General features: G+C 69.7%; 115 protein-coding genes, 5 pseudogenes and 1 riboswitch (2 of these 121 running past the window's edge). Of the genes and pseudogenes, 43 read left to right on the top strand and 77 right to left on the bottom strand.

The genetic code is table 11. The features are described from left to right. From ACGF2Y_RS10590 to ACGF2Y_RS10600, 3 genes are all read left to right on the top strand, one after another. Positions 1–43, top strand: partial view of a hypothetical protein gene (locus ACGF2Y_RS10590; protein ID WP_392944942.1) — the final stretch only. The gene continues 116 nt to the left of window position 1, outside the view; 43 of the gene's 159 nt are visible here — the last part of the coding sequence; its start codon lies off the left edge, out of view; its stop codon occupies positions 41–43. Positions 44–138: 95 nt separating this feature from the next. Further along, positions 139–1,314, top strand: a complete 1,176-nt coding sequence (gene tuf, locus ACGF2Y_RS10595) for an elongation factor Tu (RefSeq protein ID WP_392944944.1) — start codon at positions 139–141, stop codon at positions 1,312–1,314. Positions 1,315–1,486: 172 nt separating this feature from the next. Next, the gene (locus ACGF2Y_RS10600; RefSeq protein ID WP_392944946.1) at positions 1,487–2,332 is read left to right on the top strand and encodes a spermidine synthase; all 846 of its coding nucleotides are present in this window, start codon (positions 1,487–1,489) and stop codon (positions 2,330–2,332) included. A 65-nt stretch (positions 2,333–2,397) separates the two neighbouring features. Here the strand turns inward: ACGF2Y_RS10600 and ACGF2Y_RS10605 are convergent, their stop codons facing one another. Beyond that, positions 2,398–3,492, bottom strand: coding sequence for a hypothetical protein (locus ACGF2Y_RS10605; RefSeq protein ID WP_392944948.1), 1,095 nt, complete (start codon positions 3,490–3,492; stop codon positions 2,398–2,400). 141 nt (positions 3,493–3,633) lie between these two features. Between ACGF2Y_RS10605 and ACGF2Y_RS10610 the strand changes: the two genes are divergently transcribed. Next, positions 3,634–4,071 (top strand): DUF4442 domain-containing protein, encoded by a 438-nt coding sequence (locus tag ACGF2Y_RS10610; RefSeq protein WP_392945343.1) that lies wholly within the window; start codon positions 3,634–3,636, stop codon positions 4,069–4,071. 86 nt (positions 4,072–4,157) lie between these two features. On the opposite strand, the gene ACGF2Y_RS10615 is transcribed toward ACGF2Y_RS10610, so the two are convergent. Then, a complete protein-coding gene (locus ACGF2Y_RS10615; protein WP_382152199.1) occupies positions 4,158–4,688 on the bottom strand; it encodes a gamma carbonic anhydrase family protein in 531 nt (176 codons plus the stop codon). 223 nt (positions 4,689–4,911) lie between these two features. Between ACGF2Y_RS10615 and ACGF2Y_RS10620 the strand changes: the two genes are divergently transcribed. The 3 genes from ACGF2Y_RS10620 (at position 4,912) to ACGF2Y_RS10630 (ending at position 6,633) form a co-directional block, all read left to right on the top strand. Further along, the gene (locus ACGF2Y_RS10620) at positions 4,912–5,661 is read left to right on the top strand and encodes an acyltransferase (protein ID WP_392944950.1); all 750 of its coding nucleotides are present in this window, start codon (positions 4,912–4,914) and stop codon (positions 5,659–5,661) included. A 205-nt stretch (positions 5,662–5,866) separates the two neighbouring features. Then, a complete protein-coding gene (locus ACGF2Y_RS10625; RefSeq protein ID WP_392944952.1) occupies positions 5,867–6,439 on the top strand; it encodes a helix-turn-helix domain-containing protein in 573 nt (190 codons plus the stop codon). Between the two features lie 44 nt (positions 6,440–6,483). Then, the gene (locus tag ACGF2Y_RS10630; protein ID WP_392945351.1) at positions 6,484–6,633 is read left to right on the top strand and encodes a hypothetical protein; all 150 of its coding nucleotides are present in this window, start codon (positions 6,484–6,486) and stop codon (positions 6,631–6,633) included. Positions 6,634–6,673: 40 nt separating this feature from the next. Here the strand turns inward: ACGF2Y_RS10630 and ACGF2Y_RS10635 are convergent, their stop codons facing one another. Both ACGF2Y_RS10635 and ACGF2Y_RS10640 read right to left on the bottom strand, forming a co-directional pair. After that, entirely contained in the window at positions 6,674–7,492 is an 819-nt protein-coding gene (locus ACGF2Y_RS10635; RefSeq protein WP_392944954.1) for an aminoglycoside N(3)-acetyltransferase, read from the bottom strand. A 46-nt stretch (positions 7,493–7,538) separates the two neighbouring features. After that, a complete protein-coding gene (locus ACGF2Y_RS10640) occupies positions 7,539–8,015 on the bottom strand; it encodes a CoA-binding protein (protein ID WP_392944956.1) in 477 nt (158 codons plus the stop codon). Positions 8,016–8,090: 75 nt separating this feature from the next. Between ACGF2Y_RS10640 and ACGF2Y_RS10645 the strand changes: the two genes are divergently transcribed. The 3 genes from ACGF2Y_RS10645 to ACGF2Y_RS10655 all read left to right on the top strand — a co-directional run bounded on the left by ACGF2Y_RS10645 (position 8,091) and on the right by ACGF2Y_RS10655 (position 13,204). Beyond that, on the top strand, positions 8,091–8,717 hold the full coding sequence (locus tag ACGF2Y_RS10645; RefSeq protein ID WP_392944958.1) for a YigZ family protein: 627 nt from the start codon (positions 8,091–8,093) through the stop codon (positions 8,715–8,717). A gap of 231 nt (positions 8,718–8,948) precedes the next feature. Beyond that, complete coding sequence (locus ACGF2Y_RS10650; protein ID WP_392944961.1) at positions 8,949–10,118, top strand: exonuclease SbcCD subunit D; 1,170 nt, start codon at positions 8,949–8,951, stop codon at positions 10,116–10,118. Next, positions 10,115–13,204: an AAA family ATPase gene (locus tag ACGF2Y_RS10655; RefSeq protein ID WP_392944963.1), complete on the top strand. Its 3,090-nt coding sequence runs from the start codon at positions 10,115–10,117 to the stop codon at positions 13,202–13,204. Before ACGF2Y_RS10650 ends, ACGF2Y_RS10655 begins: the two co-directional genes overlap by 4 nt. Positions 13,205–13,252: 48 nt before the next feature. Here ACGF2Y_RS10655 and ACGF2Y_RS10660 read toward each other — a convergent pair whose 3' ends face one another. Beyond that, positions 13,253–13,699 (bottom strand): Lrp/AsnC family transcriptional regulator, encoded by a 447-nt coding sequence (locus ACGF2Y_RS10660; protein ID WP_392944965.1) that lies wholly within the window; start codon positions 13,697–13,699, stop codon positions 13,253–13,255. An 88-nt stretch (positions 13,700–13,787) separates the two neighbouring features. On the opposite strand from ACGF2Y_RS10660, the gene ACGF2Y_RS10665 reads away from it, so the two are divergent. Then, on the top strand, positions 13,788–14,282 hold the full coding sequence (locus ACGF2Y_RS10665) for a rhodanese-like domain-containing protein (protein ID WP_392944968.1): 495 nt from the start codon (positions 13,788–13,790) through the stop codon (positions 14,280–14,282). 61 nt (positions 14,283–14,343) lie between these two features. Here ACGF2Y_RS10665 and ACGF2Y_RS10670 read toward each other — a convergent pair whose 3' ends face one another. From ACGF2Y_RS10670 to ACGF2Y_RS10680, 3 genes are all read right to left on the bottom strand, one after another. Continuing rightward, positions 14,344–15,234 (bottom strand): ATP-grasp domain-containing protein, encoded by an 891-nt coding sequence (locus ACGF2Y_RS10670; RefSeq protein WP_392944970.1) that lies wholly within the window; start codon positions 15,232–15,234, stop codon positions 14,344–14,346. A gap of 101 nt (positions 15,235–15,335) precedes the next feature. Further along, positions 15,336–17,024: a DUF885 domain-containing protein gene (locus ACGF2Y_RS10675; RefSeq protein WP_392944973.1), complete on the bottom strand. Its 1,689-nt coding sequence runs from the start codon at positions 17,022–17,024 to the stop codon at positions 15,336–15,338. 112 nt (positions 17,025–17,136) lie between these two features. After that, positions 17,137–17,625, bottom strand: a complete 489-nt coding sequence (locus tag ACGF2Y_RS10680) for an Lrp/AsnC family transcriptional regulator (protein ID WP_392944975.1) — start codon at positions 17,623–17,625, stop codon at positions 17,137–17,139. Positions 17,626–17,684: 59 nt separating this feature from the next. Here ACGF2Y_RS10680 and ACGF2Y_RS10685 point away from each other — a divergent pair, with 59 nt between their 5' ends. After that, positions 17,685–18,899, top strand: a complete 1,215-nt coding sequence (locus tag ACGF2Y_RS10685) for a trans-sulfuration enzyme family protein (protein ID WP_392944977.1) — start codon at positions 17,685–17,687, stop codon at positions 18,897–18,899. Here ACGF2Y_RS10685 and ACGF2Y_RS10690 read toward each other — a convergent pair. Beyond that, the gene (locus tag ACGF2Y_RS10690; RefSeq protein WP_392945345.1) at positions 18,832–20,214 is read right to left on the bottom strand and encodes a GNAT family N-acetyltransferase; all 1,383 of its coding nucleotides are present in this window, start codon (positions 20,212–20,214) and stop codon (positions 18,832–18,834) included. The two genes, ACGF2Y_RS10685 and ACGF2Y_RS10690, sit on opposite strands and share 68 nt — an antisense overlap. A 272-nt stretch (positions 20,215–20,486) precedes the next feature. After that, complete coding sequence (locus ACGF2Y_RS10695) at positions 20,487–22,079, bottom strand: alkaline phosphatase D family protein (protein WP_392944979.1); 1,593 nt, start codon at positions 22,077–22,079, stop codon at positions 20,487–20,489. A 394-nt stretch (positions 22,080–22,473) separates the two neighbouring features. Here ACGF2Y_RS10695 and ACGF2Y_RS10700 point away from each other — a divergent pair. Then, positions 22,474–22,878 (top strand): annotated as a pseudogene (locus ACGF2Y_RS10700) (EamA family transporter); the annotation flags it as partial. Positions 22,879–22,882: 4 nt separating this feature from the next. Here ACGF2Y_RS10700 and ACGF2Y_RS10705 read toward each other — a convergent pair. After that, positions 22,883–23,713 carry an alpha/beta fold hydrolase gene (locus tag ACGF2Y_RS10705; protein ID WP_392944981.1) on the bottom strand — a complete coding sequence of 277 codons (831 nt, stop codon included), beginning with the start codon at positions 23,711–23,713 and terminating at the stop codon, positions 22,883–22,885. A gap of 122 nt (positions 23,714–23,835) precedes the next feature. Between ACGF2Y_RS10705 and sigJ the strand changes: the two genes are divergently transcribed. Continuing rightward, positions 23,836–24,720, top strand: a complete 885-nt coding sequence (sigJ, locus tag ACGF2Y_RS10710; RefSeq protein ID WP_392944983.1) for an RNA polymerase sigma factor SigJ — start codon at positions 23,836–23,838, stop codon at positions 24,718–24,720. 285 nt (positions 24,721–25,005) lie between these two features. Continuing rightward, on the top strand, positions 25,006–25,776 hold the full coding sequence (locus ACGF2Y_RS10715; RefSeq protein ID WP_392944986.1) for a GntR family transcriptional regulator: 771 nt from the start codon (positions 25,006–25,008) through the stop codon (positions 25,774–25,776). A 172-nt stretch (positions 25,777–25,948) separates the two neighbouring features. Here the strand turns inward: ACGF2Y_RS10715 and ACGF2Y_RS10720 are convergent, their stop codons facing one another. From ACGF2Y_RS10720 to ACGF2Y_RS10730, 3 genes are all read right to left on the bottom strand, one after another. Beyond that, on the bottom strand, positions 25,949–27,106 hold the full coding sequence (locus ACGF2Y_RS10720) for an ROK family transcriptional regulator (protein WP_392944989.1): 1,158 nt from the start codon (positions 27,104–27,106) through the stop codon (positions 25,949–25,951). Positions 27,107–27,206: 100 nt separating this feature from the next. Continuing rightward, positions 27,207–27,857: a response regulator gene (locus ACGF2Y_RS10725; RefSeq protein ID WP_392944992.1), complete on the bottom strand. Its 651-nt coding sequence runs from the start codon at positions 27,855–27,857 to the stop codon at positions 27,207–27,209. Further along, a complete protein-coding gene (locus ACGF2Y_RS10730; RefSeq protein ID WP_392944995.1) occupies positions 27,829–29,022 on the bottom strand; it encodes a sensor histidine kinase in 1,194 nt (397 codons plus the stop codon). The genes ACGF2Y_RS10725 and ACGF2Y_RS10730 overlap by 29 nt, the downstream gene beginning before the upstream one ends. A 108-nt stretch (positions 29,023–29,130) precedes the next feature. Between ACGF2Y_RS10730 and ACGF2Y_RS10735 the strand changes: the two genes are divergently transcribed. Beyond that, positions 29,131–30,063 carry an ABC transporter ATP-binding protein gene (locus ACGF2Y_RS10735; RefSeq protein ID WP_392944998.1) on the top strand — a complete coding sequence of 311 codons (933 nt, stop codon included), beginning with the start codon at positions 29,131–29,133 and terminating at the stop codon, positions 30,061–30,063. Positions 30,064–30,065: 2 nt separating this feature from the next. Continuing rightward, positions 30,066–30,803, top strand: a complete 738-nt coding sequence (locus ACGF2Y_RS10740) for an ABC transporter permease (RefSeq protein WP_392945347.1) — start codon at positions 30,066–30,068, stop codon at positions 30,801–30,803. Between the two features lie 18 nt (positions 30,804–30,821). On the opposite strand, the gene mug is transcribed toward ACGF2Y_RS10740, so the two are convergent. From mug to ACGF2Y_RS10770, 6 genes are all read right to left on the bottom strand, one after another. Then, positions 30,822–31,403, bottom strand: a complete 582-nt coding sequence (mug, locus tag ACGF2Y_RS10745) for a G/U mismatch-specific DNA glycosylase (protein ID WP_392945001.1) — start codon at positions 31,401–31,403, stop codon at positions 30,822–30,824. A gap of 19 nt (positions 31,404–31,422) precedes the next feature. Continuing rightward, positions 31,423–32,865 (bottom strand): adenylosuccinate lyase, encoded by a 1,443-nt coding sequence (purB, locus tag ACGF2Y_RS10750; protein ID WP_392945004.1) that lies wholly within the window; start codon positions 32,863–32,865, stop codon positions 31,423–31,425. A gap of 151 nt (positions 32,866–33,016) precedes the next feature. Beyond that, complete coding sequence (locus tag ACGF2Y_RS10755; protein WP_392945007.1) at positions 33,017–33,886, bottom strand: SGNH/GDSL hydrolase family protein; 870 nt, start codon at positions 33,884–33,886, stop codon at positions 33,017–33,019. Positions 33,887–33,955: 69 nt separating this feature from the next. Then, positions 33,956–34,975, bottom strand: a complete 1,020-nt coding sequence (locus ACGF2Y_RS10760; RefSeq protein ID WP_392945010.1) for a hemolysin family protein — start codon at positions 34,973–34,975, stop codon at positions 33,956–33,958. Continuing rightward, the gene (locus ACGF2Y_RS10765; RefSeq protein ID WP_392945012.1) at positions 34,972–36,336 is read right to left on the bottom strand and encodes a hemolysin family protein; all 1,365 of its coding nucleotides are present in this window, start codon (positions 36,334–36,336) and stop codon (positions 34,972–34,974) included. The genes ACGF2Y_RS10760 and ACGF2Y_RS10765 overlap by 4 nt, the downstream gene beginning before the upstream one ends. Before the next feature lie 84 nt (positions 36,337–36,420). Next, entirely contained in the window at positions 36,421–36,855 is a 435-nt protein-coding gene (locus tag ACGF2Y_RS10770) for a GNAT family N-acetyltransferase (protein ID WP_392945015.1), read from the bottom strand. Positions 36,856–37,035: 180 nt separating this feature from the next. Here ACGF2Y_RS10770 and ACGF2Y_RS10775 point away from each other — a divergent pair, with 180 nt between their 5' ends. Both ACGF2Y_RS10775 and ACGF2Y_RS10780 read left to right on the top strand, forming a co-directional pair. Continuing rightward, on the top strand, positions 37,036–37,263 hold the full coding sequence (locus tag ACGF2Y_RS10775) for a hypothetical protein (RefSeq protein WP_010062312.1): 228 nt from the start codon (positions 37,036–37,038) through the stop codon (positions 37,261–37,263). Beyond that, entirely contained in the window at positions 37,260–37,631 is a 372-nt protein-coding gene (locus ACGF2Y_RS10780) for a fic family toxin-antitoxin system, toxin component (protein WP_392945018.1), read from the top strand. Before ACGF2Y_RS10775 ends, ACGF2Y_RS10780 begins: the two co-directional genes overlap by 4 nt. A gap of 36 nt (positions 37,632–37,667) precedes the next feature. Here the strand turns inward: ACGF2Y_RS10780 and ACGF2Y_RS10785 are convergent, their stop codons facing one another. The 4 genes from ACGF2Y_RS10785 to bioB form a co-directional block, all read right to left on the bottom strand. Beyond that, positions 37,668–38,345, bottom strand: coding sequence for a methyltransferase domain-containing protein (locus tag ACGF2Y_RS10785; protein ID WP_392945021.1), 678 nt, complete (start codon positions 38,343–38,345; stop codon positions 37,668–37,670). A gap of 118 nt (positions 38,346–38,463) precedes the next feature. After that, a complete protein-coding gene (gene bioD, locus ACGF2Y_RS10790) occupies positions 38,464–39,156 on the bottom strand; it encodes a dethiobiotin synthase (protein ID WP_392945023.1) in 693 nt (230 codons plus the stop codon). Positions 39,157–39,162: 6 nt separating this feature from the next. Then, positions 39,163–40,551: an adenosylmethionine--8-amino-7-oxononanoate transaminase gene (locus ACGF2Y_RS10795; RefSeq protein WP_392945026.1), complete on the bottom strand. Its 1,389-nt coding sequence runs from the start codon at positions 40,549–40,551 to the stop codon at positions 39,163–39,165. After that, positions 40,544–41,854 carry a biotin synthase BioB gene (gene bioB / locus ACGF2Y_RS10800; RefSeq protein WP_392945029.1) on the bottom strand — a complete coding sequence of 437 codons (1,311 nt, stop codon included), beginning with the start codon at positions 41,852–41,854 and terminating at the stop codon, positions 40,544–40,546. The genes ACGF2Y_RS10795 and bioB overlap by 8 nt, the downstream gene beginning before the upstream one ends. 202 nt (positions 41,855–42,056) lie before the next feature. On the opposite strand from bioB, the gene ACGF2Y_RS10805 reads away from it, so the two are divergent. Continuing rightward, on the top strand, positions 42,057–43,217 hold the full coding sequence (locus ACGF2Y_RS10805) for an 8-amino-7-oxononanoate synthase (protein ID WP_392945032.1): 1,161 nt from the start codon (positions 42,057–42,059) through the stop codon (positions 43,215–43,217). Here the strand turns inward: ACGF2Y_RS10805 and ACGF2Y_RS10810 are convergent, their stop codons facing one another. Together ACGF2Y_RS10810 and ACGF2Y_RS10815 are read right to left on the bottom strand one after the other, a co-directional pair. Next, the gene (locus tag ACGF2Y_RS10810) at positions 43,218–43,496 is read right to left on the bottom strand and encodes a DUF397 domain-containing protein (protein ID WP_392945035.1); all 279 of its coding nucleotides are present in this window, start codon (positions 43,494–43,496) and stop codon (positions 43,218–43,220) included. 60 nt (positions 43,497–43,556) lie between these two features. Then, on the bottom strand, positions 43,557–44,411 hold the full coding sequence (locus ACGF2Y_RS10815) for a helix-turn-helix domain-containing protein (protein ID WP_392945038.1): 855 nt from the start codon (positions 44,409–44,411) through the stop codon (positions 43,557–43,559). 237 nt (positions 44,412–44,648) lie between these two features. On the opposite strand from ACGF2Y_RS10815, the gene ACGF2Y_RS10820 reads away from it, so the two are divergent. Continuing rightward, positions 44,649–45,080 (top strand): ATP-binding protein, encoded by a 432-nt coding sequence (locus ACGF2Y_RS10820; protein WP_392945041.1) that lies wholly within the window; start codon positions 44,649–44,651, stop codon positions 45,078–45,080. 177 nt (positions 45,081–45,257) lie between these two features. On the opposite strand, the gene ACGF2Y_RS10825 is transcribed toward ACGF2Y_RS10820, so the two are convergent. After that, the gene (locus tag ACGF2Y_RS10825) at positions 45,258–46,199 is read right to left on the bottom strand and encodes a LysR family transcriptional regulator (protein WP_392945044.1); all 942 of its coding nucleotides are present in this window, start codon (positions 46,197–46,199) and stop codon (positions 45,258–45,260) included. Between the two features lie 74 nt (positions 46,200–46,273). Between ACGF2Y_RS10825 and ACGF2Y_RS10830 the strand changes: the two genes are divergently transcribed. After that, positions 46,274–46,921: a LysE family translocator gene (locus ACGF2Y_RS10830; protein WP_392945047.1), complete on the top strand. Its 648-nt coding sequence runs from the start codon at positions 46,274–46,276 to the stop codon at positions 46,919–46,921. A 129-nt stretch (positions 46,922–47,050) separates the two neighbouring features. On the opposite strand, the gene ACGF2Y_RS10835 is transcribed toward ACGF2Y_RS10830, so the two are convergent. The 3 genes from ACGF2Y_RS10835 to ACGF2Y_RS10845 all read right to left on the bottom strand — a co-directional run bounded on the left by ACGF2Y_RS10835 (position 47,051) and on the right by ACGF2Y_RS10845 (position 49,020). Beyond that, positions 47,051–47,521 carry a C40 family peptidase gene (locus ACGF2Y_RS10835; protein ID WP_392945049.1) on the bottom strand — a complete coding sequence of 157 codons (471 nt, stop codon included), beginning with the start codon at positions 47,519–47,521 and terminating at the stop codon, positions 47,051–47,053. A 3-nt stretch (positions 47,522–47,524) separates the two neighbouring features. Beyond that, positions 47,525–47,687: riboswitch (cyclic di-AMP (ydaO/yuaA leader) on the bottom strand. A gap of 375 nt (positions 47,688–48,062) precedes the next feature. Next, positions 48,063–48,377 (bottom strand): hypothetical protein, encoded by a 315-nt coding sequence (locus ACGF2Y_RS10840; protein ID WP_392945052.1) that lies wholly within the window; start codon positions 48,375–48,377, stop codon positions 48,063–48,065. 37 nt (positions 48,378–48,414) lie between these two features. Then, positions 48,415–49,020 carry an ATP-dependent Clp protease proteolytic subunit gene (locus ACGF2Y_RS10845; protein ID WP_392945055.1) on the bottom strand — a complete coding sequence of 202 codons (606 nt, stop codon included), beginning with the start codon at positions 49,018–49,020 and terminating at the stop codon, positions 48,415–48,417. A gap of 82 nt (positions 49,021–49,102) precedes the next feature. Here ACGF2Y_RS10845 and ACGF2Y_RS10850 point away from each other — a divergent pair, with 82 nt between their 5' ends. Beyond that, on the top strand, positions 49,103–49,387 hold the full coding sequence (locus tag ACGF2Y_RS10850) for a type II toxin-antitoxin system Phd/YefM family antitoxin (RefSeq protein ID WP_392945057.1): 285 nt from the start codon (positions 49,103–49,105) through the stop codon (positions 49,385–49,387). Between the two features lie 190 nt (positions 49,388–49,577). Here ACGF2Y_RS10850 and ACGF2Y_RS10855 read toward each other — a convergent pair. Beyond that, positions 49,578–49,774: pseudogene (locus tag ACGF2Y_RS10855) on the bottom strand (ABC transporter permease); the annotation flags it as partial. Positions 49,775–50,117: 343 nt separating this feature from the next. Here ACGF2Y_RS10855 and ACGF2Y_RS10860 point away from each other — a divergent pair. From ACGF2Y_RS10860 to ACGF2Y_RS10885, 6 genes are all read left to right on the top strand, one after another. Further along, positions 50,118–50,420 (top strand): urease subunit gamma, encoded by a 303-nt coding sequence (locus tag ACGF2Y_RS10860; RefSeq protein ID WP_096626738.1) that lies wholly within the window; start codon positions 50,118–50,120, stop codon positions 50,418–50,420. Between the two features lie 13 nt (positions 50,421–50,433). Next, on the top strand, positions 50,434–50,745 hold the full coding sequence (locus ACGF2Y_RS10865) for an urease subunit beta (protein WP_392945062.1): 312 nt from the start codon (positions 50,434–50,436) through the stop codon (positions 50,743–50,745). Continuing rightward, on the top strand, positions 50,738–52,459 hold the full coding sequence (locus ACGF2Y_RS10870) for an urease subunit alpha (protein ID WP_392945065.1): 1,722 nt from the start codon (positions 50,738–50,740) through the stop codon (positions 52,457–52,459). Before ACGF2Y_RS10865 ends, ACGF2Y_RS10870 begins: the two co-directional genes overlap by 8 nt. Before the next feature lie 17 nt (positions 52,460–52,476). Next, positions 52,477–53,139, top strand: coding sequence for an urease accessory protein UreF (locus ACGF2Y_RS10875; RefSeq protein WP_392945068.1), 663 nt, complete (start codon positions 52,477–52,479; stop codon positions 53,137–53,139). Positions 53,140–53,401: 262 nt separating this feature from the next. Continuing rightward, complete coding sequence (gene ureG, locus ACGF2Y_RS10880) at positions 53,402–54,079, top strand: urease accessory protein UreG (protein ID WP_392945071.1); 678 nt, start codon at positions 53,402–53,404, stop codon at positions 54,077–54,079. Further along, positions 54,076–54,864 carry an urease accessory protein UreD gene (locus tag ACGF2Y_RS10885; RefSeq protein ID WP_392945073.1) on the top strand — a complete coding sequence of 263 codons (789 nt, stop codon included), beginning with the start codon at positions 54,076–54,078 and terminating at the stop codon, positions 54,862–54,864. Before ureG ends, ACGF2Y_RS10885 begins: the two co-directional genes overlap by 4 nt. 141 nt (positions 54,865–55,005) lie before the next feature. On the opposite strand, the gene ACGF2Y_RS10890 is transcribed toward ACGF2Y_RS10885, so the two are convergent. The 7 genes from ACGF2Y_RS10890 to ACGF2Y_RS10920 all read right to left on the bottom strand — a co-directional run bounded on the left by ACGF2Y_RS10890 (position 55,006) and on the right by ACGF2Y_RS10920 (position 61,605). Next, positions 55,006–56,058, bottom strand: coding sequence for an NAD-dependent epimerase/dehydratase family protein (locus ACGF2Y_RS10890; protein ID WP_392945075.1), 1,053 nt, complete (start codon positions 56,056–56,058; stop codon positions 55,006–55,008). Positions 56,059–56,123: 65 nt separating this feature from the next. After that, positions 56,124–56,840: a lysophospholipid acyltransferase family protein gene (locus ACGF2Y_RS10895; RefSeq protein WP_392945078.1), complete on the bottom strand. Its 717-nt coding sequence runs from the start codon at positions 56,838–56,840 to the stop codon at positions 56,124–56,126. Between the two features lie 232 nt (positions 56,841–57,072). Further along, a complete protein-coding gene (locus tag ACGF2Y_RS10900) occupies positions 57,073–57,231 on the bottom strand; it encodes a hypothetical protein (protein ID WP_392945081.1) in 159 nt (52 codons plus the stop codon). Positions 57,232–57,297: 66 nt separating this feature from the next. After that, positions 57,298–58,248, bottom strand: coding sequence for a cytochrome c oxidase assembly protein (locus ACGF2Y_RS10905; RefSeq protein ID WP_392945083.1), 951 nt, complete (start codon positions 58,246–58,248; stop codon positions 57,298–57,300). Positions 58,249–58,368: 120 nt separating this feature from the next. Next, complete coding sequence (locus ACGF2Y_RS10910; protein ID WP_392945086.1) at positions 58,369–59,394, bottom strand: 6-phosphofructokinase; 1,026 nt, start codon at positions 59,392–59,394, stop codon at positions 58,369–58,371. 209 nt (positions 59,395–59,603) lie between these two features. Beyond that, on the bottom strand, positions 59,604–60,332 hold the full coding sequence (locus ACGF2Y_RS10915) for a type 1 glutamine amidotransferase (protein WP_392945088.1): 729 nt from the start codon (positions 60,330–60,332) through the stop codon (positions 59,604–59,606). Between the two features lie 34 nt (positions 60,333–60,366). Then, positions 60,367–61,605, bottom strand: a complete 1,239-nt coding sequence (locus ACGF2Y_RS10920) for a MurT ligase domain-containing protein (RefSeq protein ID WP_392945091.1) — start codon at positions 61,603–61,605, stop codon at positions 60,367–60,369. A gap of 113 nt (positions 61,606–61,718) precedes the next feature. Here ACGF2Y_RS10920 and def point away from each other — a divergent pair, with 113 nt between their 5' ends. Beyond that, positions 61,719–62,264 (top strand): peptide deformylase, encoded by a 546-nt coding sequence (def, locus tag ACGF2Y_RS10925; RefSeq protein ID WP_392945093.1) that lies wholly within the window; start codon positions 61,719–61,721, stop codon positions 62,262–62,264. A 43-nt stretch (positions 62,265–62,307) separates the two neighbouring features. Here the strand turns inward: def and ACGF2Y_RS10930 are convergent, their stop codons facing one another. After that, entirely contained in the window at positions 62,308–62,964 is a 657-nt protein-coding gene (locus ACGF2Y_RS10930; RefSeq protein ID WP_392945096.1) for a TetR family transcriptional regulator, read from the bottom strand. 183 nt (positions 62,965–63,147) lie between these two features. On the opposite strand from ACGF2Y_RS10930, the gene ACGF2Y_RS10935 reads away from it, so the two are divergent. After that, positions 63,148–64,413 (top strand): acyl-CoA dehydrogenase family protein, encoded by a 1,266-nt coding sequence (locus ACGF2Y_RS10935; protein WP_392945099.1) that lies wholly within the window; start codon positions 63,148–63,150, stop codon positions 64,411–64,413. 87 nt (positions 64,414–64,500) lie between these two features. Here ACGF2Y_RS10935 and ACGF2Y_RS10940 read toward each other — a convergent pair whose 3' ends face one another. From ACGF2Y_RS10940 to ACGF2Y_RS10955, 4 genes are all read right to left on the bottom strand, one after another. Next, positions 64,501–64,989, bottom strand: coding sequence for a glutathione peroxidase (locus ACGF2Y_RS10940; protein ID WP_392945101.1), 489 nt, complete (start codon positions 64,987–64,989; stop codon positions 64,501–64,503). Positions 64,990–65,039: 50 nt separating this feature from the next. Continuing rightward, the gene (locus ACGF2Y_RS10945; protein WP_392945103.1) at positions 65,040–65,564 is read right to left on the bottom strand and encodes a GNAT family N-acetyltransferase; all 525 of its coding nucleotides are present in this window, start codon (positions 65,562–65,564) and stop codon (positions 65,040–65,042) included. Positions 65,565–65,726: 162 nt separating this feature from the next. Beyond that, positions 65,727–67,064 carry a chloride channel protein gene (locus tag ACGF2Y_RS10950; RefSeq protein WP_392945105.1) on the bottom strand — a complete coding sequence of 446 codons (1,338 nt, stop codon included), beginning with the start codon at positions 67,062–67,064 and terminating at the stop codon, positions 65,727–65,729. A 384-nt stretch (positions 67,065–67,448) separates the two neighbouring features. Next, positions 67,449–68,414, bottom strand: a complete 966-nt coding sequence (locus tag ACGF2Y_RS10955; RefSeq protein WP_392945108.1) for a DUF389 domain-containing protein — start codon at positions 68,412–68,414, stop codon at positions 67,449–67,451. Positions 68,415–68,612: 198 nt separating this feature from the next. Between ACGF2Y_RS10955 and ACGF2Y_RS10960 the strand changes: the two genes are divergently transcribed. Continuing rightward, positions 68,613–70,442 carry a glycoside hydrolase family 15 protein gene (locus ACGF2Y_RS10960; protein ID WP_392945110.1) on the top strand — a complete coding sequence of 610 codons (1,830 nt, stop codon included), beginning with the start codon at positions 68,613–68,615 and terminating at the stop codon, positions 70,440–70,442. Positions 70,443–70,493: 51 nt separating this feature from the next. Next, positions 70,494–70,748 (top strand): DUF6011 domain-containing protein, encoded by a 255-nt coding sequence (locus ACGF2Y_RS10965; protein WP_392945112.1) that lies wholly within the window; start codon positions 70,494–70,496, stop codon positions 70,746–70,748. Between the two features lie 31 nt (positions 70,749–70,779). On the opposite strand, the gene ACGF2Y_RS10970 is transcribed toward ACGF2Y_RS10965, so the two are convergent. After that, positions 70,780–71,655, bottom strand: a complete 876-nt coding sequence (locus ACGF2Y_RS10970) for an acyl-CoA thioesterase (protein WP_392945115.1) — start codon at positions 71,653–71,655, stop codon at positions 70,780–70,782. A gap of 35 nt (positions 71,656–71,690) precedes the next feature. Continuing rightward, positions 71,691–74,204: a DEAD/DEAH box helicase gene (locus ACGF2Y_RS10975; protein ID WP_392945117.1), complete on the bottom strand. Its 2,514-nt coding sequence runs from the start codon at positions 74,202–74,204 to the stop codon at positions 71,691–71,693. A 139-nt stretch (positions 74,205–74,343) separates the two neighbouring features. Between ACGF2Y_RS10975 and ACGF2Y_RS10980 the strand changes: the two genes are divergently transcribed. The 6 genes and pseudogenes from ACGF2Y_RS10980 to ACGF2Y_RS11005 all read left to right on the top strand — a co-directional run bounded on the left by ACGF2Y_RS10980 (position 74,344) and on the right by ACGF2Y_RS11005 (position 82,059). After that, positions 74,344–75,135: a metal-dependent hydrolase gene (locus ACGF2Y_RS10980; RefSeq protein WP_392945119.1), complete on the top strand. Its 792-nt coding sequence runs from the start codon at positions 74,344–74,346 to the stop codon at positions 75,133–75,135. Between the two features lie 68 nt (positions 75,136–75,203). Beyond that, positions 75,204–76,349 (top strand): annotated as a pseudogene (locus ACGF2Y_RS10985) (ATP-dependent DNA ligase); the annotation flags it as partial. Between the two features lie 56 nt (positions 76,350–76,405). After that, positions 76,406–77,038 carry a site-specific integrase gene (locus ACGF2Y_RS10990; protein ID WP_392945121.1) on the top strand — a complete coding sequence of 211 codons (633 nt, stop codon included), beginning with the start codon at positions 76,406–76,408 and terminating at the stop codon, positions 77,036–77,038. A gap of 873 nt (positions 77,039–77,911) precedes the next feature. Then, a complete protein-coding gene (locus tag ACGF2Y_RS10995) occupies positions 77,912–79,621 on the top strand; it encodes a hypothetical protein (protein WP_392945124.1) in 1,710 nt (569 codons plus the stop codon). A gap of 543 nt (positions 79,622–80,164) precedes the next feature. Then, entirely contained in the window at positions 80,165–81,661 is a 1,497-nt protein-coding gene (locus tag ACGF2Y_RS11000) for an integrase (RefSeq protein ID WP_392945125.1), read from the top strand. Continuing rightward, entirely contained in the window at positions 81,658–82,059 is a 402-nt protein-coding gene (locus tag ACGF2Y_RS11005) for a hypothetical protein (RefSeq protein ID WP_392945127.1), read from the top strand. Before ACGF2Y_RS11000 ends, ACGF2Y_RS11005 begins: the two co-directional genes overlap by 4 nt. Before the next feature lie 286 nt (positions 82,060–82,345). On the opposite strand, the gene ACGF2Y_RS11010 is transcribed toward ACGF2Y_RS11005, so the two are convergent. Beyond that, positions 82,346–82,957: a peptidase inhibitor family I36 protein gene (locus tag ACGF2Y_RS11010; RefSeq protein WP_392945129.1), complete on the bottom strand. Its 612-nt coding sequence runs from the start codon at positions 82,955–82,957 to the stop codon at positions 82,346–82,348. A 413-nt stretch (positions 82,958–83,370) separates the two neighbouring features. On the opposite strand from ACGF2Y_RS11010, the pseudogene ACGF2Y_RS11015 reads away from it, so the two are divergent. Further along, a pseudogene (locus tag ACGF2Y_RS11015) lies at positions 83,371–83,811 on the top strand (ATP-dependent DNA ligase); the annotation flags it as partial. Between the two features lie 45 nt (positions 83,812–83,856). Here the strand turns inward: ACGF2Y_RS11015 and ACGF2Y_RS11020 are convergent. Then, on the bottom strand, positions 83,857–85,218 hold the full coding sequence (locus ACGF2Y_RS11020; protein WP_392945132.1) for an NAD(P)/FAD-dependent oxidoreductase: 1,362 nt from the start codon (positions 85,216–85,218) through the stop codon (positions 83,857–83,859). A 244-nt stretch (positions 85,219–85,462) separates the two neighbouring features. On the opposite strand from ACGF2Y_RS11020, the gene ACGF2Y_RS11025 reads away from it, so the two are divergent. Then, complete coding sequence (locus ACGF2Y_RS11025) at positions 85,463–87,022, top strand: fused MFS/spermidine synthase (protein ID WP_392945134.1); 1,560 nt, start codon at positions 85,463–85,465, stop codon at positions 87,020–87,022. Between the two features lie 24 nt (positions 87,023–87,046). Here the strand turns inward: ACGF2Y_RS11025 and ACGF2Y_RS11030 are convergent. After that, positions 87,047–88,066: pseudogene (locus ACGF2Y_RS11030) on the bottom strand (ABC transporter ATP-binding protein); the annotation flags it as partial. Between the two features lie 1,663 nt (positions 88,067–89,729). Here ACGF2Y_RS11030 and ACGF2Y_RS11035 point away from each other — a divergent pair. Beyond that, positions 89,730–90,539 (top strand): Scr1 family TA system antitoxin-like transcriptional regulator, encoded by an 810-nt coding sequence (locus ACGF2Y_RS11035; protein ID WP_392945136.1) that lies wholly within the window; start codon positions 89,730–89,732, stop codon positions 90,537–90,539. Next, positions 90,520–90,741, top strand: coding sequence for a DUF397 domain-containing protein (locus tag ACGF2Y_RS11040; RefSeq protein ID WP_392945139.1), 222 nt, complete (start codon positions 90,520–90,522; stop codon positions 90,739–90,741). Before ACGF2Y_RS11035 ends, ACGF2Y_RS11040 begins: the two co-directional genes overlap by 20 nt. 98 nt (positions 90,742–90,839) lie before the next feature. Here ACGF2Y_RS11040 and ACGF2Y_RS11045 read toward each other — a convergent pair whose 3' ends face one another. From ACGF2Y_RS11045 to ACGF2Y_RS11185, 29 genes are all read right to left on the bottom strand, one after another. After that, on the bottom strand, positions 90,840–91,601 hold the full coding sequence (locus tag ACGF2Y_RS11045; RefSeq protein WP_392945141.1) for a hypothetical protein: 762 nt from the start codon (positions 91,599–91,601) through the stop codon (positions 90,840–90,842). A gap of 231 nt (positions 91,602–91,832) precedes the next feature. Further along, positions 91,833–92,009 (bottom strand): hypothetical protein, encoded by a 177-nt coding sequence (locus tag ACGF2Y_RS11050; RefSeq protein WP_392945143.1) that lies wholly within the window; start codon positions 92,007–92,009, stop codon positions 91,833–91,835. A 63-nt stretch (positions 92,010–92,072) separates the two neighbouring features. Further along, entirely contained in the window at positions 92,073–92,240 is a 168-nt protein-coding gene (locus ACGF2Y_RS11055) for a hypothetical protein (RefSeq protein WP_392945145.1), read from the bottom strand. 158 nt (positions 92,241–92,398) lie between these two features. Next, complete coding sequence (locus ACGF2Y_RS11060) at positions 92,399–92,596, bottom strand: hypothetical protein (RefSeq protein WP_392945147.1); 198 nt, start codon at positions 92,594–92,596, stop codon at positions 92,399–92,401. Between the two features lie 258 nt (positions 92,597–92,854). After that, positions 92,855–93,046: a hypothetical protein gene (locus tag ACGF2Y_RS11065; RefSeq protein ID WP_392945149.1), complete on the bottom strand. Its 192-nt coding sequence runs from the start codon at positions 93,044–93,046 to the stop codon at positions 92,855–92,857. Between the two features lie 236 nt (positions 93,047–93,282). Then, the gene (locus tag ACGF2Y_RS11070) at positions 93,283–93,795 is read right to left on the bottom strand and encodes a hypothetical protein (protein WP_392945151.1); all 513 of its coding nucleotides are present in this window, start codon (positions 93,793–93,795) and stop codon (positions 93,283–93,285) included. A gap of 320 nt (positions 93,796–94,115) precedes the next feature. Next, a complete protein-coding gene (locus ACGF2Y_RS11075) occupies positions 94,116–94,385 on the bottom strand; it encodes a hypothetical protein (RefSeq protein ID WP_392945152.1) in 270 nt (89 codons plus the stop codon). Between the two features lie 73 nt (positions 94,386–94,458). Further along, a complete protein-coding gene (locus ACGF2Y_RS11080; protein WP_392945155.1) occupies positions 94,459–94,698 on the bottom strand; it encodes a hypothetical protein in 240 nt (79 codons plus the stop codon). 58 nt (positions 94,699–94,756) lie between these two features. Further along, positions 94,757–94,993 carry a hypothetical protein gene (locus tag ACGF2Y_RS11085; protein WP_392945157.1) on the bottom strand — a complete coding sequence of 79 codons (237 nt, stop codon included), beginning with the start codon at positions 94,991–94,993 and terminating at the stop codon, positions 94,757–94,759. A 463-nt stretch (positions 94,994–95,456) separates the two neighbouring features. After that, a complete protein-coding gene (locus ACGF2Y_RS11090) occupies positions 95,457–95,759 on the bottom strand; it encodes a hypothetical protein (RefSeq protein WP_392945159.1) in 303 nt (100 codons plus the stop codon). Between the two features lie 581 nt (positions 95,760–96,340). Further along, entirely contained in the window at positions 96,341–96,547 is a 207-nt protein-coding gene (locus tag ACGF2Y_RS11095; RefSeq protein ID WP_392945161.1) for a hypothetical protein, read from the bottom strand. Positions 96,548–96,635: 88 nt separating this feature from the next. Next, a complete protein-coding gene (locus ACGF2Y_RS11100; RefSeq protein ID WP_392945164.1) occupies positions 96,636–96,773 on the bottom strand; it encodes a hypothetical protein in 138 nt (45 codons plus the stop codon). Between the two features lie 47 nt (positions 96,774–96,820). Further along, entirely contained in the window at positions 96,821–97,267 is a 447-nt protein-coding gene (locus ACGF2Y_RS11105) for a deoxycytidylate deaminase (RefSeq protein ID WP_392945167.1), read from the bottom strand. Then, positions 97,264–97,989 carry an FAD-dependent thymidylate synthase gene (gene thyX, locus ACGF2Y_RS11110; protein WP_392945169.1) on the bottom strand — a complete coding sequence of 242 codons (726 nt, stop codon included), beginning with the start codon at positions 97,987–97,989 and terminating at the stop codon, positions 97,264–97,266. The genes ACGF2Y_RS11105 and thyX overlap by 4 nt, the downstream gene beginning before the upstream one ends. A gap of 82 nt (positions 97,990–98,071) precedes the next feature. Continuing rightward, positions 98,072–98,809, bottom strand: a complete 738-nt coding sequence (locus tag ACGF2Y_RS11115; RefSeq protein WP_392945171.1) for a transglycosylase SLT domain-containing protein — start codon at positions 98,807–98,809, stop codon at positions 98,072–98,074. A 16-nt stretch (positions 98,810–98,825) separates the two neighbouring features. Next, positions 98,826–99,218: a hypothetical protein gene (locus ACGF2Y_RS11120; RefSeq protein WP_392945173.1), complete on the bottom strand. Its 393-nt coding sequence runs from the start codon at positions 99,216–99,218 to the stop codon at positions 98,826–98,828. A 4-nt stretch (positions 99,219–99,222) separates the two neighbouring features. Next, on the bottom strand, positions 99,223–99,372 hold the full coding sequence (locus tag ACGF2Y_RS11125; RefSeq protein WP_392945175.1) for a hypothetical protein: 150 nt from the start codon (positions 99,370–99,372) through the stop codon (positions 99,223–99,225). Continuing rightward, positions 99,369–99,539, bottom strand: coding sequence for a hypothetical protein (locus ACGF2Y_RS11130; protein ID WP_392945177.1), 171 nt, complete (start codon positions 99,537–99,539; stop codon positions 99,369–99,371). The genes ACGF2Y_RS11125 and ACGF2Y_RS11130 overlap by 4 nt, the downstream gene beginning before the upstream one ends. A 12-nt stretch (positions 99,540–99,551) precedes the next feature. After that, the gene (locus tag ACGF2Y_RS11135) at positions 99,552–100,388 is read right to left on the bottom strand and encodes an HNH endonuclease (RefSeq protein ID WP_392945179.1); all 837 of its coding nucleotides are present in this window, start codon (positions 100,386–100,388) and stop codon (positions 99,552–99,554) included. Then, complete coding sequence (locus ACGF2Y_RS11140; protein ID WP_392945353.1) at positions 100,274–100,744, bottom strand: hypothetical protein; 471 nt, start codon at positions 100,742–100,744, stop codon at positions 100,274–100,276. Before ACGF2Y_RS11140 ends, ACGF2Y_RS11135 begins: the two co-directional genes overlap by 115 nt. 38 nt (positions 100,745–100,782) lie before the next feature. Next, complete coding sequence (locus tag ACGF2Y_RS11145) at positions 100,783–101,634, bottom strand: sigma factor (protein WP_392945182.1); 852 nt, start codon at positions 101,632–101,634, stop codon at positions 100,783–100,785. Positions 101,635–102,072: 438 nt separating this feature from the next. Further along, positions 102,073–103,929, bottom strand: coding sequence for a DNA polymerase (locus ACGF2Y_RS11150; protein ID WP_392945184.1), 1,857 nt, complete (start codon positions 103,927–103,929; stop codon positions 102,073–102,075). Between the two features lie 65 nt (positions 103,930–103,994). Next, positions 103,995–106,406 (bottom strand): phage/plasmid primase, P4 family, encoded by a 2,412-nt coding sequence (locus ACGF2Y_RS11155; protein ID WP_392945186.1) that lies wholly within the window; start codon positions 106,404–106,406, stop codon positions 103,995–103,997. Between the two features lie 90 nt (positions 106,407–106,496). After that, positions 106,497–106,922 carry an HNH endonuclease gene (locus ACGF2Y_RS11160; RefSeq protein ID WP_392945349.1) on the bottom strand — a complete coding sequence of 142 codons (426 nt, stop codon included), beginning with the start codon at positions 106,920–106,922 and terminating at the stop codon, positions 106,497–106,499. 546 nt (positions 106,923–107,468) lie between these two features. Beyond that, a complete protein-coding gene (locus ACGF2Y_RS11165) occupies positions 107,469–107,771 on the bottom strand; it encodes a hypothetical protein (protein WP_392945188.1) in 303 nt (100 codons plus the stop codon). Positions 107,772–107,820: 49 nt separating this feature from the next. Then, the gene (locus tag ACGF2Y_RS11170) at positions 107,821–108,531 is read right to left on the bottom strand and encodes a hypothetical protein (protein ID WP_392945190.1); all 711 of its coding nucleotides are present in this window, start codon (positions 108,529–108,531) and stop codon (positions 107,821–107,823) included. Between the two features lie 215 nt (positions 108,532–108,746). Further along, positions 108,747–109,565 carry a hypothetical protein gene (locus ACGF2Y_RS11175; RefSeq protein WP_392945193.1) on the bottom strand — a complete coding sequence of 273 codons (819 nt, stop codon included), beginning with the start codon at positions 109,563–109,565 and terminating at the stop codon, positions 108,747–108,749. A 211-nt stretch (positions 109,566–109,776) separates the two neighbouring features. After that, positions 109,777–110,091, bottom strand: a complete 315-nt coding sequence (locus tag ACGF2Y_RS11180) for a hypothetical protein (RefSeq protein ID WP_392945194.1) — start codon at positions 110,089–110,091, stop codon at positions 109,777–109,779. After that, positions 110,081–110,239: the 3' portion of a hypothetical protein gene (locus tag ACGF2Y_RS11185; protein ID WP_392945196.1), read on the bottom strand. 93 nt of this gene lie beyond the right edge of the window; the window shows 159 of its 252 coding nt (coding positions 94–252); its start codon lies off the right edge, out of view; it ends in the stop codon at positions 110,081–110,083. The genes ACGF2Y_RS11180 and ACGF2Y_RS11185 overlap by 11 nt, the downstream gene beginning before the upstream one ends.

The following is a 110,239-nucleotide window of genomic DNA, read 5'->3' on the forward strand; positions in this document are numbered from 1 at the left end:
GTTCACCGCTGTCGCAGCGCCCATCGGCGGCGCCCGAAGCTGACCCTCCCCCGACAGTCCGGCGGACCCCGTGAGGGGAGGGTCGGCGGGGCCCTGGGGTCTTCTTTTCTCAGCTTCGAGTTCTTCAAGGAACGAGTCATGTCCAAGACGGCATACGTGCGCACCAAGCCGCACCTCAACATCGGCACCATGGGTCACGTCGACCACGGCAAGACCACCCTCACCGCCGCCATCACCAAGGTCCTCAGCGAGCGCGGCGGCAGCGGTACCTCCTACGTGTCCTTCGACCGGATCGACCGGGCCCCCGAGGAGGCCCAGCGCGGCATCACCATCAACATCGCGCACGTCGAGTACGAGACCGACACCCGCCACTACGCGCACGTCGACATGCCCGGACACGCCGACTACATCAAGAACATGGTCACCGGAGCGGCGCAGCTGGACGGGGCGATCCTCGTCGTCTCCGCGCTCGACGGGATCATGCCGCAGACCGCCGAGCACGTCCTGCTCGCCCGTCAAGTGGGCGTCGACCACATCGTCGTCGCCCTCAACAAGGCCGACGCGGGTGACCCCGAGCTGACCGACCTGGTCGAGCTGGAGGTCCGCGAGCTGCTCTCCGCGCACGGGTACGGCGGCGACACCGTCCCCGTGGTCCGGGTCTCCGGGCTCAAGGCGCTGGAGGGCGACCCGCGCTGGACGGCGGCGATCGAAGGGCTGCTGGACGCCGTCGACACGTATGTGCCGATGCCGGTGCGCTACACCGACGCGCCGTTCCTGCTGTCCGTCGAGAACGTCCTGACCATCACCGGCCGGGGCACCGTCGTCACCGGCGCCGTCGAGCGCGGCACCGTCCGCGTCGGCGACCGGGTCGCGGTGCTGGGCGCGGACATCGAGACGGTCGTCACCGGCCTGGAGACCTTCGGCAAGCCGATGGAGTCCGCCGAGGCCGGGGACAACGTGGCGCTGCTGCTGCGCGGGGTGGAGCGCGACCGGGTCCGCCGCGGCCATGTCGTGGCCGCGCCGGGCAGTGTGGTGCCGAGCCGCCGTTTCACCGCCCAGGTGTACGTCCTGTCGACGAAGGAGGGCGGCCGGTCGACCCCGGTCGCCACCGGCTACCGGCCGCAGTTCTACATCCGTACGGCGGACGTCGTCGGCGATGTCGACCTCGGCGAGGCGGCCGTCGCGCGCCCCGGTGACACGGTCACGATGACCGTCGAGCTGGGCCGTGACGTGCCGCTGGAGTCCGGTCTCGGCTTCGCGATCCGCGAGGGCGGCCGCACGGTCGGCGCGGGCACGGTCACCGGACTGCTCTGACGGCCCGCCTGCCCGCCACCCCCGCGCCCGGAGGTGGCGGGCAGACAGCGCTGCGGAGGACCGGTCCGCACCGGTCACCCATTTCGTACGGGTCACGGGTCCGCACGGTCACCGGTCCGCACCGGTCACCGTTCCGCACCGGTCACCGGTCCGCACCGGTCACAATGGAGACGTGAACGAGCCGATACCCGTCATCCGCGAGGTCGACTGCGGCACCGCCCGGCTGCTGCCCGACGTGGACCGCGACCGGGCCTGGCTGCTCACGGTCGACGACGCGCCCCAGTCGTACGTCGACCTCGACGACCCGTCCCACCTGGAGTTCGAGTACGTGACGCGGCTCGCCCACGTCGTGGACGGCGCGGCGGAGCCGGGCGCGCCGCTGGACGTCCTGCACCTCGGCGGCGGGGCGCTGACCCTGCCGCGCTATGTGGCGGTGACCCGCCCCGGCTCGCGGCAGGACGTGGTGGAGGCGGACCGCGAGCTGCTGCGGCTGGTCCGGGAGCATCTGCCGCTGCCCGACGGGAGCGGCATCTCCCTGCACGCGGCCGACGCCCGGGAGCGGCTGGAAGCGACTGCCCCCGCGTCCGTCGACCTCCTGATCGCGGACGTCTTCGGCGGCTCCCGGGTTCCGGCGCAGCTCACCTCCGTCGAGTACGCGCGGGCCGCAGGCCGGGCGCTGCGCGGGGACGGGATCTACGCGGCCAACCTGGCCGACAGCGCGCCGTTCGGCTTCCTCCGCTCCCAGCTGGCGAACTTCGCCGCGGTCTTCCCGGAACTCGCCCTGATCGGGGAACCGGCGGTGCTGCGCGGGCGGCGCTTCGGCAACGTCGTGCTCCTCGCCTCGTACGCGCCGATCGACGTGGACCCGCTCGTGCGCCGCTGCGCCGCCGACGCGTTTCCGGCCCGGGTCACCCACGGCGGCGCGCTGGACCGGTTCCTCGGCGGGGCCCGCCCGGTGGCCGACGCGGACGCGGTCGCCTCGCCCGAACCGCCCGACGGGGCCTTCAGCGTCGGCTGAGGCTCCCGGCGGGCGGGCGGGTGGGACCGGGCGGGCCAGGGCGGGAACGCGATGCGGAGCGGGTGTCAGTCGGCGGGCTGGCCCGTGATGCGGACCGTGCTCAGGATCTGCTGGATGGTGGTGTCCGGGAGCTCGTCCTTGACGCCGGTGGCGGCGTAGAGGATCCAGGTCGAGAAATCACCCTTGGCGTTCTTGAAGGAGAAGGCGATCGACTTCCCGTCGCTGTCGCACTTCTCCTTGTTGGCCAGCTCCAGGGCGGTGGCCTGGACGACGCTGCCGGAGAGACCCGACTTGGTGGTGAAGGGCTTGGCCTTGCCGATCTTGACCTTGGACTTCGGGTCCAGCTGGGCGTAGCCGGCCCACACCCAGTTGGCGGCCTCGTTCGTCGCGGCCTCGTCGGTGTTCTTGGCGCCCCGGGCGCCCTTCGTCCCGACGCCGGCCAGCCCGGTGTCCTCCTCCTTGCCGTCTCCGTCGGAGTCGTCGACGCACCACTTGCTCTTGTAGTAGGCGGGCGCGGAGAAGCCGGAGGCCGGCGGGCCGGTGGGGTCCTTGGCGTCCTCGAAGCCGGAGAACATCCCCGAGCTCGCGACCTCCCAGTCACCGGGAACGTCGAACTGCGTGCCCCACTTGGGGTTGGTGACGACCTTCCAGCCCGGAATGAGCGGCTTGGGGTCGCTGTCGGAGCCCCGCGGGTTCTCCGCCGGCGTGGAGCCGGTGGCCGATTCGCTGGGCTCGGCGCTCGGCGACGCGGACTTCTTGTCGTCGGCGACGGTCTTGCCGCCGTCGTCGTCCTTGCCGAGCACGAGGAAACCGGTGACGCCCGCCGCGATCACGACCGCGGTCGCCGCGACGATCGCCACGATCGTCGTCTTCTTCTTGTCGTCGCCGGGCTTACGCCCGCCGGGCGACCCCGGGACGGCGTACTGCGGCACCGTCGGCTGCTGGTAGGGATTGGGCTGCTGGTAGCCCGGCTGCCCGCCGGGCGGCGGGCCCTGCGGGTATCCGTAGCCCGGCTCAGTGGGCTGCCCCGACTGGCCCTGCGGCGGATACCCCGGTTGCTGGTAGGGATTCGGCTGCTGGTACCCCGGCTGCTGGTACGGGTTCTGGTTCTGGTCCTGCGGGTTCTGCTCGCCCCCGGGCGGCTGCGTTCCTGGCCACATGGCCAGTAACCATAGATGGGCCGTGCGGCCACTTCTACGGCCGCCCTGTCCCAGAGCCGCCACAAGGGGCCCGGAGCCGTCACAAGGGGATGGCCAAACGGCCCTACTGGTGAGTAACCTTCGGGCATGAGCGCTGAACAGATGACCGTGGGCGAGATGCTCGTCGCGACGGTTCCGATGGCCCGGACCCTGAACCTCGACTTCCTGGAGACCACCCCGGAACGTGCCGTCGTCCGGCTGCCCGACCAGGCGGAGTACCACAATCACGTCGGCGGACCCCACGCCGGAGCGATGTTCACGCTTGCCGAGTCCGCCAGCGGTGCGATCGTCATCGCCGCCTTCGGCGACCAGATGTCGCGCGCCGTGCCGCTCGCCGTGAAGGCCGAGATCGGCTACAAGAAGCTCGCCATGGGCGAGGTCACGGCGACCGCGACCCTCGGCCGCCCGATAGCCGACGTCGTCGCCGAGCTGGACGCCGGACAGCGGCCGGAATTCCCCGTCGCCATCGAGATCCGGCGCGCCGACGGCGCGGTCACCGGCGAGATGACCGTCGTGTGGACCCTGCGCCCCAACGGCTGAGAACCGTCGTACGCACCCGGGCCGCCGCCCCCTCCCGAACGGGGAAGGGGCGGCGGCCCGGGTGCGGCAGCCTCCCGATGCGGGCGTCAGCCCCTGTGCGCCTCGCGGTGGGCCTTCGCCAGCTCCACGTACCCGGCCGCGTTGAAGCGGATGCCCTCCAGCTCCTCGGCGGTCAGCGGCCGCTTCACCTTCGCGGGCACGCCGGCGACGAGTGAGCCCGGCGGCACCCGCATTCCCTGCGGCACGAGGGCCTGGGCCGCGACTAGCGAACCCGCGCCGATGTGCGCGCCGTTGAGCACCGTGGCGCCCATCCCGACCAGCACGTCGTCCTCGATCACGCAGCCGTGCAGCACCGCGTTGTGGCCGACCGAGACCCGCGCGCCCACGGTGAGCGGGAACCCGGGGTCGGTGTGCACACTGCAGTTGTCCTGGATGTTGCTGTCGGGGCCGAGCGTGATGGGACCGCAGTCGGCGCGCAGCACGGCCTGGTACCAGACGCTGGAGCCCGGGGCGAGCGTCACCTCGCCGATCACCACGGAGGTCGGGGCCACGAACGCGTCCACATCGATGTCCGGCTCCTTGCCGCCCATGCCCGTGATCAACGCCTGCTCCGCCATCGCCTGCTCCTTCGCGCCGGTGTGGTGCTCCTGGGGCCCTCTCCGCCGGATCACCCGGATCACCCGGATCGGTCGGCCGGTCGGATCGGTCGGATCGGTCGGATCCATGAGATCGGGCCGACCCACACGGTAGGCGACGGCTCCCGGCGCACACCGCGCAGTGGGGCGAACATCACAGGTCACCGCACGGATCGCCCACCGCGCCGCAGACTACCGTGAGCGCGTGCCGAAGAACCGAAACACGTTCTCCTTCCTCGCCCGCTGGCCGCGCCGCGCCGCCTCCCGCGCGGTCCACCGCGGCTGGGCCTGGGCGCGGCGGGCGGGCGCGGTCACCGCCGAGCACCCCGGGCGGCTGCGGTTCGGCGCGATCGGCACGGGCACCCGGCTCGCCTTCCCGCAGGGGACCGTGTTCGGGGAGCCGTGGATCGAGCTCGGCGCGCACTGCGTCATCGGCGAGCAGGTCACGCTCACCGCCGGAATGATGCCGGACCTGGACCTGGGGCCCGACACCGTCCTCACCCTGGGCGACGGCGTGGTGCTGGGGCGCGGCAGCCATGTGATCGCGGACACGAGGGTGACGATCGGCTCGGACACGTACTGCGGCCCGCATGTCTACATCACCTCCACGAACCACAGCTACGACGACCCGCACGAGCCCGTGGGCAAGCAGTGGCCCCGGATGGAGCCGGTGGAGATCGGCCCCGGCTGCTGGATCGGCACCGGTGCGGTGATCCTGCCCGGGGCCAGGCTCGGCCGGAACGTGGTGGTCGCGGCGGGCGCGGTCGTCCGGGGCGAGGTCCCCGACCACACGGTGGTCGCGGGGGCACCCGCCCGCGTCGTACGCAGCTGGGACCCGGAGAAGGGCTGGCAGCCGCCCCTGCGCACGCCCGCGCCCGTGCCGATCCCCGAGGGCGTCACGCCCGAGCAGCTGCTGGCCCTCGCCGAACCGGACGAGGCGCGGGACACACCGTAACGGGGCACGCCGTGACGCGGGCAGAGCGGGACACGGCAGCGGTGGCGGTACAGCTTCCTGCACGAGGGAGTGCACCGTACGGCAGTGCAATATTCTTGACCCCGGTATGCGCCGTACGCGACTCAGCCACCGGCGCTCAGCCACTCCGCGCCCAGTTACCCGCACCCAGCCATCCGCAATCAGTCATCCACCGCAGGGACGGTACGTGTCCGACCTCGACCAGCTCACCCAGTCGCTGGCCCGCAACCTCAAGCGCTGGCGGGGGGAGCGCGGCTTCACCCTCGACGCCCTCGCGGCCCGCGCCGGAGTCAGCCGGGGGATGATCATCCAGATCGAGCAGGCGCGGACGAACCCGTCCGTCGGCACCACGGTCAAACTGGCCGACGCGCTCGGCGTCAGCATCACCACCCTCCTCGACCACGAGCAGGGCACCCAGGTCCGGCTGGTCCCGGAGAACAGGGCCGTCCGCATGTGGTCCACCGGCGCGGGCAGCTCCACCACCCTGCTCGTCGGCGCCGAGGCCCGTGGCCCGCTCGAACTGTGGACCTGCCGGCTGATGCCGGGGGAGGGCACCACCTCCGACCCGCACCCCGAGGGCACCGTCGAACTCCTCCATGTCACCGAGGGCGAACTGACCCTCCTCGTCGACGGCCGAACCCACCCCGTCCCCGCCGGAACCTCCGCGACCTTCGAGGCGCACGTGCCGCACGGCTACCGCAACGAGGGCGGCGAACCAGCCGTGTTCACCATGGTCGTGGCCATCCCGCCCGTCCGCTGAGACGCCCGGCCGTACGCGCACCGGCCGCTGCCTGCGTGGCCGCCATGCGCGCACCCATCGGCCTGGACCCCGCCGTGGTGGACGAGGAGTGGTTCCTGATCGGCAGCGGCAAGCGGCGGGGCAAAATCGTCGTCCCCGGCAAGGCGCTCGCCGCCCTCCCGGGCGCGGTCCTGGATGCGGGCCTGGGCGTCTGATCTTCCCCTCGAGGGCGTCCGAACCACCCCTCGGGCGGCCTCAGCGGACCGTCGCCGTCCGGTGTTCCGTGAGCCAGGCCGTGGCGAAGTCGACGGCGGGGCGCAGCCGGACGAGCCTGCACGCGGCAGCGCCCACGCGCCCCGCCCGTACGTCACCGTCGACGGCGGCCTCTTCGAACGCCGCGCCCAGGGCGGCGAAGTCCCCGTCGTCCAGGGCGACATCCTCGTACTCCCACCACCGGCGCACCCCCCGCGCCGCCACCACACAGCGGTAGCTCCGGCGCGGCGGACCGGGCATCCGGTACTCGCCGAGATGGAACGCCGTACACGTGGCGTAGCCGGTGCCGAGCAGCAGGATCCGGGCATCCGCCTCGTACAGCCGGGCCAGCGGCGAGTCCTCCCCGAGATGGCAGTCGGCCCGGTGCCCGGCGAGCAGCCGTGCCGCCCCGGGGCCGAGCGCGGCGAACGAGGTCTGCGGATGCGCGCTGCGCCCGGCCCCCGCCACCGTCCGTACGGTCTCGGCCAGCGCGCCCATCGACGGCGCGGGGGTCAGCGACGGATCGTAGGGCGGCATGGAGGCGCGCACGGCGTCGACGGCCCCGGCGTTCAGGCCCCGCACCCGCTCGCGGTAGTGCGGGGAGGTGTCGGAGTTCTCCGGGGTGAAGGCGGGGACCACCACCGTCCCCTGCGGACCCACGGCCCGGCGCAGCGCGCCCAGCACGCCCCGCGCACCGCCCGCCACCGGCCCCAGCGACCGCAGCGAGGCGTGCACCAGGAGCACATCCCCGGGCCGTACGCCCAGCGCGGTCAGAGCGGCCGTCGTCCGGGCCCCGTCGAGTACGTCGCGTACGTCGTCCACGGCGGGGATCCTGCCCGCCCCGGGGCGCCTCCCACACCCGGGCCGCTCAGGTGTGCCCGCCCAGCCGCGGGATCTCGATCGCGGGGCACCGGTCCATGATCATGTCAAGACCCGCCGCGCGCGTCCGCCCGTAGGCGTCCGGGTCCACCACGCCGAGCTGGAACCACACCGCCTTCGCGCCCACCGCCACCGCCTCGTCGGCGACCCCGCCCGCCAGCTCGCTGTTGACGAACACGTCCACCACGTCGACCGGGAAGGGGATGTCCGCCAGCGAGGCGTACCCCTGCTCGCCGTGCACCGTCTCGGCCTTCGGGTGCACCGGCACCACCCGCTTGCCGAACCGCTGAAGGACCTCCGCCACACCGAAGGCCGCCCGCGAACGGTTGCCGGACAGACCCACGACCGCCCAGGTATCGCCCGTGTCCTGAAGGATCCGCCTGATCGTCGCGGCGTCCGTGTCCGGGCCCGTCTCTGTGTCTGTGTGCGTGTAGGTGTCGTTCGTGTACGTGTCGTCTGCGCTCATGCCGGGACAACCGACGGCCCCCACCCCGCCATTCCCGCCGGAACGCTTGTCCCCGGCGGCGCATAGGGTGGGCGGATGCAGGAGCAGTACCGGACCGTCGCCCGCGCGGGTGTGCACGAGAGCGAGATCAACCGATCCCGTTTCCTCTGCTCCCTCGCCCCCGCCGCCACCGAACAGGAAGCACAGGACTTCATCGCCCGTGTCCGCAAGGAGCACCCGGCCGCCTCGCACAACTGCTTCGCGTACGTGATCGGCGCCGACGCCTCCGTACAGAAGGCGAGCGACGACGGCGAACCCGGCGGCACCGCGGGCGTCCCGATGCTCCAGATGCTCATGCGGCGGGAGGTGCGGTACGCCGCGGCGGTCGTCACCCGCTACTACGGCGGGGTCAAACTCGGGGCGGGCGGGCTGATCCGGGCGTACGGGGGAGTGGTCGGCGAAGCCCTCGACGCGCTCGGCACCATCACCCGGCAGCGCTTCCGGCTCGCCACGATCCGCGTCGACCACCAGCGGGCGGGAAAGCTGGAGAACGATCTGCGGGCCACCGGGCGGGACGTCCGCGAGGTGCGGTACGCCGAGGCCGTCACCATCGGCATCGGGCTGCCGGACGCCGAGGTCGGGGAGTTCACCGCCTGGCTGGCCGACGCGACCGCGGGGACCGCCGTGCTGGAGCTGGGCGGCGAGGCGTACGGCGATGTGTGACCGCCGCCGGGACGGCGTGAGGGCAATCCCACGCACGCCGGAATCATGATCGATGCGGGTTCGGCGGCCCTGCGGCGTTAGCGTGGTCGGTGCCGAGCGGGATCACGGGCCGCCGACGCGGCCCACGGGGTGGAGGACGACGACGATGCAGGCCGGAACCGGCGGAATGACGATGCGGGCCGGATGCGGCGGAGCGACGGTGCTGCCGGCCGGATCCCGTGGAGTGGCGGCGTGAGGATCCTGCACACCTCGGACTGGCACCTGGGCCGGTCCTTCCACCGCGTCTCCCTCCTCGACGCCCAGGCCGCCTACCTCGACCATCTCGTGGCGACCGTCCGGGAGCGCGAGGTGGACGCGGTCCTCGTCGCGGGCGACGTCTACGACCGGGCCGTCCCGCCGCTCACCGCCGTCGAGCTGTTCGACCACGCGCTGCACCGGCTGGCCGGCGCCGGCGTCCCCACCGTCATGATCTCCGGCAACCACGACTCGGCCCGCCGGCTCGGCGTCGGAGCCGGGCTCCTCGACCGGGCCGGGATCCATCTGCGTACCGACCCCGAAGGCTGTGCCACCCCCGTCGTGCTCGCCGACGACCACGGCGACGTGGCGTTCTACGGGCTGCCCTACCTGGAACCGGCCCTGGTCAAGGACACCCTCCGGGCCGCCGGAGCCGGACACGAGGCGGTGCTCACCGCCGCCATGGACCAGGTCCGCGCCGACCTCGCCACCCGAGCCGAGGGCACCCGATCCGTCGTCCTCGCGCACGCCTTCGTGGCGGGCGGGGAGCCCAGCGACAGCGAACGCGACATCACCGTCGGCGGGGTCGCCGCCGTCCCCGCCGGGGTCTTCGACGGCGTCGACTACGTGGCCCTCGGCCATCTCCACGGCTCCCAGCGGGTCACGGGCCGCGTCCGCTACTCCGGCTCGCCACTCGCCTACTCCTTCTCCGAGGCCGGCCACCGCAAGACCATGTGGCTGATCGACCTCGACGGCAGCGGGGCCATCGCCGCCGAGGAACGTATCGACTGCCCCGTCGAACGCCCCCTCGCCCGGCTCCGCGGCCGGCTCGACACCCTCCTGCAGGACCCGGCCCTGGACCGCCACGAGCACGCCTGGGTCGAGGCCACCCTCACCGACCCGGTGCGCCCCGCCGAACCCATGGCCCGCCTCGCCCGGCGCTTCCCGCACACCCTCAGCCTCGTCTTCGACCCCGAACGGCCCCCCGAGGACCCGGGGGCGTCCTACGCCCAGCGCCTCAAGGGGCGCGACGACCACCAGATCGCCGAGGACTTCGTCGCCCACGTCCGCGGCGGCAGCGGCCCCAGCGACCTCGAACGCACCGTGCTGCGCGCCGCGTTCGACGACGTACGGGTGGACGACACCGTGCGCGAGGTGTCCCGGTGAGACTGCACCGCCTCAGCATCACCGCCTTCGGCCCGTTCGGCGCCACCCAGGAAGTCGATTTCGACGCCCTCTCCTCCGCCGGGCTCTTCCTGCTCCACGGACCCACCGGCGCGGGCAAGACCTCCGTCCTGGACGCCGTCTGCTTCGCCCTGTACGGAGCCGTCCCCGGCGCCCGGCAGAGCCCCGGGGCCTCCCTGCGCAGCGACCACGCCCCCGCCGGCCTGCCCACCGAGGTCCAGCTGGAGCTGACCGTCGGCGGCCGGCGCCTCGAAGTCACCCGCAGCCCCGCCCAGCCCCGCCCCAAGAAGCGGGGCGACGGCTTCACCCTGGAGAAGGCCCAGAGCCGACTGCGCGGCTACGACCCCGAGCGAGGCTGGCAGGCCCTCAGCACGTCGCACCAGGAGATCGGCGAGGAGCTCACCCAGCTCATCGGCATGAGCCGGGACCAGTTCTGCCAGGTGGTGCTGTTGCCGCAGGGCGACTTCGCCCGCTTCCTGCGCGCGGACGCCGAGGCCCGCGGCAAGCTCCTCGGCCGGCTCTTCGACACCCGCCGCTTCGCCGCCGTCGAGGAACGCCTCGCCGAACTGCGCCGGAGCGCCGAAGCCAAGGTCACCGCCGCCGACGAGCGGATCCTCGCCCTCGCCCAGCGCATCGCCCAGGCGGCCGGACCCGCCGGCGCCGAGGCCACGCCGATCGCCTTCCGGCCCGGCGAACCGGGCCTCGCCGAAGCCGTTCTGGAGTGGGCCGCGATCGCCCGTTCCACGGCCCGCGAACGGCTCGACATCGCCCACCGCGTCGTCACCGGCGCCGAGGACCGACAGCGCGCGGCGCGCCACGCCCTGGACGCCGAACGTGAACGGGCCCGTCTCCAGCAGCGGTACGAGGAGACCCGGCTGCGCTCCGCCGCGCTGGAGGAACGCCGCCCCGAGCACGACCGCTGCCAGGAGCGGCTGGAACGCGCCCGCAAGGCGGACCGGGTCGCCCCCGCACTGGACCTGCGCGAGGAGGCGGAGCGCGCCCACCACCGGGCGGCCGACGCCCTCGACCGGGCCAGGGCACAACTGCCGCCCGACCTCGCCGACGCGGGACCCGGCCGACTCGCCGAGCTGGAGCGCCGGTTCCGGCAGGAGCTGGGCGGCCTGGAGTCGGCCCGCCGGGCCGAGACGCGCAGCGCGGAGATCGACGAGGAACGGGACCGGCTGGAGCGCGAGTCCCGCGCCGACGACGCGACCGTCCGGGACGCGGACGCCTGGCTGGCGGGCTGGGACGCCGTCCACGCCGGGCTCCGGGAACGCATCGCCACGGCGCAGGAGGCCGCGACCCGCGCCGAACAACTCGCCGGACTCCTCGCCCCGGCCCGCCGCAGACTGGAGGCCGCCCGCCGCCGCGAGGCCCTGGCCGCCGAGGCCGAAACCGCCCGGCAGGCGCTCGCCGAGGCCCGCGAACGGGCCCTCGACGCCCACGAGACCTGGCTCGGGCTGCGGGAGCGGCGACTGCGGGACATCGCGGCTGAGCTGGCCGCTGGTCTCGTCGACGGCACGCCCTGCACCGTCTGCGGCTCCGCCGAGCACCCGGCCCCCGCCACCGAGGGCGACGGCCATGTCGACCGGGCCACCGAGGAGGCCGCCCTCACCGCCCACCGCGGCGCCGAGGAGATCCGCACCCGCGCGGAACAGGCCCTCGGGCTCGTCCGCGAACGCCATGCCGCCGCCCACGCGGAGGCACGCGACGCGGAACCTTCGGCAGCCGTCGCCGGTCCTTCGGCAGCCGGGGCCGTGGAGACCGACGGCCTCGTCGCCGATACCGGGGCGAAACCGGACCCCGGCCCGTCCGTCGGTGAACTCCTCGACGCCGTCGAGCGGCTGACCACCGAGCACGCCCAGGCGCACCGCCTCGCCGCCGGGACGCACGCCGCCCGGGAGGCCCTCGACGCCGCCGAGCGCGAACACCTCGGCCGCCTCGAACTCCGGCAGCAGGCCGAACGCCGGGCCGCCGCCCGCACCTCCCGGCGGGAGGCGCTCGACCGTGAGCAGGCCGCGCTGCGGGACGAACTCGCCGCCGTCCGGGGCGAGTCCGGGTCCGTCGCCGCTTACGCGGAACGCCTCACCCGCCGGGTGGAACTGCTCGCGGAGGCCGCCGAGGCCGTACGCGCCGAGCAGGACGCGGCCCATCGGCGCAAGGAGGCCGACGACCGGCTGTCCGACGCGGCGTTCCGGGCCGGCTTCGACACCCCGGAGGCCGCCGAGGCGACCCTCCTCGACGCCGCCGCCCAGCGCGACCTCCAGCACCGCGTCGACGCCTGGCAGGCCGAGGCCGCGGCGGTCGCCGACCGCCGCGCCGAACGCGACGCCCGCGAGGCCGCCGAACAGCCCCCTGCCCAGCCATCGGCGGCACGGGGCGGGTTCGACACGGCGGAACAGCTGCTGCGCGAGGCGTCCTCCGCACGCGCCGCAGCCGAGGAGCGCTGCGGGGAGCTGACCCGGCTCTCCCGGGAGGCCGCCGACGAGGTGCGGCGGCTGGGCCCGGTACGTCAGGAGTACGAGCGGATCGCCCGGCTCGCGGGTCTGGCGGCGGGCACGTCCGCCGACAACGAACGCAAGATGCGCCTGGAGGCGTACGTCCTGGCCGCCCGCCTCGAACAGGTCGCCGCCGCCGCCACCGCACGGCTGCGGCGGATGTCCTCCGGCCGCTACACGCTGGTCCACTCCGACGCCCGCACCGGGGGCCGCAGGGCCGGGCTGGGGCTGCATGTGGTCGACGCCTGGACCGGCAGCGAACGGGACACCGCGACGCTGTCCGGCGGGGAGACGTTCTTCGCCTCGCTGGCCCTCGCCCTGGGCCTCGCCGACGTCGTGACCGAGGAGGCCGGCGGCGTACGCCTGGACACCCTCTTCATCGACGAGGGGTTCGGCAGCCTGGACGACCAGACCCTGGACGAGGTGCTCGACGTGCTGGACTTCCTGCGGGAGCGGGACCGCAGCGTGGGCATCGTCAGCCATGTCGCGGACCTGCGCCGCCGGATCCCGGTCCGGCTCGAAGTGGTGAAGGAGCGCCAGGGGTCGTCCGTACGCCACCGCCTCGCATGAGCGGGGCCCCGTCCGACCGGGTGCCGGACGGAGCCCCGTCCGACCGGGTCAGCGGCCGATCGCGCGGCGGGGGAGCGGCGAGGAGTACACGATGCTGGTGGTGACGGAGCCCAGGGCGCCGATCCGGCCGGTGGTCTCCTCCAGATGCTTCATCGAACGGGCCGTGACCTTGAGGACGAAGCAGTCGTCGCCGGTGACGTGGTGGGCCTCGATGATCTCCGGCGTGGTCTCCAGGAGATCGTGGAAGGGCTTGTAGTTCCCGTTCGGGTAGCGCAGGCGCACCAGGGCGAGGATGGACAGCCCGAGCCGCTCCGCGTCCACCACCGCCGTGTAGCCGCTGATCACCCCCAGCTCCTCCAGTCGCCGCACCCGCTCCGTCACGGCGCTCGGGGACATGGCGACGGCGCGTGCGAGCTCGGCGAAGGTGGCTCGGCCGTCGCGCTGGAGGACGTCGAGGATGCGCCAGTCGGTGGCGTCCGGGGAATAGTCGGTCACTCCTCCGAGGCAACAGGGGAATCCCCGGAGAATCAAGAGGAGTGCCGGGGGATTCCCCTTCCCGGTCCCGTTCCGCAGCCATAGATTCATGGTCATGACCTCGCACATCACGGCCACGGCCGACCACCCCGTCCTGCGCGTCGCGCCCGCCTCTCCCGCTGCCGCGGCGGCCTACTTCGGCGCTTCGCTCGCCTTCCACGCGGACGTCTCCGACGTCGCCTCCGCGCTCGCCGCCGGCGGGGATCCCGGGTTCGTCGTCCTGGACAGCCGTTCCACCGCGTCCTGGGACCAGGGGCACATTCCCGGGGCGGTGCACCTGCCCACCGCCCTGATTCCCGAGCGGGCGGCGGCACTGCTGGACCCGGCCGTCCCCGTGGTCACGTACTGCTGGGGGCCGGGCTGCAACGGCGCGACCCGCGCGGCCCTGGCCCTCGCCCAACTGGGCTACCAGGTCAAGGAGATGCTCGGCGGATTCGAGTACTGGGCACGTGAGGGATTCGCCTTCGAGACCTGGGAGGGCCCCGACCGGCGTGGAGCCGACCCGCTCACCGCACCGGTCGACGCCGCCGACTGCGGCTGCTGAGACCGCGGCACGCCGCCGTCACCGGCCGGTCCTCCTGCTGCCGGTGCGGCGCGGGCGGGAGTCAGCGGGCCCCGGAGGCGGCCAGCACGGCGAACAGGTCCCCGGCCTCCGCCCCGGCGGGGAGCCCGCTGACCTGGCCGTCGCCGACCTCCACCACCCGCCACGCCCCGTCCTCGCGCAACGCCAGGTCGGTGGTGATCCAGCGCAGCCCGAGACGGCCCACCGCCTCCCGCAGGGACGGGAGTTCGGGGAGGGGCGTCCGGCCGGGGGTGTCCGGGTGGGCGGTGACGAGCACCGCCTCCCCGTCCACCCACCACACCCGCGCCTCGCCGCCCGCGACGAACGGCTCGAAGGCCCGCAGCACCAGCCCACCCGCGAGGAACGGGCCCTGTAGCTCCATGAACCGGCCGACCACGGCGGCCAGTTGCTGCCGGTCCACGAACTTCGGCACGTAACAGGCCTCGTGCCACTCGTGCTTGCGGGACTTCACGAAGTCCTTCACGATGCCGGGTCCCGGCCCCAGGGGCGCCGCGAGCCCGGCCAGCTCGTCGGCGGTGGGCGGTGGAGCCCCCGGAGCGGTGGCGCGCCAGACGCTGCGCGGGGTGAGTTCGTGGAACTGCTCGTACCAGCCGGGGAGTTCATGCGCCCGGCGGTAGCCGGCGGCGCCGGTGAGCAGGGTGCAGCCGCGGGCGGCGAGCGCCGCCGCCAGCTCCGCGTACCGGCCGGAGGGGATCATCCAGCCGCGGTACCAGTACGGCCCGGAGCCCCGCGCGACCCGGGCCACCGCCCCGGCCGCGTCCCCCGTGAGTAGCGCGTCATGATCGAGCAGCGCGATCCGGCCGTCGGCCGCACGCGCGGCCGCGACCTCGCCGGTGAACTGCGGATCGGGCCGGGAGAGGCGCAACGGGTCGGCGCAGAACAGGAATCCGTTCCGCTCGCTCGTGCCGCTCATGACAGGCTCCCCCCGGCTTTCCGTGCTTCCGTGCTTCGCGCGTCCCTGCTTCCGCGCGTCCTTGCCGTCTTCGCGTTCCTCGCCCTCGTCGCCCTCCTCGATCAGAGCCGGGAGAGTTCGTCCACCAGATCGTCCAGGCCCAGCGAGCCCTGGGAGAGCGCCGCCATGTGCCAGGTCTTCAGATCGAACGCGTCGCCGTGCGCGGCGCGCGCGTTCTCCCGGCCGAGCAGCCAGGCACGCTCCCCGAGCTTGTAGCCGATGGCCTGCCCCGGCATCGACAGATAGCGGGTCAGCTCGCTCTCCACGAAGTCGGCGGGCCGCCCGCTGTGGTTGCCGAAGAACTCCTGGGCCAGAGCGGGCGTCCAGCGCTCGCCCGGGTGGAACGGGGAGTCCGCCGGAATCTCCAGCTCCAGATGCATGCCGATGTCGACGATCACCCGGCAGGCGCGCATCATCTGTGCGTCGAGATAACCGAGCCGCCGTTCCGCGTCGGGCAGGAAGCCCAGCTCGTCCATCAGCCGCTCCGCGTACAGCGCCCAGCCCTCGGCGTTCGCGCTGACCATGCCGACCGACGCCTGGTAGCGGGAGAGGCTGTCGGCGACGTGCGTCCACTGTGCGATCTGCAGGTGGTGGCCGGGAACGCCCTCGTGATACCAGGTGGATACCAGGTCGTAGACCGGGAATCGGGTCTCGCCCATGGTGGGCAGCCAGGTGCGCCCGGGGCGGGAGAAGTCCTCGGAGGGTCCGGTGTAGTACGGCGCGGCGGACCCGCCGGGCGGCGCGATGCGGGACTCCACCTTCCGCACCCGCTCGGCGAGATCGAAGTGCGTGCCGTCCAGCGCCTCGATCGCCTCGTCCATCAGACCCTGCAGCCACGCGCGGACCTCGTCCACGCCCTCGATGTGCTTGCCGTGTACATCGAGGTGGGCGAGCGCCTCCCAGGGGCCGGCCCCGGGCAGGATCTTCTCGGCCTCGGTCTTCATCTCGGCGAGCAGCCGGTGGTATTCCGACCAGCCGTACGCGTACGCCTCGTCGAGATCCAGGTCGGTGCCGTTGTACAGCCGCGACCAGCGGGCGTAGCGCTCCCGGCCGACCGGGTCGGGAGCCCCCTCGATCCCCGGGGCGTACACGTCGCGCACCCAGTTCCGCAGTGCGAGCACCGAGGCCGTCGCCAGCCGGGCGGCCTCGTCCAGCTCCGCCCGCAGGGACGCGGGGCCGGGGGCGACGAACTCCGCGAAGAACGCCGCGCCCTCGCCCTCCCCGCCCCACTCGGTGAGCTGCCCGATGAACGTGGCGGTCGCGCGGGGTCCGCCGTACAGCTTGCGCTCCAGACCGAGCGCGAGCGAGGCGCGGTACCCCTCGTGCGCGGCGGGCACGGCGCGCAGCCGTTCCACGACCGCTGCCCAGTCCTCGTCCGTCGCGGTCGGCGTGAGGGTGAAGACCTCGGTGACGCTGTGGGCGGGCGACTGCAGGTTGGAGACGGTCCGCAGGCCCTCCTCGGCCTCGTGCACGGCGAGTTCCGCCGTCAGACGCTCCCGCAGGAGTCGTCCGCAACGCCGCTCGGCGTCGCTGTCCGCACCGGGCCGCTGCTCCGCCGCGTCCAGGTCCCGCAGCGTCGCGCGGATGAGGTCGGCGGTCGCGGCCTGACCGGCCGGTGAGAAGTCGGGCAGCCGGCGCGAGCTTTCGGGCACCCCCAGATAGGTACCCGTGATGGGGTCGAGTTCGATGATGGCGTCGACGTAGGCGTCGGCGACCTGACGGGGCAGCGCGCTGCTCGAAGTGTCTGACATGCGGACATCCTCGTACGGCGGCGGCCTTCTCGTCATCATCATTCGCCGCCGGACGTCCGAAAGACGATCACTTCCGGCACCTCCGGGACGTCTGTGGCGCGTCTGTGGCGCGTCAGCTCCCGGCGGGAGGCGGGGGAGGCAGCAGCGGCCCGCAGTCCCACTGCTGGAAGATCAGCCGGGTGTCGACCCGGGCCACCTCCCGGCGCGAGGTGAACTCGTCCAGCACCAGCCGCTGCAGATCCGCCGCGTCGGCCACCGCCACCTGCACGAGATAGTCGTCGGGACCGGTGAGGTGGAACAGCGCCCGCGACTCCGGCAGGGATCTGACGCGGTCGACGAACGGCCCGATGAGCTCCCGGCGGTGCGGCCGGACCTGCACCAGGAGCAGCGCCTGGAGACCCCGGCCGAGCTTCGCCGGATCGAGACGCAGCTGATCCCCGAGGATCACCCCGGAACGGCGCAGTCGGGCCACCCGGTCCAGACACGTGGAAGCGGCCACACCGACCTCGGCCGCGAGCTCGCGGTACGTGGTCCGTGCGTCGTTCTGCAGCAGCCGCAGAATCTGCAGGTCCACCGGATCAAGAGCGACGGAATCAGCCATAAGGCGAACGTAACACGGGGTTGTGCCGCTACGAACCGGTAACTGTTCAGAGTGACGGCATGGACAACGAAGTCTCGACGACGCCCCCTGCTCCCATCCCGTCCAGGGCTCTCGCCACCGAAGCCGTGCACGCCGGACGCGACGACCTCGCCTCCCTCGGCCTGCACGCCCCGCCGATCGACCTGTCCACCACCTACCCCTCGTACGACTCGCGCGGCGAGGCGATGCGTATCGACGCCTTCGCCACCACCGGGGCCCGGCCCGACGGGCCGCCTGTCTACGCCCGGCTGGACAACCCGACCACGGGCCGCTTCGAGACGGCGCTCGCCCGGCTGGAGGGCGCCGAGAGCGCGGTCGCCTTTGCCAGCGGGATGGCCGCGCTCACCGCGGTGCTCCTCGCCCGCGCGAGCCAGGGGCTGCGCCATGTCGTCGCCGTCCGCCCGCTCTACGGGTGCAGCGATCATCTGCTCGGCGCCGGGCTGCTGGGCACCGAGGTGACCTGGACCGACCCGGCGGGCATCGCCGACGCCATCCGCCCGGACACCGGGCTCGTGATGGTCGAGACGCCGGCCAACCCGACGCTGGCCGAGATCGACATCCGGGCCGTCGCCCACGCCTGCGGATCCGTACCGCTGCTGGTCGACAACACCTTCGCCACGCCCGTCCTGCAGCGCCCCGTAGAACACGGCGCGCGGATCGTCCTGCACAGCGCCACCAAGTACCTCGGCGGCCACGGGGACGTCATGGGCGGCGTCGTCGCCTGCGACGAGGAGTTCGCCGCGACCCTGCGCCAGGTGCGGTTCGCCACCGGCGGAGTGCTGCACCCGCTGGCCGGCTACCTGCTGCTGCGCGGCCTGTCCACGCTTCCGGTACGCGTACGGGCGGCCTCGACGAGCGCCGCCGAACTCGTCCGCAGGCTCACCGCCGACCCGCGGATCGCCCAGGTGCACTACCCGCGGATCGGCGGCGCGATGATCTCCTTCGAGGTGTACGGGGACCCGCACCGGGTGATCTCCGGGGTGCGGCTCATCACGCCCGCCGTCAGCCTCGGCAGTGTGGACTCGCTGATCCAGCACCCGGCCTCCATCAGCCACCGCATCGTGGAGGAGGGAGACCGGTGGGCGTCCGGCGTCGGCGACCGGCTGCTGCGCATGTCGGTCGGCCTGGAGGACGTCGAGGACCTGTGGGCGGACCTGTCCCAGGCGCTCAGCGACGGGCCTGTTCCGCCGGAGCGGAAGACCGAGCGGCCACTTCAGTCGTCAGCCGCGCGGTGATGACGAGCGTGCCCTCCTCGATCTGGTAGTCGAGGGGCAGCTCCAGCGCACGCATCGCCGCCACCATGCCGGTGTTGCGGGACTGCGTCACCGCGTACACGCTGTCGCAGCCCGCTTCCACGGCGAGGGCCACCAGGCGGCGGAGCAGCTCGGAGCCGATGCCCCTGCGCTGCCAGTCGTCCTCGACGAGGAGGGCGACCTCGGTCTCGTCGCCGTCCCAGAGGAGGTGGCCGAGCGCCACCAGCCTTCCGGAGGCCGTCTGCACCGCCAGGGTGCGGCCGAAGCGGGGGCTCAGCAAGTGGTCGAGGTAGCGGTCCGCGTCCTGGACGGGACCGTGGTAGCGCAGGCCCAGGGTGCGCTGCGAGCAGCGGTCGTGCATGGCGCGGGCGGCGGGGAGGTCGCCGCGGTCCGCGCGACGCACGGTGATCTCGTTGCCCTCGGGCAGCGTGAGGACGTCCTCGCTGCGCGGCACCCGCGGGCCGAGCCGGGCGTCGAGCTCGACCAGGGCACGGGCCCGCGCGAACTCCGTCGGCGTGAACGGCAGATAGGGCCGCTCGACGGAGATCACCCCGCCGGACGGGTCCCGCAGCCGCATCACCGTCTCCTCCAGTACACCCTCGACCGGGGCGCTCTCCCCGGTCGCGCGGCCGGTGACGGAGACGGCGGGCAGTGAGTGGATGGTGCACCGGCCGAGCAACTGACGCAGGGCGAGCGGCAGCTCGGCCGCGTCGAGCGCCGTCCGGGTGGCCAGCGACAGCACTCGGGTCGGGATGTCGACCAGATCGTGGGCATCCGCCCGCTCGATCCAGGTGGAGGAGCCGCCGGCGGCCGCGATCCCCCGGGACAGATCCTGCGCCTGGAGCGAGGCCGGGGCCCGCAGCAGGAACTCGTCGACGGTCCCCCGGGCGAGCGGGTGGGTCCCCAGCGTGAGGATGTCCACCCGCAGCCCGGAGAGGGCCAGGCACAGCGCGGCCAGACTGCCCGGGGCGTCGCGCACCGTCGTCCGCATCCGCCACAGCACGGTCTCCTCGGCCCCGGCGATCGCGCCCGTACCGCTGCTCTCTGCCTCGCCCGCCGCCTCGACCGCTTCACTGGACGGGGGAGCGTGACTGTGCCGTCGCGCCCACCAGGTGTGGAACGCCGCGGTGGCCACCAGCGCCACGGCCGACGCCACGAGCAGGTAGGGCCCGTCCGGCTGGTGTCCGATCAGGTTGGCGATGGCGTCGGCCACGGCCACGGCGGTGAACAGAGCGGCCAGTTCGATCAGGTCCCGTCGCCAGTGGTGCGGACGTCGGGTGCTCTTCGCGGAGTTCACATCAGTCATATCCTCACTGTGAACGAGTGGTGTTGCCTGATCACGAACGCCTTGTGACTGATGGGTTAAGTGTGGATCTGGTCGCCTATCGTCGTTTTTCGGTCTAATTTTGAGATTGGCCGCTTCTTGATCCTTCCAGGCGAACCTGCGAGGACTCCAGGGATGACGGTGTGCGTAGGTCAAGGCCTGAACGGATCGGGTCATGAAAAAAGCGTAGGACCGACCACTGACAACGGGCCTCGTGGCAGCTTCGGCCGTCCGGTGACCGCCGCTCACTGCCCGACGCGGCCTGGCCGGAGCACCTTCGTGAACAGCACCGATCCACCCTCGGCCCGCAACCGCACCGTCAGCTCCGCACTGTCGCCGTCGATCTCCACCTCTCCGAAGAACTGAGGCGACTCCATCGGCGAGACATTGGCCCGGTCGGGGGCCCGTACGAAGACCCGGTCGGGGCCGAAGGTGCCGTCCAGCGCGTTGGCCGGGAAGCCGCCCGCCGCCAGCGGGCCCGAGACGAACTCCCAGAACGGGGCGAAGTCCTTGAACGCCGCCCGCTCCGGCGCGTAGTGCTGGGCCGAGGTGTAGTGCACGTCGGCCGTCAGCCACACGGTGCCGGTGACCCTGCGGTGCTTGACGAACCGGAGCAGTTCGGCGATCTGGAGCTCCCGCCCGAGCGGCGCCCCGGGATCGCCCTGCGCCACCGCCTCGAAGTCCGTCGCACCGTCCGGGACCACGAGACCGAGCGGCATGTCGGCGGCGATCACCTTCCACTCCGCCCGGGAGGCGGCGAGCGAGCGTTTGAGCCACCGCAGCTGCTCCGCGCCCAGGATTCCCGTCGTGTCGTCGGCCTGCCGGCCCGGGGAGTTGGCGTTGCGGTACGAACGCATGTCGAGCACGAACACGTCCAGCAGCGGCCCGTGGTGGACGACCCGGTACATCCGCGAACGGCGCCCGGGACCGTACGAGGGCGCGAGCGGCACGTACTCGTGGAAGGCGAGCGCGGAGCGGGCCGCGAGGATGTCCACGTTCTTCTCGGTGTAACGCGCGTCGTCGAGGATCTGGCCGGGATACCAGTTGTTGCGCACCTCGTGGTCGTCCCACTGCACGACGGAGGGCACCTGTGCGTTGAAGCGCCGGACGTTCCGGTCGAGCAGGTTGTAGCGGAAGTTGCCCCGGTACTCGTCCAGCGTCTCGGCGACCTTCGCCTTCTCCTCGGTCATGACATTGCGCCAGATCCGGCCGTCCGGCAGTGTCACGCTCGGCTCCAGCGGTCCGTCCGCGTAGATGTTGTCGCCGCTGCACAGGAAGAAGTCCGGGTCCAGGCGGCGCATCTCCTCGTACACCCGGTAGCCGCCGATGTCCGGATTGATGCCCCAGCCCTGCCCCGCGATGTCGCCCGACCACAGGAACCGCACCCCGGACCGGCGCCGGGCCGGAGCGGTGCGGAACGTCCCGTACACCGGCCTGCCGGTACGGCGCGGATCGCCCGGATCGGCGAGCGTCACCCGATAGTGCACCTGCTCGCCCGCGGGCAGGCTGTAGAGCGGTGTGGTGCCGGTGAAGTCCGTTCCGGGACCGAGCAACGGCCCGTACCACCTGCGGACCCGCCGGAACGCATCGGTCGCCGAGGTCTCCACCAGCATCCGGGCCGGCCGGTCCGAGCGCACCCACAGGAGCGCCGACGAGGCGGTGACGCTGCCCACCTGCACACCCCAGGACGCTTCGGGCCGCCCCGCCAGGTGCAGCGCGGGCGCCGCCGACGTGGTGGCGGGCGAGAGGGCGACCACCGCGGGGGCGACCAGCGAGCCGCGCAGGACGGCACGGCGGCCGGGCGAGGGAACACGCGGACGGTGCGGTCGGTAGGGCATCGAAGCGCCTCCGGGGGGTGCGGGCGGTGCGCCGTTCGCGAGGAGATCGTGGACCGGCGCCGGTCTTGGCCCATGCCTAGCGCCCCGCGGCGGCCGGAGCCCCAACCCCGGATGAACGGCGCCTGTCAGCCGGGACCGGCCCGGCCGCAACGCCAGGCGTCCGTCGGCTCGGCGATATCAACGGGGGCGAGATGGGCGTAGCCCACGAGGGGCACGGTGCCGTCCTCGGAGCCGGCCGTTCCGCAGTCGCGCAGCGACCGCAGCGCGATGCCCGCCCCGGCCGCCCGGCCCAGGGGACGTCCCCGGGGCAGTACCGCGCGGGCAGCCGGGCGATGTTGTGCAGGCCCACCGCGATGCCGCTGACCGCCGTGCCGGGAAGTGCTCGCCGAGCGCGGTCACCAGGGCGTCCGGCCCCAAGCTGCTCTCCGTGACGGTCTGCGGCGTCGCGGCCGTCGAGTCGGCGCTGCTCGGACTGCTGATGGACGGCGGTTCGTTCCTGCGGGTCCCGACCGGTGGCGAGGCGAGGGCCCTGCTGTGGCAGGCCGTCGTCGTCACCGTGACCGGCTACGTCTGCTGGTACAGCGGGATCCAGCGGATCGGAGCCGAACGCGCCACGCTCTTCTCCGGCCTGATCCCGGTCCCCGCCGTCCTGACCGCACCGCTGGTCGGAGCCGGGACGTACGGTCCCGCCCAGGGCGCGGGAAGCCTCCTGGCCGGCGCCGGTGTGGCGTACGGCTCCGGCGTCATCGGGCGGCGCGGGACCGCCGGAGCGCGGCTCTGCGGCCGGGCGCCGGCGGGCCGGCTCAGCGGCTGGTGTCCAGGATGACGCGGGCCACGAGGGCCGGGTCGTCGTTCATCGGGACGTGCCCGCAGCCGGGCAGCCGCACGAGCCGGGCGTCGGGGATCAGCCGCTTGGCGCGGACCCCCTGCCGGCGCAGCAGGATCCGGTCGCGGGTGCCCCAGGCGACGGTGACGGGGATGCCCTTCACGTCCTCGTCGAAGGAGGTGCCCCGGCCGACCTCCAGCGTCCGGTGAAAGCCGGTCGCTCCGCGCAGGGCGAGCGTCTCGGCGACGACGGCCTCCGGTGAACGCCTCCCGGGCCGGGCGTAGATGGTGCTGGTGAGAGCCGCCCGGCCGGCCGCGCTGCGCGACAGGCGCTCGATCAGCGGCACCGGCAGGGACAGCGCGCTCCGGCGCATCGTCCGCAGGGTGCCGAAGGCGTAGCGCCGTTCCGCCTCGGTCCAGAAGCCCGCCGGGGACAGCGCGGTCACCGACCGCACCAGCTCGGTGCGGCCCAGTTCCAGTGCGAGCAGGCCGCCCAGCGAGTTCCCGGCCACATGGGGGCGGTCCAGGCCGAGTTCGGCGCAGAAGGCTCCGAGCACCGGGCCGACGGTCGCGAGATCGTACGGAACCCCGTCCGGCAGTGCGGGCGAGGTGCCGAAGCCGGGCAGGTCCACGGCGATCACCTCACGCTCGGCGGCCAGGATCCGGGTCACCGGGTCCCAGGCCCTCAGATGGTGCCCGATGCCGTGCAGCAGCAGCAACGGTTCGCCCGAGCCGGTCCGCTCGTACGCGACCGAGACCGGAAGGGGGCCGTCGGCCGTTGCGACGGTGAAGGAGACCGTGGTGGTCATGCTGCTGCTCCCTGGAGTGGGTAGACATCTCGTCAACAACAATTACCGTCGGGTAGCCCGGAGTTCAAGGGCCCCGGGGATCCCCGCTGGACAGCGGGTGGCCGGTGGGCTGGGATGGTCCGATGACCGCCGACGCCGCGACCGAGCTCTTCGAGGAACACCGGCCCGTTCTCACCGGTGTCGCCTATCGCATGCTCGGCCGCGTCGCCGACGCCGAGGACGTGGTCCAGGAAGCGTGGCTGAGATGGTCGGCGGCGGCGCGCGAGGACATCCGGGAGCCACGAGCCTTCCTGGTGCGCATCACCACCCGGCTGGCCGTCGACCGGCTGCGGCACCTGAGATCGCGCCGGGAGACGTACACGGGCCCCTGGCTGCCGGAACCGGTGGTCACGGACTTCGGCCCGGCCCTGCCCGACACCGCGGAACGGGCCGTCCTCGCCGATTCCGTCTCGCTCGCCGTGCTGGTCGTGCTCGAATCGCTCTCGCCGCTGGAGCGCGCGGTGTTCGTGCTCCGGGAGGCCTTCGGATTCCCGTACGCCGAGATCGCCACCGCCCTGGACCGCACCGAGGCGGCCGTCCGGCAGCTCGCCGGCCGTGCCAGGCGGCACGTGGAGGAGCGCAAGCCGCGCTACGACGTGGACCCGGCCGAGCGGCGCGACCTCACCGAGCGCTTCCTGGCCGCCGCATCCGGGGGCGGCATCGAGCAGTTGCTCGCGCTGCTGGCCCCGGACGTCCGGCTCGTCAGCGACAGCGGCGGCAAGGCGAAGGCGCCGCGGCGGATCATCGAGACCGCCGACAAGGTCGGCCGCTTCCTCTTCGCGGTGGCCCGGGATCTCGGCCCGGACCGGGAGATCCGCATCGTGGAGCTCAACGGCGGACCCGCCGCCGTTTACCTCGTCGGTGGGAAGCCCGACACCGTCTTTCAGATCGAAGTCAGCCAAGGTGTTATTCAATGTGCCTATATCATTCGTAATCCGGACAAGCTCTCCGGACTGCCCGTCGTATAGCCAAAAGCACCATCGGCCGCCTCGGCCCCCGTGGTCCCGCGGGTTCGCTGCGGGCCTGGTCAAAGCCCCGTCATCCGCCGCGATGGACGGGGCTTCGTGCTGCGCGCGCCGCACGGCGCCACGAACGTCGCGTGAACGCTCTGAGCCAGGGTGCCGTTTCGCTCCGCTATGGAATGAGGATTGGTCTTGACCAAGGGGGTATGCCGTCCTAGGGTCTCCCCTTAAGACAGGAACCTTTAATAAATAACGTCGCGGAAAAGGCGCCGGGCGATTGCGGAGGACAGGGTGGGGACCACGCAGCTGGAACCGGTTCAGGAGCCGAAGTACTGGCACCTCAAGACCGTGCTCAGTGAAGCACTCGACTCGGACTTCGCGGTGGGGGAGATCCTGCCCAACGAGCGGGACCTCGCGGCGCGGTTCGGTGTCGCGCGAGCCACGCTCCGGCAGGCTCTTGAGCAGCTCGAACTCGAAGGCAGACTGCAGCGCCGCCGTGGGGTCGGGACGACCGTCGCCCCGCCGCGCGTAGGCATCGCCGTCTCCACCGCCCAGCACGAATGGACGGGCGGCGTCAGCGGCGAGGCCTGGCAGCCGGTCGACAGCACCATGGCCAAGGCCCCGGCGGCGGTGGCTGTCATGCTCGGAACGGACCCCGCCGAACCGGTGCACGTGGTGCGCCGTATCCGCGACACCCAGGGACAGCCGGTAGCGGCGGAACTCCTCTACATCCCCGCCCCCTCGGTGCCCGACCTCTCCGCCATCGAGGCCCCGTCCGGCGCCGTCCGCGCCCGGAGCGTGCTGCGCGAGCTGCACCGCCTCGGCCTGCAGGGCCAGGACCGCTCCGTGGAGCTCGGCTCCGCGCGGGCGGACGACGCCAAGGAACTGGACCGTCTCCCCGGCGCCCCCGTCCTTGTCGTCACCACCCGCTACTTCACGGCGGAGGGCACGGCGGCGGTGTCCGTCGCCACCTACCGCGCGGACACCTGCCGGCTCACCTTCGGGGACTCCGGCGCGCTGGAGATCAGCCACGACGGACAGCCGGAGCGTCAGGCCTCCTGACGCCCCCCGGCCCGCTCGACCCACGCCCGCCGTTCCCGAGGACTCCGGTCCCCGGGAAACGGTGGGCGTATGTCCTCGCGCACGATCGACCCGGTTCCGGGGCGGCGGCAGCGCCTGTGGTCCGCCCCGGAACAGCCCCCGGCCCCCGGACCTCTTCCCGGCTCTCTCCGCGTCAGCGGCGGGCGGTCACGGCCCCGTCGATGGCGAACAGCTGCTCCTCGACGTGGTCCAGGGCGAGCCGCAGCGCCCCCGTCGCGACGGCGGCCTCTCCGAGCAGCGACAGGGTCACCCGGGGCGGGCGCAGGCAGTAGCGGGCCAACTCCTCGCGGAGGGGTTCCAGCACCCCGTCCAGTCCGGCGGCCCAGCCACCGACCACGACCAGCTCCGGGTCGAGCGCCAGCACCAGTGCCGCCACATCGTGCACCAACCGCTGCAGGAACCGATCGACCGCCGCCTGGGCCCTCGCATCGCCCTCCCGGGCCTGGGCGAACACCGCGGCCACCGCATGCTCGTCCAGCGGGTCCAGCGGCGTGTCCGTCATCGACAGCAGATGCTCCGGCGTCACGTCCCTGCCCAGCAGATGCAGAGCGCCGATCTCCCCGGCGGCCCCGCCGAACCCCCGGTGCAGACGTCCGCCGATCAAGGACCCCGCTCCGGGGCTCAGCCCCGCCAGCACGAAGACCACGTCATCGGACTCGGTGGCCGCGCCCTTCCAGTGCTCGGCCACCGCGGCGGCGTTGGCGTCGTTCTCGATGAGCACGGGGCAGCGGAACGAACGGCGGAGCCGCTCCCCGAGCGCGAGGCCGGTCCAGTCCGGCAACGCCGTTCCCAGCCGTACGGTGCCGTCGGCCTCCACGATCCCGGGACTGCCCACACCAACGGCGCGCAGACTGCTCCGGGCCACCCCGGTGCGCCGCAGCACGTCCGCGATGACGGCCCGGACCTGGTCGAGCCGGTCGTCCGCGCCGGCGGTCTCCGACACCGTGCGGGAGCCCGCCCCGACGATCCGGCCGTCGAGCCCCGAGATGAGCGCCGACACCCGGTGCGGCGCGATCTCCACCCCGAGGAGGTGCCCCGCCTCGGCCCGGAAACGGAACCTCCGGGCAGGGCGCCCCTGGCGCCGTGCCTCACTCTCGTCGGGCACGGCCTCGACCACGAGGCCTGCCTCGAACAGCCCCTCGACGACCCCTTCGACCGTCGGCCGGGACAGCCCGGTGATCCGTGTCAGGTCCGTCAGCGTCGGCGCGCCGGCCCCTCTCAGAGCGTGCAGCACTACCGCGGAATTGATCCGCCGCAACAGCGACGGGTCCCCACCGGTCAGCCGGCCCACGGTATGTCCTCCCAGCTCGTGCGCATGTCTGCCGGATCGTACTCGCTGGCCGGGACCCCTGCGACCAGGGAGGGAAGCCGGTATCGAGCCGCAACCTGGGTCACCCCGGAGCGACGAATCCGGACTCGTAGGCGGCGATGACCGCCTGCGTACGGTCCCGCGCTCCCAACTTCGCCAGGACCGAACTGACATGGGACTTCACCGTCTGGATCCCGACGACGAGGTCGGCCGCGATCTCCGCGTTCGACAGACCTCGGGCCATCAACCGGAGCACAGCCGCCTCCCGGTCGGTGAGCGCCGCCCGGTCGAGGGCGGCCCGTGCCTTGTCCGTCCCGTACTCGGCGGCGAGCTGCCGGACCGCCGCCGGGAACAGCAGCGATTCCCCCTCGGCCACCAGACGCACAGCGTGCACGATCTCCGCGGGCCTGGCTCGCTTGAGCAGAAAGCCGTCAGCCCCCGCCCTCAACGCCTCGTACACGTACTCGTCGTTCTCGAACGTCGTCACCACCAGGATCTTCGGAGGATCAGGCACCGTACGCAGCACCAGCCGGGTCGCCTCGATGCCGTCCATCAGTGGCATACGCACATCCATCGCCACCACATTGGGCCGCAACCGGTTCACCAGGGGGATGACCGCGGCGCCGTCCGCCGCCTCACCCACCACCTCGATATCGGGCTGGGCCTCCAGCACGGCACGCAGACCGGCGCGCACCAAGGGCTCGTCATCGACCAGAAGAACGGTGAAGGGCATCCGACCAGCGTATGCCGTCCAGGGGAAGGCTGACGCGCACGTGCCACTCACCCTCCCGCGACTCCATCCGCGCCTTCCCGCCCAGCAGTGCCGCCCGCTCCCGCATACCGCGCAGTCCACCGCCGCTCCCCGGCAGACCGGCCGCCCCGGACAGCGGGTTGACCACCTCCAGCTCCAGCTGCCCGTCGGCCACCGTGATGCTCACCCGGACGGGAACCGGCCCCGCGTGACGGAGCACGTTGGTCAGGCTCTCCTGAAGAATCCGATACCCCTCCCGCGAAACCGGTGCCGGGACCAGGCCGAGATCCCCGGACATTCGCGCATCCACCTTCGCCCCGGAACTCCTCGCGGAGTCCAGCAGCCGCTCCGCCTCTTGCAGCGTCGGCCGTCGGCTCACGGGTGTGCCGGATTCCCGCAGCACCCGCAGTACCCGCTCCAGGTCCTCCAGCGCATCGCGCCCTGTCTCCTCGATGGCGGCCAGCGCCCGCTCCGTGAACGCCGGATCCTTCGTCGCCCGAGCCGCACCGGCCTGCACCACCGCCACCGTCAGCGCATGGCCGATGGAGTCGTGCAGCTCCCGAGCCATGCGATTGCGCTCCAACAACTGCTCGGTCAGCTCCTCCAGCACACTCAGCCGGTCCGTCGGTGAGGGACCCAGCAGCCACCGGGCGGCTGCGGTGCTGAGGCGGCCCCCGAGTACCACCAGAACGAGCAGCGGAACGATCGGCAGCGGTGCGAGCAGCGCGTTCCACCAGTGCGGGCTCATACCTTCGACCAGCCCGCCCGGAGGCCTGCCCGTCGCCGACAGGACGAGCTCGATCGAGGCGACGGGCAGCCAGAGGGCCATGATCGCCGCGGCCGAGATCAGGAGCCGCACCTCCAGCCACAGCACGGTCCGCCACCGCTCCGCCCAGCTAGCCGAGGACGCCACGGCGATGGAGGCGTCGGGCTGCCCACGCTCGGACGGGGTCAGCAGCAACTGCGCCTGCAGGCCCTCCTCGAGACGCATCGCGGGAATGAGGCCCACCGGCACCGCGAAGAGCAGGGGCATCCACAACGTGTCGGAGATGAAGAACCACACGCTGACGGCGGCAGCCGGAATGAACATGTGCAACCAGCGGCTGTAAGTGACCGCGCTGGTCAGCGGGGTGAGGATGCGGTGCATGTCCCCATCGTCCCAGCGGGCCGGGCGGACCGGCTCCCCCAGGAGAGGGAGACGAACCCCGCTGACGGGGGAGGCGAGGCGCCCGGCGCACCGGCCAGGCTTGGGGACATGACCAGCATCGACGTCCACGAGCTCACCAAGGAGTACGGAACCACCCGTGCGGTGGACCGCCTCAGCTTCCGTGTCCGACCGGGCAGGGTCACGGGATTCCTCGGCCCCAACGGCGCCGGCAAGTCCACGGCCATGCGTCTCGTACTCGGCCTGGACCGGCCGACCGGCGGCTCGGCCACGATCGGCGGGCGGCCCTACGCAGAACTCACCGAACCGCTGCGTACGGTCGGCGCCCTGCTCGACGCACACGCCGCCCACGGCTCACGCACACCGCGCAGCCACTTGTCGGCACTCGCCGCGAGCAACGGGATACCCCTGTCCCGGGTGAAGGCAGTGCTGGCGGAGACCGGGCTCGGCGACATGAGCACACGGCGGATCAAGTCCTTCTCTCTCGGGATGCGCCAGCGTCTCGGTATCGCGGCCGCCCTGCTCGGCGACCCACAGGTGGTCATGCTCGACGAGCCGTCGAACGGGCTGGACCCCGAAGGCATCATCTGGATCCGCGAACTCATGAAGAGGCTCGCCCGCGAGGGCCGGACGGTGCTGGTCTCCAGCCACCTCATGAACGAGACCGCCTCCTTCGCCGACCACTTGGTGGTGCTCGGCCGGGGCCGCCTGCTAGCCGATATGTCGATGAAGGAGTTCCTCGACTCCCGCAGCCGCCCCCGCGCACGCCTGCGAACGACCGAACCAGGCAGGCTCCACTCGGCACTGACCGCCAAGGGCCTGACCGCGGTACAGGCCGAGGACGGACGCTGGGCGGTCGACGGCCTGACGGCGGCGGAGATCGGCGCGATCGCCGCCGACGAAGGCATTCCCCTGCTCGAACTGGGCGATGAACGCGCCACGTTGGAGGAGGCCTACCTCGACCTCACCGCGGACGACACTCCCTTCGCCGCATCGACCACCCGCGACCGCCAGGAGGCGTGACCATGACCCTGACGGCAGTAATCCACTCCGAGTGGATCAAGATCAGGTCGATACGCTCGATCTACGGCTCCCTGTTGGCCGTCCTCGCCACCACGCTCACCATCACCGTGCTCGTCCTCGGTACCGCCGGTCAGGAGCAGGCGGAGCGTCCCGGGTCCGATGCGCTGCTCAACGCCTTCTTCGCGCTGAACTTCGGGCAGATCGCGGCCATCGCGTTCGGCGCGACCGCGGTCTCCTCGGAGTTCCTCAACGGAGCCCTGCGCATATCGCTTGCCGCGGTTCCCCGCCGCTCGCTCTTCTATGCGGCGAAGATGACGGCGATCGGCGGGTCGGTGCTCGTCGTCGGGCTGGTGACCAGCTTCGCGGCGTTCCTGGTAGGTCAGCTCTTCCTGGGGGAGCACGCGATCGGTCTGGGGCACCCCGGTGCGCTGCGTGCCGCCTTCGGAGGGGGGATCTATCTCGCGCTGATGGCGCTGCTCGCGGCGGGTCTCACTGCGCTCCTGCGCAGTTCGGTCGCGGTGCTCAGCCTGCTCATACCACTACTTCTGATCGTCCCCTTCGTGTTCGTGGACGTCGCCACCGCAGTGGTGCGGTATCTGCCCGACCGCGCGGGGCAGGCAGTGCTGCACCAGAACCCGGAAGACGGTCTGGGGCCGTGGACCGGCCTGGCGGTGGCAGCCGTGTGGGCGGCAGCAGCGCTCCTGGCGGGCTGGTGGGCGGTCCGCAACCGGGACGCGTGAGACCGGGGGAGGGGCAGTTCAGCCGGCCGGGGCGGGTTCGGCGGCAGGCCGGTCGGCCGGGGGCCGGGTGAGCACGGCGTCCCGGAGGCGGGCGTACTCCTCGGCCATGCTCTGGACCGTCCAGTGGGCATTGAGGCCGCTGGGGTTGGGGAGAGCCCATACACGGGCGCCACCGACCGTGCGGTCCTGGGGGCCGATGCGGGCCCGGGGCTCTTTGAAGGCCGTGCGGTAGGCGGTGATACCGACCACAGCGAGCCACTGCGGCGCGAGCAGCTCGACCTTCGCCGTCAGAGCAGCCCCACCCTCCCGGAACTCCTCGGCGTCGAGCTCGTCGGCCCGTGCGGTGGCCCGCGCCACCACGTTGGTGATGCCGAGTCCGAGGCCGAGCAACTCGGCCTGCTCCGACGGGTGAAGTTGCCGGGGCGTGAAACCCGAGCGGTGCAGGACCGGCCAGAACCGGTTGCCGGGGTGGGCGAAATGATGGCCCGTCGCCGCGGTCATCAGGCTCGGGTTGATGCCGCAGAAGAGCACACGCAGACCGCCCGCGGCCACATCGGGGACGATGCGGTCACGGGCGGCGCTCAGCTCTTCGGGCGTCATGCGGTGAGGGCGGTGCCGGTCAGAGGATCGAGCCGGGGGCGTAGTTCGCGGCCTCGGGGTGCTGCTTGGTGATCTCCTCGATCCGGGCGACCAGCGCCGAGACCTGGTCGCCTGCGGCACCCGTGAACGAGAGCTTGTCGGCCATCAGCTCGCCCAACTGCGCGCGGTCCAGCGGGATCCGCTCGTCCGCGGCGAGCTTGTCGAGCAGCTCGTTGCGCTCGGCGCCCTGCTCCCGCATCGCGAGGGCGGAGGCTACCGCGTTCTCCTTGATCGCCTCGTGGGCCACCTCGCGGCCCACCCCGGCCCGTACGGCGCCCATCAGAACCTTCGTGGTAGCCAGGAACGGAAGGTAGCGGTCCAGCTCGCGCGCCACGACCGCGGGGAACGCGCCGAACTCGTCCAGCACCGTCAGGAAGGTCTCCAGGAGGCCGTCGAACGCGAAGAACGCGTCCGGGAGCGCCACCCGGCGGACCACGGAACAGGACACGTCGCCCTCGTTCCACTGGTCGCCCGCCAGCTCGCCCGTCATCGAGGCGTAGCCGCGCAGGATCACCATCAGACCGTTCACCCGCTCGCAGGAGCGCGTGTTCATCTTGTGCGGCATCGCCGACGAGCCGACCTGGCCGGGCTTGAAGCCCTCGGTCACCAATTCGTGGCCGGCCATCAGCCGGATGGTCTTCGCCACCGAGGAGGGCGCCGCGGCGAGCTGGACCAGAGCGGTGACCACGTCGTAGTCGAGCGATCGGGGGTAGACCTGACCGACCGAGGTGAACGCCTCGGCGAAGCCGAGATGCCCGGCGATGCGCTGTTCCAGATCGGCGAGCTTGGCCGCGTCGCCGCCGAGCAGGTCCAGCATGTCCTGCGCCGTACCGACCGGGCCCTTGATCCCCCGCAGCGGATAGCGGGAGAGCAGGTCCTCCAGGCGGCCGTAGGCGACCAGCAGCTCGTCGGCCGCGGTCGCGAAGCGCTTGCCCAGCGTTGTCGCCTGCGCGGCGACATTGTGCGAGCGTCCGGCCATGACGAGCTCGCGGTACTCGGCCGCGAGCTTGCCGAGCCGGGCCAGTACGGCCACGGTGCGGTCGCGCATCAGCTCCAGCGAAAGGCGGATCTGAAGCTGCTCGACGTTCTCCGTCAGGTCCCGGGAGGTCATGCCCTTGTGGACCTGCTCATGACCGGCGAGAGCGTTGAACTCCTCGATCCGGGCCTTCACGTCATGCCGGGTGATCTTCTCGCGCTCGGCGATCGAGGCCAGGTCGACCTGGTCCAGCACACGCTCGTAGTCGGCCGGCGCGGCGTCGGGCACCTCGATCCCGAGGTCCTTCTGAGCGCGCAGCACCGCCAGCCACAGCTGGCGCTCCAGCTTCACCTTCTGCTCGGGGGACCAGAGGACGGCCAGCTCCGCGGAGGCGTAGCGGCCGGCCAGGACATTGGGGATGCGAGGCTTCGCAGACACAGCAGTCACGTAAAGGGATTCTACTGGCGGTTTGTGCAGGCCGGAGACGCGCCCTGATTTGTGGCTTGCTACGAAGGGAGAGGGGGCGGAGGAGCGAAGGAGCGGAAGAGGGACCCGGACCCGGCGGCATCGGGTCAGGTCGTCCGCCGGCCCGGTCGGATCAGCCGGCTTCGGAGGTGCTCGTCGTGGCGTCGGGGGAGGTGGCGCGGCGCCATCCCGTCACCGGGCCCGGTGTCTCGGCGTCCGCGGGCGTGATCCAGAAGGCCCTGCCCGTCGCCGGGTCGACCTGTGCGCCCGAGCGTCCGTCGCCGGAGGAGCGGCCGGTGAGCCGTCGCCCGATCCAGGGGGCCAGGTGCCGGCGGGCGAAGCGGATGTCCTCGTACCGCCGGGACGCCCAGCGTGGCGGCGCGGTCGCGGGGACCGGCGTCCGCCATGCGAGCTCGGCCGGAAGCCCCAGCGTCTGCCACACGGCTTCGGCGACGCGCCGGTGTCCGTCAGCGGTGAGGTGCAGCCGGTCGACGTCCCACATCCGGGGATCCGCGAGCGACGGGGCCCCGTACAGATCGACGACCGAGGCGCCGTGCCGGTCGGCCAGGTCGTCGATCAGGGTGAACAGCTCCTCCATGCGGGGGCGGAACCGCTCCATCACCGGTCCGTCGCGCCCGGGGCTGCGCATCAGGACGAGGCGCCCGCAGGATGGGGCCAGGCGTTCCACGGCTTCTTCCAGCCGTCCCCTGACCAGGCCCATGTCGCACTTCGGGCGCAGTGTGTCGTTGAGCCCGCCGACGAGCGTGACCACATCGGCCCGGAGCGCGGCCGCCGCCCCCACCTGCTCGTCGACGATCTGGCCGATGAGCTTCCCGCGTACGGCGAGATTGGCGTACCGGAACCCGGGGGACCGGGACGCCAGCCGGGAGGCGAGGACGTCGGCCCAGCCCCGGTACGTGCCGTCGGGGAGCAGGTCCGACATGCCTTCGGTGAACGAGTCGCCGACCGCGACGAGACTGGTGTAGGAGGCATTCAATTCCATGGCCCGGTGATCCTACCGCGAGGGCCCGCTGCCCGGCCCGCGGAGCGAGCCGGTCAGCCGGGCAGCGGGTCAGCGGGACTGTGCCCGCCCGACGAGTTCGCGGAGCACGTCCTCCATCGTGACCATGCCGGCCAGTCGGCCGTCCTCGTCGAGGACGGCCGCCAGGTGGGTCCGGCTGCGCCGCAGAGCGGTGAGCACGTCGTCCAGCGGGGTCGCCGCCCGGACGCGGGCGATCGGCCGCATCGCCGTCACCGGGAAGGGAACGTCGCGGGGCGTCGCGTCCAGGGCGTCCTTCACATGGAGGTAGCCGAGGATGCGCTGCTCGCTGTCCATCACCGGGAAGCGGGAGAACCCGGACTCGGACGAGAGCCGCTCCAGCTCCTCCGGAGTGGTGCCGACCCTGGCGTACAGCACCCGGTCGACCGGCAGCACCACATCCCGTACCGGCCGGCGGCCCAGCTCCAGAGCGTGGTGGAGCCGTTGCGCGGAGCGGTCGTCGACCAGTCCGGCGGCGCCGGCGTCCTGCACCAGCCGGGCCAGTTCGTCGTCCGAGAACGTCGCGGAGACCTCGTCCTTCGTCTCCACCCGCAACAGCTTGAGCAGGGTGTTGGCGAACGCGTTGATCGTGAAGATCACCGGCCGCAGGGCACGGGCCATCGCGACCAGCGGCGGACCCAGCAGCAGGGCGCTGCGCACCGGCTCGGCCAGCGCGATGTTCTTCGGGACCATCTCGCCCAGGAGCATGTGCAGATAGGTGGCCGCGCCCAGCGCGATGACGAACGACAGCGGGTGGACCAGCCCGTGCGGCACGCCCACCGCGTCGAACATCGGCTCCAGCAGATGTGCGATGGCCGGTTCGGCGACGATGCCCAGCACCAGGGTGCTGAGGGTGATGCCGAGCTGTGCTGCGGCCAGTAGCGCGGAGACGTGTTCCAGGCCCCAGATGACGCTGCGGGCCCGCTTGCTCCCGGCTTCGGCCTCCGGCTCGATCTGGCTGCGGCGCACGGAGATCAGGGCGAACTCGGCTCCCACGAAGAAGGCGTTCACCGCGATCATCAGCAGGCCGATGAAGAGCTGGAGAACGATCACCGGTCGTCCTCCGTCCGGTCGTCCTCGGATCCGGGCAGCGGGGCGGGCGGCGAGGTGTGCAGCGGGGCGTGCAGCAGGGCCCGCGCGGCACGGCGGCCCGAGGCGTCCACCACGTCGATCCGCCATCCTCCCAGCTCGACGCTGTCGTCCACGGTCGGGATCCGTCCGATCTCGGCGGCGATCAGCCCCGCGAGGGTCTCGTAGGGGCCGTCCGGCACCCGTAGACCGATCCTGCGGAGCTGGTCGGTGCGTGCCGCCCCGTCGGCCGACCACAGGGTCCGTCCGTCGGCGTCCTCGCCGGCGGCGGCGAGGTCGGGCGTCTCGTGCGGATCGTGCTCGTCCCGGACCTCGCCGACGACTTCCTCCACGATGTCCTCCAGCGTCGCGACCCCGGCCGTCCCCCCGTACTCGTCGATCACCACGGCCATGGCGAGCATTCCGGACATCCGGTCCAGCAGCCTGTCCACGGTGAGCGTCTCCGGTACGAGAAGAGGCTCGCGCAGCAGTTCCGAGACGCGGGTGCGGGGCCGCTGGTCGGCGGGGATCGCCAGTACGTCCTTGATGTGGGCCACGCCGACGACGGTGTCCAGGCTGCCCCGGTAGACGGGGAAGCGGGACAGCCCGGTCGCCCGCGTGGCGTTGGCGACGTCCTCGGCCGTCGCGTGCAGGTCCAGCGCGGTCACCTGGACCCGCGGTGTCATCACGTTCTCCGCGGTCAGCTCCGAGAGGTTCAGGGTGCGGACGAACAGCTCGGCCGTGTCCGCCTCCAGCGCCCCCGCCTTCGCGGAGTGCTGGGCCAGTGCCACCAGCTCCTGCGGGCTGCGGGCGGAGGCCAGCTCCTCGGTCGGTTCCAGACCGAAGCGGCGCACGATCCGGTTGGCCGTGTTGTTGAGGTGGCTGATGAAGGGCCGGAACAACGCGGTGAACCCTCGTTGCGGCGTGGCCACCGCCTTGGCCACGGCCAGCGGGGAGGAGATCGCCCAGTTCTTCGGGACCAGTTCGCCGACCACCATCAGGACCACCGTGGACAGCGCTGTACCGATGGCGAGCGCCAGGGTGGACGCGGCGGCGGGAGGCAGTCCCGCCGCCTCGACGGGGCTGCGGATCAGCTGGGCGATGGACGGTTCGGAGAGCATGCCGATCACCAGGTTGGTGACGGTGATGCCGAGCTGGGCGCCCGAGAGCTGGAAAGTGAGACTTCGAACGGCCTTGAGCGCGCTCGCGGCGCCCCGGTCGCCCCGTTCGACGGCTCGTTCCAGCTCGCCGCGCTCCACCGTGGTCAGGGAGAACTCCGCAGCGACGAACGCGCCGCAGGCGACACAGAGCAGCAGGGCGACGAGCAGCAGAAGCACTTCGATCATCGGTTCACCTCCGTCCCATGATCGGGCAGGGACGGGGGGACCGCGCGGTGTCGGCGGAATCGGGTCACCGCTCCGCCGTACGCGTCAGTCCGTCAGGTGTTTCACCCAGCGGCTCCACTGCGGCTCGGGCGCGTAGCCCGCCGCGCGCCAGGCGTGCTGGGCCGACGTGTTGCGGTCGAGCACCATGGCGTCGGCGCGCCGCCCGCCCAGCGCGACGAATCGTTCCTCCGCCGCCGCGAGGAGGGCGCTGCCCACGCCCCGGCGCCGCTGGTCCGGGTGGACCGCGAGCCGGTAGAGATGGCAGCGCCAGCCGTCAAAACCCACGATGACGGTGCCCACCAGCGATCCCTCCCGCTCCGCGAGGACCAAGGCGCCGGGGTCCCGTTCCACCAGGCGAGCGACCCCGTCCCCGTCGTCGCTGATGCTGGCGCCCTCGGCGGCCACCTTCCAGAAGGCGAGGACCTCGTCCAGGTCGGCCGCGGTCGCGGACCGTATCGAAAGATCGTTCATGGCGGCCATCCCACCATCCGCCGCGCCGGGGCGTCGATGGCGTTCCACAGTCCGGGCGCACCCCATGCCCCGCACCCCATGCCCCGCACGTCACGCCCCGCACCCCGCTCTCCACCCGGGGCGGATGGGTGTACGGAGCACCACAAGCTCCCCTTGCCGGTGCTAGCACGGCCGCGCTAGCGTGGTCGCGTGCCCAAGACTCAGCTGAACGTTCGAGTGGACGAGGCCACCGCCGAGGCCGCGCGGCAGCGCGCGCTGCAGAGGGGGATGAGCGTGAACCGCTACATAGAGGAACTCGTCCAGCAGGACGCGGGCGAGGTGGGACACACCTTCGTCGAGGCCGCGGCCGACTTCATGAAGCAGTACGAGTCGGTGTTCGCCGAGGAGTTCGGCCCGGAGCGCGAAGGCACCCGTTGAACCTTCGGATCGACCTCTCCTGGCTGCTGATGGTCGCCGAGCACAAGACGCCCGGGGACCCGCAGGTCGTCGACTGGGGTGCGCTCGTAGCCGCCGTCGCACGGCACGACGCGGAGATCTTCGGCAGCGCCGTCTACAGCGATCCGCACGCGCGGGCGGCCGCCCTGTTGCAGTTGCTGCTGCATGTGCCCGCACTCGAACGCTCCAACGCGATGTTCGCCTCGGCCGTCGCGTACGGCTATCTCGTCGCCTCCGGCCTCAAGGTCATCACCTCGCCCGAGCAGGTCCGCGACCTGGCGCTGCTGGTGAAGCAGGGCAAGGCGGACGTGCGGGCCATCGCCGACGAGCTGCGGCGGTGGAGTGTGTGAGGCACGGAGTGCCCTGCCCGGACCTGCGCCACCGGCTCAGTCCTGCGTGAACGGCTTGCGGGCCACGCCGAGGACACAGGGGGAGGACGGCATCCGGATGCCTCTCTCCGGGATCCGCAGCCTGCGGTACGTGCCCAGTTCGAAGCCCGCCGCCTCGATCGCGGCCAGCGGGTCCCGGGCGGTGTGACAGCCGCCGAAGAGCAGCGGCCACAGGGTCCGGTCGGCCGCCCGCTGCGCCATGGCCAGCACCCCGCCCTGTGCCAGCCCGTGCTCGAAGAACCGCAGTTCGCCACCCGGGCGCAGGACCCGCCTGATCTCGGCGAGCGAGCGGGGCAGATCCCGTACGGTGCACAGGACCAGGGACGCCACCGCCCCGTCGAAGGCCTCGCTCTTGACCGGCAGTGCCTCCGCCGCCCCGGGCACCACGTCCACCGGCACCTCGGCGCGCAGGGCGGCGCGGCCGGCGAGCTGCCGCAGCGAGCGTTCCGGCTCCAGCGCCACGACCTCCGAGACGGCACGGGGGTAGTGGGCGAAGTTCAGACCGTTCCCCGCACCGATCTCGATGATCCGGCCGGAGAGCCCCGCCAGCAGCTCCTCGCGGTACGCGGCGATGCCGCCCTTCAGGTCGGCGGTCACGCTCACCCGTGCGTAGAAGCGGGCGAAGACCGGGTGGTGCACGGCGTCCCGGGGGAGCTTCCTGCTGCGCGGCTGCATGACGGACCTCCGTCGAGGAGTGGACGTGACGCTGGAGAAGTGGACGTGACGCTCCTCCACGATTCTCCCCCGGACCGCCCCGGCGGGAATCCCCAGGGACCCTCCGACGCCCGCCCCGTCAGCGCGTGGGCCGGGTCCCCCCGAGCTCCGGAGCCAGCCAGCCCGGTGCGCGTGCCGCGAAGTCGGCGCCCGACAGGGAACCCGCGCCGGCCGGTACCGCGCCCAGCAGCGGTGCGCCGGCCGCCACCGACAGGTCCTCGATGTTGCAGCGGGCCGCGAGGTCCGGCTCCGCGGGCATGCTGCCGATCACGACGCCCCGGCAGCTCAGCCCCCGGTTCCGCAGCGCCTCGGCGGTCAGCGTCGTGGCGTTCAGCGTGCCCAGGCCCGCCGGGGCCACCACCAGCACCGGCGCGGACAGCAGGCGGGCCGCGTCCGCGAGGGTGCCGCCCTCGTCGTCGAACCGTACGAGCAGCCCGCCCGCGCCCTCCACCAGCACGAGGTCGTGCTCGGTGGCCAGCTTCTCCGCCGCTTCGGCCACCTCGAACGGCCGTACGGGCACGAGCCCCGCTCGCCGGGCGGCCGTGGCCGGGGCCAGCGGCTCGGGGAAACGGGCCAGCTCGACGGCGGTCACATGGCTTCCCGCCAGGCGCGCGACCTCGGCCGCGTCGCCAGGCTCCCCGGGGCCGAGCCCGGTCTGCGCGGGCTTGAGCACCGCGACCCGGCGGCCCCGCGCGGCGGCCGCCACCGCGGCGGTCACCACCGTCTTGCCGATCTCCGTGCCCGTGCCGGACACCACCAGAATCATCGACATATCGGCTCAGCCCTCCCGTGCCGCGGCGCACACGGCCCGGCAGATCCGTGCCACGTCCTCGTCGCCCGTGACGTACGGCGGCATCGTGTAGACGAGGTCGCGGAACGGCCGCAGCCACACGCCCTCGCGCACGGCCGCGCGGGTGGCCGCCGCCATGTCCACCTCGTGGTCGAGCTGGACGACCCCGATCGCGCCCAGGACGCGTACGTCCACCACCGCGGGGATGTCGGAGGCGGGAGCGAGTCCGGAGCGCAGGCCCGCGCCGATCCGCGCCACCTCGCCCTCCCAGTCCTGCCCGAGCAGCAGGTCCACGGAGGCCGAGGCCACCGAGGCGGCCAGCGGATTACCCATGAACGTCGGCCCGTGCGCCAGCACCGGCACCTCGCCGCTGGAGATGCCCTCGGCCACCCGCGTGGTGCACAACGTCGCCGCCATCGTGAGATAGCCGCCGGTCAGCGCCTTGCCGAGGCACATGACGTCCGGCGAGATCCCGGCGTGCCCGGCGGCGAACAGCTTGCCCGTACGTCCGAAACCGGTCGCGATCTCGTCGAGGACCAGCAGGACGTCGTGCTCGTCGCACGCCTCGCGCAGCACGCGCAGATAGGCGGGGGAGTGGAACCGCATCCCGCCCGCCCCCTGTACCACCGGCTCCACGATGACCGCCGCGAGCTCGTCGGCGTGCGTGGCGATCAGCTCCCGCAGGTGCGTCACATAGGCGGCGTCCGGCTCCGCGTCGAAGCCGTCCGGCGGGGCGTCCGCGAAGACCTGCCGGGGCAGGGAGCCCGACCACAGCTCGTGCATCCCGCCCTGCGGGTCGCACACCGACATCGGCTGCCAGGTGTCCCCGTGGTAGCCCCCGCGCCAGGTCAGCAGCCGCCGCTTGGCCGGACGCCCGGCCGAACGCCAGAACTGGAGGCACATCTTGACCGCGACCTCCACGGAGACGGACCCCGAGTCGGCGAGGAAGACGTGCTGGAGCGGTGCGGGGGTGATCTCCACCAGCCGGGTCGCCAGCCGGACGGCGGGCTCATGGGTGAGCCCGCCGAACATCACATGGCTCATCCGGTCCAGCTGGCCGCGTGCGGCCTCGTTGAGGACCGGGTGGTTGTAGCCGTGCACCGCCGACCACCAGGAGGACATGCCGTCCACCAACTCGCTCCGGCCCTCGACGGGTTCGGCGAGCCGGAGCCGAACGCCGGAGGCCGACTCCACGACCAGCGGCTCCTGGCGGCCCGGCATCGGACCGTACGGATGCCACACGTGCGCACGGTCCAGCGCCCGCAGTTCGTCCGGCGTGTACGGCTTCGGCGCGGCGGATCCGACATGTGCGGCGGGTCCGAAGCGCGTGGTGGGCCCGGGGTGCCCGGCAGCCCCGGCGGGGTACGGCTCAGGCATTGGGCGCGAGGTCCGTTCCCGCGCCGCGACGGCGGACGGCCACCAGATCCGTACGCGCCGCTCCGTTCGCGTCCCGGCGCGAAGCGGTCACGTGCTCCCCGGCGTCCGCCACGGCCGCCGGTTCCTGCTCCGCGTGGCCACCGCACGGCCCGCAGCCCCCGCCGCCACCGTGCGATCCGCAGCCACCGGCTCCGGAAGCCTCCGGCGCGCCGTCGCCCGCCGCCCCACCGGCCTCGTGCGATCCGCAGCCGCCCCCCGCCGCGGCGTCCCGCGTACCGCAGCCGCCGGCCAGGGCGTCGGCCCGGTGGCGCGGGAGCGTCGTCGTGCCCGCGCCCTCCACCTCGAAACCGGCGTCCGCGATCATGTCCAGGTCGGTCTGGCCCGCCTGGCCCTCACTCGTCAGGTAGTCACCCAGGAAGATGGAGTTGACCAGGTGGAGCGCCAGCGGCTGCATCGAGCGCAGATGCACCTCACGGCCTCCCGCGAGCCGCACCTCGACGTCGGGGCAGACGAAGCGGACCATCGCGAGAATGCGCAGGCAGCGCTGCGGGGTGAGGTTCCACTCCTTGGCCAGCGGCGTGCCCTCGAACGGGATCAGGAAGTTCACCGGTACCGAGTCCGGGTCCAGGTCCCGCAGCGCGAACACCACGTCGACCAGGTCCTTGTCGCTCTCGCCCATCCCGGCGATCAGCCCGGAGCACGCCGAGAGCCCGGCGGCCTGGGCCTGCTGCACGGTCTCGACCCGGTCCGCGTAGGTGTGCGTGGTGGTGATCGCCCCGTACGTCTCCTCGGACGTGTTGAGGTTGTGGTTGTACGCGTCGGCGCCCGCCGAACGCAGCCGGCCGGCCTGTCCGTCGGTGAGCAGACCGAGGCAGGCGCAGACCTCGATGCCCTCGTTCGCCTCCTTGATCGCCTCGATGGTCTTCGAGACCCGGTCGACGTCCCGGTCCGTCGGGCCCCGCCCGCTGGCCACCAGACAGACCCGCTTGGCGCCGCCCGCCACCCCGGCGGCGGCGGCCCTGGACGCCTCGTCCGGCTTCAGCCAGGTGTACTTGAGGATCCCGGCCTTCGAGCCGAGCCGCTGCGAGCAGTAGGAGCAGTCCTCGGGGCAGAGCCCCGACTTCAGGTTGACCAGATAGTTGAGCTTGACGCGCCGCCCGAACCACTGACGGCGCACCTTCCCGGCGGCGGCCACCACGTCGAGCAGCTCGTCGTCGGAGGTCGCCAGTACGGCGAGCGCTTCTTCGCGGGTCGGCAGTTCGCGCCGCAGCCCCTTGTCCACCAGCGTGTTCAGCAGGTCCATGGAAGATGATCCTCGCCTACGGCACCGCCTCCAGCCAAGGAGGAACCAGACAGGACACCCCGGCGAGGGTGTGTGTATTGCCACACCCTGACCTGCTGCGCACCCGGCTAGGGTCTGTTGGCTGCCTACAAAGGGACCGTCCGCACCGGACCGTCCGCGCGGAGCCGCCCGCCGAGGGCCCGCCTACCCAAGGGACCGCCCCATGTCCTTCGCCCCGTTCGACTGGATCGACGCCGAGGCCCACCGCAGGGCCGCCGCCGGACTCGTACGCACCCTGCGTCCGCGCGGCGCGGACCCGGAGCTGCTGGACCTCGCGAGCAACGACTACCTGGGCCTGACCCGGCACCCGGAGGTCACCGCCGCCGCGGCCGCCGCCGCACAGCGGTGGGGCGCCGGAGCGACCGGGTCCCGGCTGGTCACCGGTTCCACCGCCCTGCACGCCGAACTCGAACGGGAGCTCGCCGCGTTCTGCGGTTTCGAGGCGGCCCTCGTGCTCTCCTCCGGGTACGCGGCCAACCTCGCCGCGCTGACCGCGCTGTCCGCGCGCGGCTCCCTCATCGTCTCCGACGCGGGCAACCACGCCTCGATCGTGGACGGCTGCCGGCTCTCCCGCGCCGAGACCGCCGTCGTTCCCCACGCCGACCCGGACGCGGTCGCCAAGGCGCTGGGGGCACACGAGGGGCGGGCCCTCGCCGTCACCGACTCGGTCTTCTCCGTCGACGGCGACGCCGCCCCGCTCCCCGCCCTCGCCGAGGTCTGCCGCTCAGCGAACGCGGCGCTGCTGGTCGACGACGCCCATGGCCTCGGGGTCCTGGGCGACGGCGGTCGCGGCGCGCTCGCCGCGGCCGGGCTGGCGGGCGGCGACGGCGTCGTCGCCACGCTCACGCTGTCCAAGTCCCTCGGCAGCCAGGGCGGTGCGGTGCTCGGACCGGCGCGGGTCATCGAGCACCTCGTCAACACGGCCCGTACGTTCATCTTCGACACCGGACTCGCCCCGGCGGCGGCCGGCGGCGCGCTCGGCGCCCTCGGGGTGCTGCGCCGGGAGCCCGGACGGGCGGCCCGCGCACGTGAGGTCGCCACCTCGCTGTACGGAAAGCTCGTCGCCGCCGGACTGACCGCGGTCCGGCCCGACGCGGCCGTCGTCTCCGTCCGGGCGCCCTCGGCGGACGCGGCGGTGCGCTGGGCGGCAGACTGCCGTACGGCCGGGATGGCGGTCGGCTGTTTCCGCCCGCCGTCGGTCCCGGACGGCATCTCCCGGCTGCGGCTGACGGCACGGGCCGACCTGACCGAGGAGGAGATCACGACCGCGGTGGCCACGATCGTCGCCACCGCTCCCCGGCAGTCGGACGTCCCGGTCAGCTGATCAGCTGACCCGGTGCGGTTCGGCTCCGTGCGGGTCGAGACCGGTCACGAACGTGCTCCAGGCCGTCGCCGAGAAGCGCAGCGGCGGCCGGTCCACGTCCTTCGAATCGCGTACGGCGAGGAGCGCGCCGCCGAGCCGTGCGGTCTCCACGCAGTTGTTCATCCCGGTCGAGCGGCTGCTGCGCCGCCACTGCGGGACGGACGACGCCAGAGAGGAAGGCGACGCGAGGGACGGCGACGCGACGGGCGACGTGACGGGCGGTGCGGGACGGTCGGGCATGGTGCCCCCTCGGGCGGTCGGACGGTCCGGCGGAAACCCGGCCGGACGGCCCGGTTCCGACTAGCCGCGGCTGATCGCGGTGATGAGGTCCAGCGTGCGCTCGGGCGACAGCGCGTGCGCCTGCAAGGTACGGAAGGCCGAGCTGTACGCCTCAAGGTCTTCTTTCCGTTCCAGATAGAGGCTACTCGTCAAGTGGTCAAGAACGACCACATCCAGATCGGAAATCTTCGGAAAGGAGAAGATAACGAAAGGGCAGGTGAGCCCGACGTAGCCCCCGACCGAGAACGGCAGTAACTGCAGCTGCACATGAGGGAGTTGGGAAACCTGCCGCAGGTGCTGCAACTGATCTTTCATCACCTCCGGTCCGCCCACCTCGCGATGGAGCACCGCCTCGTCCAGTACGGCGGCGAAGCGCAGCGGCGGACTCGCGCGCAGCACCCGCTGGCGGGTCAGCCGGACCTCGACCAGGGAGTCGAGCCGGCCGTCGGGTAATCCGTCCAGCGAGGCGCGGGTCACGGCGCGTGCGTAGCCGGCGGTCTGGAGCAGGCCCGGCACCACCGAGGTCTCCAGCGTCCGGACCGTACTGGCCTGCGACTCCAGACTGATGAAGTCGCGGTACTGCGGTGGGATCAGCCCCCGGTAGGCATGCCACCAGCCCGAACCGCCGCCGCCCGCCGACCCCGCGAGGACTTCGAGCAGGGAACGCAACTGGGTGTCGCGCACCGCGTAGACGTCCAGCAGCCGTGACACGTCGGCGGGCGTCACCCCGCTCGCGCCCGTCTCGATACGGCTCACCTTCGACTGGTGCCAGCCGAGCAGCCGCGCCGCCTCCCGGCTGGTCAGCCCGGAAGCGCGGCGCAGGCTCCGCAGCTCCTCACCGAGCTTGCGCCGCCGGACGACGGGGCCGTGCGGCATGCCGGTCCTCCTTCTGCTGCAGGGAAGGGCCGGTCCCCTCACCGGAGACGGCCCGCAGGGGGGTCAGTGTGCCGTCCGTCCACGCCGTACGGGTCCCGAATTCACCGTTTCGAGCGACAGATATATGCATATCCTGGCCGAACGCCGTTACAGGCAGCGTCATCAATGGCAATCTGGCGCGAAGCACAATCCTGGCCGGCCACCGGTCGGCCGGGGCGGGAAAGGGACGGCGTCGCCATGGCAGACCATCAGGAAGCAACCGTCACTCTGCCGAGCGATCCGGTCTCGGTCTCCTCGGCCCGCAGACATGTCGCCAGGACCCTGGCCCAATGGGGCCTGCCCGACGACACCGAGTTCGCCGACACCATCCGGCTGATCATCTCGGAGCTGGCCACCAACGCGGTCCAGCACACGTTCGGCCAGTCGCCCACCTTCACCGTCGAACTGCGCCTCGAACGCGACGAGGAACTGCACCTCGGCGTCACGGACAGTCACCCCCGCTGGCCCCAGCGGCTGCCCGCCGCCGTACGGCAGGACAACGGCCGGGGCATGGTCATCATCAGGGCGCTGGCCAAGGAGCGCGGCGGGCGGCTCCAGGTCACCCCGACCGCCGAGGGCGGCAAGACGGTCTGGATCGTACTCCCGTGGGTCGTCCCGCTCCAGGGCTGAACCCGCAGGGTTGAATCCGCGAGGAGGCCGGCACCGCAAGGGCTGAATCCGCGAGGAGGACCGGTACCGCAGGGATGAATCAGTGAAGAGCCCGGCACCGCAGGGCTGAATCCGCGATGAGGCCCGGCACCGGGCGGCTGACGCCGCAGGTCCGGTGCCGGGCCTGCGGCGAGAGCGTCAGCCCGCCGGGGGCCGGTTGACCGCCGGGGCCGTACTCCCTCGGCCGAATCCGCTGCGCAGCAGCGCCAGGAGCGTCGCGGCCGCGGCGGTCGACCGGTCGCCCCGGTGCACGACCGAGATGGTCCGGCGGAACGACGCGGGTTCCAGCCGCCGGACCGCCAGCGGGGCCGGCGCCATCGAGGCGACCATCTCCGGCACCACCGCCACACCGAGACCCGCGCTGACCAGCGCGCACACCAGGGCGTACCCGGGCGACTCGCAGACCACCGCGGGGCTCGCCCCGGCCTCGGCGAGCGCGTTCTCGACCCCGCGCCGGGGCGGATGCGTGGGCGCGCTGCTGATCAGCGGCCGCCCCGCCAGCTCGCCGACCGCGAGGCGCCCGGTGCCCTCGGAGAGCCGGTGGCCCACCGAGGTCACCAGCACCAGTTCCTCGACCAGCAGGGGTTCGACGAGAACGCCCACCGGCGAAGAGGCCGCCGTCGCCGGTTCGTAGGCGTGCGTCAGAGCGAGGTCCACCTCGCCCGCGACCACCGCGGCGACCCCGCTGGGCGGTTCGTGGTCGGCGACGGCCAGCTCCACCTCCGGATGGGCCCGCCGGAACGCGCTCAGGACCGGCGGCAGCAGATGGATCCCGGCGGTCGTGAACGTCCCCACCCGCAGCCTGCCGCCCGAGAGCCCGGCCAGCTGCGCCAGCTCGTGCCGCGCCTGGTCCAGCTCGTCCAGGACCCGCCGGGCCCGGCCCGCCAGCAGCTCGCCCGCCGCCGTCAGCCGCGCCCCGCGGTGGTGGCGCACCAGCAGCGTCGCCCCGGCCTCCCGCTCCAGCTTGGCCAGCTGCTGGGACAGCGCGGGCGTGGTGTAGCCCAGGCGGGCGGCGGCCCGGGTGATCGATCCGGCCTCCGCGACCGCCACGAGTGCCGCGAGCCGTGTCGAGTCGTACATGAAAGCGTTCCTTTAGGCAGACCCAGAAGATTGCACGTACACGCTAAAGGCTCCGCTGGTCCAAGGTGGACCTCATGGACGCACAACTGATCGCCTTCACGGGGGTCGCCGCCGGTATGGTCGCGCTGCCCGGCGCCGACTTCACCGTCGTCGTACGCAACGCCCTGGCCTCCCGCACCGCCGGCCTGGCCACCGCGCTCGGCGTCGCCGGAGGGCTGCTGGTGCACACCGCGCTCGCGGTCGCCGGACTCGCCGCGGTGCTGGTGACGATGCCGGTGCTCTTCCGCACCGTTCAGCTGCTCGGCGGCGCGTACGTGCTCTACCTCGGGATCAGCGCGCTGTACGCGATCCGTCGTCGCGGCCCGGCGGACGGCGGCAAAGCCCCCGGGGACGCGCCGGAGCGGCCCGTGCCCAGGGAATTCGGACGCGCGCTGTGCCAGGGGTTCCTGACCAACGCGCTCAACCCGAAGGCCCCGGTGCTCTTCCTCAGCCTGCTGCCGCAGTTCGTGCCCCACGGTCAGCCGCCGCTGCCCCGGACTCTGCTGCTCGCGGCCCTCGTAGTGGTGCTGGCGCTGATCTGGTTCCCGGCCGTGGCCCTGCTCGTGGACCGGCTGGGCCGGTGGCTGCGCCGCCCGCGTACCGCCCGCGCCATCGAGGGCGGCAGCGGGGTGGCGCTCACCGGTCTGGGACTCGCGCTGGTCACCGGCCCGCTGCTGCGCTGAGGACGCCGTGGGCGTCCCCGGCGGCACAGGCGGCACGGGCAATACAGGTATCCCGGGCGGCACGGGCGGCATGGGCGACTGCGAAAGGGGCCAGGGCCGCCCGCACGGAAAGAGCGTCCGGTCGGTGGGTCAGCGGACCCGTCCGTACCAGACGCTCTTGGACCAGATTTTCGCCAGTCGCACCACGTCCCCCGATTTGGGGGAGTGCCAGATCTTCCCGGACCCGGCGTAGATGCCCACGTGGTAGACGCTGCGCCCCGAATGGAAGAAGACGAGGTCGCCGCGTTTGCGCTGCGACTTCGCGATATGGCGGGTCTTGTTGTACTGCTGCTGTGCCGTGCGGGGAAGCTTCTTCCCGGCTCTCTTGAACGAGTACAGCGTCAGCCCCGAACAGTCGAAGCGGCTGGGGCCGGTCGCTCCGTACTTGTAGGGAGCTCCCTTCTTCGACGCGGCCACCTTCAGGGCCTTCGTCGAGTGGGTGGCGGCCTCGGCGTCGCTCACCAGGCCGGGCGCCAGCATCGTGGTCGTCACGGCCAGGGTGAGCACCGAGGCCGTACCGATCCGGGCGAACAGAGACGGGACATGAACCTGCGCAGGCATGCGCAACCCTTCGTCAGCCGCCTGTGAAGGATGACCTGTCGGGTTCGGGCCGGCGAAGTCGCCCGGCCGCATCGCGGCTTCACCCCGAGGGCTTCCCGGTCTCCCGGTCGGCCCGTTGTGCGCGGGTCCTCCACTCCTGCCGATCCACTTCTGTCGACCAGTCATCCGGGCGGCGGCAGGACTCGGCGTCCGCCCGGACCGCCCCGCCGCGGTGGCGGGGGCTTGTCGTCCCAGGGATCTTGACGCACCCGGTGCCGGATTTCCGAGCTGAAACAGTGATGTGTGAGCCTCCTCACCACTGTTCCATTCGGGTGGACAGGTCGGATTCGCGCTCGCCCACGAGCCGGGCGCACACCCTCGTACCAGCGACGAAAGGGCACATTTCGAGTACGGGCCGCGCGCCGAGGGCAAGTTGAGCTGTCGCTCGCGCGGGTGACGGCCTACGCCGAACGAGCGAGACGAATTGATCGCGGGGCCGGGCGTGTCATCCGCGGAGTCGACCGGCCCGCTCCCGCAGCACGCTCCCCGCGTGCGGAGCCGGTCAGTTCGCGCCCGGCGGCATCGCGACCCGGCCCGCCCTGCGTTCCCCGTCCAGGACCCGCAGGGCCCGCAGGGCCCGCGCCAGGGTGGCGGCGTGGATCCGCGACTCGCCGCGCTCGTGCATCAGGGCCAGGGCGTCGCGCAGGGCGGCCGCCCCGGACGCCAGGGCCTGGGCGGCCCGCAGCGCGCTGTAGGTGTCGCTGGCGTGGGCCGGATTGATCCGGCCCATCTGGTCGAGCACGGCCAGATAGCAGTCGACGAACTCGCCCTCGGCGCGGGTCAGCGCGGGCAGGGGCGGGAACTCGGGTGGCTCCATCTGCGGTTCACCTCGCGTCGTACGGGGTCCGGGAGAGTCAGCGGTTCTCCACTACATGGTCGACCAGCCCGTAGGCGAGGGCGGCCTTCGCGTCGAGGATGGTGTCGCGCTCGATGTCGGCGCTGACGCGCTCCGCGGCCCGGCCCGTGTGCCGGACCAGCATGGCCGCGAACATCTCGCGGGTGCGCACCAGTTCGCGTGCGTGGATCTCCAGGTCGGACGGCTGGCCCCGCATCGGCTCCTCCAGTGCGGGCTGCTGAATGACTACCCGCGCGCCGGGCAGCGCATGTCGACGCCCCGTCGCCCCGGCCGCCAGCAGGGCCGCCGCGTAGGAGCCCGCCTGCCCCAGGCAGAAGGTCTCCACCTCGCAGGTCAGGAACCGCATCGTGTCGTAGACCGCCGCCATCGCCTGGAACGTGCCGCCGGGGGAGTTGATGTAGAGCGACAGGGGCCGGTCCGGATCGGCGTGCTCCAGATACATGAACTGGGCGATGAGGTCGCTCGCGGCCGTGTCGTCGATCGGGGTCCCGAGGAAGACGATCCGCTCGGACAGCAGCTTGGAGTACGGGTCCAGCGTCCGGGTTCCGGTCGCGGTGCGCTCGGTGAACTCGGGCAGGACGTAGCGGGCGGCGGGACGGATCATGGCATGCCTCTCCTGGAGCTGACCAGCCGTCTGCACGTCCGTAAAAAATGTACAGGACGTACAGAAGGTTATGATGGGGACCATGGCCTACGAGATTCCGGTGACGCAAGCACGGGCGGAGCTAGCCGAACTGATCAACCGCGTCGTCTACGGCGGTGAACGCGTCGTGGTGACGCGGCACGGCAAGCCGCTCATCGCGCTGGTATCCGCCGCTGACCTGCAACGACTTGAAGCGGAGGAGAGTGCTGCCGAGGAGCAGGTGATCAGCTCGGTCTCCTCGATCGGCTCCGCGCCATCCGCTGAGGGCGAACGGCGCAGGTTCGGTATCGCCGCCGAGCACCGCCGCCACGACGGCCGGGACACCTGACACCCGACCGCCCCGCGACAGTGCGAAGCCGGGTGCTGCTCCCTTGGGGAGGGGCACCCGGTTCGGCTCGTGCGGATCCGGCGCTCAGCCGGTCGGGGCCGGCTCCCGGACGGGGGCGGCCGGCGCCGGCGTGCCCGCCGGGCGAGCGGCACCGCCGCCAGGCCGGCACGGTGAGCGCGAGCACCCCCACCGACGCGGTGAGCAGGTGCCGCCCCTGCGGGGTGGCGACGACGGCTCCGTATACGACGCGGTCCCCGATCGCGGCGCGGGCGGCGGCCTCGTCGTCGAAGCGGTGCACCTCGAAGGCGCCGTGGCGCCGTTCGAAGCGCGCTGTTCCGGCTGCTGGGCGGTCGGCGCAGCGCCCGCCACCCCGACCGGGAGGCCGCGGGCGCCTTCGAGGAAGTGGCCCGCGTGATGCCGCCGCCCGCCCCGGACGCGCTGCTCAGCCGCGGATTCGTCGGGGTCCTCGCGGGGAGGGCGCACGGACTGGAGTGGGACCGGAGCGCCGGGCCTTCGCCGCGCTCGTCGTCCAGCTCTGGTCGGAGAACGGGTTGTGCGGGCCGATGTCCATGAACCCCCCAAAGGTCAGTTAACGCAACGGAAAAACTTCCGCCCTAACGTGCAATGCCTGGTCGCGAGGCCCTCTTTCGCGTTCAACGACTTGTTGAACGGGGATAGGGTCCCGCTGCGTCCGGAGCCGGAGCCGGACGGAAGACGATGAGGTGGAAGCGTGCAACTGACCCCGCACGAGCAGGAACGTCTGCTCATCCATGTGGCCGCCGACGTGGCCGAGAAGCGCCGGGCGCGCGGACTGCGGCTCAACCACCCCGAGGCCGTCGCCCTGATCACCGCCCATCTGCTGGAAGGCGCCCGGGACGGCCGCACCGTCACCGAACTCATGGCGTCCGGCCGCAAGCTGCTCACCCGGGACGAGGTCATGGACGGCATCCCCGAGATGCTCCACGACGTCCAGGTCGAGGCCACCTTCCCCGACGGCACGAAGCTCGTCACCGTCCACGACCCGATCGTCTGACGGGAGAGCGCCGATGATTCCCGGAGAGATCCTGTACGGGTACGGGGACATCCCCCTCAACGCGGGTCGGGCGGTCACCCGCCTCACCGTCCTCAACGCTGCCGACCGGCCCGTCCAGGTCGGCTCCCACTACCACTTCGCCGAGGCCAACCCCGGACTGCGCTTCGACCGCGCCGCCGCCCACGGCCTGCGGCTGAACATCGCGGCCGGCACAGCGGTCCGCTTCGAACCCGGCATCCCCGCCGACGTCGAACTCGTCCCCCTCGCCGGCCGCCGCGTCGTCCCCGGCCTGCGCGGCGAAACCGGAGGTGCCCTCGATGCCTGACCTTGAGCGAGCCGTGTACGCCGACCTGTTCGGCCCCACCACCGGCGACCGGATCCGGCTCGCCGACACCGATCTGCTCGTCGAGATCGAGGAGGACCGCTCGGGCGGCCCCGGGCACGCGGGCGACGAGGCGGTGTTCGGCGGCGGCAAGGTGATCCGGGAGTCGATGGGCCAGGCCCGCACCACCCGCGCCGAGGGCGCACCCGACACCGTCATCACCGGGGCCGTCGTCATCGACCACTGGGGCATCGTCAAGGCCGACATCGGCATCCGGGACGGCCGGATCACCGGCATCGGCAAGGCCGGGAACCCGGACACCATGGACGGCGTCCACCCCGACCTGGTGATCGGCCCGGAGACCGAGATCATCGCGGGCAACGGGAAACTGCTCACCGCAGGGGCGGTCGACGCCCACGTCCACTTCATCTCGCCCACCCTCGTCGACCAGGCGCTCTCCAGCGGCATCACCACCCTCGTCGGCGGCGGCACGGGCCCCGCCGAAGGCAGCAAGGCCACCACGATCACCCCCGGGCCCTGGCACCTCGCCCGGATGTTCGAGGCGCTGGAGACCTTCCCGGTCAACATCGGACTGCTCGGCAAGGGCAACACGATGTCGCAGGAGGCCATGCACTCCCAACTGCGCGGCGGCGCACTCGGATTCAAGATCCACGAGGACTGGGGCGCCACCCCCGCCGTGATCGACGCCTGCCTCACCGTCTGCGAACGGACCGGTGCCCAGCTCGCCATCCACACGGACACCCTCAACGAGGCCGGGTTCGTCGCCGACACCCTCGCCGCCATCGCCGGCCGGACGATCCACGCCTACCACACCGAGGGGGCGGGCGGCGGGCACGCGCCCGACATCATCAGCGTGGTCTCCGAGCCGTACGTCCTGCCCAGCTCGACCAACCCCACCCGGCCGCACACCGTCAACACCATCGAGGAACACCTCGACATGCTGATGGTCTGCCACCACCTGAACCCCGCCGTCCCCGAGGACCTGGCGTTCGCGGAGTCCCGGATCCGGCCCTCCACCATCGCGGCCGAGGACATCCTGCACGACCTCGGCGCCATCTCGATCATCTCCTCGGACTCCCAGGCCATGGGCCGCATAGGCGAGGTGATCCTGCGGACCTGGCAGACCGCCCATGTGATGAAGAAGCGACGCGGCGCCCTGCCCGGGGACGGCCGGGCCGACAACCACCGAGTCCGTCGCTATGTCGCCAAATACACCATCAACCCGGCGGTGGCGCAGGGCCTGGACCGGGAGATCGGTTCGGTGGAGACCGGCAAGCTCGCCGACCTCGTCCTCTGGGACCCGGCGTTCTTCGGCGTCAAGCCGCAGACCGTCATCAAGGGCGGCCAGATCGCGTACGCGCAGATGGGCGCCGCCAACGCCTCCATCCCGACGCCCCAGCCGGTCCTGCCCCGGCCGATGTTCGGCGCCCTGGGGCGGGCGGCCGCCCACAGCTCGTTCAACTTCGTCTCCACGGCGGCGATCGAGGACGGGCTGCCCGAACGGCTCGCCCTGGACAAGCGGTTCGTGCCGATCACCAGCACCCGGGGGGTCACCAAGGCGGACATGCGGGAGAACGACGCCGTGCCGCAGGTCCACGTCGACCCCGACAGCTTCGCCGTCACCATCGACGGCGATCCGGTCGAGCCCGCACCTGCGGTGGAACTGCCCATGGCCCAGCGCTACTTCCTCTTCTGAGCCGGCGGACCGAAGCCATGTCACGCGCAGCACTCCTCGTCCTCGCCGACGGCCGGTTCCCCGCCGGAGGGCACGCCCACTCCGGTGGCGCCGAACCAGCCGTCGCCGAGGGCCGGATCCGGGACGCCGCTTCCCTCGCCGACTTCTGCCGGGGCCGTCTGCACACGGCGGGCCTCACCGCCGCCGCCCTCGCCGCGGCGGCGGCCCACGGCCTGGACCCGCTCGCCCTCGACGAGGCCGCCGACGCCCGCACGCCCTCGCCCGCCCTGCGGACCACCGCGCGCAAGCTGGGCCGGCAGATGATGCGGGCCGCCCGCGCCACCTGGCCGAGCCCCGAACTGGACGCGCTCGCCCTGGCCCGGCCGCGCGGCGCCCACCAGCCGGTCGTCCTCGGTCTCACCGCACGGTCGGCGGGCCTGGGCCCCGTGGACGCCGCGCACTGTGTCGCGTACGAGACCGTCAGCGGCCCCGCCACCGCCGTCGTCCGGCTCCTCTCCCTCGACCCCTTCCACGCCACCGCCGTACTCGCCCGGCTCGCCCCCGAGCTGGACCGGGTCGCCGAACAGGCCGCCGAGGCCGCGCGGCAGGGCATCGACGCCCTGCCCGCCGCCTCGGCCCCGCTCCTCGACATCACCGCCGAAGCGCACGCCGCCTGGCCGGTCCGCCTCTTCGCCTCGTAAACCAGCACCCGCCCGCCGACCACCCCGAGCCTTCCGACCCGCGCCCGCCCCCAGATCCGACCCGCGACCGCACTCAGCCTCCCGGCCCGCGCCCGCCCGCCGACCGCACCCAGCCTTCCGACCCCCGCCCGCCCCAGCCGGACCCGCACTCAGCCTCCCGCCCCGCCCCCGCCCGCCGACCCGCACCCAGCCTTCCGCCCCACACCTCCACCCACCCCCCGGACCTCACCTCCCGCCCCGCACGCTTCCGACAGGAGTCCCCATGCACCTCGGCCACTCCCACGACGGCCCCGCCGCCGTCAGCGCCGACGCCACCCGCCCCGACGGCAACCGGCGCGCCCTGCGCATCGGCCTCGGCGGCCCCGTCGGGTCCGGCAAGACGGCCACCGTCGCCGCCCTCTGCCGCGAACTGCGCGACCAGCTCTCCATCGCCGTCGTCACCAACGACATCTACACCCAGGAGGACGCCGCCTTCCTGCTGCGCAACGCGGTCCTGCCGCCCGAGCGGATCCAGGCCGTCGAGACCGGCGCCTGCCCGCACACCGCGATCCGCGACGACATCTCCGCCAACCTCGAAGCCGTCGAGGACCTGGAGGACGCGGTCGGGCCGCTCGACCTGATACTCGTCGAGTCCGGCGGCGACAATCTCACCGCCACCTTCTCCAAGGGCCTGGTCGACGCGCAGATCTTCGTCATCGACGTCGCGGGCGGCGACGACATCCCGCGTAAGGGCGGCCCCGGCGTCACGACCGCCGACCTCCTGGTCATCAACAAGACCGACCTCGCCCCTTACGTCGGCTCCGACCTGGAGAGGATGGCCCTGGACGCCAAGAAGCAGCGCGGCGAACTCCCCGTAGCCTTCACCTCGCTGACCTCCGCCGAGGGCGTCGGCCCTGTCGCCGGCTGGGTGCGGGCGCAGCTCGCCGCCTGGACCGCATGAGCGTCCGTGCGACGGCCCGGCTCCGCGCCGAGCCCGACGGGCGGGGCGGGACCGCCCTGCCCGTCCTGGAGAGCGACGGGCCGCTCGCCCTGCGCCGCACCCGCTCCCCGCTGGCCCCGTACGCCCGGGTCACCGTCGTCGGCGCGATGAGCGCCCCGCTGAACGGCGACCGGCTGACGATCGAGGCCGACATCGCGGACACGGCACGCCTCACCGTGGACTCGGCGGCGGCCACCGTCGCCCTGCCCGGGGCGCGGGCGGACACCGGCCCGTCCACGTACACGGTGAACCTGAGCGTGGGGGAGGGGGCCGTGCTGCACTGGCTGCCCGAACAGCTCGTCTCCGCCCACGGCAGCGACCTGCACCAGACGACCCGGGTCCAACTCGCCGCCACCGGGCGCCTGCTGCTGCGCGAGGAGCAGATCCTGGGCCGGCACGGCGAGCCCACCGGCGCGCTCACCACCCGGCTCACCGTCCACCGCGCGGGCCGCGCGCTCCTGGACCAGCAACTGGCCTACGGGCCCGGCGCCCCCGGCGGCTGGGACGGCCCCGCCGTCCTCGGCGGCCACCGTGCCGTCGGCCAACTGCTCCTCGCCGACCCGTCCTTCGAGGAGGCCCCGCTCCCCGCGCGCCTCCTCGGGCCCACCGCCGCCCTCACCCCGCTCGCCGGCCCCGCCGTCCTGGTGACCGCCGTCGCCGCCGACGCGCTCCTGCTGCGCGGAATCCTGGACGAGGCGATGCACGAGCTGCTGGACGGACTCAAGGCGGACCACGGCGCGGGCTGAAGGCGGACCACAAGAGCCTCCAGTCCGCTCAGCGAACCTTCGTTACCGGATACGTGTTCGATTGATGAGGGCCGGCAAGGGCCGCAACACCGGCCGCACGACCCAGGGCCGGGCGGCCCGTCGCTCAACGAAGCCGGACGCTCAATGCCGGCCCCGGTCGTACGCCTCCAGCCAGGCGTCCTCCGCCGCATAGTCGAAGAGCCACTCGCCGTAGTTGGCCGGCATCTTCGGGAACGCCTCCCGCCAGTCGCGCTCCGCCAGCTCCCCGGCGAGCCACGCGACCGTTTCCGGCAGCGACTCCGCATAGCCGGTCACCGGGCGGTACCCCAGCTGCTCCTCGGCGGCCGTCATGTCGTAGACCACGGGGTGGACGCCGCTCCACGGTGTCACCCCGACCCGCCCCTTCGGACAAGCGCCGTCGATCAGCACTGTCTCCGTCTCCCGCCCGAGCACCGCGTCGATCGCCGACGCGATCTCCGCGACCGTGGGTGCCTCGGGATCGGCCGCGTTCAGTACGCGCGATCCCGGTTTCCGGGCGGCCAGCCGGACCAGCTCCGCCGCGTTGGACACATGCACCGGGTGGAAGCGGCTCTCCCCGCCGTACGCGAGCACCCGGCGCCGGCGTCCGTCGAGCAGCCGCTTCACCACGTACAGCTCGCGCGGTGTGCGGCAGTACGGACCGTGGACCGCGCCCGCGCGCAGCAGCGTCACCGGCAGCGCGTCGCCCGCCGCCAGCAGCTCCCGCTCCAGCAGGATCTTCCGCGTCCCGTACGTGGCATCCCCCGGCGCCACCGTGGCCTGGGTCTCCGGCAGCGGCACCGGGTAGCGGGGGAAGCCGTCGGGCTCCGCCTGCGTGTCGAAGCTGCGGCCCCGGTCGTCCTCGTACACCGCCCCGCTGGAGATCACGACGGCCGAGCCGATCCGGCCCGCCAGGCCCGTCAGCTGCCGGGCGTGCGTGCCGCCGAACGCCACCATGTCGACCAGTACGTCACAGCCGTCGCCCAGCGCCCTGCCGAGCGCCCCCTCCTCGTCCCGGTCGAGCGCCACCGCCCGGACCCCGGCGTCCCACCCCTCGTCCCGGCCGCCGCCGCGCGAGGCCGCGGTGACCTCCCAGCCGTCCGCGGCCAGTGCCCGCACCGCGGCCCGCCCGATCTGGCCCGTCGCTCCCAGCACCCATGCGTGTCCCTTGCTCATGGATCCGACGCTAAGGGCTGCGGGACGGCCCGGACGAGGGCGCTCTGCCCGTGGCGTATCCGCCGTCAGCGTCGCAGCTTCGGGAACCTTCTCGGCGGCGCGGCCTCCTGCTCGGCCGCCTTCACCTTGGCCGCGTACTCGTCCACGTACTCCTGGCCGGACAGTTCGAGGATCGCGTACATGATCTCGTCCGTCACGGCCCGGATCGCGGCCTTCTGGTTCTCCATGCCCGCGTAGCGCGAGAAGTCCAGCGGTTCGCCGAAGCGGATCGCGACCCGCTTGATCTTCGGCACGACCTGGCCCGGCGGCTGGATCTCGAAGGTGCCGACCATGGCACAGGGGACCACCGGCACCTGCGCGGTGATCGCCATCACCGCGACCCCGACCTTGCCCTTGTAGAGCCGGCCGTCGTGCGAGCGGGTGCCCTCCGGGTAGATCCCCAGCAGCTCGCCCTTCCCCAGCACGCCGAGCCCCTCGCGGATGGCCGCCTGCCCGGCGTCCTTGCCGGACCGGTCCACCGGGATCTGGCCCGCGCTGCGGAAGAAGGCCGCGGTGAGCCGGCCCTTGATTCCCGGGCCCGTGAAGTACTCGGCCTTCGCCAGGAAGGTGATGCGGCGCCTGATGATGGCCGGCATCAGGAAGTGGTCGGAGAAGGAGAGGTGATTGCCCGCGACGATCGCCGCGCCGTCCTCCGGGATGTTCTCCAGGCCCTCGATGCGGGGCCGGAACAGCAGCCGCAGCGGGGGCCCCAGCACGACATATTTCAGGACGTAATAGAACACCTTGCGGGTGCACCTCGCTCTGCCGGATCGACTCAGGGCTGCGTACTACCAGGTCATGGTGGTGCCGGGGGCCCGAAGGCCCCCGGCGCCACCATGCGACCACAGTGAAGCGGTCTCCCGGGTCGTACCCGCCTCCGGGCCCGTCAGACGTGGTCACCCGCAGCGGCGGTCGGATGTCCTCGTGGTCGCCCGCCGCGACGGTCGGATTCCTTGTGGTCACCTGCCGCGACGGTCAGGTGTCCTGTGTGGCCAGCATGCCGAGGGTGCACAGGCCCAGCACTATCCAGCCGAACCACAGCCAGCCGCTGCTTCCCAGCGCCACCGTGTACGCGGTCACCACGACCAGCGCCCCGACGGTCATGTATCCCATGGTCTTCGTCGATCCGGACATGCGCGCACGCTCCTCGTCGGCCGCGCGGCCGTTGTCCCCATGGTCACCCCGTACGCGCCCTTCGCGCTACTGTCCGCGTGCTTGCAAAGAGGCGAGATAGGCGTTGTACGCCGCCAGCTCCTTGTCACCGTCGCGGTCCGCCGCCCGGTCCGATCGCCGGGCGGTGCGCTGCTCGGAGCGGTACCACTGGAAGACCAGCGCGATCAGCACCAGCACGGAGGGGATCTCGCTGAACGCCCACGCGATGCCGCCCGCCCAGTTCTGGTCGCTCAGGGCATCGATGCCCAGCGAGGCGGGCGGGTTCCGGTACGTCTCCACCATCGGCGTCGACGCCATCATCAGCGCGATCCCGAAGAACGCGTGGAACGGCATCCCGGCGAACAGCTCCAGCATCCGCATCAGATAGCCGGGCCGGTGCGGACCCGGGTCCACGCCCATGATCGGCCAGAAAAAGACCAGGCCGACCGCGAGGAAGTGCACCATCATCCCGATGTGGCCGGGCTTCGAGCCCATCAGGAAGTCGAAGATCGGCGTGAAGTACAGCGCGTACAGGCTCGCGATGAACAGCGGGATCGTGAACACCGGATGCGTGATGATCTTCATGTACCGGCTGTGCAGCAGCTTCAGCAGCAGTTCGCGCGGCCCGGTCCGCCCCCGGCCGGCCGGCGGCAGCGCGCGCAGCGCCAGCGTCACCGGGGCGCCCAGCAGCAGCAGGATCGGCGACAGCATGCTGATCACCATGTGCTGCACCATGTGCACGCTGAACATGACCATGCCGTAGTCGTTGAGCTTGGTGCACATCACCAGCGCGATGCTCAGCACGCCCAGGGTGAAGAACACGATCCGGTTCACCGGCCAGCCGTCCCCGCGCCGACGCAGCCGCACCACGCCGTACCCGTACAGGGCGAGCGCCAGGACGCAGCCGGTCAGGAAGAACGGGTCGACGGAGAGCTCCAGCCCCCGCTCCAGCGTGAACGGCGGCAGATCCATGTTCATGCCGTGCCCGCTGTGATCCATCTGTTCACTCCCGATGGGGACACATCCCCGTTTCGTGCCGGTTGTCCGGTACAGCGTAGAACTGCCCCCGGCCGCGGTTGCGGCCGGGGGCAGTTCTACAGGAGTGTCCTGACGAGGTTTCTAGAGCACGCACTCCGCCTCGGCGTACCGCTCGGCCGGGACCGTCTTCAGCGTCTCGACCGCCTCCGCCAGCGGGACCATCACGATGTCGGTGCCGCGCAGCGCGGTCAGCATCCCGAACTCGCTCCGGTGCGCCGCCTCCACCGCGTGCCAGCCGAACCGGGTCGCCAGGACGCGGTCGTACGCGGTCGGCGTGCCGCCGCGCTGGACATGGCCGAGGATGACCGGGCGGGCCTCCTTGCCGAGCCGCTGCTCCAGCTCCCCGGTGAGCTGCGTGGCGACGCCGGCGAACCGCTCGTGGCCGTAGACGTCCTTGACGCCCTGCTCGAACTGCATGGAGCCCGCGCGGGGCTTGGCGCCCTCGGCGACCACCACGATGGCGAACTTCTTGCCCGCCGAGAAGCGCTTGCCGACCAGCTCGGTCAGCTCGTCTATGTCGAAGGGGCGCTCGGGCACCACGATGGCGTGGGCGCCGGCGGCCATGCCGGAGTGCAGGGCGATCCAGCCGGTGTGCCGGCCCATGACCTCGACGATCAGCACCCGCTGGTGCGACTCGGCGGTCGTCTTCAGCCGGTCCAGCGCCTCGGTGGCGACGCCGACGGCGGTGTCGAAGCCGAAGGTGACGTCGGTGGAGGCGATGTCGTTGTCGATGGTCTTGGGAACGCCGACGATCGGGAGACCGGCCTCGGAGAGGAGGTGCGCGGCCTTGAGGGTGCCCTCGCCGCCGATCGGGATGATGGCGTCGAGGCCGAGGTCCGCGACATGGCCGCGGGCGCGCTCCACACCGTCGCGCAGATGGGCGGGCTGGACGCGGGAGGAACCGAGGATCGTGCCGCCGCGGGCCAGGATGCCGCCCACCGCGTCAAGGTCGAGCTTGCGGTAGTCGCACTCCAGCAGGCCCTTCCAGCCGTCGTGGAAGCCGATGACCTCGTCGCCGTGGTCCACCACCGCGCGGTGCACGACGGAACGGATGACGGCGTTGAGGCCGGGGCAGTCGCCGCCGGAGGTGAGTACGCCAATGCGCATGGCCCGGGAACCTTTGCAACGTGGGTCTACGACCGGACCACGTCGTCCGGTTGGATCCCCGCCACCCTACCGGCGCAGGGTGGCGGGACCGAACCGGCTGTCCGCCTGCTGGACTCCGCTCAACCGAGCGGAAAACGCCTCAGCCGGACCCCGCTCAACCGAGCGGAAAGCACCTCGGGCGGGCGCCGCTCAGGCGAGCGGAAAACGCCTCAGGCGGGCTGCGTCGCCGAGGCGATCCGCTCGGCGCGCAGCGCGTCGTACCAGCGGTCGTCGGTGGGCGGCAGCGCGTTCACGTCGAGGGCCAGCTTCAGCAGCAGATCGGCGATCTGCGGATTGCGGGCCAGCACCGGACCGTGCATGTACGTCCCGAAGACCGTGTCGTTGTACGCGCCCTCCGTACCGTCCCCGGTGCCGTTGCCCCGGCCGAACTGCACCCGCGCGAACGGCCGTGCCGTCGGGCCGAGATGGGTGACGCCCTGGTGGTTCTCGAACCCGGTCAGCTGCGGCAGCGCGAGCTGCGGGTCGATGTCCCCCAGTACGTCGCCGACGCACCGCGCGCCCTCGCCCCGGGTGGAGACCACGTCGAGCAGACCGAGACCGGCCTCCCGCTCGCCGAGGTCGTTGACGAACTCGTGCCCGAGGATCTGGTAGCCCGCGCAGACCGAGAAGATGATCGCGCCGTTGGACGCGGCCCGGCTCAGCCCGCCGTCGCGGCGCAGCCGCTCGGCCGCGAGGCGCTGGGGCCGGTCCTCGCCGCCGCCGATCAGATAGATGTCGCCGGACGTCGGCACCGGCTGGTCGCTGCGCACGTCGACGCGCTGCACGTCCAGGCCGCGCTGCCGGGCCCGCCGCTCCACGACCAGGGCGTTGCCCTGGTCGCCGTAGGTGCTGAGCAGGTCGGGGTAGACCCAGACCAGACGCAGACCGTTGTTGCTCATGCTTCGTCCTCTCCGGAGGTGGCCGGGGCCGGGGTCAGTTGCCGACACGACGGCGCAGATCCTGGAAGGCGGTGTAGTTGGCGATGACCTCGATACGGCCGGGCGGGGCGTACTGCACGGCCTCGTCGAGCGTCTCGCAGACCCGGAAGTCGAGACCGGCCACTTCGAGCCGGACCGCGAGGTCCAGCTTCCGGTCGCCGAGCACGAAGATCGGGTGGCCCGCCAGCTGGGTGTAGTCCACGTCCCACAGCCAGGAGGTGTCCGTGCCGTCCGCGCCGCGGGCGTTCACCGAGAGGATCACCGGCGTCGGCGGCGGGTCGATCAGCGAGAACGTCTCCAGCCAGCCCGCCGGGTTCTTCGCCAGCAGGAGGCGCAGCTCACGGTTCTGGAAGCTGACGACGTCGTAGCGTCCGGCCACCGCCTGCACCTGGTACATCCGCTCCAGCGCGACCTGCGGCGGCACGCCGAAGACGGCGGCGACGGCGGCGGAACTGGTGGCGTTCGCCTTGTTCGCGCGGCCCGGCAGCTGGAGGTGGATCGGCCAGGCCGAACCGTGCGGGTCCAGGACGTAGTCGCCGTTGAGCGCCCAGCTCGGGGCGGGGCGGCGGAAGCCGCACTGCCCGCAGAACCAGTCGTCGCCGGGACGCTGCATCACACCGCCGCAGGACGGGCAGGACCAGGCGTCGTCCTTCCACGCCTGACCGGCCGCCACCCACACCACATTGGCCGAGGAGGAGGCCGCCCAGACGACCAGCGGGTCGTCGGCGTTGGCGATGATCACGGCCTTCGAGCCGGACAGGCCCTCGCGCCAGTGCTCGGCCATCATCCGGGTCTCCGCCGCGCGGTCCAGCTGGTCGCGCGAGAGGTTGAGCAGGGCGATCACCTTGGGCGTGGTGTCGCGCGCGACACCCGCCAGATACTTTTCGTCGACCTCGATCACGCCGAACTTCGCGTCCGAGCCGCCCGCCAGCGCCGAGGTGATGCCCGCGGGCATGTTCGCGCCGAGCGCGTTCGACACGACGGGCCCGGCGGCCCGCAGCGCCTCCGCGATCAGCCGTGTGGTGGTCGTCTTGCCGTTCGTCGCCGACACGAGGATCACGTCCAGGTGCTGCGCCAGCCGCCCCAGCAGGTCGGGGTCGAGTTTGAGCGCCACCCGGCCGCCGATCACCGATCCGCTGCCCCGCCCCGCGGCGCGTGACACCGCCGCCGCGGCCTTGCCCGCCGTCACGGCCAGTTTGGCCCGCGGCGACAACGGCTCCGTGTTGCCTGCCATCGTCCTAGATCCTCCTTGCATCGGTCCGCGCCCAGCCTATCGATGTCCGGCACGGCGACCGCACCGCGGCACCACGGGAACTCCCCGGCCCGGCGGAACGTAAACTTGCCGCCATGCGAAACCGCCCGATCCCCGGCAGTTCCGGACTCGTCCGTGAGATGAGTCTGCTCGGCGACCCGTTGCTCCACCGCGCCTGCGAGGACGTCACCGACTTCGGCCCGTCGCTCGCGAGGCTGGTCGAGGACATGTTCGCCACGATGTACGCCGCACAGGGTGTCGGGCTCGCCGCCAATCAGATCGGCGTCCCGCTCAAGGTGTTCGTCTACGACTGCCCGGACGACGACGATGTCCGCCATCTGGGACACGTGGTCAATCCCGAACTGGTCGAGGCGGACGGACTCACCGTACGCGGACCGGAGGGCTGTCTGTCACTTCCCGGTCTGGAAGCGGGCACGGAACGCTTCGACCACGCGGTCGTCGAGGGCCTGACGATGACCGGCGAGCCGGTCCGGATCGCCGGGACGGGGTGGTTCGCCCGGTGCCTCCAGCACGAGTGCGACCACCTGGAGGGCACTGTCTACACCGACCGGCTGACCGGGCTGCGGCGCTCCCGGGCGCTGCGCGCGGCGCGCCGCGCGCCCTGGGCACGCCGGGGCTGAGCCCGCGACGGCCCGGCTCCCGGAGTCCGGGAGCCGGAGCGGGTCAGAACCCCGGTCCGCCCTGGAGGTCGCCCGTCTCCGCGAGCCTGCCCCACAGCAGATCGGCGAGGCTGCTCACCAGCCGTTCGCGGGAGCAGGGCCGGTCGCCGAGCCACCAGTCGCCCGCCGCGTGCATCATGCCGACGATGCCGTGCCCCCAGATGCGGGCCATCTGCTCGCTGTCCGGGCCCAGGTCGACCCGTTCGGCGATCACCTGGCCCAGCTCCTCGCCGAGGCGGCGCAGCAGCGGGGCGGAGTGCCGGCCGACGTCGAAGCCCTGCTCGGGGGAGGGGGCGGTGTCGGCGGCGTCGGAGGGATGCATCAGGAAGCGGTAGACCTGGGGGCGGGCCTCGATCGCGGCGAGATAGGTGTCGAGTGTGGACTCCACCCGCTCACGCCGGTCGGCGGGCGCGTCCAGGGCGGCTCGCAGTGCGCTGAGCAGCGCGTCGGTGTGGCGTTTGGCCAGCGCCCGGTAGAGGCCGCCCTTGTCCCCGAAGTGGCGGTAGAGGATGGGTTTGGTGATCCCGGCCTCGGCCGCGATGGCGTTCATCGAGGCCTGCGGTCCGTCCCTGAGCACCACCCGGTCCGCCGCTTCCAGCAACTCGCGGCGGCGGCGCTCGGCCGCGGTCCGCTGTCGCTCGGCGCTTCGTGCGGTCTCCATGTCGTCTCTCCCACCCTGGCCACGCGATGCCGTCGCATCGCTTCTGCGCGCCTGCGCAACGTAACACTCCACCAGGAGGAGGATTGATCGGCTCCGGGGCGGTTGACAGTGGCTACTTGCCGGTAACAGACTGTGGTTACCGCAAGTAACGCACGCTTTTCGCCGCAGTGCCTGGAGGGGAACATGGCCGAGTTCACACTCGATCTCAATGACGACCAGAAGCAGGTCAGGGACTGGCTCCACGGCTTCGCGGCGGATGTCATCCGCCCCGCCGCAGCCGAGTGGGACGAGCGTGAGGAAACGCCCTGGCCCGTCATCCAGGAAGCGGCCAAGGTCGGCATCTACTCGCTCGACTTCTACGCCCAGCAGTTCTTCGACCCCACGGGGCTCGGCATCCCCATGGCCATGGAGGAGCTCTTCTGGGGCGACGCGGGCATCGCCCTGTCGATCGTCGGTACGGGCCTGGCGGCCGTCGGCGTCCTCGCCAACGGCACCGAGGAGCAGATCGGCACCTGGATCCCGCAGATGTACGGCGACGTCGACGACGTGAAGGTCGCCGCCTTCTGCTCCTCCGAGCCCGACGCCGGATCCGACGTCGCCTCGATGCGCACCCGGGCCGTCTACGACGAGGCCAAGGACGAGTGGGTCCTCAACGGGACCAAGACCTGGGCGACCAACGGCGGCATAGCGGGCGTCCACGTGGTCGTCGCCGTCGTCGACCCCGGCATCGGCTCCAAGGGGCACGCCTCCTTCATCGTGCCGCCGGACACGCCCGGTCTCTCCCAGGGCCAGAAGTTCAAGAAGCACGGCATCCGCGCCTCGCACACCGCCGAGGTGGTCCTGGAGGACGTCCGCGTCCCCGGACACTGCCTGCTCGGCGGCAAGGAGAAGCTCGACGAGCGCCTCGCCCGCGCCTGGGAGCGCGCCGAGTCCGGCGGCGAACGGAGTGAGGTGGGGGTCCCCCCGGCCGGAGGCTGGGGGAGGGTCAAGAATGCGGCGATGGCCACCTTCGAGGCGTCCCGTCCGGCCGTCGGCGCGATGGCCGTGGGCACCGCCCGCGCCGCCTACGAGGTCGCCCTCGACTACGCGAAGACCCGCAGCCAGTTCGGCCGCCCGATCATCGACAACCAGGGCATCGCCTTCCAGCTCGCGGACATGCGCACCCGGATCGACGCGGCCCGGCTGCTGGTCTGGCGCGCCTCCTGGATGGCCACCACCGGAAAGCCGTTCACCTCGGCCGAGGGCTCCATGTCGAAGCTGTACGCGAGCGAGACCGCCCGGGACGTCACCGCACAGGCCATCCAGATCCTCGGCGGCAACGGCTTCACCCGCGAGTACCCCGTCGAGCGCATGCACCGCGACGCGGCCATCTACACCATCTTCGAGGGCACCAGCGAGATCCAGCGCCTGGTGATCGCCCGCACGCTCTCCGGCATGCCGATCCGCTAGCTGCGGCAGGAGACAGTTCGCCGACTGCCGCAGGAGACAGGAAAGGGCGGTCCGGGACACATGTCCCGGACCGCCCCTCGCGCGCACTCAGGCCGGCAGCTGCGCCTCGATCGCCGCCACGACCTCCGTGGCCTCGGGCTCGGAGCGCGGCCGGATCCGGGCCACCGGCTCACCGGCCGGCGAGATGAGGAACTTCTCGAAGTTCCACTGGACGTCCCCGGCCTCCCCGTCCGCGTCCGCCAGCTTCGTCAGCTCCACGTACAGCGGATGCCGGTCCGCGCCGTTGACGTCGATCTTCTCCAGCAGCGGGAAGGTGACCCCGTACGTCGTCGAGCAGAAGGTCTGGATCTCCTCCGCGCTGCCCGGCTCCTGCCCGGCGAACTGGTTGCACGGGACACCCAGCACGGTCAGGCCCCGGTCCCCGTAGTTCTGCTGCAACCGCTCCAGGCCCTCGTACTGCGGGGTGAGCCCGCACTTGGAGGCCACGTTCACCAACAGGACGGCCCGGCCGCCGTACGCGCCCAGCGTGGTCGGCTCGCCCGCGAGGGTGCGCAGCGGAATGTCGTGCAGCGTCATGAAACTCTCCCTGGTCATTGCGTGGTGGTGCACATGGTGCCGCCCGCCGCTCACGGAGCGGCGAGCTCCTTGTAGTAGAACGTCGTCGGCTTGAGGATGCCCGCCGGGTCCGCCGCGTATCCCGGCACGCTCCCGGCCTTCGTCCACCCCGCCCCGCAGTAGACCTGCTCGGCCAGGCTGCCGCTCTCGGTGTCCAGGATCAGCAGCGTGATGCCCTCGGTCGCCGCGTACGCCTCGACGGCGGCCAGCAGCGCCCCGCCGAGCCCCTGGCCGCGAGCGGAGGGACGGACCATCAGCTTGGCGACCTCCGCGCGGTGCCGGGCGTTCGGCAGCGGGGCGCGGACCAGGGCGATCGTCCCGGAGACCTGCCCGCCCTCGCGGGCGATCCAGATGCCGATCCGTCCCGCCTCCACGGCGTCGGCCCGCTCACGCCACCAGGCGGCGGCCGTCTCCCGGTCCAGCGGAGCCAGGAAGCCCACCGAGGAGCCCTCATCGACGGTCTCGACCAGGAGGCCGGCCAGGCCGTCGGCGTAACTGACCAGCTCGGGGGCGGACACGTGGACGATCTCGGTCATGCGCGGAGGTCCTTTCACAGGGCAGGAGTCGGGAGGAACCCTACGGCCCGCAACGGAGGCTGTCTCCAGAGTGCCCGGTGTGCGCCACCCCGGCACCACCACCCCCCACCGTGCCGTTCACCCCCTGCCGGATGTGCCGCCCGACACCGGGCGCGGACGCGATCACCCGGTCCTCGGCCGCGCCCCGTCCACCGGCGAGGGCGTCAGCCTGAGGGTGACCACGTACGCCACCACCACCGCCACGATCACCAGAGGCATCACGGTGAGCCCCTCCTTGCCCAGCAGGAGCGTCGCCAGGAGCACCGAGGTCATCGGCAACCGCAGCATCGCCACGCACATGGCCCCGATGCCCATCGCGAACCCCTCGGTCAGCTGCAGCCCCGGCAGATGGGACAGCGCGATGCCGGCCACCGCGCCCACGAACATCGCGGGGAAGACAGGACCGCCCCGGAAACAGCTCAACGACGCGCAGTAGGCGAGCGACTTGCAGACGATGAGCAGCACCAGCGCGCCGACCGAATACTCCGCGCTGCCGGACAGGAGATGGCCCAGCTCGTGTTCGCCCGAGTACAGCACCTGGGAACCGTCCTTGCCCGACGCCTCCGCGTACACCAGCGCGAGCCCGCCGACGACCAGCCCCATCGCCGCCGTGGCCGCCACCTTCCGCCGCTCCACGCGTTCCTGCAGAGCCAGCGACAGCCGGCGGATGCCCGCCCCGGCGAAGGCGGCCGAGACACCGAGAGCCAGCGCCCACCCGAACCCGGCGATGCCGGGGCTCGCCACGGGCGGCACCTCGCCCAGGGTCAGCGAGTAGGTGCCCAGGCCCGTCCAGGAACCCAGCCCCGTGAAGATCAGCGCACCGATCCCCGCGGAGAGCAGTCCCGGCACCAGGACCACGCCCAGCATCGGCCCGGCCAGCCCCGACACCTCCATCAACAGGAACGCCCCCAGCAGCGGTGATCCCAGCAGGGCGCTCACCGCGGCGAAACTCCCCGAGGCACCGACCAGGGCCCGCCCGTCCGGCGGCAGGTCCCGCTTGACGCGGCCCGCCGCCCAGACCGCCAGCCCGCCGCCCAGCGCGATCAGGGGCGCCTCCGGTCCGAGCACGGCCCCCACGCCCAGCGAGAGCAGCGCCGCGAGCGCGATGCCGGGCAGGTCCGCCGGGGCCGGGGCTCCGGTGGACACCAGCCCGTCCGCCGGCCGGTGCCCGCCCCCGCCCGGCAGCCGGCGGACGGTGAGCCCGACCAGGAGACCGGCGGCGCCCAGCAGCGGGACGGGCCACCACGAGGGCGTCTCCTCGAAGCCCATCGCCCTCGGCAGCTCCGTGTACGTCAGCGACTGGAGCTCCGAGACCAGGGCGAGGAAGCCGAACGCGACCGCGGAGACGGGCACCCCGAGGAGCGCCGCCATCACCAGCAGCCCCGCGTACCTCCGCGTACGGACCGGCGCGTACGGGTCCTCGGGCGCGGTGACGGGTGTGCCCGCAGGGGTGGCCGGCATGATCTCGACTCCTCGGCGTGAGGACCCCGGGGAAGGGGCGATGTCCCCCCGGGATGTCCCCACGGGTTCACGCCGGAGTACCACGCACCGGCGGGCCGGGGGCCGCCCCGCCGCCGGGGACACGCCCTCCGGGTGCGGAAAGTCAGCCGCCCGGCCCCGGGGACCGTTCGCGCCGCTGCCCGCGTGTCCGCTGTCCGCTGTCCGCTGCCCGCGCGCCCGGCCGAGCTGTCCGCCGTCCGCCGTCCGGAGGCCTCCGCGTCCACCGGCGGCCGGCCCCCGGCGGGCGGCCCTGCCCGGTGCCGCCCGTTCGGCCGGGGTCGCGTGAGGTGCGGCGCACAGCGGCGCCACCGCCTCCCGGTCCTTGAGCGCCCCCTGCGGAGTTCGTCAGGCCTCGTCGGCGAGCCGGCGGTCACGGTCACGCCGGAGACCGACCTCCCGCCAGATCGCCCGCTGCGCCTTGAGCGCGGCCGTGCCCACCACGATCAGCACCAGGATGTTCACCACCAGCTGGATGGCCGAGCCCCGCACATCGGGCCAGCTGGCGAACGCGGTGGAGACGGCGACGTCCGCGGCCGCCGGGATCGTCGTCACGGAGATGAACACCCCGAGCAGGGCGCTCGTCCTGGCCTCGGTGAGCGACACGATCCCGACGATCCCGGCCAGGGCGGCGACGGCGACCGAGAAGAAGTTCGGCGTGTTGATGAGGTTGGAGACGGGACGCAGCCCCCGGTCGAAGGCCACCGACTGCAGCCCGAAACCCCGGATGAGCAGGGCGAAGAGGAACGTGACGACCATGGTGAGGAGAAAGCCGACGCCCAGGGCGGCCAGCCCGCTGCGCACCATGGCCGGGTGACGCCGGTCGATCCCCAGCGCCACGCTGACGATGGCGCCGTACTCCGGCCCGACGACCATCGCCGCCACGATCAGGATCTGTGAGTTGGTGACGATGCCGACCGAACCGATCATCCCGGCGACGACCAGGTAGAGGTAGAAACTCGGCGGATAGCGACCCCCGGACCTGATGCGTGCCTCGACCTGCTCCCAGACCGGCGCCCGGCTCATCGGCCCCAGCTCGCGCCGCCCCCCTTCGGTGGCCCGGCCGGAGAAGGCCATGTCGACCGGCTCGATGACCAGGGAGCCCCGCTGGTCGAGCCGGACGGCACGCAGCCGGCGCAGCACGTCGTTCGCCGCCCCCGTCAGCACGTCGCACGCGATGGAGTCGCCGTCGGGATTGCGCGCGACGTCGCGCTGGACGATCAGATTGAGTACGCAGGGGTCTCCCGAGAGCCGGCCGACGACCTCGTCGGTCAGGTCCGGCGGGCTCACCGCACGGATGTGGATCATGTCCATCCCGGTACCTCCGCGGCTCCCTGCTCTGTCGGACGGAGCTCCGCCCGGCCGGCGGCCCGGGGCTCACTCCAGTAACGCGGCCCCGGTTCCGTTCGGCAAACCGAGACCCGGCCCCCGGCGGCACGGACGCGTGCCGCGCACCCGGGGCGGGAGTACCGGATAGTGAGGGGGACGGGGCCCGACCCGGAGGGAAGGCGCATGGACCGATATCCGCCGATCGCCGACCACGGACTCGTGGGCGACCTGCAGACGGCCGCACTGATCTCCTCGCGCGGAGTCGTCGACTGGTTCGCCGCCCCCAGATTCGACTCGCCCAGCGTCTTCGCCGCCCTGCTCGACCACGAGCGCGGCGGCTACTTCCGGCTGGCGCCCGAAGGCGGCACGCACACGTGCAAGCAGCTCTACTACCCCGACACCGCGGTCGTCGTCACCCGGTTCATGGCGCCCGACGGCGTCGGCGAGGTCCTCGACTGGATGACCCCGATCCGCTCCGGCGGGCCGACCGACCGGCACACCCTCGTCCGTACCGTGCGCTCGGTGCGCGGCACCGTGCGCTTCGGCCTGGAGTGCCGGCCCCGGTTCGACTACGGCCGCGCCGCCCACGAGCTGGACCTGGGCCCGACGGGACACGCGGCGGCCTTCCGGGCGCCGGGCAGCACCGCCCACCTCCGGACGGGCTTCCCCCTGACCCGCGACGGACAGGACGCCGTCGGCGGCGTCACCCTGCACGCCGGTCAGTCGTCGGGGGTCCTGCTCACCCTCTGCGACCCCGACCGGCCCGAGCCGCCGCAGCCCACCATCGAGGGGATCACCGACCAGCTCTGGGACGTCGTCGACTTCTGGCAGAAATGGGTGCGCGGATCCCGCTACCGAGGCCGCTGGCCCGACATGGTCAACCGCTCCGCGATCACCCTGAAGCTGCTCACGTACGAACCCAGCGGCGCACCCGTCGCCGCGGCGACCATGGGACTGCCCGAACAGGTGGGCGGGGAACGCAACTGGGACTACCGGTACACCTGGGTGCGGGACGGCTCCCTGTCGGTGCGGGCCCTGCTGGACCTGGGCTTCGTCGACGAGGCGACCGCGTTCACCCACTGGCTCGGCGACCGGCTGCGGGACCGGGAGGACGCCGGCGGGGAGCCGCTCCGCGTCATGTACCGGGTCGACGGACAGCCCCTGGAGGCGGAGCAGGTCCTCGGACACCTGGCGGGCTACCGGGGCTCCCACCCGGTCCGGCTCGGCAACGCCGCCGACGACCAGCTCCAGCTCGACATCTACGGCGAAGCCCTCTACGCGCTGTCCGAGGGCCGCGAGGCCGACATCCAGGCGGGCTACCGCGGCTGGAAGGTCCTGTCCCGCACCCTGGACCGGCTCGCGGACTCCTGGGACCGCCCCGACGAAGGCATCTGGGAGACCCGCGGCGGGCGCCAGGACTTCACCTACAGCCGGGTGATGTGCTGGGCAGCCTTCGACCGGGGCCTCAAGCTCGCCGCGCAGCTCAGCCGCCCGGCCGACACCGCCCGGTGGACCGGGGCGCGGGACGCCGTGCTGGAACAGGTGGTGGAGCGCGGCTGGAGCGAGAACCTCCAGGCCTACGTGCAGAGTTACGGGAGCGAGGTGCTCGACGCGTCCCTGCTGCTGATGCCGCGCGTGGGATTCCTCGCCCCACGGGATCCGGGCTGGCTGTCCACCCTCGACGCCATCGACCGCACCCTGGTCTCGGACAGCCTCGTCCACCGCTACGACCCGGCGGCTTCACCGGACGGGCTGCGCGGCTCGGAGGGCACCTTCAGCCTCTGCACCTTCCTGTACGTCGACGCGACCGCCCGCGCCGGACGGCTGCGACAGGCGCGCTACACCTTCGAGAAGATGCTGACCTACGCCAACCACGTGGGCCTGTTCGCCGAGGAGATCGGCCCCAGCGGCGAACAACTGGGCAACTTCCCCCAGGCGTTCACCCATCTCTCGCTCATCATGGCGGCCCGCACCCTGGACGAGGCACTCGACCGCGAGCGCGACCGCCCCTGAGCCACGCCGGCCACCCGGGCGGCCGCGGAGCCGTACTGGGAGGATCGGCGGGTGGAGATCCCCGACGCCTTTCCCGAACCGCTGCCCGGAGCCGCCGGAGCCGGCGCCCGGGACGCGGCGGCCGGCGGCGAGCAGCCGCGAAGCCGCCGCCTCGTCCGCTGCCGCCTCTGCGGCCGGCCCCTCACCGGGACCGACTCGCGCCGGGCCGGCCTCGGCCCGTCCTGCGACGCCAAGCTGCACCCCGCGCCGCCGGACATCCGCACCCGCCGCCACGAGGTGGAGCAGGACCCGCTGCCCGGCACGTAAGAGCACTGCCCAAGGGCTGTCCCGTCAGCCCTCAGTCGCTCACCAGCCGCCGGAACAGCCCCTCCTGCACCACCGACACCAACAGCTGCCCCGAACGGTCGTAGATCCGGCCCCGGGCCAGCCCCCGGCCGCCCGTCGCGATCGGCGACTCCTGGTCGTACAGGAACCACTCGTCCGCCCGGAACGGCCGGTGGAACCACATCGCATGGTCCAGCGAGGCCATATCGAAGCCGCGCGGCCCCCACAGCGGCTCCACCGGGATGCGGACCGCGTCCAGGAGCGTCATATCGCTCGCGTACGTCAGCGCGCAGGTGTGCACCAGCGGGTCGTCGCCCAGCGGGCCCACCGCCCGCATCCACACCGCGCTGCGTGGATCGGCGTCCTTGATCTCGTCGTGCGTCCAGCGCAGCCGGTCGACGTAACGGATGTCGAAGGGCTGCCGCCGGGCCATCCGCTCCAGCGCCTCCGGCAGCACGCCCAGATGCTCGCGCACCTCCTCGGCGACCGTCGGCAGCTCCTCCGGGTCCGGGACGATCCGGGCCGGCGGCAGCTGGTGCTCGAAGCCCGCCTCCTCGGGGCGGTGGAAGGACGCCGTCAGGTTGAAGATCGTCCGGCCCTGCTGGACGGCCGTCACCCGCCGGGTGGTGAAGGACCGGCCGTCCCGCACCCGATCCACCTGATACACGATCGGCACCCCGGGACGCCCCGGCCGCAGGAAGTAGGCGTGCAGCGAGTGCACCGGCCGCTCCCCGTCGGTCGTCCGGCCCGCCGCCACCAGCGCCTGGCCCGCGACCTGCCCGCCGAAGACCCGTTGCAGGGACTCCTCGGGGCTGCGGCCACGGAAGATGTTGACCTCGATCCGCTCCAGGTCGAGCAGATCGACCAGGCGCTCCGCCGGATTCGTCATCCCGTACCTCTCCTACTTCCGCGTCGGCGGCCGGTTCACAGCTGGCCGACCTCGGTGACCCGGACGATCGCCCGGCCCTCCTCGTCGGACGCGGCGAGATCGACCTCGGCCTTGATACCCCAGTCGTGATCGCCCGCCGGGTCGGCGAACGCCTGCCAGACCCGCCACAGCCCGTGCGCCGGGTCCTCCTCGATCTTCAGCAGCTTCGGGCCGCGCGCGTCGGGACCGGTGCCGATCTCCTCGTGCGCGTCCCAGTACGCGTCCATCGCCTCGCCCCAGGCGTCCTCGTCCCACCCGGCGTCGCCGTCCAGCTCGCCCAGGTCCCGGACCCGGTCCAGCGCGGCCAGCTCCACCCGGCGGAACATCGCGTTGCGCACCAGCACCCGGAAGGCGCGGGGGTTGGCCGTGACCGGCTTGACCTCGTCCGCCCGCTCCTGGGCCTGCTCGGCGGTCTCCACCTCGGGGTTGGCCAGCTGCTCCCACTCGTCCAGCAGACTGGAGTCCACCTGACGCACCATCTCGCCGAGCCAGGAGATCAGGTCCTGGAGATCCTCCGACTTCACGTCGTCCGGGATCGTGTGCTCCAGCGCCTTGTACGCGCTCGCCAGATACCGCAGCACAATGCCCTCGGTCCGGGCCAGCTCGTAGTGCGAGGTGAACTCCGTGAAGGTCATGGCACGCTCGTACATGTCCCGGATCACCGACTTCGGCGACACCGGGTGGTCGTTCACCCACGGGTGGCTCGTGCGGTACACGTCGTAGGCGTGCCACAGCAGCTCGCTCAGCGGCTTGGGGTACGTGACGTCCTGGAGCCGCTCCATCCGCTCCTCGTACTCGACCCCGTCCGCCTTCATCTGCCCCACGGCCTCGCCGCGCGCCTTGTTCTGCTGGGCGGCCAGGATCTGCCGGGGATCGTCCAGCGTCGACTCGACGACCGAGACCATGTCCAGCGCGTACGACGGGGATTCGGCGTCCAGCAGGTCGAACGCGGCCAGCGCGAACGTGGACAGCGGCTGGTTCAGTGCGAAGTCCTGCTGGAGGTCGACCGTCAGCCGCACGATCCGGCCCTCGGCGTCCGGCGTCTCCAGCTGCTCCACCACCCCGCCGTCCAGCAGCGAGCGGTAGATGGCGATGGCCCGCCGGATGTGCCGCAGCTGCGCCCGGCGCGGCTCGTGGTTGTCCTCCAGCAGATGCCGCATCGCCTCGAAGGCGTTGCCCGGACGGGCGATGACCGCGAGCAGCATGGTGTGCGTGACCCGGAAACGGGAGTTCAGCGGCTCCGGCTCGGACTGGATCAGCTTGTCGAAGGTGGTCTCCGACCAGGCGACGAAGCCCTCCGGGGCCTTCTTGCGGACCACCTTGCGCTTCTTCTTCGGGTCGTCGCCCGCCTTCTTGACGGCCTTCTCGTTCTCGATGACGTGCTCGGGGGCCTGCGCCACGACGAACCCGGCCGTGTCGAACCCGGCCCGCCCGGCCCGGCCCGCGATCTGGTGGAACTCCCGCGCGCGCAGGGTCCGTACCCGGGTGCCGTCGTACTTGGTGAGCGCCGTGAACAACACCGTACGGATGGGCACGTTGACGCCGACGCCGAGCGTGTCCGTCCCGCAGATCACCTTCAGCAGACCCGCCTGGGCCAGCTTCTCCACCAGCCGGCGGTACTTGGGCAGCATCCCCGCGTGGTGCACCCCGATGCCGTGGCGTACGTAACGGGAGAGGTTCTGGCCGAACTTGGTGGTGAAGCGGAAGGAGCCGATCAGATCGGCGATCTTCTCCTTCTCCTCCTTCGTGCACATGTTGATGCTCATCAGCGACTGCGCCCGCTCGACGGCCGCCGCCTGCGTGAAGTGCACGATGTAGACCGGCGACTGCCGGGTGTCCAGCAGCTCGGTCAGCGTCTCGGTGATCGGCGTGAAGCGGTACTCGTAGCTGAGCGGCACCGGACGGGTCGCGGAGCGCACCACGGAGGTGGGGCGGCCGGTACGCCGGGTCAGGTCCTTCTCGAACATCGCGACATCGCCGAGCGTCGCCGACATCAGCACGAACTGGGCCTGCGGCAGCTCCAGCAGCGGGATCTGCCAGGCCCAGCCCCGGTCCGGCTCGGCGTAGAAGTGGAACTCGTCCATCACGACCTGGCCGATGTCGGCGTACTTGCCGTCGCGCAGCGCGATGGAGGCCAGCACCTCGGCCGTACAGCAGATCACCGGGGCGTCCGCGTTGACCGAGGCGTCACCGGTGAGCATGCCGACGTTCTCGGTGCCGAAGAGCTTGCACAGGTCGAAGAACTTCTCCGACACCAGCGCCTTGATCGGCGCGGTGTAGAAGGTGACCTTGTCCTGCGCCAGCGCCGTGAAGTGCGCGGCCGCCGCCACCAGGCTCTTGCCCGAGCCGGTCGGGGTGGAAAGGATCACGTTCGCCCCGGACACCACCTCGATCAGCGCCTCCTCCTGAGCCGGATAAAGGGTGATGCCCTGGGTCTCGGTCCATGACGAGAAGGCCTCGAAGAGGGCGTCCGGGTCGGGGGTCTTAGGCAGCTGATCGATGAGGGTCACACCCCCCATCTTGCCTGTCTTCGGCCCGGATGAGGGAACCGGCGGACCGCACGAAGATCACGGACGATACGCTGCGTTCTCAACCTGCCCGCGCCGCACCGGTGATGGGCGCACGAACCACTGGGGGCGGGAAAAGACCATGATGGGACCGGCACACTCTCTGTCAGGGGCAGCGGCCTGGCTGGGGGTGGGTGCGGCGGCCGCCGCCGCGGGCCACACAATGCCCTGGCCCGTCCTCGTCGTCGGGGCGCTGATCTGCGCGGGCGCCGCGCTCGCCCCCGACCTCGACCACAAGTCCGCGACCATCTCGCGCGCCTTCGGGCCCGTCTCCAAAACCCTCTGCGAGATCGTCGACAAGCTCTCCTTCGCCGTCTACAAGGCCACCAGGAGCGCCGGCGACCCCCGCCGCACCGGCGGCCACCGGACGCTGACCCACACCTGGCTCTGGGCCGCCCTCATCGGCGGCGGCGCTTCCGCCGCAGCGCTCTTCGGCGGACGCTGGGCGGTCCTCGGCATCCTCTTCGTCCACCTGGTGCTCGCGGTCGAGGGGCTGATGTGGCGGGCCGCCCGGGTCTCCAGCGACATCCTCGTCTGGCTGCTCGGCGCCACCAGCGCCTGGATTCTCGCCGGCGTCCTGGACCAGCCGGGCCACGGGTCCGGCTGGCTCTTCGACGCCCCCGGCCAGGAGTACCTGTGGCTCGGCCTGCCCATCGTGCTCGGCGCCCTGGTCCACGACATCGGCGACGCGCTGACCGTCTCGGGCTGCCCGATCCTGTGGCCCATCCCGATCGGCCGCAAGCGCTGGTATCCGATCGGCCCGCCGAAGGCCATGCGCTTCCGGGCCGGCAGCTGGGTGGAGATGAAGGTGCTGATGCCCGCCTTCATGGTCCTCGGGGGAGTGGGCGGGGCCGCCGCCCTCAACTTCATCTGACGGGCCCTGGGGCGGCCGTCCGTACCTATGGACGGGCGGCGCACTCCGCCCCGTAGCACCATGGCAGCATGCTGCTCGCCGAGCTCGCCCAGGTGTCGCTGGAGGTCGCCGCCACCTCCGCCCGGTCCCGGAAGGTGGCGCTCCTGGCCGGTCTCTTCCGGGACGCCGGACCCGAGAACGCCCCCGTCGTCATCCCCTACCTCGCCGGACGGCTGCCCCAGGGCCGCATCGGCGTCGGCCGGCGCACCCTCGGCGACCCCGTGGAACCCACCTCCGGGCCCACGCTCACCGTCGCCGGCGTCGACGCCGAGCTGACCGCCATCGCCGCCACCTCCGGCCCCGGATCCCAGGCGCTGCGCCACAACCGCCTGCGCGCCCTGTTCGCCGCCGCCACCGCCGACGAGCAGCGCTTCCTGCGGGCCCTGCTCACCGGCGAGGTACGCCAGGGAGCCCTGGACGCCGTCGCCGCCGACGCCCTGGCCCGCGCCGCCGAAGCGCCGCCCGCCGACGTCCGGCGCGCCGTGATGCTCGCCGGATCGCTCCAGGACGTCGCCGGGGTCCTCCTCGCGGAAGGACCCGGAGCGCTCGCCGCCTTCCGCCTCACCGTCGGGCGGCCCGTCCAGCCGATGCTCGCGCACACGGCCGCCTCGGTCGGCGAAGCCCTCGACAAGCTGGGCCCGTGCGCCGTCGAGGAGAAGCTCGACGGGATCCGGGTGCAGGTCCACCGCGACGGCGACCGGATCCGCGCCTACACCCGGACCCTCGACGACATCACCGACCGGCTGCCCGAGCTCACCGCCGCCGTCGCCGCCCTCCCGGCGGGCCGCTTCGTCCTCGACGGCGAGGTGATCGCCCTGGGGGAGGACGGCAGACCCCGGCCGTTCCAGGAGACCGCGTCCCGGGTCGGCTCACGGCGGGACGTGGCCGGAGCGGCGGCGCATGTGCCCGTCGTCCCGGTCTTCTTCGACGCGCTGTCCGTCGACGACGAGGACCTGCTCGACCTGCCCCTCTCCGACCGCCACACGGCTCTGGTCCGGCTCCTCCCCGAGCGCCTGCGGGTCCGCCGTACGCTCGTCGCCGATCCGGACGACCCGGAGGCCCGCGCGGCGGCCGACGCGTTCCTCGCCGACACCCTGGAGCGCGGCCACGAGGGCGTCGTCGCCAATTCCCTGTTGAATCTGCGTGTTGAAGCAGGTCAGCAGGGAGGTTCGTGGTGTCAAGGTGGCGTGTCTACTGGGTACCGGCGAGGCGGGACGTCGAGACGACCCGCGTGTCGGCGCTGTGCGGTTGGGAGGACCTGGAGGAACGCGAGATACGTGCAGGGATCCGGCCAGGGACTCCGATTCTGTTGTCGCCCAACTGCCAGATCGACGGACGGCTGAGCCAGTTTCTGGCCCGATCGTCCTTTTCCCGGCTTGAGCCGGAGTCGAAGCGAAGCTATACGACTGACTATTGCGTCTTCTTCGATTTCCTGTGGGTCCGGGGCAAGAACTGGGATGAGGCAACTTCCAGTGACCTCTGGGACTTTGAGGACTGGCGGACGAGGTCTATACGCAATCCGGAGAAGGTTGGCGGCGCACGTTGGAACCGTGGCCTCGCTGCTTTGGGCCGCTTGTACTCGTGGGCGGTCAAGCAGCGGTACGTGTCTATGAGTCCGATTGAGATGCGTGAGGCGATCGGGCGGCAAGGTCAGGTGGTGGAGGTGCCTGCTGCCCGGGCCAAAGACGCGAGGTCCAGTAATGTGCGCTGGCTGACGCCCAGGGCATTCCGCCGATGGGTAGACGTTGGCTTGCGCGGGTTCTCTGCCGACAGGGTTCCCGACGCGGCCTGGGCCGGCCGCTTGGCAGATCGCAATTCGGCCTTCGCTAATCTATTGTTCTCGTCTGGCGTAACGGCTTACTGAGGGGGCCTCTCTTCTTACGCTGGAGATCCCGAAAATAACGATGGATGAGCGCCGCTACCATGCAAGCCGACTTGCTCCGGCGGTAACGAAGTCCAAGCGTGCTCGAACCTTTTACGTCGCGAACCCAGTCGTGGGTGAGATTGAGACCTACTGCGAATCGACCCGGGCAGCAAGCATTCGCCGGGCCCACCGCCAGGGCAGGTATGAAGGGATTCCGAAACTGCGTCTTGTGACTTCGGTCTCGGGGCACCGTCTGAAGGTTCTCCATTGGCGCGACCGCGATGGAATGGTTGGAAAGACGACGTTGGCACACGCAAGCATCGAAGAGCGAGCTCTTCTTTTCGTGGAAGGACCCGACGGTCCCGAACCGCTTTGGGTATGGCTAAACGAGTCGGGCCTGCCGCTCCAGCCGTCCTCATGGGAGGGGATATTCCGTGCTGCTACGGACCGGTGCCAGAAGGTTCTTGCCGAAACGGTCACTGAGCCTCCCTTCTGCACCCCACACATGTGTCGGCATTCTTTCGCCCTCTACATGCTGGTTGTGCTTCACCACGTAATGGATGTGCGTCTCGGACTGACACCTGAAGAGCGCCGGGACTTCCTTCTTCTCTATGGAGATCCCTGGCGTATGGTCCAGGACCTACTTGGGCACGCGGACGTCGAAACCACTCGGAATATCTATCTCGCACCCGTTTCCGACCTGCAATTGCACTCTCTGATTGCCATGCCTGGGCGAGTATCAGGGGACTCGGCTGGCTCGGCAGTTGACGACGTTTCTTGGATTCTCGCCAAACTTGCAGCGGAAACGGGGCGGATTCAGGATTTGCGCGATGATTGGGCAGTCCTGTGAGCCGTCGAGGGCGGAAGGCCGCGTTGCCGGAACTGCCACATAACAGGCCAGTTCCTCGTGCGCACAATGGGCTGAAAGTCGAACATCGCGACAAGAAGGGAAACGTCGGCGTATTCGAGTTCGGCCAGATCCCGGTAAGCGCTGAGTTGCAGCATGCTTTCGCGCGGTGGTTCTCCGTGAAGTGCGCCCCAGGGGGAGGTTGGGACTCACTCAAATCAAGCAAATCCATGTGGTTTTACCTTCTCGCGTTCGGTCGCTTCTGCGCCGGGCAGGAGAGCCCGCCCGAGAAGCTTGAAGACCTTACGCCAGCATTGTGGAGCAGATGGCGGATGCGTCGGCCCGAGAGCATCTACGGCTACCACCAGGTTGCCTCGCTGGGCGGTTTTCTGCGCAAACAAGCGGAACTGAGCGAGGCGACAAGATCTGCGATGGCCAAGCGGATTCCGGCCGTCGGGACCAAGGAGACGGCACTAGCCCCAGACGAGTTTCAAGAGGTGCGTGCAGCTGCTCGGAGGATATTCCGATCAGCTCACCTCAGGATCCAATCCAACACGGCACATCTGCATCAGTGGCGTGCTGGCGCCTTCGAGCCGCAGACTCGTGATTGGCTCGTTGGGGAATCCTTGGAAGCCCTTGCTCAGACTGGCTACGTTCCGCATATTATCCGAAACAATGGGCAGAAGCGGACTCTCCCGCAGTACGTCACCGCGCTCGGGGGATCAGGTGCCCAGTGGACGTGGAAGCGCCTATTTCTCAGCCGCGCCGAAGCCTATGCGCTGTCGGTTCTGCTTGTCGTGGAGTTCGGGCTGAACGCGACGGTTGTATCGGGCATGCGCACACCGCGGGCCATCTCCGACGGCGGATCCGATGAATTCCCCACCTATCGGATGGAGCTGGAAAAGCCCAGGCGGGGCGCAGGGCGTCATTTCGAGACGAGGAATGCCACGGACAGCGGTGCCGACGCCCCGGGGAGGATCATCACGCAGGCACTGGAGGCGACATCTCACGCCAGGGCTTTCGTCACTGCTGCCGACAGTAGCCTCGGCTTCCTCCTGGTCTGGCGAAACTCCCTGCCAGGGCCGAGAAACCTGTCTCCCGTTACGCCCTTCAGTATCGGACTCACTAAGAATGCTGCGGACTGCTGGCTGAACGAGACCGGCCTGACTGGTGCGCCCTTGCGCAGGATGCGCAAGACAGTGAATGCACTACATCGTCGAGAACCAGGACAGAACAGCCAGGAAACCCACGACAGCGTCTATGTCCTCCCCGAGCCACAGGTTCAGGAAGCCTCCGTTCCGATCATCGCGAAGGGAGCCGAGAGCGCTCTAGCTCATGCCCAGCAGGCCGTCCTGCGTGCGCAGTTGTTGGCCGTGTCCGGCGAGGCCGGCGGGCAGGAGACGCCCACTGCGGACTGCTCCGACTACGAGAACAGTCCGTTCAGCGCACCGGGAATGGGCTGCAATGCCTCGTTCCTGATGTGCACGGCCTGCCCGAACGCGCGGATACACCCAAAACATCATCCCCGCTTGGCGTACCTGCATCGCTCGATAGCCAGTCTGCGCTCCGTCCTGGAAGAGCAGATATGGGCCAAGGAGTGGGGCTCCCCCTTTATGCGCCTGGAGGACTTGAAGGCACGGCTGAGTGATGTTGTCTGGAGTGAAGCGTTGGCGAAAGTCTCGTCAGCTGACAAGGAAGTTGTCGGGCGACTCCTGGAAGGGAAGTTCGACCTGTGACCGTTTCCGTTGAAGAGGTCTACTTTCATCCGGCCCCGGATGCCGATGCCATTCTCCCCGGGCTGATAGCTGAGGGTTTTACCGGAGTGGTCCCCCGATTCGGAGACCAGTCCTGGAGTTTGGCTGGCCTGGCGCATGGGCCAGGAATATCCAAGGAGACGATTCATTGGGATCGCTTCCCTGTCTCGTTCCAACCCGAGCTGCGTCATCTAGTCTGGTTGCTGATCAATACGTCGCTGCCTGCAAACTTCCTGATAGGGAAGCCATCCCGATGGCGAACCACGGTGTCTCCCGGCCAGGTCTATCCCATGGTCATGAAATGGCGAGCCTTCTGCCAGTGGCTGGAAGAGTCAGGGGGTACTTCATTGCGCGAGTCCACGCCTGAGAGCTTCCGAGCGTATGCGCTTCATCTGGGTAGCAGAGGCCGGCCGCGCGTTTCCGTCCAGAAAGTACTGGCCTCTATCACACGACTGTGGGCTCTCGACTCCTCGAATCCTCTGCCTATCGGAATCTGCGAACCACCATGGCTCAGCGAAGGAGCCGATGACTTCCTTCCCGGCTGGTTCGCACTCGGGCGAGAACGTCACCGAACCGATCACACCTCAAACCATGGGTCCATTGCTCATATGGGCTCTTCGCGTCGTAGACGACTTTTCCGACGACATTCTTCGAGCCATCGACAGAAGGGAAGAGATATCAGCCCAAAGTGAGCTGACGGCCCCGACTCAGGCGGGTCTGGCCTCGCTTGAGAAGTATCTGGAAGGGCTGGTAGCTGCCGGAAAGTCGCCGCCCAGCCAGGCTGCAGGAAACCGAACCGGTCTCGCGGCAAAATACATCTCCTTCCTTACAGGAGCATCAATCCGGCAGGTTCATCACCGGGTTGTCAGAGGGCCTTGGAGAAATCTCCTTCTATCTGCCAGTGGACCTGCTCCGGTTCTCACCGAGATAGTTGGAAAAATTGATGGGCTTCCGTGGGTGGACTTTATCGACTACTCGGAAGTCGAGGACCTTAAACGGCACCTGGTCACTGCGGCATACATAGCGGTCTCGTACCTGACTGGAATGCGTCCGCGTGAAGTTCAGGGGCTTGAAAAGGGATGTTGCCCCGACCCGGAGTCTGGGAGGCACCTGATCTACAGTCGCGTTTTCAAGACGGCACTCGACGACGAGGGGAATCATGTACCTCAGGGAATTCTTCGCGATGTGCCATGGGTGGCGATTGACCCAGTGGTCAAGGCTATTCGCATCGTCGAGCAACTAACGCCAGAAGGGTATCTGTTCGGCGGCACTGTACCGCAAACGATGAACAAGAGGATTGAGAATTTCACCAGGTGGGCTTCTGGCCTTGCCAAGCGTTTTGGGCGCCCTCATGAAGTGATCCCACCGGATGAGTACGGAGCTGTCGGGGTATCTCGTTTCCGCCGTACGTTGGCCTGGCACATAGCGAGGCGCCCAGGTGGACTGATCGCGCTCGCGATTCAGTACGGACATATGCGCACCGCTATGAGCGCCGGATACGCATCCCGAAGCCGGGACGGTATCCACGACCTCCTGGACGTTGAGACAGCTCTGTCAGTTGCCGACACACTCAGCACACTCAGTGATGACTTGGTGAATGGTGCAGGGGTATCTGGACCAGCCGCTCGGAGAGCGATCAACGCGGCCCAGCATGCACCTGAATTCTCTGGATCCGTCGTCACTGCACGGCAGGCTCGTGCGCTTCTTCAGAACTCATCACTGGCGGTGTATGACAATCCATCGGCCATGCTCATGTGCGTCTATAAGCCAGAACGTGCTCTTTGTAATCGAGTCACGAACAAAGAATCACCCCGCCTGGATCGATGCGTCTCGTCATGCTCGAACATTGCGCGACTCGATAGTCATGCGCACATCATGAGGCAGGAGGCGGAATCCTTGGATAAGCAGGCTCTCGGCGTTCCAGATCCTCTCGGCCATCGAATGCGGTCCCGAGCTGAATTCCTCCGCGATATCGCCGATCGTCACGATCGTTCCCGCATCGTTTCTAAGGAGAAAAAATGAGCCCCGTCCATGACGAACGCGCGCGCATCAAAGTAGCCATGGACCGAATCCTCGGTGGTCGGCCTGAGAACTCAAATGGGGCTCTAACGATCGTCGCACTGGCTGCGGAAGCCGGAGTTCCCCGCAACGCGCTTACACAACGACACGTAGACCTCAAGAACCTCTTCTACGAGAAGGTGCGATCCCTTGGCGAGATACCGGATAGCGAACGACGCCTCCGCCGGGAGGTGTCCAGGCTGAAGCGACTAAGGAAGGACGATGCCGAAGAGATCCGGCAGCTGAAGGCGGACAATGAGGCCCTCATAGGCGCCCTCCATCTCACACAGCTTGAAAATGAAGAGTTTCGCCAACAATTGACCGAAGCAAGGGGCAAGGTTCACGTCATCGCCAGGAGGTGATGCCGGGTCGCATCCCCCAGGCGGCCGACCCCGCTCACCAGCCAAGGTTGACTGAGCGGTGACACGGATAATTTGTGCCCCAGTAATAGCCTTCACCGACCCGACAAACCGTGGCGGGCCGCCGGGTAATCCGACGGCCCGTCACGAAAGATCCAGCTAACTGCCTTTTCTCCTGGTTATTGCGCTGACCAGGTAAGGGTGGCCGTTAAGGGGTTCAGCCACTGGGGAGGATCGCCGAAAGGCTGCTACTCCCTGGCAGTCGATCGCTTTGGATCTCGCAAGTTGCCTACGTCCACTGCCAGCTGGTCATCCTGTTGTCTGCAGTACTTCCGACGTAGGCACGAGTAGTGTTCCTGGGGACGCTGAACAGAAAATCGCCGGACTGGCTGCCGAACTGGTAGCCGTCGATCGACCCGCTCCGCTTGGTGTTCACGACCGAGCTGGTCTTGTTGTCGAATCCCCAGTCCCGCGCGTCCCCCTTTGTGGTGTCCTTGAACTGCCACCTGCTCCCGCCAAAGTCCCGGAACTGGTAGAAGCAGTACCAGTACGCGAAGGTGCCGGTAGGACAGCCCTTAACATCCTGGGTTCCCACTGTTGACTGGGGCAGGACTCCCGCAGTCTTCAGCTTGTCCGCCCTGACGTTCGCTCCCAGGCCGGCAGGGGCCTTGTCCTGGCCCGTCGACGGGAATACCACGACAGCCTCGCCATCACCGTAGGCGATGGCATTGTCGCTAACCTGAGTTCCGCCGGGGTATTCACGCAACTGCTGGTCGATGCGATTCTGAAGCGCATTGTCTTCAGACTTCGCTATTGCTGGAGCGGAAAACCCGCCAACGAGGAAAGCCGCCGCTGCGGCGACAATTACTGACCTACGTAACACTATTACTCCCAACTTCACTGATTCCGTGTGATCCAATATCAACCTAACATCTCAACGAAGGGAGGATGGCAGGTGGAGATGCGCCAAGTTTCCAGCCATAGAACACTTCTAGTCAGGGGCTCAAAATGTTCCATGGGGGAATCGGTGGGATCCGCGGGAGCGGGTCGTAGTGTTCTGTTCGCCTTCGTCTCGACCGGCCCTGCACCCAAGATGCCAGTCCGCTAAGCTATTCAAGCTTGTCGAGCCGCAGGAGGATACATCATGAAGGATCGAGATCTACCAATCTGGGCAATCCTCCTGGTTGCCTCATATTGCACAGGAGGTATTTATCTCATGTATGTGATCAATAAGTAGTAGAGTTTCTTCCCAGGGCTGCGGCCCCGGCCTCTGGCCGTCCTCGCTTCAACACGCTGAAGTTGACAGGGAACGTCAAGGACCTGGCCGCCGCCTACAGCGCGGGACGCCGGGGCGCTTCCTGGCTGAAGGTGAAGCCGGTGCACACCCTGGACCTGGTGGTGCTGGCCGTCGAGCGGGGAAGCGGCCGGCGCACCGGCAAGCTCTCCAACCTGCACCTGGGCGCCCGCAGGCCCGACGGCACGTTCGCGATGCTCGGCAAGACCTTCAAGGGGCTCACGGACGCGCTGCTGGAGTGGCAGACCGAGCGGCTGGGGGAGCTGGCGACCGACGACGACGGTCATGTCGTCACCGTACGTCCGGAACTCGTCGTGGAGATCGCCTACGACGGGCTCCAGCGCTCCACCCGCTACCCCGCGGGCGTGACCCTCCGGTTCGCCCGCGTCCTGCGCTACCGGGAGGACAAGACCGCGCAGGAGGCGGACACCGTGGAGACGGTCCTGTCCCGCCGGCCGTGAGCACGTCCGGCGGACCCGGGGCCCGCTCGGGCGCTGCTCGGCCGCTCAGGGCTTGATGACCGTCGCCGCCGTGTGCTCCTTGACCTGTTCCGGTGTCAGATAGACGCCCGTGTACTCGAAGTCCCGCAGCGTCGCCGGCTTGCGGGACTGGAACCCGGTGCGTACGAAGTCGTCACCGGCGACCGCGTTCAGCATCCAGTTCGTCATGACCCGGGTCTTGGCGACGTTCGTCCGCAGCGCCGACCAGTGGTAGCCGCGCGCCACCGCCTGCGCGGGCAGCCCGCGCAGCTCGATGCCCAGCGGCTTGGACACGGCGTCCTTGCCGCCGAGGTCCACGACGAGCCCCAGGTCCTTGTGCACGTAGTCCTTGAGCGGCTGATGGCGCAGCGAGGCGATCAGGTTGTCGGCCAGCACCCGGCCCTGGCGCATCGCGTGCTGCGCGGTGGGCGGGCAGACCGCCCCGTCGCCCTTCGCCAGGTCGGGCACCGCGGCCGCGTCGCCGAGCGAGAACACTCCGTCCGCGCCCGGCATCCGCAGCTGCGGGGTCACCGCGAGCCGGCCGCGTACCGTCTCCGCGCCGAGGGTGGCGATCAGCGGGCTGGCGGCCACTCCGGCGGTCCAGATCAGGGTCCGGCAGGGCAGCACCCGGCCATCGGTGAAGGTGACCTCCTCCGCCCCGGCCTTGGCGATGGAGACCCCGAGCGACACCTCGATGTTCCGCCTGCGGAGCACCCCCAGGGCGGCCTGCCCCAGCTTGTCGCCCAGCTCCGGCATCAGCTTGGGCGCGATGTCGATCAGATGCCACTTGATCAGCTTCGGGTCCAGCCGGGGATACTGCCTGAGCGCGTTGGTGGTGAGGCGCTGGAGGCAGGCGGCCGTCTCGGTGCCCGCGTAACCGCCGCCGACCACCACGAACCGGAGCCGGGAGGCCCGCTCGGCCTCGTCGTTACTGGCGTCCGCCAGATCCAGCTGGGCGATGACGTGGTCCCGGACGTACGCGGCCTCGGCCAGCGTCTTCATCCCCCGGGCATGGTCCAGCAGCCCGGGGATGTCGAAGGTCCGGGTGACGCTGCCCGCCGCCAGCACGATGTAGTCGTACGGCTCGTTCACGACCTCGTCCGTGATCTTCCGGATCACACAGATCTTCGCCTGCGTGTCCACGCCGATCGCCCCGCCCGGCACGATCCTGGTCCGGTGACGGCGGCTGCGACGCAGCGACAGGGCGACGGACTGGGGGGTGAGCACCCCGGAGGCCACCTGGGGGAGCAGCGGCAGATACAGCTGGTAGGAGAACGGTGTGACGAGCGTGATCCGGGCCTCTCCCGGAGCGAGCCTGCGCTCCAGGCGGCGTACGCACTCGACGCCCGCGAAGCCGGCGCCGACGACGAGAATCCTGGGTGGTGCCACGGTCTGCGTCCCTTCTCGGGCCTGCGTGGTGCTGCGCTCGCCTGCCCCGTCTACCGGGTGATTCATCCTCATCCTCACCGCAGGCCCCGCCATCCGCCTCCTGGCAGGGGTGAAACGGGGCCCGCCCACGGTGGCGGAGCGACCGGCAGCTCCCGCGGCCGGCAGCCGGCATCGGCGTTCCCGGGCCCCTCCGCCCCACGGAACAGCGGGAGTTCGGCCGCCGCCCTCGTGCGAGGATGCTGCGGTGACCACATCGCCCCCCTCACCCGTGGCCGACGACTCCCCCAAGGGCGACGATCCGCCCCGCGACGATCTCGGCCTGGGCCCCCGCGCCGCGGCGGCCCTCGTGTTCGGCTCCTCCGCCGCGGTCCTGGTGGTCGAGATCGTCGCCCTGCGCCTGCTGGCCCCGTACCTCGGTCTCACCCTGGAAACCAGCACGATGGTGATCGGCATCGCCCTGACCGCCATCGCGCTGGGCTCCTGGCTGGGCGGGCGCGTCGCGGACCAGGCTGATCCGCACCGGCTCATCGGCCCGGCGCTCGGGGTGTCGGGCGTGGTCGTCGCGCTCACCCCGCTGCTGCTGCGCACCACCGCCGAGTGGTCGCCGGCGCTGCTCCTGCTGGTCGCGTCGGCGACGCTCCTGGTGCCCGGCGCGCTGCTCTCCGCGGTCACCCCGTTCGTGACGAAGCTGCGGCTCACCAGCCTCGCCGAGACCGGGACGGTCGTCGGGCGGCTGTCGGGTGTGGGCACCTTCGGCGCCATCGTCGGCACCGTCCTCACCGGATTCGTCCTGATCTCGCGGCTGCCCGTCAGCACCATCCTGATCGGCCTGGGAACGCTGCTGGTGATCGGCGCCGCGCTGGTCGGGTGGCGGGCCCGGCACTGGCGGCGCGCCTCGGCCGTGGCGCTCGCCACCGTCGTCGTGGGCTCCCTCGCCACCGCGTTCGCCCCCGGCGGCTGCGACGCGGAGACCCGCTACCACTGCGCGCGGATCGTCGCGGACCCCGACCGGGACAGCGGCCGCACGCTCGTCCTGGACGGCCTGCGCCACTCCTACGTCGACGTCGAGGATCCGACGTATCTGAAGTTCGCCTACGTGCGCGCCATCGCCTCGGTGGTCGACACCGCCTTCCCCGAGGGCGAGCCGCTGACCGCCCACCACATCGGGGGCGGCGGCCTCACCTTCCCCCGCTACCTCGCGGCCTCGCGCCCCGGGACCCGCAGCCTCGTCTCCGAGATCGACGGCGGCGTCGTGCGCATCGACCGCGAACGGCTGGGCCTGGGGACGTCCACCGGTATCGGCGTACGCGTGGAGGACGGCCGGCTGGGCCTGCGGCGGCTGCCGGCGGGCAGCCACGACCTGGTCGTCGGCGACGCCTTCGGCGGTGTCAGCGTGCCGTGGCACCTCACGACGTCACAGGCCCTGGGCGATGTACGCCGGGCGCTCGACGAGGACGGACTGTACGTCGCCAACCTCATCGACTACGGCAAGCTGGCCTTCGCACGCGCCGAGGTCGCCACCCTCGCCGAGACCTTCGCGCACGTCGCCCTCCTCGGGAAGCCCGCGGACATCGGGCTGGACCCGACCGCGTCCTCTGTGGGCGGCAACCTGGTGGTGGTCGCCTCCGGCCGGCCGGTCGACGCCTCCGCGATCCAGGAAGCCCTGGACGCCCGGGACGTCGGCTGGCGGATCACCACCGGCGACGCCCTCGCCACCTGGACCGCGAACGCCCGGGTGCTCACCGACGACCACGCTCCCGTCGACCAGCTCCTCCAGCCCCACCCCGGCCGAACGGCCCGGTGATCCCCGGGCCGTCCGTCGGCTGTCTCACCCGTGCCAGGACCGCCACAGGGACGCGTACGCGCCGTCCGCAGCCACCAGCTCGTCATGGCTGCCCAGCTCGCTGATCCGGCCGTCCTCCACCACCGCGATCACATCCGCGTCGTGCGCGGTGTGCAGCCGGTGCGCGATGGCCACGACCGTGCGGCCCTCCAGCACCCGGGCCAGCGAACGCTCCAGGTGGCGGGCGGCCCTCGGGTCCAGCAGCGAGGTCGCCTCGTCCAGCACCAGGGTGTGCGGATCGGCCAGCACGAGACGGGCCAGCGCGATCTGCTGGGCCTGCGCCGGGGTCAGCGCGAACCCGCCCGAGCCGACCTCCGTGTCCAGCCCCTCCTCCAGGGCCTTCGCCCAGCCGTCCGCGTCGACCGCGGCCAGCGACGCCCACAGCTCGGCGTCCTTCGCCCCGTCGCGGGCCAGCAGCAGGTTGTCCCGCAGCGAACCGACGAAGACGTGGTGCTCCTGGTTGACCAGGGCGACATGCTCACGGACGCGTTCCGCCGTCATCAGCGACAGCTCCGCCCCGCCGAGGGTCACCGCACCGGTGCGCGGCGCGTAGATCCCCGCCAGTAGGCGGCCCAGCGTCGACTTGCCCGCGCCGGAGGGGCCGACCAGCGCGATCCGGGTGCCCGGGGCCACGTCGAGCGACACCTTGTGCAGGACGTCGACGCCCTCCCGGTACCCGAAACGGACGTCGTCCGCCCGTACGTCCCGGCCGTCCGGACCGACCCCGGCGTCGCCCGCGTCCGGCTCGATCTCCCGGACGCCGACCAGCCGGGCCAGCGACACCTGGGCCACCTGGAGCTCGTCGTACCAGCGCAGGATCAGACCGATCGGGTCGACCATCATCTGCGCCAGCAGCGCACCCGTCGTCAGCTCCCCGACCGTGATCCAGTCCTCCAGCACGAACCAGCCGCCGAGCAGCAGGACCGCGCCGAGGATCGTCACGTACGTCGCGTTGATGACGGGGAACAGGACCGAACGCAGGAACAGCGTGTACCGCTCCCAGGAGAGTTATCGACATGCGCATTAGCCCCTGACCTGCGGTTTTACCGGCCATGCCGACACAGGGCGCAGCGAGGCACTGTGGGCATCCGACGCGTTCCGGTGCTCCTACGGGCTCTCGGCCGTCTACCGGCACCGATCGGCCAGCGGGCACGTCTAGCGTTCACGATTCCGGTTCGTGTCCGTTTGCGGGACAGAAAAGAGCCCCGTTCGCGCGCCACGGGGGAAGCGTCACGAACGGGGCCGTCTTTGGGGTTGCTAGGTGTCCGTGGGGCTCTCAGGCACCGGGGCGGACGACGTGAAGGAGTCTTGCCCGGCCCAGGTGACCGTCAAGGTTCCTGCCTTCCTGCGAACCTCCGCAAGGAAGGCGTACGCGCCCGAGCCCCGCGCGCTGCTGGGGATCGTCGCGCCTCGCTCCTCGGCCACGTCCAGGGCGAGGCTATAGAGCATGGCAAGGGTTTCGTCGGGGCTGAGTGCCTGCCCTCTCTCGCTCATGCCCACTGGTGGCCGCAGTCCATGCAGATGTTCTTCTGCCCGTCATGCATGTAAGAGGCGCTGCCACAAGCCGGGCAACCGGCCGTCTCGGTCAGCAGACGGACCAACTTTCGTACGCGGACGAACATTGCTATCTCACCTTCCGGGCGGGTTCTCCACCCAGTCTTCGTGTTCGTCAACCCACCATGCGACCGCGCAAGGAATGCACCGGTACCGCCAACGCGGCTCTTTGGTGTTCTTGTCTACGGCCCTGGAGAGGATGACTTGGAGTTCGCCGCACTTGATGCAGCGAACGGGGGGCTTGGCGTCCGTCATGGCGACAGGCTACCTAGCTGACTGTCGGCCGCAGGGGGTCTTAGGCGGACGTACCACGGCTGATCAGATAGGCCACGGTGAGCACCCAGGCCACGGATGCCAGCGCGGTTGCGGCGCGGGTCATGCACGTTCCAGGTGTCGGGGCGAAACCTGGTACTCCGGCCCTCTCCCGAACCTCACCCAAGCCTGTGCCTTGCGTCTGTAGTCCCACGGGGGCGACGCAGGGTCAAGCCACTGGCCGTCATAGTCCAGCAGGGTTCCCACTCGGTCCCCGAGCCGGACCGACTTTCCCACGTCTTCCGGTCCGATGCCCGTCATGACCACCCCAGTTGCAGGCATGTGGGGCAGTCGGCCACGTTGCAGCCCACGGGAGGGGCTGCCGGGAAGGTGACCACCCCGTCGGCTTCGAGCGTTCCGTCTGCCTCGGCCCACCAAGGGGCCTGTACGACGCTGTGAGCGCCTGCTACGTCCTCGGGGAGGCTGACTAGCTCGGGGGCCGCTAGCGCGATCACGCGGGCGTCCTGGGGCCGTCCAGGGGTGTTCATCGGGCCTTCGCCCCCTTCTTGCCGATCCACCCGCCGACGCGCGCCAACTTGGGTCGGAAGTGCGGGTGGTTGTTGATCTCTAGCAACACGTCACGGTCTTTCGACTCGTCCCACTCCCGTGCCAGCGCCGCACATACGTCGCAGCCACTGGCCACGGTCGCTCGCAGCTCGGGTGACCTAGTCGAAACGATCTCTCTCGCCATGGGTTCGCCATCCGTCGTTGATTCGCTCTTGTCCCAGGAAACGGGCCCGGTGCGGTCACGGAAAGTGGGACGCTTGTCACAACGGGAAAAGGACAGAGAGGGGTTGCCCGGATGGCCAAGACGTACGGCGAGTGGCTAAAGGAAGCGCGGGAAGCCAAGGGGTGGACGCAGACGCGGTTAGCGGAAGAGGCAGTTATGAGCCGTTCCATGATCGCCAACATCGAAACTGGCCAGCGGTACCCGAGCGAGCGCGACGCGCAGAGTCTTGACCGAGTGCTAGGCACCGGAAGCGTTCTGACCACCTTCCGCCCCGGTCAGGCAACGGGCGTGGTCCCTGACTGGTTCGAGCAGGCACGCGAGTTGGAGCAACAGGCAACGCACATCCGAGAGTTCGGGCTGACGTACGTTCCGGGGTTTCTCCAGACCGAGGCATACGCGTCAGCAGTCATCGACGCCTGGTACCCCCGAGAGGGTGAGACGGAGCGTCACAAAGCCGTTGTGACACGACTGGAGCGATCCAAGTTGCTGGCCGACCCGGTGACCCCGGCAGTATGGGTGCTGATGGATGAGGCCGTGATCATGCGGCCCGTGGGGGGTCCGGCGGTCATGGCGGAACAGCTCGATCACATCGTCACGCTTGCGGAATCGGGGCGCGTCAGGGTCAACGTGCTGCCGATCTCGGCCGTCCCTCATCCGTTGTTGGACGGCATCGTCACGCTGATGTGGTTTGAAGATCAACCGCCCATCGCATACGCGGAGGGTCTACGCATGGGCAAGATCCATGACTCACTGGCCATGGTCGAGGAGATCCAGGGGGCTTACGATCTTGCCCTTAGTGAGGCTCTACCGTTGGAACCGTCACTCGCCCGCATCCGGGCACAAGCGAAGGAATACAGGGAACATGGCAAAGAAGCGCATTAAGGACTCGGCCACGCTCACCGGGTGGCGGAAGTCGTCGCACAGCGGCTCTCAGGGTGGGGGGTGCGTAGAGGTCGTAGACGGCTTCTCTGGGGGCGTTCCGGTCCGTGACAGCAAGGATGCCCACGGCCCGGCTTTCGTCGTCTCTGACGCCGGGTGGAGCGCGTTCGTGAATGCGACCAAGAGCGGGGCGTTCTCCGCGTAGTACAAGTGATTCGGACATAAAGGACCCCCCGGCGCCGGCTCGGGGGGTCCTTACTCTTTGTAGTTAAATGCTCACGTAACGTCACTAGCACACCCGTTCTATTCCTCGGACTTCACAACATCCATGACCGCTTCAACGCCAACCCGAGACAAGGTCTCGTCAACGGCGCGCGCCGGTATCTCTTCCTTGCGCGCCTTGACGGGCCCTTCGTCGCGGACGGGAACCGCCACTGTGTCACCGTCCGGAATCCGGACATCAACGACCTTGACGACCTCGGTGCGCGTCGGCGCGGTGAACTTGCCGGGCGCAGCAAAAGAAGGCGGGCGGTCGGTTTCTTCGGACGTCAGCACGGAAGCACCCACAGCGAGAACGGCCAGTGCGGCAGCTCCGGCCGTGGTTACACGCTTGGCGTACCACGTCGGTCGCGCTTTTGCGTGCTTCCTTGCGTTCCCCCTGGCCCCCCATGAACCCATGCGCGCCGTAAGCCGCTGAACACGCCACTGGTCGCACTCCCGACCGTTGTCGCAGATGACCCATGAACGGGCGGGGGACTCCAGGTAGCCGCGCGTGATCCAGTCGAAGGCTCGTACGTCCATACCCAGGGTTTTGTTCGTGTCGGTGCAGCGTGCAACGACACGAACCCAGCGGGCTTCATGGGGCGTGGCGGCTATGGCGCTAGCGACCGTTCGGCCGTACGTGCGTAGCACCTTGCGTAGCTCACCGCCCGTGCGCGGTTCCTCCCTGTCGATGGCTGTGCTTGGTGTCCATCGCCCCCACTCATCCCCGTCGATGCTGGTTTCCGCCAGTAGCGAGACCGTCACATCGTCAAACTCGCACGCGTCCCCTATGTCGTTCTTCACGAGTGCAAGCCTAGACCATTAACTAGACCGGTCAACAGGTTTCGGCCCCGTGAGGCTTGAAACTGCAAGGATCGCAATGACGCTAAGCTCAAGATCCACTGCGTATGGTAACTAAACACAACCGGACAATGTGGCGCATATCACTGTAACGAGGCCCCCGCCCCGTAGGTCGAGAGCCCCTGTCCATCCTGTGGATGACCATCACACCGGAACGTTCTGGTGTGGCCTAGGTCAGTCCGTGCGCGCCGCCCGCTTGTCGGCCAGGATGGCACCAAGCCAACCCCAATCTGCATCATCCATGTGTACGCGAACCATCAATCCTCCCTGTGCCTCAAACTGGATAATCAGCGTGTCGCCGTCCATCGACGTTGCCAGTCCGGCCATCGGCTTTACGAACAGGTCCAGCATCTCTCAGCGCCTCTCTAGCGGCCTCGGGGGAGGGGGCCCGGTCTCCCGGACCCCCAAGGGTTGTCAGTGGCTTACGTTGGCCTTGAGCCATCCCATGCGGGCAAGCTGCCAGTCGTAAGCCTCTACGTCTTCATCGGTCTGCGGGACGCCGTAACGGCGGTCGATTGCATCCTTGCTCAGCTCCCAAGCGAAGTAACGGACGCCGTTCTTGTCGGTGATCGCGCCTGCCATGTTCGGGCCTTCCTGGTGCCTGCCTCGGGCTTGTTCCCTCGGCCGTGACCCCATTAGAGCACGGGCGCAGCGGTGGGCGCAACCTCCCCGGAACGTTCCGGTGTGCCATACGCCAAAGGGGGCCCGGTCGTCGTGACCGGACCCCCAGGGAGGCGGAGCTAGTCCGCAATGCGCTTGATGAACCAGCGCTGGAGCGTCCCGCGTATCGCCTCCCCGCGCTGCTCACGGGCCGTCTGGTGGTCGTTCCAGCGGAGCACCGTCTCGGACATGGCCGAGTAGGGCGCGGGGCCCTCGTAGTAGTCATCGGCCGGACGGCCGTAACCGAGGACGACCCAAGAACCGGTGACGTTCTCCATGGTGACTCCCTTACTCGCTGTCCCTCGGGCGCGTTCCCTTGGCGACGAGTGAAACTCTAGCACACGTGGGACCAGTCCGGAACGTTCCGGAGAGGCCCACGCTTGTGAACATGTGAACAAAGATAGTTAGTTCCGCTAACTACAGGTCCATGCGAGCTTGTGAATGTGATCACGTGAACAAGGCGACTTTGTGAATGCGTTCACGTTCACAAGCGCCGACAAGAAAGAGGGCCCCCGGTCTCCCAGGGGCCCCGTTCCTTAGCCTTCCAGCGTCACGTCAGAGGCGTTGTAGCCCTTGCGGGTCCGGGTGGCGAATCCAGCGACCCATGCGGCCATCTGAAGCCCCTGGACGCGCGCGCCGTAGGGGGTGACGGCCTCGGTGGGGGTGGTGACCCCGTCCAGGATGTAGGAGTAGGTCCCGTTTGCCTGGCGCTTGGTGGTGACCTTCATTGTGTTTCCTTCCGTTCCCCTCGGGCTTGTTCCCTCGGCGTTGACTTAATTATGGCACACATCCAGGGGGGCACGCAACACCAGTCCGGAACGTTCCGGACTGGTCTGTGTGATGCGCACCACGTCGCCGTTATGCGTGGGCGTTACACCTATATGTGTCGCCAATGCGTGGGCGTTACGTCTATGTGTGCCAAGGGGAAGGGCCCCCGGTCTCCCGAGGGCCCCTCTAGCTTGCCTTACTGGCCCGGCGTCGGAGCGGGAGGCGTGGGGGTCTCCGTGGCCTCAGAAGCGCTCGGAGAGGGCGACGGGGCCTCTGTCGGGTCCTCGGTAGGCTCGGTGTCCGGGGTGGCCGTAACGGTGATCGTGACGGCCGGGAGAGGCTTGGCGGTCTCGGTAACCGTGATGGTCACGGCGGGGGCCGGGGACTCCGTCACGTACTCCGTCGCGGGCACCTCAGCGGGCGCGGGGAGTTCGTACGTGGCGGCGGGGGCCGGGACCATGTTCGGTGCCTGAGCGGGCATCGTGGGCACCTGCGGGGCGACCGGGGCGACCGGGGCGACCGGGGCGGCGGTGGGGGGCAGCGGGGCCGGAGTGGTGACGGCCGGAGCGGGGGTCACGTAGTCCGCGCCCGGAACCTCCGCGCCGTTCCCCAGGAAGACGCCGACGCAGACCAGGCCGAACGCGCCCGCGATCATCGCCTTGTTCTTGCCGCTCATCTTGCGGCCCTCGGTGGTGTTGTTCTCGGTCATTCTCTTGCCTCTCTCGCTGCCCCTCGGGCGTGTCCCTCGGTGACAAGATGAACACTAGCACGGTCCGGCCGATGCGCAACACCTCCCCGGAACGTTCCGGAGAGGTTCCCCGTGTGGGGTACGCCACATGGCGAAAGGGCTTGACGGGCTTGCCCCGGATGACCTAACTTTAGTCACGGTGGGAGAGGACCTCTCGCGACTACGTACGGTGATGCCGACGTTGACTCTGCGTGATAACCGCTGTGCGGCCGTCTGTGGGCACGAAAAGACCCCGCCCGATCACTGGGACCGGACGGGGTTGAGAGGGTGTGAGAGGTCCGCTAGCTCCCGAGGTTGAACGTCGTCTCTCGGTAGTCCGGGCCCGACTCGTACGAGACAACCTCTCGGAGGCTCCCGCGCTTGTCGGCCGCAGCGCGAGATAGCTTGAACACGCGGTCCGCTTCTTCCGGGGTGTCGAACGCGAGGAACTGCGGGGGCTGGTCGCCGTAGACGTACGCGACGTTATGCGTGCCGTTCACGTCGTAGCGGAACACCCGGTCACCATCGTTCGTGCTGTAGCTCTCGATCTCGGTTGCGTCGTGATGTGCCATGGTGGGCCCTTCCTGGGGTTCGTGCTTGCGCTTACGAGTGGAACTCTAGCACACCGGAACGTTCCGGACTGGTCTAGCTGTGCCGAGTCCAGCCCTCGGCCCGTAGACCTTCCGACATCTCGTCGGCAACGGCCATGGCGTCGGCCAAGTCATCGAACCGTGACCGAGTCTTGATCTCGTCCCGACCGGTCTCGCCGTCCGTGATTGTGGTGCTCCAGTTGCCGGATCTAGTCCAGCGGACTTGAAACACCATCCAACGCACGTGAAACCGTCCCCGCTCCGCCGTCTCGTCTTTGCGCCACTCGCTTTTCATGGGGCGAGGATAGCACAAAGGGCCCCCGAGGATATCCCCGAGGGCCCTAGAGCCTGCCTTACGCGTTCGCGCGGTGCTGTGCGTCCATCTCGGCCCACTCGGTGGCCAAGGTCAACAGCGAGTCGATGCGGTCCGCGCTATCAGTGGCCTTGCGTAGCGCGAGACGCGCGCCCCCGACATTGCCCCGAGCCTTGGCGGTCTTGAGCAACCGCACGTGACCGGCGAGACGACGAGACTCGGTGGTTGCGGCGGCCAGGAATCCAGCGGTGGACAGTTCGTACGTGTTGCCGAACATGTGCGTTCCCTTCGTTCGCCGCTCGGGCCTGTTCCCTCGCTGGCATGTGTACGGTACCACACCGGAACGTTCCGGAGTGGTCAAGGGGAGGGCCCCCGTTTCCGAGGGCCCTCATACTTGCGGATGATGCCGAAGGTTACGGGATGACCGCTTCGGTGGGGGAGATCACGCGAACGTCAATGAGACGCGCGCCACGCTCGAACGCCTGACGCTCCACAACCTCACGAACCTCGGGGACAAGGACGTCCAGCGGGTTGGTCACAACCACGCGAGAGGTGCGGGAGCGGCCAAGAGGAGCGGCCTTGCGGCGGACCGGGGAGAGGGACGCAACCTCCCCGGTAAGGCGGACCTGAGCGGCGAACCCGTTACGGCGGTAGTTCATGTGACTGCCTTTCGTCTTGTCCCTCGGGCGTGTCCCTCGGTGACAAGAGAAAGACTAACACATGTGCGCCGGTCCGCAACATCAGTCCGTAACGTTACGGGGAGGTCCTACCTGTGGCCGACGCGCCGGGGGTGTGTCCGGCAAGAACAACGTCCAGCCGTCCGCCCTAAGCTCGGGGAACAGTGGACCCGTGACCGCGAACACATCATCCATGGTCGGGAAGATGGATCGATCGTCGGTGTCCTCTCCAGCGTACGGCCGGTCACACATGGCGAGACTGAATCCCACCTCCTCACCGTCCTTGACGGCGCGGCGTACCTTGATGATGAACCAGTCACGCGCGTTGCGCTGGCTCTTGACCGGGCGGTACCACTCCCAGTTCATGACATGCCCTCCCAGGAAGGGCCCCCGAGTCTCCCCGGGGGCCCCGTAGTCCGCTGTTACTTGGCGATCCTGACGACACCCTCACGGTGCGGCGCGCAAGCGTAGATCGGAAGCGAGCGGGTACCGTGGCTCACGCGTACCGCGCGGACGAACCGGCCCGGACGCTCGCATTCCTCGCACGCTCCGAACCGCTGGTGAAGGATTCCCCACTTGTCAACGTTAAGCGGCATGATGCCCGCCCTTCCTGGTGTGTGCCTCGGGCGTGTCCCTCGGTCACAAGAGAAACTTAGCACAGCGGGGCGGGTGGGGGAACCTCCCCGTAACGTTCCGGAGAGGTCTTTCGTGTGGCCTATCCCACATACGCGAAAGGGCCCGGAACCCGTAGGTCCGGACCCTCTCTAGCGCGTGTGTTAGCTCAGCGTCATGGAGTCGATCCACTCAAGCGCGGGCATACCGTTGATGGTCGGGCCGTCCACCTCGGTCCATCTAACGTCACCCTCGGGCTCGCCCCTCGGTGTTGAAAGAGCAGTACCATAAGAATGGCCCCCACTCCGAAGAGTGAGGGCCATTCGTTGTGCTGGCTAGAAGGGGGGTTGTGCGGCCAGCTCAGCCGGGCCACGCTTCCACTCGCTGCGGTAGAACGGCTCGGGGATCTTCCATGCCGCCGGAGTGGTCGGGCACTCTGTGCACCTGATCCAGCCCATCAGTCCGTCGGTGCTCTTATGGTAGACGTCCCATCCGCCCCGGTCGGCGCACGTTGCGCAGTCGAACTCTGGTGCCTTGTTCATGAGTGTCGTTCCTCTCGTTGGACTGGCGAGAGGGACTCTACCACAAGGCATAAGGTCCCCGCCCCGAAGAGCGAGGACCCAAGCTAGACTACTCGGCGTACGCTCCGATGCCCTCGAACTCATCGCGGCACTCGGGGTGACAGTAGAGGCTGTCCGTGTCAGCGGGCTCGGTCTCGCAGTTCAGGCAGGGGCGGGGGCCGTATCCGCACCCTCCGGTGTAGCTCATGTGGTGTTCCTCTCGTCACCCCTCGGGCTTGTCCCTCGGTGGTGAGATCAAGCTACCACACCGGAACGTTCCGGTGTGACCACTCGGGAGATTCCGGCCGACGTGATGAGGGTTGCGCACTGCGGGCACGGCGCACGCGTGACGTACAGCGTAGACCCCGGAAGGTCCTCGGGTCGTGCGCGTGTGATCGCGTTGAACTCGGCGTGATTTGCGGCACAGTTGGCGTAGTCGCTGTCAGGTGAACACTCACCCTGAGTTAGCTTGCCACGCGGACAGTTACCGGCGGATGCACATCCGGGAATGCCAGCGGGCAGACCGTTGTAGCCGACGCTCACGCGGTGCTCACGCGAGACGAGAACGGCCCCCACCTGTGCGCGGGTACAGTCGGCGCGCGTTGCGGCCCATCGCGCCCCCGCTAGGTAATACTCGTTCCAGTCGGGGCGCAGGTAGCGCGCTGAAGTCGCACCCGCCCCTGTGATCTTGTGTAGCGTCACGAGAGTACCCCGTACGGTTCGCTCGGTACATCCTGAAAGCTGTTCGGTGCGACGCGCCGCAGTATCTCAAGGGTCTTGCCCGCGTATTCCCGGATCTCCGCATCTGCGGCAACGTGCCAGCGCTTACCGAGAACGTCACGCCATGCACGCATGTTGCCGGATACGATCATGTCTACCGGCGCAGCGTTGGGGAGCACGCACCGCGCGGCCTCTCGTGCCTGCTTGCGCTTGAGCCCCTGACTCATCAGCTTTCGCACAAGGTCTTCATACTGCTTGACGGCGAACGTGTACGCACCCTCTACAGACATGCGCATGTTGGTTGCCATCGTGTCCGACTCGACCCCGGTAACTGCCGGGGGGATCACGGGAGTTGTGTTCTCGTAGGACACGTACCGCTGTGAGACGACGGAGAAAGACAGGTGGCGATGCCGGGTGAGTTCCGTTAGCAGCGCGCGGGACACGTCGCGTACCAGGAAGGTTGCCGATGCGTGCTCAAGGACCGAGTAATGCCCCTGCGCAATGATGTTGGCAAGGTAGTCACTGTTCCGGGCGGTACTGGGATTCGGCCGGTCGAACGACTTATAGCAGAGTCGCCCCGCCGTTTCGGCCAACGCGTCGGCGTCCTCGGTGCGTTCGGCATTCTGTGGCCGAACGTCGTACCCGTATGCGCGCCACAGGGGGAGATCCCCGACAGTGATGGACGCGATCAACTCAACGTTCAAGGTCTCTCTCCTAGTAGGGGAGGACCAATCCGTAACGTTCCGGATTGGTCCTCCCATGTGTCGTACTACTCGGGGCGGATTCTCAGTACGCGCCGAATACGTTGTCTATCGAGCCGTACCGACTTGAGGCGTAGTGACAAGCGGCAACGATGTTGGCCACCGGGTCGAACACGTCCCAGGAAGTACCAGGCACGTGATACGCGCGGAACGTTGGGTCAATCGTCTGCAACAGGCCCTTGCTCGGGGTGCCTGCCGCTGCGTTGGAATCCCAGTTGTTTACTGCCTTGGGGTCGCCCCCCGATTCCCGCATGACGTTGCGGTGAATGCCCTTGTATGAACCGGGGATGCCGTGCTGTCCCATGATGAACAGCGCCTCACGAATCCAGCCGTCAAGGTTGTCCGCGTAGGCGCTCCCCGTGTGATCAGGTACCGGGATCGTGTTCCTTGCGTTTCCCTTGCTCGCCTTGAGCGCGGGCGGTTTGCCCATGCGCAACTCAAGCAGTGTTCCGGGGTGAAGTGCGTCAGGGTCCTTGCCTACAGTGCCAAGGTTTGCGCCCCAAAGGTTCGGCCAGTGGTCGGCGTCGCCTAGCTCGGCCTCGGCAATGCTGGACAGTGAGTCACCCGGCTTGACCTTGTACCGCTCTGCCACCTTGGCGCGCTTCTGTGCGCCTCTCTGGGACGACGGGGGAGGGGTCGGGGTGGTTGCCTTGGGGTTGTCCTGTTCGGGCGTCTCAGGGGCGTACATGGCTTTCTGTTCCTCTCCCCTCGGTACGGCGGTGGCACCGGCAGCAATGAGGGACAGCGCCGCCGTACTGGCCATCAGTCGGGAGGGAAGGTCACGCAATGTCGTCACCGGCCAGGAACTTTGCCAGCTCTACAACGTCCTCGGCGGCGGTGTCGAAACCGAACCCCGAGTTGATCAGCAGTCCCCGCGCTGCGTGCCAAGCGTCCGCCCGTGCGGCAAGGAACTCTGCATCCGTGGTCGGCTTGTCCTCGGGCTCGACCTCGGGCGGAAGGGGTTCGGATACCGGCGTGTCCTCGGCGGTGCCGTTGATTGCTTCGGCCGTGTCGGCAACGAACTTGGAGAATGCGGCCAGCGTCTCACCAGCGAGGAACACCGTACGGACCGAGGACCCGTCACCGTAGACGATGGTCAACTCAAGTTCGCTGTCCTCGTCGTGACGCACTGCAATCACGTCGGTCGGGTCGTGCGCGTCGGTAAAGTTCACAGCGTCAGTCATTCTCGATATCTCCGATTACGTCAAAGAGGTCATCCACCGGCGAGAGGGTTTCGTCTAGGTCCCACTCGTCATAGACGGACAGGGTAGGAGAGTCGCCGTTGTCGTACTCGTCAAGTCCCGGAATGTGCTTGCGGCCGTTCACTCGGACAGCTCCGCACCAAGCGCGGTGAACAGGTCCCATGCCGCACTGCGCGACAGGATCACGGTTGCGATGGTCTCGCCCTCGGGGTTCTTCACCTCAAGGTCAATGCCGGTAAGGGTGCCGCGTGCGGTGATGGTCCCGCTGTCCGGCGTCACGACAGTTTGCATGGTGGTTCTCTCCTAGAAAGTTGCGGCCCACTCGGCCAGTGATTTTGCGCCCTTGCTGAGGTTGCATGGGGCGCAAGCGGGCAGTAGGTTGTGCGGCGCGTCGGCACCGCCCTTGCTGATTGGGTTCACGTGGTCGATGTGCTCGGCCGGTGCGTCGCAGTAGGCGCATGTTTCGGCGTAACGGGCGAACGTCTCGGCTCGGCTGTACGGCTCATGTGGTACGCGCGCCTTGCGTGCCCGCCTAGCTGCCGCTGCTCTGCTTCGCGTCTCACGCTGTCGCTTCCTGCGTCTGCGTTCCTCGCAGCGTGAGCACAGTGCGGCGACTGACCATGATCGAGCATTAGTCGCTTCGCAGCGTGTGCAGGGGCGCGAAAGTATCGCCTCTCTCTCGCGGGCGAATGCCGCCACCTCTCTCGCCCTTCTGGCCGCTTCGTTTGCGCGCTCCGCTTCCTTGCGTGCTTTATCAATTCTTTTGCGCTCTGCCATGTCCGCTACTGCGCACGGTATGCACAGCCTGTTGCGTGCCCCGTACGCGTGCTCACGGTAGAGAGGTGTCGGGTTGCTGCATCCCAGGATTTTGCAGCTGTAGTCACCGGAAGTGTCTTCCGCTGCAAAGGCTTCTCGCCGCGCACTCCACCGCCCGATTTCCTCTGTCATATCTGCCACACACGTCTGGCAAAGCTGCATCGTAAGTAGCTGCTGCGTGGCAGGCATTCCGTGCTTAGCGCATGTCGTCACGGGCACCGCCGACATTGTGGGGCCAAGTTCGTCACGTTGTGTTCCCCGTTCTCGTACAGCGGCACGACGTGTACGATCTCGCGCCATTCGTTCCCGCATCCGTGCTGACATTCGTTCGGCACCCCCGCCCGCTCCCACTCGGCCACTAGCGCGCGTGCGTCGATCTCTCGGGCTCTCGGACCGTCGCCGTTCAGCGTGTGCCACAGGGTGTAAACCGCCTCGGTCTCTAGAAGGTGGGCGGCCACCCTGTGCCGGAACTTGGCACGGCGGTTGTACGCGTTGCGGTAGTCCTGTTTCTCTGCGTTGTACTGCCTCACGTGCTCGGGGTTGCGCTTGCGCCACTGGCGTACGTACGCAGCCTTAGCGGCCCGCTTGCGCTCGGCCTCTCGCTGTTCGTATCCGGGTCGTTCGCACTCTTTGCAGCGGTATTGCAGACCATCGACGGACGCAGCACGTTTCCAGTACATCTCTTGAGGCAACGTGCGCTTGCACTGTCGGCAAGTCTTCACACCGACACGCCCCGCTCTGCCCGGTACTTACCGCACTTGGTGCAGTCGCAGGGGACAAGGCCCGTGATCTTTCCGTAACGGCTAGCAAAGCTCCGGTGCGCCTTGTTGCGGATCGATCCCACCTGAGAGGGGGCAACGCCGATGGCGTCGGCAACCTCGGCGTCTGCCTCGGCACCGGTCCCGAACTCGGGGGTACCGATGCCCCAACGTGTCCGCAGTGCGTAAGCCTGCTTGGCTCCCATGCTCTCGATGACGGCATTAACGATGGCCAACTTGCGCCGCTTCTCATCCGACATGCGGTCGGACGGCTCAACGAGATCATCCGGAACGCCGTAGTCAGTGGCGATCATCTCGGCAAGCGCGGTGCTGTTGCCGTCACTCGTCGGGCCGTCCAGTGAAACGGTGCCCATCCATGCAAGACGCGCCGCCTGTGCCCGCTCGGGGGAGAGTCGGCGTCCCTTGGGCGGGAGCGTGGCACAAAGGTGCTCGGCTGCATCGGCGTCGCCTTTGACTTCCTTGAGGCACGCACCGAAGATCCACAGTGCGTCACGGTCGGCCCCGGTCGCACCCTGTGCCCGCTCCACGCGGGAGGCGTCCTTGATCTTGCCCTCGACCGTCTTGTGTATGAACGCGTAGAAGCCGTCCACGTTGTCACCGGTCCAGCGGGGGAGGGCTTCCCAAACCGCTATCCGGCCAACCTGTGCGAACTCTTCCCGTTGGTCTGCGCTGGCACCGAGACGGTAAGCGATGTGGGTTATGCGGCTCTCGGTGGCCTTGATGACCTCGGCCGTAGCAGCAAGGTCCTTGTCCTGAGCAGCCTTGATGGTTTCGTACGTCAGGGTGTCCATAGCGTTTTCCTCCGGTTTTCGTTCTCTGAAAGTCAGAGATCGTGTGGCTTGCGCCCGGAGGGGCTACGGATTGCGCGACTTCCTGTGTCCTGCGTCACATCAGGATTCAGGCAAGGGGGAACCATTGCGGACCCGTCCGGGTGGTGCGTGAACGGGGCCGCGCGCTGATCTCGTCGTTGCGAGATTCATAGAAACTCGCAGGTCAGAGAACTGCAAGAGTGTTGTGTGTACACAACAACAGGTCTGATACGGCATCAGCCGTGCATTTGCAGGTGAGGGCGGCCTCTCACCTTGGATTGGGAAACGGAACGTGTCGTGTCGTTTTACGTTCTTTGGTCAATGTCCGGTACGCCCGGTAAGTCTTTGCGCGCAAAAGTTCTTGGTAACAAGTAGGTAGACCTCCCCGTAACGTTCCGGGGAGGTCATCCCTAAGCACTGCTAGTAGTCGGCCCCGTACAGAGAGCCCCAGGAACGTAGTCCCTTGGTCTCAGCACCGGCCGTAATCGGCACTCCACCGAGCGTCATAGTCATGCATCGCTCAATCTCGCGCATGACTTCCTGTGCCTCGCGGGCCGGAACCGATGCAATCACCTCATCATGGATAGGCAAACGGAGCATGGGCAGTAGTCCCGCTTCATCCATGTTGATGAGAGCCTGTCCGAGCACATCGCGCGCCGCAGACTGCACCTGATAGTTGGTCACGGCATAGACGCGCCACCGGTCCAGCGGCAGCAAACGGCCGGTAATGGTCTCGGTGATAAGTCCTTTACCGCGCGCTATGCGTTCCTGCCGTGCGGCAAAGCGCCGGATCTCGGGGTACACCCGGTCATAGGTGCGGATCGCGTGCGCGACAGCGTCAAGGCTTGCGCCGGTCTGCCTGCTAATCGTCTCCGGACCACCGCCGTACACCTTGCCGAACCCAACACCCTTGCAAATCTTGCGATGCTGCTTGGTGAAGTTGGGCCCGTACACGAGACTCGCTGTGTAGTCGTGTAGATCCTGCCCACCGGTGATCGCGTCTTTCATCTTGCGTACGTCGGCCAGCGCGGCAAGTACGCGCATCTCTACGGCGTCAAAGTCGCACGACACCATTACGTGACCGTCCTCGGCCAGCAACGCGCGGCGTACCATCTGGTCGGATGACGGTAGAGTTTGCAGCGCGGGACGCGTCACACTCATACGCCCCGTGCGCGCCTTAAGCGGGTTGAGCATCGGGTGAACGCGTCCGTCAACGTCCATCGTCTCTAGGAACGTGGACACGTACGCACTGCGCCACTTGCCCGCGCGCTTGGCGTGAACCACCGCATCGGCCAGCGGGTTAGGGGTGCGCACACCGAGGGGTTCCCACGTGTGCAAGTCCCGGTCGGCAAGGTCGAGTAGGACCGACTTGTCAACCTTGGTGTTACCTGACTTGGTGGTCTCGGTCAGGGTCTCGCCCATGCCGGTAAGCGCTTCGGCAATTTGGGCGGTGCTGTTGACGTTGGCCACGCCGTACCGCTTGGCCTTTGCCGAGTAACGCTCTGCCTCAGACGCTAGCTTTCCGTCCAGCTTCCGGCAGTAGTCCTCATCCAACACCATGCCCGTGCGCTGCATTACTGCACAGATGCGCGCTATCTCGTGCTCATAGTCCAGCAGCATGGACCGGACACCGAGCCGGGACAGCTCCCCGAACAGCTTGGGGTACAGACGTGCCGTGAGGATCACGTCAAGTCCCGCGTACAAGTTGAAAGTCGGGTGGTCCAGCGGGATTCCCCGCCACCCGGTTTCCTTGGTCAGACCGAGGGAGCGGAACACGGCCGTCAAGTCGCCCTGAGTGTCCGGCGAAGTTGGGTCAATCCACTTGCCGGAAAGCGGCTTGAGCCCGGTCCCGGTGCCCCCCTCTTGGGGTTCGCGCGGATCGATCAGGGTTGCCATGATCTTGGTATCACGCGTGAGCGGGGCCAAGTCCTCAAGGGGGATACCGGCCCGCTGGTTAAGGACTAGCCAGTCATACGCGGCATTGTGGATGAGCAACCGAGGGCGGAGCCTACGGAGCAACCAGAGAACCAACTCACGGAAGTGCCCGCCGCGTTCCCAGTGGATCACCCATGCGGTGTGCGCGTCGCCAAACTGAACCGTGCGCAGACCGAACGCGGCGGAGTAAATGTCAAGGCCCGTGGTCTCAGTGTCCAGCGCGATAGGTCCGCGTGTCGCTGCTTCCTCGGCCCATGCGCGGAAGTCTTCCAAGTCCGCGTAGGTCTGCGGGATGTTGACCGAGACGAGGTCACCGGCTATCTCGTGCCTGTAAGTCTGCAATGTTCCTCCCCATGCAAGGGGGGACCTCTCCGGAACGTTCCGGAGAGGTCCCCTAGATGATGCGACTACTTGCCGAAGATGCCGGGTCCGCTAGGCGTAGCTACTTCCAGCGTGACGCCGATGAGCGCTTGCCCTCGGGACGTGCGCACGCGCTGTACTCCCCGTTCCTCAAGGGCCCGGTACAGCATGGTTCGCGACCAGACCTCCCGAGACTGCAACCCTTCTGCCTCGCACCAATCGCGGTACGCGTTGTAGACGTCGGTACCGTCCACGCGGTCAAGGCCACCGGTCGGGCGCAGCACATCGGGGAAGAAACCGGCAAGCGTGTCTGACGTCTCCCGGTATTCCTTGGTCGCGTTCTTCACCGGACCGGGGTCCTGTAGACCACCCGCGTACCACTCAATAGCGCCACGGACGGCCCATGCGATGATGCCCGCAGACTCGGCCATCAGCTTTCGGTCAAGGTCGTAATCCCTCTCGTGCGGAGCAAAATACCGCTTGAAAGGAATCAACTTGACGCGACGCCAAAGCCCCTCGTCCTGAGACTTAAAGCTAGGCTTGTGGTTCGTCGCAAGCATGATCAGAAAGGTTGGCTGATAGGTAAAGAATTCCTTGTTAAGGAATCGGGCGGTCACCCGGTCCTTACCCGTGAGCCGCTTTAGGACAGCTTCCGACATGGGCTTACCGCTCTCGCCCTCGGATGCCATGACGAGACGCGCCGAACGCAGCGCGGCAATGTCGTTGGGGATGCCGCCGCTACTTCCCTTGCTCTCGAAAGTGGCAAAGGGGGTGGTAGTCGTGATCTCCCCGAACAGGCTTGACAGCGTCTCCGAGTAGACCGACTTGCCGTTAGCTCCCTTGCCCCACAGAACGGCGAAGCATTGTTCCGACGTATGCCCGGTGATCCCGTACCCGGTGAGCCGCTGTAGGTACCCAGGCATGTCAGGCATACCTGGCATGATTTCAGCGATGAACCGTTCCCACCGAGGACACTTGGCGGACGCGTCGAACTCAACCGGCATGGTGGTTGTCAGCATGTCGGCCATGTCGTGGGGGCGCAGCTCACCCGTGCGGAGATCGACCACGCCATTACGGAAGCTGAGCAAGTCCGGGCGTGCGTCGAAATCGTCAACGTCTACAGCGACGCTCGGCACCGAGCGAAGTTCCTTCATGAGGTTGTCAATGTTGGTCGTCATGGTGAAACCGCGTGATTCCTTGGTGGCACCAGCGAGCACGAGAGCGGCCCCCATGCGGTGGATTTCCTGCCGTACCATCCGGTCCGACTGAACCCATACGCGACCATCCCACACGAAGTACCCGAGTCCGGGAGCGTGCCGGATACGGCCGTTGGTCCATGCGACAAGAGCGTGTGCATTCATCGCGTCTGACTGGTCGTACTTGGCGATAAGGCCAGCGATGATGCGCGCGGCCTCATTGCCTTCATCGACACTGACCGAGTCGGCACCCGTGCGAACGGTGATCTCCGCCGACGCCTTTTGCAGTGCCGCAGCTTGGGGGAGGCGTGCAGACTGAACGGCCCGGTGGAAAGCGGACGGGAACGCGTCAGGGTTCCGCATCCGCCATGCGTTCAAGTCGTCACCGGCGCGGGGGATAGCCAGCGCGTAGACGTCTATGCCGTAATCTCCGAGACCCTTGGACAGTCGCTCGGTGAACATGTTTCCGGCCGAGTCGTTGTCACCGGCCACAATCACTTGCGTGCCCTTGAGACCGTAGGCGAGATCCCGAACAAGCTCAGGACTACCGGCCAGCGAGGCACCCCGGACCATTACGACGTCGTACCCAAGCGCAACCGCTGTGAGTGCGTCTGACGGTCCCTCGGTGACGATGGTTGCCCCGTACCCACCGGAGCCACGGAACGCGCCGTACAGGCCCCACCGGGACGCGTCAGGGTTGGTCAGCCCTACCCACCGACCGGGGCAGTCTCCCGAGAGGTCCCGCCCCTGTAGACCGTGCGGGTTTCCCTCAAAGTCCTTGAACGGGACGGTAAGCCGGGGGTAGTTCGTGAACGCGCGAGACGCGTAGCGGAACTGTGCGCCAATCGGCGCGTAGCCAAGCTCCAATTCCTCGGCAAGCTCGGGGGTGAGACCGAACCGGTTAATGGCGTATGCACGTGCTGCGTTCGCGTTCTCGTCCCGCTGTAGCGCGTTGCGTGTGCAGTCAACGAAAAAGGCCAGCGCTGCAATGTGGCCAGCGTTGACGATGGCCGGTGGTTCCTTGGGAACGGTGTTGCCCTCTCCTGTTACGTCAAAGAGGTTCGGCCACGTGAGGCCAGCGGCCTTGATTACAGCGTCAGGCTTGCAACCGACGCGGCACGTAATGCGAACCTTGTTGTCATCCCCCCGCCAAATGCGGAGCGACGGGCGCGAGTCCCCGTGTGCCGGACAGCGAGCAATGTAACCGCCGTCGTCATGCTCGGCAACCTCGGTGAACCGACCGAGGACCGTAGAGAATTCCATGTTTTCTCCCTTCTAATGACCAGGGATCGAGTAGCTTGCGCGGTCACGCTCCGTAGACGCCGGCATTTACGGAGCGTGACAAACCGCAGGTCAGAAGGGGGGAGGCTCAGGCTCGAACGTCTCGGCCCACTCGGCTAGCGTCTTGGCACCCTTGGACAAGTTGCAGTCCGCACACGCGGGAACCATGTTCGATTCCTTGTCGGCTCCACCCTTGGACAGCGGATGGACGTGATCTAGGTGCGTAGCCCAACGTCCGCAGTAGCAACACCAGTTGCCCCACCGGGCGAAGATCGCGGTTCGGCTGTACTCCTCATGTTCGGTGCCGTAGTCGGCCGCACGCTTCCGCTGTGTCAGGGTGTGGCGCTTGTCGGTGTCCAGCGAGGCATACCACTTGCGGCGGTGCTGAGCAGCACGGACCTTGCGGCAAGCGGAACATGCGGACGATGGACGCTTAGCCTTACCGGCTAGGAAATCGGGAGCGGGCTTTTCCCGCCCGCATAGTCGGCACGTCTTCATAGCCAACGCACCGCCACCCCGCGCGAGATAGCAGCGGAGAGAGCGTCAAGAATGCGTCCCCAGTCCGCACGCTCTCGCGTCGCCTCGGTGAGCCAAACGGTATCGCCCTCGGCCATCGTCCGAATATCCCCGAGGGCGGGGGAAGTCGTATAGCTTAGAAACCGTTCCATGAATCCTCCTGAGCACTCCGGAACGTTCCGGAGTGGTGAACGCAAAAAGGGCCCCGCACCACAGCGGTTAGCCATGGCACGGGGCCCTATCGGGTCCGGCGTTATTCGCCTGCCTCACCGGGCAGGATTAGCCGGACATGTTCAGCGGCAACCCATACGGATCGCTGCGACTTACGGCGAGTGAAACCCGACTCATCTCCGGTGGGCTTGACCTTGAGCATGGGGAGTAGGCGACCACCCGCAACACGAGTGGTCACCTTCTCAACCCGAGCATCGGTCATGCGCACGCGGTTACCCTGACGCGCGGCATAGGCCACAAGGTCACCCTTGTAAAGTTCCTCGCCCGCATAGTCCGTGACAACCCCGCGCTTACCCACTAGATCACCGCGTAGCCGGTGGAGACGGGGGCACCGACCGGCAGAACTTCGGCCGTCTCGGTGGACGTGGTCTCGACGGTGTCGGCGGGCTCGGCAACCTCGGAGGTGTGGTCAACGAGAGACGACAGGATGACAGCGTGGGGCACGTCGCGGCCGTCGTCCAGCTTCACAACCTCGGCATCGGCAGAGTTGAGGACCGGGGCCAGCGAGACAGCCTGACGAACGCCACTCGCGCGGACAACGAACGTGTCAGCCTCGCCGTACTCGTTGGTCTTGCCATCGGTAACAAGGTAGAACGCCATGGGGAATCTCTCCTAGATGAGTGTCAGAAAGTGCGGGGGAGGGAGGGGTTTAGTAGTCGGTGTCCGGCGCGTCCGATACGGCATCGGCGTAAGGCTTGAGGACCTTTACGACAGGCTTGCGGTAGGAAACATCCCGACCGGCCTTAGTGGTGAACTCGACCAGCTCTAGCGAAAGCTCGGCCAGCGCCTCACCCTTGACCATGGAAAGCGCGTTGTCGATCTCGTGGAGAACTTCAACAAGCTTCCATGAGGTGGACTGGAATCGGAACTTACCAAGGTGGTAGTCCTCGGCCAGACGGAAAACCAGGTTGGTGTAAGGCGACGGACCACGGCCAGACTTAGCGTGTGCCTTGCGGTCTTCCATCAGGGGAGGGCAACCGCACGCCTGCCCGGCGTCCTCTTCCGGGGAAAGGAACTCGACACCATCGCAGTGATGGATGAGACCCGAGCGGCCCCACAGCTTCATATCCGCCGTAAGCGCCTTTGGGCTCTCAATGACGATGAGAACCTTGTCCGTCTCGGTGACGATCTCGTTAAAGTCCTCGCCCGTGGTCTCCCACTCGTTGGACGTTCCGCCCATGAGCTTGGTCACCGCGTCGGCAACTTCGGGGTCACCGGTCGTCACGCGCCAAGTGGCAAGCGACTCGGGGCGGTTACCCACCATCCGGCCCGAGCGGAAGCGACCGACAAAGTCGTCTGCGAACTGTCGCGGCTTGGGCTTTGCCGCAGGGTCGGTCTCGAAAATGCGCAGGCCAGCCATATGCGTTCTACCTCTCGTCTGATTCTTTGTGACGAGAGGGGGAGCGGGGTACGCGGTCGTGTCCCGTACCAATCCGGAACGTTCCGGATTGGTGATCCTTGCCGACCGTTCCGCCGCTCGCCCCTCTCTAATAATCAGAGATCGTGTAGCTTGCGCGCTTTATCGCTGTGAGCAGTCCAGCTTGTGACCGGAATTGCGGCTGCACTCACGACACATCAGCGGCCCCGACGCTGCGTTCCCGTCACCATGCCAGAGGCACCGCCCGACGCGTAAGGCTTGCCGATGACCGTCTTAGAAACCTCGCGGTCCCAATCGAACGTCTTCCGCAGTGTGAGGAAATGCCCGAATACCTCGACGTCGAACCGCACCGGCTTGAACGACCACTGATCAGCGGTGATGTGGAGCACCGCCGCAGCGTCGATGTGCGGCATGGGTTCCTCGTTGCCCTCGGGGTCAATCAGCTTGTCGGCAAAGCCATACGCAGCCATCTGTAGGGCAACGTCCGGATACGTGGCCTTGGACGTCTTCCAGTCGGCAATAACCGTGACCATCTCGCCGTTCTCGTCCTTGACGCGTAGCAGCGCATCGAACGATCCGGCGTACTTGTGCGTGTCGCTCCAAGCCACATCCTCGGCCCGCAGTAGCTCGGGCTGAACCTTGTCAAGGAAGTCACGGAAGTTGTCGGCGTACGGCTGCATGTCCGGGTGAAGACGGCGGGGGACATACTCACCCCGAATCAGGCGCTCAAACAGGTCGTGCGCATCCGAGCCGATACCGGCCCGCAGCTTGGTGTACCGGCGCGCGGCACCCTTGAGGTAATCAACCGCCCCGTCACGGTCGCGCTCGGCCATCTGCTGAACGAACGGCAGGGAATCCACGGCGAGTTCGGCCGTCATCTTGGACGCCCAAAACTGTAGGAAGGGCTTAGGGAGCATCCCCACAACCGAGGTGACACCCGGTACCTTTTCCTTGGTCTCGGCGTTGACGTAGAAGCGGGAACCGCCCCGCTGGATCGTGCTTACCTTGCTGGCCACTCTTGGCCCCTCTCGGGTAGGAATCTTCCCTTCCCAGAGATCGAGTGGCTTGCGGTGTGCTGAGTGCTGTTCTCGGCGGTGTTTTCGGGTTGTCTATAGGTTTTCTTATGGTGACTTGATTAGAGGTAGAGAATCGACACTCAACACACAAAGAGGCCCCGGACCCTTCCCGCTGTGGGGTTGAGTCCGGGGCCCGGTGGGGCGGAGGGTGTCAGGCGTGGGCTCGGCGGTGACGATCCCGCCATGCTTCCCAGATACCTTCAATGTGAACGGCGTCGGGGCCGCCCCTCTCGAACCGTGCATTTCGCAGACCAACGCACGCGTCGCACACCGCTTGCTGTACGGACCGGTGCGCGCCCTCGGGGTCCGGCTTCACGTTAACCGGCTTGCCGTCCACAATGGCCACATCCGGGGGGCGGTTGGTCATGGGGTCAACGCGGATCGTCGTCACGCAGTCGGGGCACGCCATGAACGAGACGCGGCATCCGAAGCAGTGGAACATGCCGATTAGGTCATCAGCGGTCATCTTCGGTCTCTCCTTTGTTGAGCGGATCGGGTTCGGGCACCTTGGCCAGCGCGTCAGACACAACGGCTTTCATGCGTTCTAGCGCGTCGCGTGTGGCTGCAAAGTCCATCGTCCCCGAGGGGGTGACCTTGGGTTCTTCCATCGCCCT

Source organism: Streptomyces sp. NPDC048142, from assembly GCF_043202835.1.
In the GTDB taxonomy this organism is placed as follows: domain Bacteria; phylum Actinomycetota; class Actinomycetes; order Streptomycetales; family Streptomycetaceae; genus Streptomyces.

Coding starts and splice junctions, on each gene's coding strand:
- tuf (WP_392944944.1), top strand. CDS start 139: ATGTCCAAGACGGCATACGTGCGCACCAAGCCGCACCTCAACATCGGC.
- ACGF2Y_RS10605 (WP_392944948.1), bottom strand. CDS start 3,492: ATGTGGCCAGGAACGCAGCCGCCCGGGGGCGAGCAGAACCCGCAGGAC.
- ACGF2Y_RS10610 (WP_392945343.1), top strand. CDS start 3,634: ATGACCGTGGGCGAGATGCTCGTCGCGACGGTTCCGATGGCCCGGACC.
- ACGF2Y_RS10615 (WP_382152199.1), bottom strand. CDS start 4,688: ATGGCGGAGCAGGCGTTGATCACGGGCATGGGCGGCAAGGAGCCGGAC.
- ACGF2Y_RS10630 (WP_392945351.1), top strand. CDS start 6,484: ATGCGCGCACCCATCGGCCTGGACCCCGCCGTGGTGGACGAGGAGTGG.
- ACGF2Y_RS10640 (WP_392944956.1), bottom strand. CDS start 8,015: ATGAGCGCAGACGACACGTACACGAACGACACCTACACGCACACAGAC.
- ACGF2Y_RS10645 (WP_392944958.1), top strand. CDS start 8,091: ATGCAGGAGCAGTACCGGACCGTCGCCCGCGCGGGTGTGCACGAGAGC.
- ACGF2Y_RS10665 (WP_392944968.1), top strand. CDS start 13,788: ATGGTCATGACCTCGCACATCACGGCCACGGCCGACCACCCCGTCCTG.
- ACGF2Y_RS10670 (WP_392944970.1), bottom strand. CDS start 15,234: ATGAGCGGCACGAGCGAGCGGAACGGATTCCTGTTCTGCGCCGACCCG.
- ACGF2Y_RS10675 (WP_392944973.1), bottom strand. CDS start 17,024: ATGTCAGACACTTCGAGCAGCGCGCTGCCCCGTCAGGTCGCCGACGCC.
- ACGF2Y_RS10680 (WP_392944975.1), bottom strand. CDS start 17,625: ATGGCTGATTCCGTCGCTCTTGATCCGGTGGACCTGCAGATTCTGCGG.
- ACGF2Y_RS10685 (WP_392944977.1), top strand. CDS start 17,685: ATGGACAACGAAGTCTCGACGACGCCCCCTGCTCCCATCCCGTCCAGG.
- ACGF2Y_RS10695 (WP_392944979.1), bottom strand. CDS start 22,079: ATGCCCTACCGACCGCACCGTCCGCGTGTTCCCTCGCCCGGCCGCCGT.
- ACGF2Y_RS10705 (WP_392944981.1), bottom strand. CDS start 23,713: ATGACCACCACGGTCTCCTTCACCGTCGCAACGGCCGACGGCCCCCTT.
- sigJ (WP_392944983.1), top strand. CDS start 23,836: ATGACCGCCGACGCCGCGACCGAGCTCTTCGAGGAACACCGGCCCGTT.
- ACGF2Y_RS10725 (WP_392944992.1), bottom strand. CDS start 27,857: ATGCCCTTCACCGTTCTTCTGGTCGATGACGAGCCCTTGGTGCGCGCC.
- ACGF2Y_RS10730 (WP_392944995.1), bottom strand. CDS start 29,022: ATGCACCGCATCCTCACCCCGCTGACCAGCGCGGTCACTTACAGCCGC.
- ACGF2Y_RS10735 (WP_392944998.1), top strand. CDS start 29,131: ATGACCAGCATCGACGTCCACGAGCTCACCAAGGAGTACGGAACCACC.
- ACGF2Y_RS10740 (WP_392945347.1), top strand. CDS start 30,066: ATGACCCTGACGGCAGTAATCCACTCCGAGTGGATCAAGATCAGGTCG.
- mug (WP_392945001.1), bottom strand. CDS start 31,403: ATGACGCCCGAAGAGCTGAGCGCCGCCCGTGACCGCATCGTCCCCGAT.
- ACGF2Y_RS10755 (WP_392945007.1), bottom strand. CDS start 33,886: ATGGAATTGAATGCCTCCTACACCAGTCTCGTCGCGGTCGGCGACTCG.
- ACGF2Y_RS10765 (WP_392945012.1), bottom strand. CDS start 36,336: ATGATCGAAGTGCTTCTGCTGCTCGTCGCCCTGCTGCTCTGTGTCGCC.
- ACGF2Y_RS10770 (WP_392945015.1), bottom strand. CDS start 36,855: ATGGCCGCCATGAACGATCTTTCGATACGGTCCGCGACCGCGGCCGAC.
- ACGF2Y_RS10785 (WP_392945021.1), bottom strand. CDS start 38,345: ATGCAGCCGCGCAGCAGGAAGCTCCCCCGGGACGCCGTGCACCACCCG.
- bioD (WP_392945023.1), bottom strand. CDS start 39,156: ATGTCGATGATTCTGGTGGTGTCCGGCACGGGCACGGAGATCGGCAAG.
- ACGF2Y_RS10795 (WP_392945026.1), bottom strand. CDS start 40,551: ATGCCTGAGCCGTACCCCGCCGGGGCTGCCGGGCACCCCGGGCCCACC.
- bioB (WP_392945029.1), bottom strand. CDS start 41,854: ATGGACCTGCTGAACACGCTGGTGGACAAGGGGCTGCGGCGCGAACTG.
- ACGF2Y_RS10805 (WP_392945032.1), top strand. CDS start 42,057: ATGTCCTTCGCCCCGTTCGACTGGATCGACGCCGAGGCCCACCGCAGG.
- ACGF2Y_RS10810 (WP_392945035.1), bottom strand. CDS start 43,496: ATGCCCGACCGTCCCGCACCGCCCGTCACGTCGCCCGTCGCGTCGCCG.
- ACGF2Y_RS10815 (WP_392945038.1), bottom strand. CDS start 44,411: ATGCCGCACGGCCCCGTCGTCCGGCGGCGCAAGCTCGGTGAGGAGCTG.
- ACGF2Y_RS10820 (WP_392945041.1), top strand. CDS start 44,649: ATGGCAGACCATCAGGAAGCAACCGTCACTCTGCCGAGCGATCCGGTC.
- ACGF2Y_RS10825 (WP_392945044.1), bottom strand. CDS start 46,199: ATGTACGACTCGACACGGCTCGCGGCACTCGTGGCGGTCGCGGAGGCC.
- ACGF2Y_RS10830 (WP_392945047.1), top strand. CDS start 46,274: ATGGACGCACAACTGATCGCCTTCACGGGGGTCGCCGCCGGTATGGTC.
- ACGF2Y_RS10835 (WP_392945049.1), bottom strand. CDS start 47,521: ATGCCTGCGCAGGTTCATGTCCCGTCTCTGTTCGCCCGGATCGGTACG.
- ACGF2Y_RS10840 (WP_392945052.1), bottom strand. CDS start 48,377: ATGGAGCCACCCGAGTTCCCGCCCCTGCCCGCGCTGACCCGCGCCGAG.
- ACGF2Y_RS10845 (WP_392945055.1), bottom strand. CDS start 49,020: ATGATCCGTCCCGCCGCCCGCTACGTCCTGCCCGAGTTCACCGAGCGC.
- ACGF2Y_RS10850 (WP_392945057.1), top strand. CDS start 49,103: ATGGCCTACGAGATTCCGGTGACGCAAGCACGGGCGGAGCTAGCCGAA.
- ACGF2Y_RS10865 (WP_392945062.1), top strand. CDS start 50,434: ATGATTCCCGGAGAGATCCTGTACGGGTACGGGGACATCCCCCTCAAC.
- ACGF2Y_RS10870 (WP_392945065.1), top strand. CDS start 50,738: ATGCCTGACCTTGAGCGAGCCGTGTACGCCGACCTGTTCGGCCCCACC.
- ACGF2Y_RS10875 (WP_392945068.1), top strand. CDS start 52,477: ATGTCACGCGCAGCACTCCTCGTCCTCGCCGACGGCCGGTTCCCCGCC.
- ureG (WP_392945071.1), top strand. CDS start 53,402: ATGCACCTCGGCCACTCCCACGACGGCCCCGCCGCCGTCAGCGCCGAC.
- ACGF2Y_RS10885 (WP_392945073.1), top strand. CDS start 54,076: ATGAGCGTCCGTGCGACGGCCCGGCTCCGCGCCGAGCCCGACGGGCGG.
- ACGF2Y_RS10890 (WP_392945075.1), bottom strand. CDS start 56,058: ATGAGCAAGGGACACGCATGGGTGCTGGGAGCGACGGGCCAGATCGGG.
- ACGF2Y_RS10900 (WP_392945081.1), bottom strand. CDS start 57,231: ATGTCCGGATCGACGAAGACCATGGGATACATGACCGTCGGGGCGCTG.
- ACGF2Y_RS10905 (WP_392945083.1), bottom strand. CDS start 58,248: ATGGATCACAGCGGGCACGGCATGAACATGGATCTGCCGCCGTTCACG.
- ACGF2Y_RS10910 (WP_392945086.1), bottom strand. CDS start 59,394: ATGCGCATTGGCGTACTCACCTCCGGCGGCGACTGCCCCGGCCTCAAC.
- ACGF2Y_RS10915 (WP_392945088.1), bottom strand. CDS start 60,332: ATGAGCAACAACGGTCTGCGTCTGGTCTGGGTCTACCCCGACCTGCTC.
- ACGF2Y_RS10920 (WP_392945091.1), bottom strand. CDS start 61,605: ATGGCAGGCAACACGGAGCCGTTGTCGCCGCGGGCCAAACTGGCCGTG.
- def (WP_392945093.1), top strand. CDS start 61,719: ATGCGAAACCGCCCGATCCCCGGCAGTTCCGGACTCGTCCGTGAGATG.
- ACGF2Y_RS10930 (WP_392945096.1), bottom strand. CDS start 62,964: ATGGAGACCGCACGAAGCGCCGAGCGACAGCGGACCGCGGCCGAGCGC.
- ACGF2Y_RS10935 (WP_392945099.1), top strand. CDS start 63,148: ATGGCCGAGTTCACACTCGATCTCAATGACGACCAGAAGCAGGTCAGG.
- ACGF2Y_RS10940 (WP_392945101.1), bottom strand. CDS start 64,989: ATGACGCTGCACGACATTCCGCTGCGCACCCTCGCGGGCGAGCCGACC.
- ACGF2Y_RS10945 (WP_392945103.1), bottom strand. CDS start 65,564: ATGACCGAGATCGTCCACGTGTCCGCCCCCGAGCTGGTCAGTTACGCC.
- ACGF2Y_RS10950 (WP_392945105.1), bottom strand. CDS start 67,064: ATGCCGGCCACCCCTGCGGGCACACCCGTCACCGCGCCCGAGGACCCG.
- ACGF2Y_RS10955 (WP_392945108.1), bottom strand. CDS start 68,414: ATGGACATGATCCACATCCGTGCGGTGAGCCCGCCGGACCTGACCGAC.
- ACGF2Y_RS10960 (WP_392945110.1), top strand. CDS start 68,613: ATGGACCGATATCCGCCGATCGCCGACCACGGACTCGTGGGCGACCTG.
- ACGF2Y_RS10970 (WP_392945115.1), bottom strand. CDS start 71,655: ATGACGAATCCGGCGGAGCGCCTGGTCGATCTGCTCGACCTGGAGCGG.
- ACGF2Y_RS10980 (WP_392945119.1), top strand. CDS start 74,344: ATGATGGGACCGGCACACTCTCTGTCAGGGGCAGCGGCCTGGCTGGGG.
- ACGF2Y_RS11000 (WP_392945125.1), top strand. CDS start 80,165: ATGACTTCCTTCCCGGCTGGTTCGCACTCGGGCGAGAACGTCACCGAA.
- ACGF2Y_RS11005 (WP_392945127.1), top strand. CDS start 81,658: ATGAGCCCCGTCCATGACGAACGCGCGCGCATCAAAGTAGCCATGGAC.
- ACGF2Y_RS11035 (WP_392945136.1), top strand. CDS start 89,730: ATGGCCAAGACGTACGGCGAGTGGCTAAAGGAAGCGCGGGAAGCCAAG.
- ACGF2Y_RS11040 (WP_392945139.1), top strand. CDS start 90,520: ATGGCAAAGAAGCGCATTAAGGACTCGGCCACGCTCACCGGGTGGCGG.
- ACGF2Y_RS11050 (WP_392945143.1), bottom strand. CDS start 92,009: ATGCTGGACCTGTTCGTAAAGCCGATGGCCGGACTGGCAACGTCGATG.
- ACGF2Y_RS11055 (WP_392945145.1), bottom strand. CDS start 92,240: ATGGCAGGCGCGATCACCGACAAGAACGGCGTCCGTTACTTCGCTTGG.
- ACGF2Y_RS11060 (WP_392945147.1), bottom strand. CDS start 92,596: ATGGAGAACGTCACCGGTTCTTGGGTCGTCCTCGGTTACGGCCGTCCG.
- ACGF2Y_RS11065 (WP_392945149.1), bottom strand. CDS start 93,046: ATGAAGGTCACCACCAAGCGCCAGGCAAACGGGACCTACTCCTACATC.
- ACGF2Y_RS11070 (WP_392945151.1), bottom strand. CDS start 93,795: ATGACCGAGAACAACACCACCGAGGGCCGCAAGATGAGCGGCAAGAAC.
- ACGF2Y_RS11075 (WP_392945152.1), bottom strand. CDS start 94,385: ATGGCACATCACGACGCAACCGAGATCGAGAGCTACAGCACGAACGAT.
- ACGF2Y_RS11080 (WP_392945155.1), bottom strand. CDS start 94,698: ATGAAAAGCGAGTGGCGCAAAGACGAGACGGCGGAGCGGGGACGGTTT.
- ACGF2Y_RS11085 (WP_392945157.1), bottom strand. CDS start 94,993: ATGTTCGGCAACACGTACGAACTGTCCACCGCTGGATTCCTGGCCGCC.
- ACGF2Y_RS11090 (WP_392945159.1), bottom strand. CDS start 95,759: ATGAACTGGGAGTGGTACCGCCCGGTCAAGAGCCAGCGCAACGCGCGT.
- ACGF2Y_RS11095 (WP_392945161.1), bottom strand. CDS start 96,547: ATGAACAAGGCACCAGAGTTCGACTGCGCAACGTGCGCCGACCGGGGC.
- ACGF2Y_RS11100 (WP_392945164.1), bottom strand. CDS start 96,773: ATGAGCTACACCGGAGGGTGCGGATACGGCCCCCGCCCCTGCCTGAAC.
- ACGF2Y_RS11115 (WP_392945171.1), bottom strand. CDS start 98,809: ATGGCCAGTACGGCGGCGCTGTCCCTCATTGCTGCCGGTGCCACCGCC.
- ACGF2Y_RS11130 (WP_392945177.1), bottom strand. CDS start 99,539: ATGCAAACTGTCGTGACGCCGGACAGCGGGACCATCACCGCACGCGGC.
- ACGF2Y_RS11135 (WP_392945179.1), bottom strand. CDS start 100,388: ATGTCAGCACGGATGCGGGAACGAATGGCGCGAGATCGTACACGTCGT.
- ACGF2Y_RS11140 (WP_392945353.1), bottom strand. CDS start 100,744: ATGTACTGGAAACGTGCTGCGTCCGTCGATGGTCTGCAATACCGCTGC.
- ACGF2Y_RS11145 (WP_392945182.1), bottom strand. CDS start 101,634: ATGGACACCCTGACGTACGAAACCATCAAGGCTGCTCAGGACAAGGAC.
- ACGF2Y_RS11155 (WP_392945186.1), bottom strand. CDS start 106,406: ATGGAATTCTCTACGGTCCTCGGTCGGTTCACCGAGGTTGCCGAGCAT.
- ACGF2Y_RS11160 (WP_392945349.1), bottom strand. CDS start 106,922: ATGAAGACGTGCCGACTATGCGGGCGGGAAAAGCCCGCTCCCGATTTC.
- ACGF2Y_RS11165 (WP_392945188.1), bottom strand. CDS start 107,771: ATGGCGTTCTACCTTGTTACCGATGGCAAGACCAACGAGTACGGCGAG.
- ACGF2Y_RS11170 (WP_392945190.1), bottom strand. CDS start 108,531: ATGGCTGGCCTGCGCATTTTCGAGACCGACCCTGCGGCAAAGCCCAAG.
- ACGF2Y_RS11180 (WP_392945194.1), bottom strand. CDS start 110,091: ATGACCGCTGATGACCTAATCGGCATGTTCCACTGCTTCGGATGCCGC.